Annotated in this window: 104 protein-coding genes, 1 tRNA gene, 2 pseudogenes and 1 CRISPR repeat array (1 of these 108 running past the window's edge); of the genes and pseudogenes, 71 read left to right on the top strand and 36 right to left on the bottom strand. The window is 46.4% G+C overall.

What is annotated here, in order from left to right; genetic code table 11:
• Positions 1–196, top strand: partial view of a CidA/LrgA family protein gene (locus ACHZBG_RS11120; protein ID WP_320129527.1) — the 3' portion only. 176 nt of this gene lie to the left of the window's left edge; 196 of the gene's 372 nt are visible here — the last part of the coding sequence; its start codon lies off the left edge, out of view; its stop codon occupies positions 194–196.
• Positions 159–872: an LrgB family protein gene (locus ACHZBG_RS11115; RefSeq protein WP_320129526.1), complete on the top strand. Its 714-nt coding sequence runs from the start codon at positions 159–161 to the stop codon at positions 870–872. The genes ACHZBG_RS11120 and ACHZBG_RS11115 overlap by 38 nt, the downstream gene beginning before the upstream one ends.
• On the opposite strand, the gene ACHZBG_RS11110 is transcribed toward ACHZBG_RS11115, so the two are convergent.
• The 6 genes from ACHZBG_RS11110 to ACHZBG_RS11085 all read right to left on the bottom strand — a co-directional run bounded on the left by ACHZBG_RS11110 (position 828) and on the right by ACHZBG_RS11085 (position 7143).
• The gene (locus ACHZBG_RS11110) at positions 828–1805 is read right to left on the bottom strand and encodes a YitT family protein (protein ID WP_320129525.1); all 978 of its coding nucleotides are present in this window, start codon (positions 1803–1805) and stop codon (positions 828–830) included. The two genes, ACHZBG_RS11115 and ACHZBG_RS11110, sit on opposite strands and share 45 nt — an antisense overlap.
• Before the next feature lie 25 nt (positions 1806–1830).
• On the bottom strand, positions 1831–3438 hold the full coding sequence (locus ACHZBG_RS11105) for a mannitol dehydrogenase family protein (RefSeq protein ID WP_320129524.1): 1608 nt from the start codon (positions 3436–3438) through the stop codon (positions 1831–1833).
• 17 nt (positions 3439–3455) lie between these two features.
• Positions 3456–4160 (bottom strand): GntR family transcriptional regulator, encoded by a 705-nt coding sequence (locus ACHZBG_RS11100; protein ID WP_320129523.1) that lies wholly within the window; start codon positions 4158–4160, stop codon positions 3456–3458.
• 1 nt (position 4161) lies between these two features.
• Positions 4162–5235, bottom strand: coding sequence for a mannonate dehydratase (gene uxuA / locus ACHZBG_RS11095; protein ID WP_320129522.1), 1074 nt, complete (start codon positions 5233–5235; stop codon positions 4162–4164).
• A 99-nt stretch (positions 5236–5334) separates the two neighbouring features.
• A complete protein-coding gene (locus tag ACHZBG_RS11090) occupies positions 5335–6081 on the bottom strand; it encodes a 6-phosphogluconolactonase (protein ID WP_320129521.1) in 747 nt (248 codons plus the stop codon).
• A gap of 102 nt (positions 6082–6183) precedes the next feature.
• Complete coding sequence (locus tag ACHZBG_RS11085; protein ID WP_320129520.1) at positions 6184–7143, bottom strand: UPF0158 family protein; 960 nt, start codon at positions 7141–7143, stop codon at positions 6184–6186.
• Between the two features lie 126 nt (positions 7144–7269).
• Between ACHZBG_RS11085 and eno the strand changes: the two genes are divergently transcribed.
• Positions 7270–8565, top strand: a complete 1296-nt coding sequence (eno, locus tag ACHZBG_RS11080) for a phosphopyruvate hydratase (RefSeq protein WP_320129519.1) — start codon at positions 7270–7272, stop codon at positions 8563–8565.
• Positions 8566–8936: 371 nt separating this feature from the next.
• Positions 8937–10439: a group II intron reverse transcriptase/maturase gene (gene ltrA, locus ACHZBG_RS11075; RefSeq protein WP_320128961.1), complete on the top strand. Its 1503-nt coding sequence runs from the start codon at positions 8937–8939 to the stop codon at positions 10437–10439.
• Positions 10440–10532: 93 nt separating this feature from the next.
• On the opposite strand, the gene ACHZBG_RS11070 is transcribed toward ltrA, so the two are convergent.
• Entirely contained in the window at positions 10533–11822 is a 1290-nt protein-coding gene (locus ACHZBG_RS11070) for an amidohydrolase family protein (RefSeq protein ID WP_320129518.1), read from the bottom strand.
• A 172-nt stretch (positions 11823–11994) separates the two neighbouring features.
• Between ACHZBG_RS11070 and citC the strand changes: the two genes are divergently transcribed.
• Positions 11995–13047, top strand: a complete 1053-nt coding sequence (gene citC, locus ACHZBG_RS11065) for a [citrate (pro-3S)-lyase] ligase (protein ID WP_320129517.1) — start codon at positions 11995–11997, stop codon at positions 13045–13047.
• Here citC and ACHZBG_RS11060 read toward each other — a convergent pair.
• Positions 13023–13712: a response regulator transcription factor gene (locus ACHZBG_RS11060; RefSeq protein WP_320129516.1), complete on the bottom strand. Its 690-nt coding sequence runs from the start codon at positions 13710–13712 to the stop codon at positions 13023–13025. The genes citC and ACHZBG_RS11060 overlap by 25 nt on opposite strands.
• A gap of 80 nt (positions 13713–13792) precedes the next feature.
• Here ACHZBG_RS11060 and ACHZBG_RS11055 point away from each other — a divergent pair, with 80 nt between their 5' ends.
• The 10 genes from ACHZBG_RS11055 to ACHZBG_RS11010 all read left to right on the top strand — a co-directional run bounded on the left by ACHZBG_RS11055 (position 13793) and on the right by ACHZBG_RS11010 (position 24507).
• A complete protein-coding gene (locus ACHZBG_RS11055) occupies positions 13793–16048 on the top strand; it encodes an ATP-binding protein (protein WP_320129515.1) in 2256 nt (751 codons plus the stop codon).
• Between the two features lie 93 nt (positions 16049–16141).
• On the top strand, positions 16142–17146 hold the full coding sequence (locus ACHZBG_RS11050) for a tripartite tricarboxylate transporter substrate binding protein (RefSeq protein ID WP_320129514.1): 1005 nt from the start codon (positions 16142–16144) through the stop codon (positions 17144–17146).
• A gap of 64 nt (positions 17147–17210) precedes the next feature.
• Positions 17211–17681 (top strand): tripartite tricarboxylate transporter TctB family protein, encoded by a 471-nt coding sequence (locus ACHZBG_RS11045; RefSeq protein ID WP_320129513.1) that lies wholly within the window; start codon positions 17211–17213, stop codon positions 17679–17681.
• An 11-nt stretch (positions 17682–17692) separates the two neighbouring features.
• A complete protein-coding gene (locus ACHZBG_RS11040) occupies positions 17693–19207 on the top strand; it encodes a tripartite tricarboxylate transporter permease (RefSeq protein WP_320129512.1) in 1515 nt (504 codons plus the stop codon).
• A 50-nt stretch (positions 19208–19257) separates the two neighbouring features.
• The gene (gene citD / locus ACHZBG_RS11035) at positions 19258–19548 is read left to right on the top strand and encodes a citrate lyase acyl carrier protein (protein WP_320129511.1); all 291 of its coding nucleotides are present in this window, start codon (positions 19258–19260) and stop codon (positions 19546–19548) included.
• A 2-nt stretch (positions 19549–19550) separates the two neighbouring features.
• Entirely contained in the window at positions 19551–20432 is an 882-nt protein-coding gene (gene citE / locus ACHZBG_RS11030; RefSeq protein ID WP_320129510.1) for a citrate (pro-3S)-lyase subunit beta, read from the top strand.
• Between the two features lie 10 nt (positions 20433–20442).
• Positions 20443–21993, top strand: coding sequence for a citrate lyase subunit alpha (gene citF / locus ACHZBG_RS11025; RefSeq protein ID WP_320129509.1), 1551 nt, complete (start codon positions 20443–20445; stop codon positions 21991–21993).
• 2 nt (positions 21994–21995) lie between these two features.
• Positions 21996–22508 (top strand): citrate lyase holo-[acyl-carrier protein] synthase, encoded by a 513-nt coding sequence (gene citX, locus ACHZBG_RS11020; RefSeq protein WP_320129508.1) that lies wholly within the window; start codon positions 21996–21998, stop codon positions 22506–22508.
• Positions 22508–23404, top strand: a complete 897-nt coding sequence (citG, locus tag ACHZBG_RS11015; RefSeq protein WP_320129507.1) for a triphosphoribosyl-dephospho-CoA synthase CitG — start codon at positions 22508–22510, stop codon at positions 23402–23404. The genes citX and citG overlap by 1 nt, the downstream gene beginning before the upstream one ends.
• Before the next feature lie 65 nt (positions 23405–23469).
• Positions 23470–24507 (top strand): LD-carboxypeptidase, encoded by a 1038-nt coding sequence (locus ACHZBG_RS11010; RefSeq protein WP_320129506.1) that lies wholly within the window; start codon positions 23470–23472, stop codon positions 24505–24507.
• Between the two features lie 8 nt (positions 24508–24515).
• On the opposite strand, the gene ACHZBG_RS11005 is transcribed toward ACHZBG_RS11010, so the two are convergent.
• Positions 24516–25424: a type II CAAX prenyl endopeptidase Rce1 family protein gene (locus ACHZBG_RS11005; protein WP_320129505.1), complete on the bottom strand. Its 909-nt coding sequence runs from the start codon at positions 25422–25424 to the stop codon at positions 24516–24518.
• A gap of 37 nt (positions 25425–25461) precedes the next feature.
• Between ACHZBG_RS11005 and ACHZBG_RS11000 the strand changes: the two genes are divergently transcribed.
• The 3 genes from ACHZBG_RS11000 to yiaK are packed head-to-tail and all read left to right on the top strand — an operon-like array spanning position 25462 to position 32479.
• The gene (locus ACHZBG_RS11000; protein WP_320129504.1) at positions 25462–28086 is read left to right on the top strand and encodes a PD-(D/E)XK nuclease family protein; all 2625 of its coding nucleotides are present in this window, start codon (positions 25462–25464) and stop codon (positions 28084–28086) included.
• Entirely contained in the window at positions 28083–31478 is a 3396-nt protein-coding gene (locus tag ACHZBG_RS10995; RefSeq protein WP_320129503.1) for a UvrD-helicase domain-containing protein, read from the top strand. Before ACHZBG_RS11000 ends, ACHZBG_RS10995 begins: the two co-directional genes overlap by 4 nt.
• A complete protein-coding gene (gene yiaK / locus ACHZBG_RS10990; protein ID WP_320129502.1) occupies positions 31418–32479 on the top strand; it encodes a 3-dehydro-L-gulonate 2-dehydrogenase in 1062 nt (353 codons plus the stop codon). Before ACHZBG_RS10995 ends, yiaK begins: the two co-directional genes overlap by 61 nt.
• Before the next feature lie 86 nt (positions 32480–32565).
• Here the strand turns inward: yiaK and ACHZBG_RS10985 are convergent, their stop codons facing one another.
• Positions 32566–34392 carry an L-fucose isomerase gene (locus ACHZBG_RS10985; protein WP_320129501.1) on the bottom strand — a complete coding sequence of 609 codons (1827 nt, stop codon included), beginning with the start codon at positions 34390–34392 and terminating at the stop codon, positions 32566–32568.
• 120 nt (positions 34393–34512) lie between these two features.
• Between ACHZBG_RS10985 and fucU the strand changes: the two genes are divergently transcribed.
• Positions 34513–34938, top strand: coding sequence for an L-fucose mutarotase (fucU, locus tag ACHZBG_RS10980; protein WP_320129500.1), 426 nt, complete (start codon positions 34513–34515; stop codon positions 34936–34938).
• Here the strand turns inward: fucU and ACHZBG_RS10975 are convergent.
• Positions 34935–35807: a helix-turn-helix domain-containing protein gene (locus tag ACHZBG_RS10975; RefSeq protein WP_320129499.1), complete on the bottom strand. Its 873-nt coding sequence runs from the start codon at positions 35805–35807 to the stop codon at positions 34935–34937. The genes fucU and ACHZBG_RS10975 overlap by 4 nt on opposite strands.
• Before the next feature lie 96 nt (positions 35808–35903).
• Between ACHZBG_RS10975 and ACHZBG_RS10970 the strand changes: the two genes are divergently transcribed.
• The 19 genes from ACHZBG_RS10970 to ACHZBG_RS10880 all read left to right on the top strand — a co-directional run bounded on the left by ACHZBG_RS10970 (position 35904) and on the right by ACHZBG_RS10880 (position 59846).
• Positions 35904–37154: an L-rhamnose isomerase gene (locus ACHZBG_RS10970; protein ID WP_320129498.1), complete on the top strand. Its 1251-nt coding sequence runs from the start codon at positions 35904–35906 to the stop codon at positions 37152–37154.
• Complete coding sequence (locus tag ACHZBG_RS10965; protein ID WP_320129497.1) at positions 37151–38251, top strand: class II aldolase/adducin family protein; 1101 nt, start codon at positions 37151–37153, stop codon at positions 38249–38251. Before ACHZBG_RS10970 ends, ACHZBG_RS10965 begins: the two co-directional genes overlap by 4 nt.
• A gap of 105 nt (positions 38252–38356) precedes the next feature.
• Positions 38357–39373 carry a rhamnose ABC transporter substrate-binding protein gene (gene rhaS / locus ACHZBG_RS10960; protein WP_320129496.1) on the top strand — a complete coding sequence of 339 codons (1017 nt, stop codon included), beginning with the start codon at positions 38357–38359 and terminating at the stop codon, positions 39371–39373.
• An 80-nt stretch (positions 39374–39453) separates the two neighbouring features.
• Positions 39454–40977, top strand: coding sequence for a sugar ABC transporter ATP-binding protein (locus ACHZBG_RS10955; protein WP_320129495.1), 1524 nt, complete (start codon positions 39454–39456; stop codon positions 40975–40977).
• Positions 40964–41965 carry an ABC transporter permease gene (locus ACHZBG_RS10950; protein WP_320129494.1) on the top strand — a complete coding sequence of 334 codons (1002 nt, stop codon included), beginning with the start codon at positions 40964–40966 and terminating at the stop codon, positions 41963–41965. Before ACHZBG_RS10955 ends, ACHZBG_RS10950 begins: the two co-directional genes overlap by 14 nt.
• 4 nt (positions 41966–41969) lie before the next feature.
• Positions 41970–43022, top strand: coding sequence for an ABC transporter permease (locus tag ACHZBG_RS10945; RefSeq protein ID WP_320129493.1), 1053 nt, complete (start codon positions 41970–41972; stop codon positions 43020–43022).
• Between the two features lies 1 nt (position 43023).
• Positions 43024–43341 carry an L-rhamnose mutarotase gene (rhaM, locus tag ACHZBG_RS10940; protein WP_320129492.1) on the top strand — a complete coding sequence of 106 codons (318 nt, stop codon included), beginning with the start codon at positions 43024–43026 and terminating at the stop codon, positions 43339–43341.
• Positions 43342–43435: 94 nt separating this feature from the next.
• Positions 43436–44191 (top strand): DeoR/GlpR family DNA-binding transcription regulator, encoded by a 756-nt coding sequence (locus ACHZBG_RS10935; protein ID WP_320129491.1) that lies wholly within the window; start codon positions 43436–43438, stop codon positions 44189–44191.
• Between the two features lie 17 nt (positions 44192–44208).
• The gene (locus ACHZBG_RS10930) at positions 44209–45573 is read left to right on the top strand and encodes a dihydrolipoamide acetyltransferase family protein (RefSeq protein ID WP_320129490.1); all 1365 of its coding nucleotides are present in this window, start codon (positions 44209–44211) and stop codon (positions 45571–45573) included.
• Positions 45574–45584: 11 nt separating this feature from the next.
• Positions 45585–46937, top strand: a complete 1353-nt coding sequence (gene lpdA / locus ACHZBG_RS10925; RefSeq protein ID WP_320129489.1) for a dihydrolipoyl dehydrogenase — start codon at positions 45585–45587, stop codon at positions 46935–46937.
• 25 nt (positions 46938–46962) lie between these two features.
• Complete coding sequence (locus tag ACHZBG_RS10920; RefSeq protein ID WP_320129488.1) at positions 46963–49419, top strand: thiamine pyrophosphate-dependent enzyme; 2457 nt, start codon at positions 46963–46965, stop codon at positions 49417–49419.
• A gap of 20 nt (positions 49420–49439) precedes the next feature.
• Positions 49440–50759: a PHP domain-containing protein gene (locus ACHZBG_RS10915; RefSeq protein WP_320129487.1), complete on the top strand. Its 1320-nt coding sequence runs from the start codon at positions 49440–49442 to the stop codon at positions 50757–50759.
• A gap of 9 nt (positions 50760–50768) precedes the next feature.
• Complete coding sequence (locus ACHZBG_RS10910) at positions 50769–51929, top strand: SDR family NAD(P)-dependent oxidoreductase (RefSeq protein WP_320129486.1); 1161 nt, start codon at positions 50769–50771, stop codon at positions 51927–51929.
• A gap of 9 nt (positions 51930–51938) precedes the next feature.
• On the top strand, positions 51939–53201 hold the full coding sequence (locus tag ACHZBG_RS10905) for a zinc-binding dehydrogenase (RefSeq protein ID WP_320129485.1): 1263 nt from the start codon (positions 51939–51941) through the stop codon (positions 53199–53201).
• Positions 53202–53211: 10 nt separating this feature from the next.
• Positions 53212–54636, top strand: a complete 1425-nt coding sequence (locus ACHZBG_RS10900) for a rhamnulokinase family protein (RefSeq protein WP_320129484.1) — start codon at positions 53212–53214, stop codon at positions 54634–54636.
• A gap of 356 nt (positions 54637–54992) precedes the next feature.
• A complete protein-coding gene (locus tag ACHZBG_RS10895) occupies positions 54993–56072 on the top strand; it encodes a substrate-binding domain-containing protein (protein ID WP_320129483.1) in 1080 nt (359 codons plus the stop codon).
• A gap of 102 nt (positions 56073–56174) precedes the next feature.
• Positions 56175–57677 (top strand): sugar ABC transporter ATP-binding protein, encoded by a 1503-nt coding sequence (locus ACHZBG_RS10890; RefSeq protein WP_320129482.1) that lies wholly within the window; start codon positions 56175–56177, stop codon positions 57675–57677.
• A gap of 23 nt (positions 57678–57700) precedes the next feature.
• On the top strand, positions 57701–58693 hold the full coding sequence (locus tag ACHZBG_RS10885) for an ABC transporter permease (RefSeq protein ID WP_320129481.1): 993 nt from the start codon (positions 57701–57703) through the stop codon (positions 58691–58693).
• A gap of 67 nt (positions 58694–58760) precedes the next feature.
• A complete protein-coding gene (locus ACHZBG_RS10880) occupies positions 58761–59846 on the top strand; it encodes a LacI family DNA-binding transcriptional regulator (protein ID WP_320129480.1) in 1086 nt (361 codons plus the stop codon).
• Between the two features lie 3 nt (positions 59847–59849).
• Here the strand turns inward: ACHZBG_RS10880 and ACHZBG_RS10875 are convergent, their stop codons facing one another.
• Positions 59850–60914 carry a zinc-binding dehydrogenase gene (locus ACHZBG_RS10875; RefSeq protein ID WP_320129479.1) on the bottom strand — a complete coding sequence of 355 codons (1065 nt, stop codon included), beginning with the start codon at positions 60912–60914 and terminating at the stop codon, positions 59850–59852.
• Positions 60901–61935 carry an aldo/keto reductase gene (locus tag ACHZBG_RS10870; protein WP_320129478.1) on the bottom strand — a complete coding sequence of 345 codons (1035 nt, stop codon included), beginning with the start codon at positions 61933–61935 and terminating at the stop codon, positions 60901–60903. The genes ACHZBG_RS10875 and ACHZBG_RS10870 overlap by 14 nt, the downstream gene beginning before the upstream one ends.
• Positions 61936–62068: 133 nt before the next feature.
• Between ACHZBG_RS10870 and ACHZBG_RS10865 the strand changes: the two genes are divergently transcribed.
• The 4 genes from ACHZBG_RS10865 (at position 62069) to ACHZBG_RS10850 (ending at position 65996) form a co-directional block, all read left to right on the top strand.
• Positions 62069–63187, top strand: a complete 1119-nt coding sequence (locus tag ACHZBG_RS10865; protein ID WP_320129477.1) for a substrate-binding domain-containing protein — start codon at positions 62069–62071, stop codon at positions 63185–63187.
• 70 nt (positions 63188–63257) lie between these two features.
• Positions 63258–63935, top strand: coding sequence for a fructose-6-phosphate aldolase (locus ACHZBG_RS10860; protein ID WP_320129476.1), 678 nt, complete (start codon positions 63258–63260; stop codon positions 63933–63935).
• A 284-nt stretch (positions 63936–64219) separates the two neighbouring features.
• Positions 64220–64966, top strand: coding sequence for an SGNH/GDSL hydrolase family protein (locus ACHZBG_RS10855; protein WP_394699389.1), 747 nt, complete (start codon positions 64220–64222; stop codon positions 64964–64966).
• A 181-nt stretch (positions 64967–65147) separates the two neighbouring features.
• Positions 65148–65996 (top strand): NYN domain-containing protein, encoded by an 849-nt coding sequence (locus ACHZBG_RS10850; RefSeq protein ID WP_320129474.1) that lies wholly within the window; start codon positions 65148–65150, stop codon positions 65994–65996.
• Positions 65997–66015: 19 nt separating this feature from the next.
• Here ACHZBG_RS10850 and ACHZBG_RS10845 read toward each other — a convergent pair whose 3' ends face one another.
• Positions 66016–67404 carry an IS3 family transposase gene (locus tag ACHZBG_RS10845; protein WP_320127752.1) on the bottom strand — a complete coding sequence of 463 codons (1389 nt, stop codon included), beginning with the start codon at positions 67402–67404 and terminating at the stop codon, positions 66016–66018.
• Positions 67405–67578: 174 nt separating this feature from the next.
• On the opposite strand from ACHZBG_RS10845, the gene ACHZBG_RS10840 reads away from it, so the two are divergent.
• Entirely contained in the window at positions 67579–67965 is a 387-nt protein-coding gene (locus ACHZBG_RS10840) for a DUF1508 domain-containing protein (RefSeq protein ID WP_320129473.1), read from the top strand.
• Between the two features lie 138 nt (positions 67966–68103).
• Here the strand turns inward: ACHZBG_RS10840 and ACHZBG_RS10835 are convergent, their stop codons facing one another.
• From ACHZBG_RS10835 to ACHZBG_RS10815, 5 genes are all read right to left on the bottom strand, one after another.
• On the bottom strand, positions 68104–69354 hold the full coding sequence (locus ACHZBG_RS10835) for an aminotransferase class I/II-fold pyridoxal phosphate-dependent enzyme (protein ID WP_320129472.1): 1251 nt from the start codon (positions 69352–69354) through the stop codon (positions 68104–68106).
• A complete protein-coding gene (locus ACHZBG_RS10830) occupies positions 69354–70139 on the bottom strand; it encodes an EFR1 family ferrodoxin (protein WP_320129471.1) in 786 nt (261 codons plus the stop codon). Before ACHZBG_RS10830 ends, ACHZBG_RS10835 begins: the two co-directional genes overlap by 1 nt.
• A complete protein-coding gene (locus tag ACHZBG_RS10825) occupies positions 70136–71161 on the bottom strand; it encodes a GntG family PLP-dependent aldolase (RefSeq protein ID WP_320129470.1) in 1026 nt (341 codons plus the stop codon). The genes ACHZBG_RS10830 and ACHZBG_RS10825 overlap by 4 nt, the downstream gene beginning before the upstream one ends.
• Positions 71158–72432 (bottom strand): 3-phosphoshikimate 1-carboxyvinyltransferase, encoded by a 1275-nt coding sequence (gene aroA / locus ACHZBG_RS10820; RefSeq protein ID WP_320129469.1) that lies wholly within the window; start codon positions 72430–72432, stop codon positions 71158–71160. Before aroA ends, ACHZBG_RS10825 begins: the two co-directional genes overlap by 4 nt.
• Before the next feature lie 86 nt (positions 72433–72518).
• Positions 72519–74252, bottom strand: a complete 1734-nt coding sequence (locus ACHZBG_RS10815) for a peptide ABC transporter substrate-binding protein (RefSeq protein ID WP_320129468.1) — start codon at positions 74250–74252, stop codon at positions 72519–72521.
• Positions 74253–74478: 226 nt separating this feature from the next.
• Here ACHZBG_RS10815 and ACHZBG_RS10810 point away from each other — a divergent pair, with 226 nt between their 5' ends.
• Positions 74479–75033, top strand: coding sequence for a hypothetical protein (locus ACHZBG_RS10810; protein ID WP_320129467.1), 555 nt, complete (start codon positions 74479–74481; stop codon positions 75031–75033).
• A 78-nt stretch (positions 75034–75111) separates the two neighbouring features.
• Here ACHZBG_RS10810 and ACHZBG_RS10805 read toward each other — a convergent pair whose 3' ends face one another.
• The 5 genes and pseudogenes from ACHZBG_RS10805 to oppB all read right to left on the bottom strand — a co-directional run bounded on the left by ACHZBG_RS10805 (position 75112) and on the right by oppB (position 79790).
• Positions 75112–76185, bottom strand: a complete 1074-nt coding sequence (locus ACHZBG_RS10805; RefSeq protein WP_320129466.1) for an oligopeptide/dipeptide ABC transporter ATP-binding protein — start codon at positions 76183–76185, stop codon at positions 75112–75114.
• Complete coding sequence (locus ACHZBG_RS10800; protein ID WP_320129465.1) at positions 76182–77231, bottom strand: ABC transporter ATP-binding protein; 1050 nt, start codon at positions 77229–77231, stop codon at positions 76182–76184. Before ACHZBG_RS10800 ends, ACHZBG_RS10805 begins: the two co-directional genes overlap by 4 nt.
• A 10-nt stretch (positions 77232–77241) precedes the next feature.
• Positions 77242–77928 (bottom strand): annotated as a pseudogene (locus ACHZBG_RS10795) (ABC transporter permease); the annotation flags it as partial.
• A 705-nt stretch (positions 77929–78633) separates the two neighbouring features.
• Positions 78634–78849 (bottom strand): annotated as a pseudogene (locus ACHZBG_RS10790) (ABC transporter permease); the annotation flags it as partial.
• 11 nt (positions 78850–78860) lie between these two features.
• Positions 78861–79790, bottom strand: coding sequence for an oligopeptide ABC transporter permease OppB (gene oppB / locus ACHZBG_RS10785; RefSeq protein WP_320129464.1), 930 nt, complete (start codon positions 79788–79790; stop codon positions 78861–78863).
• Between the two features lie 164 nt (positions 79791–79954).
• Between oppB and ACHZBG_RS10780 the strand changes: the two genes are divergently transcribed.
• From ACHZBG_RS10780 to ACHZBG_RS10740, 9 genes are all read left to right on the top strand, one after another.
• A complete protein-coding gene (locus ACHZBG_RS10780; protein WP_320129463.1) occupies positions 79955–80095 on the top strand; it encodes a hypothetical protein in 141 nt (46 codons plus the stop codon).
• 12 nt (positions 80096–80107) lie between these two features.
• Complete coding sequence (gene rimO / locus ACHZBG_RS10775) at positions 80108–81454, top strand: 30S ribosomal protein S12 methylthiotransferase RimO (RefSeq protein ID WP_320129462.1); 1347 nt, start codon at positions 80108–80110, stop codon at positions 81452–81454.
• The gene (locus tag ACHZBG_RS10770; RefSeq protein WP_320129461.1) at positions 81447–83753 is read left to right on the top strand and encodes a UvrD-helicase domain-containing protein; all 2307 of its coding nucleotides are present in this window, start codon (positions 81447–81449) and stop codon (positions 83751–83753) included. The genes rimO and ACHZBG_RS10770 overlap by 8 nt, the downstream gene beginning before the upstream one ends.
• 13 nt (positions 83754–83766) lie before the next feature.
• Positions 83767–84603 (top strand): glutamate-1-semialdehyde aminotransferase, encoded by an 837-nt coding sequence (locus ACHZBG_RS10765; protein ID WP_320129460.1) that lies wholly within the window; start codon positions 83767–83769, stop codon positions 84601–84603.
• A 142-nt stretch (positions 84604–84745) separates the two neighbouring features.
• Positions 84746–85174, top strand: coding sequence for a 50S ribosomal protein L13 (gene rplM, locus ACHZBG_RS10760; protein WP_320129459.1), 429 nt, complete (start codon positions 84746–84748; stop codon positions 85172–85174).
• A 14-nt stretch (positions 85175–85188) separates the two neighbouring features.
• Entirely contained in the window at positions 85189–85602 is a 414-nt protein-coding gene (gene rpsI, locus ACHZBG_RS10755; protein WP_320129458.1) for a 30S ribosomal protein S9, read from the top strand.
• Between the two features lie 87 nt (positions 85603–85689).
• Positions 85690–86211, top strand: coding sequence for a regulatory protein RecX (locus ACHZBG_RS10750; RefSeq protein ID WP_394699388.1), 522 nt, complete (start codon positions 85690–85692; stop codon positions 86209–86211).
• The gene (locus ACHZBG_RS10745) at positions 86208–87158 is read left to right on the top strand and encodes a calcium/sodium antiporter (protein ID WP_320129456.1); all 951 of its coding nucleotides are present in this window, start codon (positions 86208–86210) and stop codon (positions 87156–87158) included. The genes ACHZBG_RS10750 and ACHZBG_RS10745 overlap by 4 nt, the downstream gene beginning before the upstream one ends.
• 65 nt (positions 87159–87223) lie before the next feature.
• A complete protein-coding gene (locus ACHZBG_RS10740) occupies positions 87224–88132 on the top strand; it encodes a DMT family transporter (protein ID WP_320129455.1) in 909 nt (302 codons plus the stop codon).
• A 19-nt stretch (positions 88133–88151) separates the two neighbouring features.
• Here the strand turns inward: ACHZBG_RS10740 and trpB are convergent, their stop codons facing one another.
• Positions 88152–89432: a tryptophan synthase subunit beta gene (trpB, locus tag ACHZBG_RS10735; RefSeq protein WP_320129454.1), complete on the bottom strand. Its 1281-nt coding sequence runs from the start codon at positions 89430–89432 to the stop codon at positions 88152–88154.
• Between the two features lie 153 nt (positions 89433–89585).
• The gene (trxA, locus tag ACHZBG_RS10730) at positions 89586–89900 is read right to left on the bottom strand and encodes a thioredoxin (RefSeq protein WP_320129453.1); all 315 of its coding nucleotides are present in this window, start codon (positions 89898–89900) and stop codon (positions 89586–89588) included.
• A 104-nt stretch (positions 89901–90004) separates the two neighbouring features.
• On the opposite strand from trxA, the gene ACHZBG_RS10725 reads away from it, so the two are divergent.
• A complete protein-coding gene (locus ACHZBG_RS10725) occupies positions 90005–90940 on the top strand; it encodes a membrane dipeptidase (RefSeq protein WP_320129452.1) in 936 nt (311 codons plus the stop codon).
• On the opposite strand, the gene ACHZBG_RS10720 is transcribed toward ACHZBG_RS10725, so the two are convergent.
• The 5 genes from ACHZBG_RS10720 to trkA all read right to left on the bottom strand — a co-directional run bounded on the left by ACHZBG_RS10720 (position 90912) and on the right by trkA (position 97109).
• A complete protein-coding gene (locus tag ACHZBG_RS10720) occupies positions 90912–91619 on the bottom strand; it encodes a DNA alkylation repair protein (RefSeq protein WP_320129451.1) in 708 nt (235 codons plus the stop codon). The two genes, ACHZBG_RS10725 and ACHZBG_RS10720, sit on opposite strands and share 29 nt — an antisense overlap.
• Complete coding sequence (locus tag ACHZBG_RS10715; RefSeq protein WP_320129450.1) at positions 91616–92749, bottom strand: glycerate kinase; 1134 nt, start codon at positions 92747–92749, stop codon at positions 91616–91618. The genes ACHZBG_RS10720 and ACHZBG_RS10715 overlap by 4 nt, the downstream gene beginning before the upstream one ends.
• A gap of 55 nt (positions 92750–92804) precedes the next feature.
• Entirely contained in the window at positions 92805–94181 is a 1377-nt protein-coding gene (locus tag ACHZBG_RS10710; RefSeq protein ID WP_320129449.1) for a GntP family permease, read from the bottom strand.
• Positions 94182–94261: 80 nt separating this feature from the next.
• Complete coding sequence (locus tag ACHZBG_RS10705; RefSeq protein WP_320129448.1) at positions 94262–95719, bottom strand: potassium transporter TrkG; 1458 nt, start codon at positions 95717–95719, stop codon at positions 94262–94264.
• 7 nt (positions 95720–95726) lie between these two features.
• Positions 95727–97109 (bottom strand): Trk system potassium transporter TrkA, encoded by a 1383-nt coding sequence (gene trkA, locus ACHZBG_RS10700; RefSeq protein WP_320129447.1) that lies wholly within the window; start codon positions 97107–97109, stop codon positions 95727–95729.
• A 227-nt stretch (positions 97110–97336) separates the two neighbouring features.
• Here trkA and ACHZBG_RS10695 point away from each other — a divergent pair.
• Positions 97337–97409: transfer RNA gene (locus ACHZBG_RS10695), tRNA-Met, on the top strand.
• 136 nt (positions 97410–97545) lie between these two features.
• Here the strand turns inward: ACHZBG_RS10695 and ACHZBG_RS10690 are convergent.
• From ACHZBG_RS10690 to ACHZBG_RS10680, 3 genes are all read right to left on the bottom strand, one after another.
• The gene (locus ACHZBG_RS10690; RefSeq protein WP_320129446.1) at positions 97546–97881 is read right to left on the bottom strand and encodes a cation transporter; all 336 of its coding nucleotides are present in this window, start codon (positions 97879–97881) and stop codon (positions 97546–97548) included.
• Positions 97882–98056: 175 nt separating this feature from the next.
• The gene (locus ACHZBG_RS10685; protein ID WP_320129445.1) at positions 98057–99493 is read right to left on the bottom strand and encodes an ATP-binding protein; all 1437 of its coding nucleotides are present in this window, start codon (positions 99491–99493) and stop codon (positions 98057–98059) included.
• Positions 99483–100181: a response regulator transcription factor gene (locus tag ACHZBG_RS10680; protein WP_320129444.1), complete on the bottom strand. Its 699-nt coding sequence runs from the start codon at positions 100179–100181 to the stop codon at positions 99483–99485. Before ACHZBG_RS10680 ends, ACHZBG_RS10685 begins: the two co-directional genes overlap by 11 nt.
• Positions 100182–100424: 243 nt before the next feature.
• Here ACHZBG_RS10680 and ACHZBG_RS10675 point away from each other — a divergent pair, with 243 nt between their 5' ends.
• A complete protein-coding gene (locus tag ACHZBG_RS10675) occupies positions 100425–100664 on the top strand; it encodes an SHOCT domain-containing protein (RefSeq protein ID WP_320129443.1) in 240 nt (79 codons plus the stop codon).
• Between the two features lie 157 nt (positions 100665–100821).
• Here ACHZBG_RS10675 and ACHZBG_RS10670 read toward each other — a convergent pair whose 3' ends face one another.
• The gene (locus ACHZBG_RS10670) at positions 100822–101679 is read right to left on the bottom strand and encodes a PhzF family phenazine biosynthesis protein (RefSeq protein ID WP_320129442.1); all 858 of its coding nucleotides are present in this window, start codon (positions 101677–101679) and stop codon (positions 100822–100824) included.
• 244 nt (positions 101680–101923) lie between these two features.
• On the opposite strand from ACHZBG_RS10670, the gene ACHZBG_RS10665 reads away from it, so the two are divergent.
• The 8 genes from ACHZBG_RS10665 to ACHZBG_RS10630 all read left to right on the top strand — a co-directional run bounded on the left by ACHZBG_RS10665 (position 101924) and on the right by ACHZBG_RS10630 (position 109611).
• Positions 101924–103420, top strand: coding sequence for a sugar ABC transporter ATP-binding protein (locus tag ACHZBG_RS10665; RefSeq protein WP_320129441.1), 1497 nt, complete (start codon positions 101924–101926; stop codon positions 103418–103420).
• Between the two features lie 12 nt (positions 103421–103432).
• Entirely contained in the window at positions 103433–104677 is a 1245-nt protein-coding gene (locus tag ACHZBG_RS10660) for an ABC transporter permease (protein ID WP_320129440.1), read from the top strand.
• Between the two features lie 61 nt (positions 104678–104738).
• Complete coding sequence (locus tag ACHZBG_RS10655; RefSeq protein ID WP_320129439.1) at positions 104739–105836, top strand: substrate-binding domain-containing protein; 1098 nt, start codon at positions 104739–104741, stop codon at positions 105834–105836.
• Between the two features lie 89 nt (positions 105837–105925).
• Complete coding sequence (locus ACHZBG_RS10650) at positions 105926–106978, top strand: LacI family DNA-binding transcriptional regulator (protein WP_320129438.1); 1053 nt, start codon at positions 105926–105928, stop codon at positions 106976–106978.
• A gap of 40 nt (positions 106979–107018) precedes the next feature.
• Positions 107019–107399 carry a DUF3795 domain-containing protein gene (locus tag ACHZBG_RS10645; RefSeq protein ID WP_320129437.1) on the top strand — a complete coding sequence of 127 codons (381 nt, stop codon included), beginning with the start codon at positions 107019–107021 and terminating at the stop codon, positions 107397–107399.
• Between the two features lie 68 nt (positions 107400–107467).
• Positions 107468–107923 (top strand): YhcH/YjgK/YiaL family protein, encoded by a 456-nt coding sequence (locus ACHZBG_RS10640; RefSeq protein WP_320129436.1) that lies wholly within the window; start codon positions 107468–107470, stop codon positions 107921–107923.
• A gap of 159 nt (positions 107924–108082) precedes the next feature.
• A CRISPR array of direct repeats spans positions 108083–108653; the repeat unit is 28 nt; unit sequence GTTATCTGCCGTATAGGCAGCTTAGAAA.
• An 89-nt stretch (positions 108654–108742) separates the two neighbouring features.
• A complete protein-coding gene (locus ACHZBG_RS10635; RefSeq protein ID WP_320129435.1) occupies positions 108743–109126 on the top strand; it encodes a transposase in 384 nt (127 codons plus the stop codon).
• 110 nt (positions 109127–109236) lie between these two features.
• On the top strand, positions 109237–109611 hold the full coding sequence (locus ACHZBG_RS10630) for an integrase core domain-containing protein (RefSeq protein ID WP_320129434.1): 375 nt from the start codon (positions 109237–109239) through the stop codon (positions 109609–109611).
• 7 nt (positions 109612–109618) lie between these two features.
• On the opposite strand, the gene ACHZBG_RS10625 is transcribed toward ACHZBG_RS10630, so the two are convergent.
• Entirely contained in the window at positions 109619–109741 is a 123-nt protein-coding gene (locus tag ACHZBG_RS10625; RefSeq protein WP_320129433.1) for a hypothetical protein, read from the bottom strand.
• Between the two features lie 477 nt (positions 109742–110218).
• Here ACHZBG_RS10625 and ACHZBG_RS10620 point away from each other — a divergent pair, with 477 nt between their 5' ends.
• The 7 genes from ACHZBG_RS10620 to ACHZBG_RS10590 all read left to right on the top strand — a co-directional run.
• Positions 110219–111220 (top strand): sialic acid TRAP transporter substrate-binding protein SiaP, encoded by a 1002-nt coding sequence (locus tag ACHZBG_RS10620; protein WP_320129432.1) that lies wholly within the window; start codon positions 110219–110221, stop codon positions 111218–111220.
• Between the two features lie 83 nt (positions 111221–111303).
• Positions 111304–111837 carry a TRAP transporter small permease gene (locus ACHZBG_RS10615; RefSeq protein WP_320129431.1) on the top strand — a complete coding sequence of 178 codons (534 nt, stop codon included), beginning with the start codon at positions 111304–111306 and terminating at the stop codon, positions 111835–111837.
• Complete coding sequence (locus ACHZBG_RS10610; protein WP_320129430.1) at positions 111834–113123, top strand: TRAP transporter large permease; 1290 nt, start codon at positions 111834–111836, stop codon at positions 113121–113123. Before ACHZBG_RS10615 ends, ACHZBG_RS10610 begins: the two co-directional genes overlap by 4 nt.
• Before the next feature lie 28 nt (positions 113124–113151).
• Positions 113152–114075 carry a dihydrodipicolinate synthase family protein gene (locus tag ACHZBG_RS10605; protein ID WP_320129429.1) on the top strand — a complete coding sequence of 308 codons (924 nt, stop codon included), beginning with the start codon at positions 113152–113154 and terminating at the stop codon, positions 114073–114075.
• 4 nt (positions 114076–114079) lie between these two features.
• On the top strand, positions 114080–114493 hold the full coding sequence (locus tag ACHZBG_RS10600) for an aldolase/citrate lyase family protein (RefSeq protein WP_394699387.1): 414 nt from the start codon (positions 114080–114082) through the stop codon (positions 114491–114493).
• Complete coding sequence (locus ACHZBG_RS10595; RefSeq protein ID WP_320129427.1) at positions 114472–114867, top strand: aldolase/citrate lyase family protein; 396 nt, start codon at positions 114472–114474, stop codon at positions 114865–114867. Before ACHZBG_RS10600 ends, ACHZBG_RS10595 begins: the two co-directional genes overlap by 22 nt.
• Positions 114868–114976: 109 nt before the next feature.
• On the top strand, positions 114977–115343 hold a 367-nt coding region (locus tag ACHZBG_RS10590), incomplete at its 3' end, for a GntR family transcriptional regulator (RefSeq protein WP_320129426.1).

The raw sequence follows: 115343 nt of genomic DNA, 5'->3' as shown, positions 1-115343 counted from the left end.
ATTATCCAATATGACCTTCTTCTTTCTTCCTTCGGGAGTTCAGATCATCGAGTACTTTGACCTATTGAAAAGTGTCTGGTGGCAATTATTTGTTGTTGCCTTGGCTTCCCTGGTCGTCTGCTTTGCCGTGAGCAGCTGGACGGTAGTCCTGGTTGTTCATGTACAAGGATATTGGAGGAATCGTACCCATGCTTGAATTGCTTGATACTCCAATGTTTGGTATTGTCCTGTCCATTGCAACCTATGCCATTGGCCTTGCCCTTTTCAAGTTGGCCAAAACTCCCTTGGTCAATCCTCTTGCCATTGCCATGTTTTTATCTGGTGGTTTTTTGGTGGTTTTCCATATACCTCTCAGTTATTACGATAAAGGTGGTTCCTTTATTGCCATGTTTTTGGCGCCTGCCACTGCAGTTCTTGCCTTGTCCATCTACCGACAAAGAATCGTGGTAGGAGAAAACTTGCTTCCTATTGTCTTGGGGACCCTTACGGGAAGTCTCGCTTCCATGGCAACCATAACCCTTCTGTGCAAATGGCTTGGTTTGGATGATGTTGTCCTGGCCTCCATGCTTCCTAAATCAGTGACCACCCCCATTGCCTTGGCAGTTTCTCTCCAACTGGGAGGAGTGCCTGCATTGACCATCGCCATGGTAATTATCACCGGGGTATCGGGAAACATATTTGCACCCTTGCTCGTGAAGGTCTTTCATGTGAAGGACCCCGTGGCCCAGGGGTTGGGCATCGGCTGTTGCAGCCATGTAGTGGGAACGAGCAAGGCACTGGAAATCGGAAAGATCCAGGGAGCTATGAGCAGTATCGCAATAAGCTTCTCAGGTCTTTTTACTGTTCTGTTTGCTCCTCTGTTTCTCCGCTAGGGCAATTCGGTTCATGGGGACGAACCCTTGTCCCAGGACCTGATAGGTTTCTTGCACGAACATAAAGGCTGTGGGGTCTTCCTCATGGACGATTTGGGTCAGGAGCGTAATCTCCTGGTTGTGGACGACCGCCAGGAGCATTGTGCGGGATTTCCCCGTAAAGATTCCAACTCCGTTGAGAAGGGTCCCCCCATGGTGCAATTCCTCTATGATTCTTTGCCCGATCCTCTCATGCTTTTCGCTTACGATATAGGCTGTCTTGGCATATTTATTGCCTAAACTCATAACGACGAAATTTACCATCTGGCCAGATAGATAGAGGGTGATGACTGCAAATAAAGCCCTTTCAAAGCCAAAGACAAAAGCCCCGATCAATATGACCATGGCATCGGTCAGGAACAACGCGGTTCCCAGGGGAATGGGAGTGAAGCGATTTATTATCTGGGCAATGATATCGGTGCCTCCGGTGTTGGCTCCCGAGCGCATGACAATGCCGATTCCGCTACCGAGCAATACTCCGCCAAAAATAGCAGATAGCAAGATATCCATTCTATCGACATAAGGAAGAAAACCCTTGTATTGGGTAAGTCTACCGAATAAGCTGACCCAAAAGGAAAGCATCAAGGTTCCTGCAAGGCAACCTGCCCCGTACATCTTTCCAAAGACCTTGAGGCCTATGAGGAATAACGGGATGGAGATGCAAAGCATGGTGACTCCGGGGTCCCAGCCAAACAAGTGAAAAAAAATGATTGCAATGCCATTTACCCCACCGCTGGCAATCTTGGCAGGGGTGATGAACGTCGCAATGGAAAAACCCGCCAAACAGGTTCCCAAGGTAATATGCAATGCCTTGGAAACCGTGCGTGCTGAAGTTGCGTGCATAGCTTTTAGAATCCTCTTGATGTGTTGTCCACAGAATACTTCGAAATGCATTTGTGGACAACCAGAATTGATGAGCTTATTTTACATGTTTTTGCAAAGTTGCACGAATAGCTCCACTTGCGGCTACCATCTCGGTGAAGTAGGTTTCAACGAGAGGGGCCAAACCTGTTTCATAGAGGTCCACACCAAAAATCGACTCATCGCTGAGTATTGGTTTGAGTGTATCTGAAAAAGGTCCAGTATCTCCTAGCTTGATAGTTTTTACATAGGCCATTTCCTGTTCCAGACGGGGGTCTGAACTGGGAGTGAACGTGTTGCCCTCATCATCAATACCCATCAAATAACGGATCCAACCGGCAAATACCAAGGGAATGAGTTTTAAATCAGCAAGATTCAAGGCATCATTTGCCATATAGGCCTTGATGGTCTCCCCAAAACGAATTCCGAGTTTCTGTGAGGTGTCGGTTGCAATACGTTGCGGAGTGTCGGGCATAAACGGGTTGGGAATTCGCTTCTCAAGCACTTCCCCGATGAATTTTCTTGGATCAAGGATCTTGGGATCGACAACAACAGGCATTCCCTCTACATAGCCAATGGTATGCACGAGTTTGTTAAGAAGGGGATCCTTCATTTCATCGGCGATCAACGTATATCCAAGCAGGCAACCAAAGATGGCCAAGGCGGTATGCAAGGGATTGAGACAGGTGCATACCTTCATTTTCTCTACTTTGTTGACAGTCTCGCGGTCGGTGAAATATACCCCTGTGGATTCCAGCTCAGGGCGTCCATTGGGAAAGGTGTCTTCAATTACAAGGTATTGGCATTCCTCTGCATTTACGAAAGGCGCAATATAGGTATGCTTGTCGGTGATGACCATATCTGTGTCTTCAAATCCTGCTTGTTCCAGCATAACCTTGACGTTTGCATCAGGGCGTGGTGTGATTTTATCGATCATGGACCAGGGAAAGGCTACTTGCTTGGTAAGATAGGAATGGAAGCCCTTTTCGACCAAACCCCTGGAAATCCATTCCTTTGCAATGGTGGTTACCGCCGCCTGGAGTTTTTCTCCGTTGTGTGAGCAGTTGTCCATGCTTAGAAGCGTAAGGGGAACCTGTTTTTCCAGATAGCGTTCATATACCAAGGCCGTAAGCTTTGCAAGGAACATCGAGGGATTTTTCGGACCATTGGCAAAGTCAGCGAGAATGGCAGGGTAGTATTCACCGTTTCCGCCTTTCAGCCCATAGCCTTTCTCGGTGATGGTAAAGGTTACCATTTGCAAGGAAGGAGATCGGAACAGTTTCTTGAAAGTTTCCCATTCATCAGGGAATTGAGGGTCGCATTTATAGGCTGCTGCAACCGAGGCAATTACCTGTTTATCGATTGAACCATCGCTCTTGAGTGTAACCATGAGGGTTAGGTTGTCGTGCTTTTGATAGATCTTGTCGATTATCTCGTAATCGAATCCTTCTCCGACTATGATTCCCGTCTTGGCTTTTCCCTCATCCAGAAGGCTCTGTTGCAAGGCTGCCGGAAAACCCCGAAAAATATTTCCTGCACCGAAATGAATCCAGGTCGGGTTTTCCAGGGTTTGGGCAATCATTGCCTCCCTGTCGAACGAGGGGAGCCCAAAACCCTTGGCTTCCCAGATTTTCCTATCAGTCAAACTTTTTGCTGTCAATTTCACTTTGGTTTCTCCTGTTTTTAATTTTTTGGAATCAGTCCTTCCGTTGCCTGAATCTTTTTGAAATAGAAAGGATGTCTCTTGATCATGAATTCTGTTTCTTCCAACAATTTATCCAAGTGTCGGTGTTCTATTGCAAGGACTGTTTCAAGGTCCTTTTGCTTGATAGCATCAAGCATGGCCCTATGTTGCTCGATGATATTGCCGAGTACATCTTTTTCTGCAAAGGAAAGCAAGCGAATACGATGATGGTTTCCCCCTTGGCTACAAATGAGATTCCATATCCTATCCATATCGATGCCTGAGAAAATTGCTGCATGAAAGGTGTCATCCGCTTCAAGGAATTGATTGAAATCCTTGGAGACCATTGCCCGTTGCTGAAGGGTAATGGCATCTTCCATCTGTCCAAGTTCCTTGCATTTTGCAATTGGGACAAATTTCCGTACTGCGCTCTGTTCGAGACTTTTTCTCAGAAATCGTTCCTCCTCGACCTGCTTGAGGTCGATACAGGAAACCCTTGTCCCTCTCTGGGGAAAGATGTCGACCAAATTATCGCCACTTAGTTTCATCAAGGCATCACGGACCGGTGACCGGCTGACTTGCAACTGCGTAGCGAGCAGTTGCAGGTTCAGTTCCTGTCCCGGTTCAAAACGAAGCGAGAGAATTTCGTTTCGTAGCTTTTGGTAGATCTCTTCTGATGCGGTTATTCGCATGACAAGTGCCATGTCAGTTTTTCTTGGAGTTTTTTTCGATAGCCTCAAAAAGTCCCAGGATATATTCTGCGCCTAGGGCACGATCGTAGAGACCATAGCCAGGCATGGCTACTTCACCCCAGATCATTCGTCCATGGTCGGGTCTGATAGGTCCATCGAATCCAATGTCATGCAAGGCTTTGCAGATTTCGTACAGATCAAACGATCCGTCACGTGAAAGGTGGGCGGCCTCTTCAAATACGCCAGGTCCAAAATGGTGCAGGTTCCTTACATGGGCAAAGTGGATTCTTCCCGGCAGGGCCCTGATGATTCCCGGCAAATCATTCTTCGGATTGGTTCCGAAAGATCCGGCGCAAAAGGTCAATCCATTGAAGGGGGCATCGACAGCTTTCATTACCTTGAGGATTTTCTCCTTGCTGGTGATAATCCTGGGAAGTCCGAAGACAGGCCATGCGGGATCATCGGGATGGATTGCCATCTTGATGCCATAGGTTTCGCAGGTTGTCTGGATTGCCTTGAGAAAATAGATGAGGTTGTTGAATAGTTTTTCTTCGGTTACCTCTTTATAGGCTTCGAACAGATCCTTCACCTTTGCAAGTCTCTCGGGCTCCCAACCAGGCATGCTGAATCCGTTTGAATTGCTATTGGTCTGGGTGAGAAACGTCTGGGGGTCTATGGTATCCACGACCTTTTGGTCATAGGCAAGAACAGTGGAACCATCTTCTCTCATTTTGGCCAAATCCGTGCGGGTCCAATCGAAGACCGGCATGAAGTTATAGCAGACCATTTTGATGTTCTCTTTTCCAAGATTTTCGAGTGTCGTAATATAATTCTGGATGTAGGTATCGCGGTCGGGAGTTCCGATCTTGATGGCATCGTGTACATTTACACTTTCGATACCACAGAGTTTGAGTCCTGATGCCTCGATTTCCGTTTTCAGGTCATGGATTTTTTCCTGGGGCCAGATTTCTCCTGCAGGAATATCATATAAAGTGGAAATCACACCCTCGACCCCGGGTATCTGCCGAATCTGTTTGAGTGTTACTGAATCAAATTTTGAACCATACCAACGTAATGTCATATTCATGGATTAGCCTCCTGAAGCTTTTCCCTTTTAATCTAACATACTAATATATTAGTTGCAAGAATTGAAATCACCCTTTTGAATCTTTTTGCTGAAAGTCCCCTAACGCCTGTCTCCGAGGATGAGCATGGAGGAGGGTTTGTCCAGCAGGAGTGTACATTCTTCCTTGTCCCTGAGCACTGTACAGGGGGAGTACGGTGAAAGCTGGTCATAGAGACACATGGCTACTGCCCGGGCCTTCCGTTGGTCAGGGACCGAACAGATGAGTGATTTTGCTTTCAGTATCTGGCGTATGGATATGGATATGGCTTGGGTAGGAACCTCATCCAAGGAAGCAAACCATTTCTCGCTTACTTGCTGACGTCTGCAACGCTCTTCCAAATTTACGATGATGAAAGGATTGGTTGTTTCAAGGTTTGCCGGTGGATCGTTGAAGGCTATGTGCCCATTTTCGCCAATGCCCAAAAAGATGACATCAACGACTTTGTCCGAAAGTAGGTCGTTGAGTCGTTTTACTTCCCCCAGAAGATCCTTTGCATCGGCCTCAATTTCATGGAAAGCTCCCAGACCTTTTATTTTGCTTACAAAACGTTTTTGGAGATAATAACGGAAACTGGAGGGATTTGATGCACTGAGACCTACATATTCATCAAGATGGAAGGCCTCTACCTTATCCCAGGGAATTGATTCTTTGGTGAGGACATCATACATGTCAATTTGGCTAAGTCCCGTGGGAAGGACAATTACGGCCTTGCCTTTCTCCAAGATAGCCTCTTTTATAAGTTTTGCTCCAAGCTTAGCAGCTTGGGTACCAAGATCATGTTTGTCGTCACAAATAGTTATTCGCATAGTAGCCTCATCCAAGATTCAACGTAATATTCTTATATGTATAGATATGGTATTTTTTTCCATTTAGGGCAAGAGGGTGGGAGGAGACTTGCCGTGAAAGTGCTAGAGAAACGCTATGTCCGTGGAGGTTTGAGAAGAGTTCCAGTTTTCGGAGGTTATGAGTACTTGCTTTGTAATGATAGTACCCTCCATGGGAACAAATAGTTTGTCAAGACCGACGGTCTCTCCTCCTAGGTTGATGACAAGATAGGGGATACCCCTTCTTGAGACTTTTCTGCTGAAGGAATCAAATAGATGTTTGAACAATCCCAGGCCACGGAATTCTTGCCTGATACCGAAAAAAACTATTTCCGCAGTTTGAGACTCAAGTATCCTGTAAGCAATATATCCAGCGAGATAGCCACCTTGGGTCAAAGCATAAATATATTCAAGATTCCTTGATTCCTGCAGTTTCAACAATAAAAAAAGAAGGCTTTTCTTCTGGGCCGCATTGCCTCTATCCAGCTCATCCAAGAGTATTTGTTGGAGTTCTGTTATTTCCTGAAGCCTAACTTCATCTACGGTTGACTCAATAAGAAAGTCTTCCTGGAGAATATCATCGGTCAATTCTTCTGGTTCTGGATTCAATTCCTTGAGTTGAATGGCTCCGTTGTTGCTTTTATACCAAGTAAAGACGGCACGTTCCATTTCCAAATCCTTGAATGCGAACCATTGTCTTTCCAGAGCAGGCTGTTCGGAGACAATATCCTTGAAACGCCTGAACACTCCTTTTCCGACTTGCAGGGCATTGAGGAGTTTTTCCCGGTAAAGGGGATTGCGTACAAGATTGGAAAATTTTTCCATTATCCTGAAACCGTCGGCTGGTTCCCAATCGGGAATTGATAGGTAACGATCTTCAGAAAAGACAGAAAGATCTCCCTCTATTTCTTCTTCCTGGACCAGCATTCCTGTTTCCAGATCGAGAAAATACGTTCTTTCCTGATCCTCCATGGCAAAGATTATCTCATCGCGCAAAAAGGGGGTGAGCAGTGGGAGTGGATACGTATCTCTCTGTGTTTCCATGAAGTTCATTGTAGTATGCATTTGCTCTCTTGGCTAGGGGGCTCAAGTTCTTGATTACCTTGACATTCGTGGTAAAAGATACGATATTAATAGAGCGATTCCAATTATCAAATTAGGAGTATATTCATGAGCATTATTGAATTTATCGAAGCCAGGGAAATCCTTGACTCACGTGGTAATCCCACCATTGAAGTAGACGTTATTCTCGAAGATGGCTCAATGGGCCGTGCAGCGGTACCCTCTGGGGCTTCCACCGGTGTTCACGAAGCTGTTGAACTTCGTGATGGCGATAAGAAACGCTATATGGGCAAAGGTGTTCTCAAGGCTGTTGACAATGTCAACGATATTATCGCTCCTGAACTGGAAGGTATGGATGCTCTTGACCAGGTTGCCATTGACCGTGCGATGATTGCCCTTGATGGTACCCCAAACAAGGCTAAGCTTGGTGCAAATGCAATTCTTGGTGTTTCCATGGCTGTTGCCCGTGCCGCTGCCGATTTCCTCGGTTTGCCACTGTACAAATATCTTGGATCCTATCATGCTTGCCTTCTTCCCGTTCCGATGGCCAACATCCTCAACGGTGGTGCCCATAGCGATAACAAGGTTGACTTCCAGGAATTCATGGTCATGCCTATCGGTGCTCCTTCCCTCCGTGAAGGTGTCCGCTGGACTGCAGAGGTTTTCCACAACCTGAAAAAAGTTCTTACAGCCAAAGGCTACAACACTGGTGTCGGTGATGAAGGTGGTTTTGCCCCTGATTTGCAGTCCAATGAAGAAGCCCTTGAAGTTATCATGCAGGCTATCAAGAATTCCGGTTATACCACGGGACGCGATGGTGATTTCATGATCGCCCTTGACCCAGCCGCTTCAGAATTATATGACGAGGAAACCAAACTCTATACGCTCAAATGGACTACTGGCGAAAAACTTACCAGCAAGCAGATGGTAGATATGTGGGAAGACTGGTGCAATCGTTATCCCATCATTTCCCTTGAGGACGGCATGGCCGAAGACGATTGGGAAGGTTGGAAGATCTTGACTGACCGGATTGGCGATCGCATCCAGCTCGTCGGTGATGATTTGTTCGTAACCAATGTAGAGAGACTGAAGATGGGTCTGGAGAAGGGCGTTGCCAACTCCATCCTTATCAAGGTCAACCAGATTGGTACCCTTACCGAAACCTATGAAGCCATTGACCTTGCAAAGCGCAACGGTTATACCGCAGTTGTTTCCCACCGTTCCGGTGAGACTGAAGACAACTTCATTGCTGATTTGGTGGTTGGTCTCGAGACCGGAGAGATCAAGACTGGTTCCATGAGCCGTTCTGATCGTCTTGCCAAGTACAACCAGCTGATGCGCATCGAGGATTACCTTGGTGACACCGCAAAATATGCTGGACGCGAAGCTTTCCGCATTCTTTAGTATCATCTATCCTATATCGATAAAGGCCACCGTGAGGTGGCCTTTATCAGTAGTATGACGGGCATGTCATCATTCTTGGGTGAAATTCCCAAGGGGCGTAGTTGCCGACGAACCCGATAGCGACTTGCAAGTTTCACGCCGCGAGGTGTGGGAGGGAAGAAGCAATAGCGAAATCGTGGCCCGACGGACAGAAACCTGATAGTAGGCAGGTGGAGGGGACAAGCTGGCTACTATCAGTGAATCCCAAAGGCAATGTGACCTTCATCTGTAAATCAGGCGGGTAAACGAGGAAAGAGTGATGACTTATCCCGCGAGGTCTCCACAGCGTACGAGGCTGCAACATCGCTTATGACGACGTAGTAACAACGAATGTGGAGAAGTCAGCAGAGGCCGTAGTAGCGACCGGGGAAACGGACGCAAAGGGCCGAACAATCAAACGCCTTTCGAAAGGGAAAGGTCCATCCGCAAATCCGAACGGCGAGAGCCTACCAGTGATGATGCGGGTGAGAAAGGAACGAATGAGAGAGGAAGACAGGTCAAGACCGAACACGAGACTGTGCGAGCAACTGATTTCCCTTGCGAACATCCAGCAAGCGATGAGGAAGGTGATGCAGAACAAGGGTTCTGCGGGAATCGACGGGATGGAAGTGACTGAACTTCCATCCTACCTTGAAGCCAACTGGGCCTTGATTCGCGAGCGGATTGTCACTCGGACGTACAAACCCAAACCGGTGCTCCGACGGGAAATACCCAAGGACAACGGGGGCGTGCGTCTGCTGGGGATACCGACGGCAGTGGACCGGGTAATCCAGCAGGCCCTGGTGCAGGTTCTGACCCCGGTGTTCGAACCGACATTCAGCGACTTCAGCTTCGGGTTCAGGCCCGGCAGGAGCGCCGAGGATGCGGTCCGACTCGCCCAGACCTACATGTCCGAAGGGTACAAGCACGTGGTTGACTTGGACCTGTCCAAGTTCTTTGACACGGTCGACCATGACATCCTCATGGGACTAATCGACAAGCACATGGACGACAAGGACGTGAGGAGGCTCATCTACGTATATCTGAAAAGCGGAGTGATGACCAACGGGAGCATGATGGCAACAGCACTGGGTACCCCGCAGGGGGGCCCGTTGTCGCCCCTGCTGTCGAACGTCTATCTCACCCCCTACGACAGGGAACTGGAGAAGCGGGGACTGCGGTTTGTGAGGTACGCCGATGACTGCAACATATTCACCAAGAGCAAGATGTCATCCTACCGGGTGAGGGACAGCGCGAAAAGCTATCTGGAGCGGAAGCTGAAACTGAAAGTGAACATGGAGAAGACGGAGGCAAGGAGGGCCGTAGGTTCGACCTTCCTCGGATTCACATTCCGGACATACGGCGAGAGAGGAAAACTTGGGAGGACCGTTCCCCACGAGAAAAAGCTGAAGAAACTTGAGGACCGGATACGGCTGGTCACGAAGCGCAACCGCGGAGTGAGCATCTGGACGGTCATTGGGGAGCTCAACAGCATCCTGAGGGGTTGGGTTGGGTACTTTGCAAGAAGTGCCATCAAGGAATACCTCAAGGGCCTGATGGAGTGGATTCGGAGGCGCATACGCCAGTATCTATGGAAACAGTGGAAGTCCGGGAATAACCGGAAACACCGCATCAGGCAACTGGGAGCGGAAGAGTGGAAGCTGAAGAAATGGACACTTGCCAGCAGGTCGTACTGGAAGATGGCAAAATCCATGAACTATCTCATCAGCAATGAGAGCCTTCATGAGCATTACCGACTGGTGGATATTCTGGGTTATTACAAGAAGCTCCATACTGTGCGTATGGAGCAAGATGGGATTGTGCTGGATTTCCGGTACAATAGTCTGTTTGGTTGAACCGCCGTATGCCGAACGGCACGTACGGTGGTGTGAGAGGTTGGGGCTTAGTGGCCCCCGCCTACTCGATTCCTTACTTGTTGTTTTGTGTGTTTACTCTAGTAACGTATCGAGAATTTTCTCGATCTTTTCATTTTTCTTTATCACTGGATGAGCGTATACCTTTCCTTGGCAGATAACGGTAGATACATTGCGCAATACCTTGAGATCTTCCAACGGATTTTTGTCCAAGATCAACATATCGGCTGACTTACCGATTTCCAGGGTTCCCGTCTGGTCTGCTATTCCAAGAACCTTGGCGTTTTGCTCGGTCGCAATATGAATGGTCTGCTTGTTATCCGTACCAATATAGGAGTGGAAGTAGCAGAGCTCCCGCCACATATTGTATTGCATGGCAAACGGACAGGAAGCATCAGTTCCCATCCCTACCAGAACCCCGTTTGCCAGGGCCTTCTTGGTTCCTTCCACAATATTGTCAAAAACAACCTTTGAGTTGAAGACGGCCATATCGTTGAGCAAGGTCAGCTCAGGTGACAATCGACAAAGTGGAAGTGCAGGGGAAAGCGTGCAATTGAAGGCTACATTTCGTTTCTTGTAATCTGCTACCATCTGGTCAGTCAGTTCCGACCCATGTTCAATGGTGTCGACCCCGCCTGCAAGGGCTATCTTGACCCCTTCTTGACTCTCTGTATGGCTGGCAACACGTAAGCCAAGTTCATGGACTTTATCGCAAACTGCTATCGTCTGCTGTTCATTCATCCTGACTATTCCCGGCTCACCTTTTACTTTTGCATCCATGACACCCCCCGTTACACAGATCTTGATGAGATCAGGATGATGACGATAGACCTCCATTACCTGATCTTGGAGTTCTTGTGGAGTATCGCCGGTGATGGCAAAGGTTCCGGCCCCGTGTCCGTCATGCGTAGTGATGGCGAAGCCGGAGACGAGCAATCTGGGACCTATCTGGGTTCCAGCGTTTACTTCATCACGAATACGAATGTCGCTATAGAAGAAATCCCCGACCCCCCGTACGGTCGTGCATCCGGAAAATAATGCCGCACGCACACTTTTTCTTACCATTCCATGCAGGGTCCTTTGTCCGAGCTTGGTTTTTATGTACCCTATGAGTAATTTTTGGCTATTGCCTCCGCCAAGGCTCTTGGAGGGTTTTCCTGTCCCGAACAGATGGGCATGGGTGTTGATCAATCCCGGAATTACATATTTTGATGTACCGTCAATGACTGTATACCCTTCCTGAATTTTGGCTTCCTTAGTGATTTCGGAAATTGTGCCATCGACAAAATAGATATTCACAGCCGATTCAAGGTCACTCTCGGCCTGTCCATTGTACATTGAGCAATTCGTGATAACATATTTCATGTGCCAGTATCCTTTATCCTGCCAGTATAAGACAAGTGAAAGGAAAGGTACCAGGTTTTTTGATAAATTCTTCTGACTGGGACTTCCTCGCTTCTTTTCTTGACAGCATGACAGCTATATTGTAGCGTATTTAAAATTGCTTCTGGCAAATACTTGGAAGGAATGATCGGAAATGACAATACAAACAGCACACCCAATGAAAGGATCTGTATTGGAGGAAGTGAAAGCCTTCCTGCTTGTAAATGGACTTACCTTTGAAGGTCTTCCTGCATTTTCCTGCATGCTTCGCGATGATGAGGAAAAGTTGATCGGGACCGGTTCGCTCGACGGGAAGGTTCTCAAGTACATCGCCATTGCGAAGACTAATCAGGGAGAAGGCTTGCTTGCCCAGATAATGACTACCTTGGTAACGCAGGCCTTTGCAAATGGCCATACCCATCTTTTCATTTTTACCAAACCAAGCAACCTGATATTGTTTCAGCCCTTTGGTTTTTTTCCTATCGGGGAAACTTCCCAGGTTCTGTTGATGGAAAACCGCAAGGATGGTATTTCTCACTATATAAAGTCACTTGAAAGAGAAACGGAAGAGTTCCTGCAAAACAGGAAGCTATCTTTATCAGGGGAGATTGGGGTAATAGTGGTGAACTGCAACCCCTTTACCTATGGCCATCGATATCTGTTGGAGTATGCTGCAAGACAATGCAGTTTGCTACATGTCTTTGTTGTTTCCAGTGACAAGAGCGCATTTCCCTCGGCCGTTCGCCTGGCTTTGGTCAAAGAAGGCACCAAGGACATGATCAATGTCCTGGTACATGAGGCAAGTGATTATCTGGTATCCTCAGCAACCTTTCCTGCCTATTTCCTGAAGGATAAAAATAAGGCTGGTTCCGTGAATTGTGAATTGGATATTGCAATTTTCTTGCGTTATATCGTACCTGCGTTGAAGATCAATCGTCGTTTTGTCGGGACGGAACCCCTTTGCAATACTACCGAGGCCTATAATCGTCAAATGGAACAAATGCTTGGGCAACAAGGGATCGAATTCACCGAAGTGGCCCGCAAGCAAATAGGGGAAGTGCCGATAAGCGCATCGTTGGTTCGTAGCCTTATGGCTCAGGGAAAATTTGAGGAACTGAAAGCCTTGGTGCCGAAGAGTACCTATGATTTTATCAGATCAGAGGCAGGTCAGGCGATTGCCGATCAATTGCTGATGGAGAAGGTATAACCCTTTCCCCAGATTGTCTGGAGATATTTTGGCAACTTGGGATTGTCCTCGATTTTGTTCCGCAGGCGGTTGATATACACCATTATTGCATTGTCATCCACAATGGAATCTCCCCAAGCCTGTTCATACAGGGCCTCCTTGGAAAATACCTGTCCGGGATGTTCCAAAAAGAGCTTTATGATGATGAGTTCTTTTGCGGAAAGAAATATTTCTTCCTCATTCTTGTAAAAACGCATTGATTTGTTATCGAGAAGGAAGGGGCCCAGCGTGGTACCTGAATCTTCAGTGCCATGGGCTTGTTTATCCCTTCGTATCAAGGCTTTGATTTTTGCCCCGAGGACAATCGGATTGAAAGGTTTATGAATGTAATTATCAGCCCCGAGATCCAAGCCATAGAGGGTGTCATAATCCTCGGTTTTTCCGCTTATGATAATTACAGGGGTTTTTATTCCCAGATAGCGTATCTTTTTCAGCACCTGAAAACCATCAATGCCGGGAAGCATGATATCAAGCAATACCAATTGGAATGTCGTTTCCTTCAAGAGCTTCAGGGCTTCTTCCCCATTGTTTGCAGTCACGGGAGTCAAATCATTGCAAGAAATGACCTTGGTCATTAACTTACGTATTGAGGCATCATCATCAATTATAAGCACCTTATCAGGCATCGGTAAATTCCTCTTTTTTCTTCTTGGCTCTCTAGTATACGTGATATACTTCCGCTTAACAACAAATTTAGGAGTTCACGGTGCCTGTGGAAACAACGATAAAGAAAGAAACCAAGGGAAGATTTCTCCTGATGGTACTGGCTTTGACAATTGTCGTTGCCGTAATACTTCTTATGACCAGTATATTCCAGCAATACTCGACAATCGTCATCGAAACCAGCAAGACCAAGCAAATGACGATCGTAAAGAATATTGCAGAGGCCTTGAAAACGGAGATAAACCAAACTAAACAGGGATTGTTTTTCTTTGTGGACTCAGGCGATTTCAAGGATGCCCTCTCTTCCTTGACTGACGATCATATTGAATGGCCCTTGAATCGCTTGGCGTTATCATACAGCGTCTATAACTCACAAATCATTGAGAATATGATCATCTATACTGATTCTGTGGATAATCCCCTTTGGCGATTGAAGCAAAAGAACTATTCCTATCTGAGCACTGTAAGCAATGACGAGTTTTCAAAAATTGATCTTTGGCTGGGGGGAGCAGATAACCATGATTGTTTTCTTTCCATAACCGTCCGGAATTCCCAAGGAATTACTGTCAGGGCAATGCTTGATCTCCAAATGATATATGAACGGCATGTTGCCCAGGTGAAACTAGGAGAAAAGGGCTATGCCTTGGTCAAGAACAGCGATGGTGTGGTAATCATGTATCATTTGCGGGAACAGATTGGTATAAATGCCGTGACAGAGCGGCAATCGTTGTACCCTGATGTCAAACTGGAGATGGATAGCCTCAAAAAAATGATAGAACACCAGAAGGAAGGAAAGGAAGGTGTCGATATCTACCAGTCCTATTGGTGGGATTCCAAGGCCCTGAAAAAAGTTACCAAGATGGCAGCTTATTGTCCTGTCATCATTGACAATGGGTTCTTGATTGTCAGTGCGGTGACGGATTACCAGGAAATTACCAATCAGGCAACGGGTGGAATGATCAAGGTGGTGCTTCTTACCCTACTTATTTGTCTTTTGCTGTTTGGTGTTGTGGTCGCCTTGCTGATGATGTTTCGGGAAAGAACCGAGATGGAACAGAGGAATGACTACCTCAACCAGTTGAACAAGACTCTGTTGACGTTACATGAAAATGAACAGATGATCTTTCATCAACAGCGCTTGCAAAGCATCGGGACAATGACCAGCGGCATTGCCCATGAGTTCAATAACCTCCTTACTCCAATAATGGGCTATTCCACGCTCATGACAGAGCAGATGGACGAATCGAATCCTTTTTACGATGATGCCAAGGAGATTCTTCTTGCCTCGGAAAAAGCCAAGGATATCATCCAACAAATATTATTCTTGGGAAGCCGTAATACGGAGACCGTATATACCTATACCAATGCTTTTGCACTTCTTAAGAAGACAGAGTCCATGCTGCGAGGAGTCCTTGCCCCAAATGTTACCTTGCAAATGCAGTTGGAGGATCATGAAAGTGGTTTTTTCTGCAATACCACCCAAATCTATCAGGTTTTGATGAATCTGGTTCTGAATGCGGAAGCGGCCTTGGGTGGAAAGGATGGTATTATCACTCTTGGGTATTCAGTGGTGAAGAAGGACGATATTGACTCCAAGGTATCCAAGAAGACTTGGGAGGAGTTTGATTCCCAAATTACAAGATATGGGCAGATTACCATATCCGACAATGGCTGTGGTATGGAGGCAGAGAATCTGGACAAGATCTTTGATCCTTTCTTTACCACGAAATCCTCAACCGGCGGTACAGGTCTTGGTCTTTCCATTGTCCAAAATATCATCACTTCCCATAAAGGTTCCATTTCAGTGGTTTCCGAATTGGGGAAAGGTTCCTGTTTTACCATTTTCCTGCCTTTGGCAGAGGCTTTCTCCTCTGAAACAGTTGATGAGGAAATCGCTAATTCTGCCTTGATTCCAAAGCATGGAAAGGTCAGGATATTGTTGGTTGACGATAATACCTCGGTTCTGAAAGTCCTGCAGAGAAGTCTGAGCAAGGAGCATGTCGAGGTGTATGCAACCGCGGATCCCCTGGACGCTTTCTCCATATTGAAGAAAGAAAAATTCAACATTCTGGTTACCGATGATTATATGTCGGGAATGAATGGACTGAACTTGGCAATGAAGGCAAAACTGATGAGGCCTGATATGCCTATAATTATTTTGACAGGATTGCTCCGCAAGGAAATTGTAGAGGCCCAGCAGTCAAAGATCATTCATTCGTATTTGATCAAACCGGTATCGTTTGATGAACTTATGCGCTGTATCCTGAGAGCCATCGAACCAAGTCTTAATAAAGATTAAGAACTGATTAATTTTCCAGTAAGAATTACCTTCTATACTAAAATAGTAAGCGTTGTTTGAGACAACGTTGCTACATTTTTAGGAGGTTTCTTCATGAAAAAGAGTTGTATTGTTTTGCTTTGTCTCTTGATGGCCGTGCCGTTTGCCCTGTTTGCAAATGGTAGCAGCGAAACAGCCAATACCGAAAAACAAGTTGCATACCCAAAAGGGAATTTGGATTTTGTTGCACCAGCGGGTGCCGGTGGTGGTTGGGATTTGACGATTCGTACCGTAGCCAAAGCTCTTGGTGATACCAAGTTGGTGACAGTTCCGATGCCGGTTCGCAATGCTCCGGGAGCTGGTGGCGCCGTTCATCTTGGAACCTTGCAGACCAAGAAGGGTGATGACAAGACGATTACCGTCTATTCACCTCCCATTATTTTCTTCAATCTGAATGGAACTTCCAAATATGGTTTCCGCAATACTACTCCCCTGGCTCGTTTGATTGCAGACTATGCCGCTTTTGTAGTCAAGGCCGATTCCCCGTATAAATCCATCATGGATGTCATGGATGCCCTGAAGAAGGATCCCAAGTCAGTAAAGATCGGTGGTACTTCCTCCGCTGGTTCCATGGACCATATCCAGTTCTTGATCATGGCTCGCGCAGCTGGGGTCAAGGATCTTAATAAGATTGACTACATTGCTTTCGACAGTGATGGTGCAACCCAGGTATTGGGCGGACATATCGATTTGTTCTCCACCAGTCTTGGCGATGTCATGGGTCTGGTAAAAAGCGGGGACCTGCGAGTTTTGGCCCAGACCGCTGACAAGAGAATCGGAACTGGTGCCGAGGCCGAGATTCCTACCTGTATCGAAGCAGGGATCAATGAGACTTTCCAAAACTGGCGTGGTCTGTTCGGTAGCCCGGATATGCCCGACTATGCAGTTGCCTATTGGGAAGATACCCTTGCAAAACTGGTAAAGACTCCAGAATGGCAAGCTGCCTTGACCAAATACGGCTGGGATAATGTCTATCTCAACGGTGCTGACTTTACCAAGTTCCTGGAAAAGACAGAGAGCGATTATGCGGTGATCCTGAAAGAAATTGGAATGATCTGATAGGCCTTGTATACGTGCTCTGGCCTGATTATGGCCAGGGCATACTTTTCCCCCGGAGGAAACAATGAATGTTTCAATGATTATGTCAATTGTCGTAACGATGATTGGCTTTGTATATTCGTTATCTGCGTTTCTTTTGCCAAACGCCAAAATAGGACTTCCCTATGAACCGAAGATTTTTCCCGCGATATTGGGAATAGCCTTGCTGGTGCTGGGAACTATTCTCATTATCCAGGAGATCAAGGAACGGGCAAGGGCTGTAGATAAGACGGAGCACGCCGTCTTCTTTGGACGAGAGCAAAAAGACATTGTACTGACTTTATGCAATGGTTTTGTGTATGCCTTGCTGTTTGACCGAATTGGGTATGTCTTTGCAACCATCATATTCCTGAATTTCCAGTTGTTTGTGTTCCGGGGTGTAAAGGCCTGGAAAAATTCGGCTCTGGTTTCTGTTATTTTCTCGGTTGTTGCCTTCATCCTGTTCAATTCGTTGATGGGTGTTTATCTGCCCAAGTCGCCCCTAGGGTTTGTATAAGGAAATAGGATATGAATAGTTTTCAATTATTGCTGCAAGGCTTTGGCGTTGCATCCCAACCATTGTACATCCTCTGTGTTACCATTGGAGGTATCCTTGGTACCGTTGTCGGAATGTTACCTGGGCTTGGTCCTGCAACTGGGGTTGCGATCCTGTTGCCTCTGACTTTCACCATGGGGCCGGTTCCCGCTCTTATCATGATGTGCGGAGTATATTACGGGGCAATGTATGGCGGTTCCCGTGCCTCGATTCTCATAAACACTCCCGGAGATGGGGCAGCCATTGCAGCAACCTTTGACGGGTATCCCATGAGTTTGAACGGAAGGGCCGAGGCTGCCTTGGCAATCTCTGCGATTGCCTCCTTTATCGGCGGTACCATATCAACCGTTCTCATTGCCTTCCTTGCCCTTCCTGTCTCACGTTTTGCCTTGAAATTCGGATCTGCCGAATATTTTCTGCTGTATGTGTTTGCCTTGAGTGCCACGGCCTCCATGTCGGAAGGCAAGAAGCTCAAGGGCTTTATCTCCATGCTTCTGGGGCTGATGATCTCTACCGTGGGAATTGACCCGCAGTCGGGAGTGAATAGATTTACCCTGGGTATACTGGAACTGCAAGGTGGCATTGATTTTCTGATAGTCATCATTGCCGTATTTGCCTTTGGGGAGGTTCTCAAGAGTTTCAGGAACATTACCGAAGGGAAAAAGAAGATGCAGACCAAATTCGGTCGTATCTGGATCAGCAGGGAAGATTGGAAACGTTCTGTCTGGCCAATTCTGAGAAGTGCTCCCCTTGGATTCTTCATCGGGGTTCTGCCCGGAGCAGGGGCGACCATTGCTTCTTTGATGGCCTATAGCAATGAAAAACGCTTTTCCAAGCATCCGGAGGAGTTTGGTCATGGTGCCGTTGAAGGTGTGGCAGCCCCGGAATCAGCGAACAACGCTGCGTCAGTCGGTGCCTTGATTCCCATGCTTGCCCTCGGGGTTCCCGGTTCAGGGACGACAGCGGTAATGATGGGAGCCATGCTTATGCTCGGCTTGCAACCAGGACCTGCTCTTTTCCAGCAACAGAGCAATATTGTATGGGCAATCATTGCCAGTATGTTCATTGGAAACATCATCCTTGCCGTTATCAATATTCCTTTGGCGGGTTTGCTCGTACGGGTTCTTGCAGTTCCTCCCAAGGTACTGTATCCGATCGTGCTTGGCCTTACCTTTGTAGGAACCTATGCGATTGCATCATCGACGGCTAGCTTCTATATGTTGCTCGTGTTCGGTATCTTTGGATTCCTCTTGTCCAAGGCAAAGTTTCCCATGAGTCCTTTCGTCCTGGCTGTTATTGTCGGGACCAACATGGAACAGTATTTCAGAAGGGCCTATAAAATTTCCAATGGTAGTTTCAAGATTTTCGCAAACTCAACCGTTTGTCAGATCTTGCTTGTCCTTATTGTGGGTTCTTTCCTGCTTCCTGTAATCCAAAAAATCTGGAAGGCAAGAAAATTGAAATCAAGTGCAACAAAGATCTCATGATACTGGTTCAAGTAATTTTTGAAAGGCTTGTTGATTAAGGAGTCGAGGTAATGAATGTAGTTAAGACAGGTATGGCAGGGACCTTGGAATCGAGTGACATAATGGTCACTGTCTCCAATGGTACGCTTGAAGGAATAGTGATTCACTTGACCAGTTCCGTTTCCAAGCAGTTTGGAAAGCAGATCAAGGATGTCATCAGGGACTGTGCCAGGAAACTGGGTGTTACCACTGCCGAGATAACAGCGGTTGACCAAGGGGCCTTGGATTGTGTTATCAAGGCCAGGGTGGAAACTGCTCTTTATCGCGCTTGTGATTCACATGATTTCAAGTGGGAGGTATGAAGATGGAAGATCGATTGAGGCGAACCATGATGTTTGTTCCGGGAAACAATCCGGGGATGATCAAGGATGCCTATATTTATAATTGCGACAGTATCATGTTCGATCTCGAGGATAGTGTCTCCTATGCAGAAAAAGATGCCGCACGAAGTCTGGTTTTTCATGCCCTGACTACAATTGATTATGGCGAAAAAGAACTTGTCGTACGGGTGAATGCCTTGAATACTCCCACAGGGATTGCTGACCTTGAGGCCATGGTCCGTGCCAAGGTCAATGTCATTCGTCTTCCCAAGACCGAGACTGCCGAGGATATTGTTTTTTGCGACCGGCAGGTAGCGCGCATCGAAAAAGAGATTGGCATGGAAATAGGTACTACCAAGTTGATGGCAGCTGTCGAGAGTGCCGAGGGAGTGCTCAACGCCCCTGCCATCGCAAAGGCCAGTACCCGGCTTATCGGAATTGCCTTGGGAGCAGAGGACTATGTCACCGATCTCAAGACAAACCGTTCCCCCGAGGGCATTGAATTGTTGTTTGCCCGATGCATGATCTTGCAGGCAGCCCGTTCAGCGGGCATTGCAGCTTTGGACACCGTCTATACCGATGTGAACAACGAAGAGGGGTTGATTGCCGAGGCCAAGCTTATCAAGCAACTGGGCTTTGATGGAAAATCCGTGATCAATCCCAGGCAAATCCAACCGATCATCGATATTTTCACTCCATCCGAGAAAGAGATCCAAAAGTCATTGGCAATTATGGAAGCCATCGAGGAAGCACATAGACGTGGTTCAGGGGTTATTGCCCTCAATGGCAAGATGATCGATCGTCCTATCGTACTTCGGGCCGAACGAGTGATCAATCTCGCCAAAGCCGCAAAGATTCTTAAATAGGAGACCTGGCATGAAAAAAATAGATATCAAGGATATTCCCTTCCTTTCCCAGTTGGAAAATGTTGCCGAATCCTATACTGATGAACACGCACGCAAGGAATTGAAGACCTGTCATGAGCGGGAATTGAGTGAAAACAAGATTGTCCCTTCCTTGGAGGAGGCCATTCGCCTCTCTGGCTTGAAGGATGGAATGACCATTTCGTTCCATCATCATTTCAGAAATGGTGACTTTGTAATCAATATGGTCATGGATACCATAGCAAAGATGGGATTCAAGGATTTGGTCTTGGCCCCCAGTTCCTTGATCGATATCCACAAACCTTTGATAGAACATATCAAGAACGGAGTTGTGCGAAGAATTGAAACCAGTGGTATCCGAGGGGAACTCGCCGAAGAAATTTCTCGGGGCCTGATGGATATTCCCGTAGTATTTCGTTCGCATGGAGGGCGTGCCGCGGTCATTGAATCGGGCCAGCTTCCCATAGATGTCGCCTTTCTGGGAGCTCCTTCCTGTGATCCGTTTGGCAATGCCAATGGGTATTCCCGCGATAATGACAAAGGAGTCATCTGTGGTTCCCTGGGCTATGCCAAACTCGATGCCCAGTATGCTAAGAAAGTCATCATCCTAACCGATAACATTGTACCGTTTCCCAATGTACCTTTTGGAATCCCCGAGTCCGATGTCGATTTCGTCGTTGAGGTGGATGCCATAGGAGATCCCAATGGCATCATGAGTGGTTCCACCCGGTTCACGACGAATCCCAAGGAATTGATGATTGCCCAGAGAGTGGCAGAGGTAATCGAGGCGACGGATTTCTTTCGCAATGGTTTTTCCATCCAGATGGGTTCCGGTGGAGCCAGCTTGGCAACGGTGCGGTTTTTGAAGGAGAAAATGATCAAGGCGAACATCAAGGCGAGTTTTGCCTTGGGAGGCATAACAGGCCAGATCGTGCAATTGCATGAGGAAGGTTTGATCAAGAAAATCCTTGATGTACAGTCCTTTGATTTGCAGGCGGCCCGATCGCTTAAGGATAACCGGTTTCACCAACAGATTTCAGCTTCCTACTATGCAAGTCCCAACAATACTGGATCAGCGGTAAACCAGCTGGATTTTGTAATTCTTTCCGCTCTTGAGGTTGACACGAATTTCAATATCAATGTCCTAACCGGTTCGGATGGAGTGATTCGCGGGGCTATAGGGGGGCATAGCGATACTGCCTCGGGAGCCTCGGTTTCCATCATTACCTGTCCACTTACTCGTGGACGCATTGCTACGATAGTCGACCAGGTGAATACCATTGTTACCCCGGGCAAGACGATTGATATTGTCGTGACTGACCAGGGAGTGGCTGTAAATCCCCTACGACCGGATTTGATCAGGATGCTTTCTACTGCCGGCCTGGAAATGTGTACTATCGAACAATTGCGGGAAAAGGCCCGAAGAATAGTAGGGGATTCCACCCCTATTGCCTATACCGATAAAGTTGTTGGGGTGGTTACCTATCGTGATGGTTCGGTCATCGACTTGATTTATCAGGTAAAAGACGAGATAGAGGAGTAACTATGGTTTCGCTACAGGATATTCTCCAGGCAAGAGAAGAGAGGGTTTTCTTGCAACTGTCGCTGATCAGGGAAAACAAGACCCCTCTGGTTTCCTGTACGATGAATATCCCTGGCTCGGAAAAGAACTCCCTGTTGATCCAGACTTGTTTCAATGAAGGGATGGGGGAATTGGCCAACAAGTTTTGGCCGGTTCTCCATTTGGTCCTTACACGGACAAGAATGACGGGTCCTGAGGCTTATTTTCTGGTCCTTGGTGATACGGATCTTATGAATCTGAAACGGAAACTGATCAGTTTTGAGGAGACATATGCCATTGGACGTTGGTTTGACCTGGATCTCAAGGACTCTGAGGGCTTGGCTATTTCACGGTCAACTGTGGGACTTAAAGAGCGTTCTTGTCTTCTTTGCGACCAAAGTGCCAAGGAATGTGGCAGGAGCAGGAAGCATAGTAGTGAAGAACTTTATGACTTTACCAAAAAAAGTCTGGAAACTTTTATCAAAAAGGCAACCTGATGGAAATAGAAGCCTATCTTGCAACAAAAGCCCTGCTTGAAGAAGTGGGAACCACGCCCAAGCCAGGATTGGTCGACCGTTTCCATAACGGGGGACATACCGATATGGATTACCATACCTTTGTTGCAAGTGCGACTGCCCTCGAGCCGTTTTTTTCCCAAATGGCAGAAGTCGGGGGAGCTTGGACAAATTCACTCCAGACGCTATTTTCAAAAGTCCGGGCTATAGGGGTTGGGGCAGAGCAGGCCATGCTGGTCGCCACAGGGGGCGTAAATACCCATAAAGGATTGCTTTTCAGCGCAGGGCTCCTTTGTTCTGTCTCAGCCTATGCAAAAAGAAACTATCATAGTACAGATCCTTTTTTGTTGTGTTCGCTTGTTGCGGACATGACGTTTCTGACCCTTGAAGATGAATTTGCAAGAATCGGGGAAAAGACAAAAAAAACCCATGGGGAAGAGTTGTTTTCTCGATATGGTATTCGTGGTATTCGTGGTGAAGTCCAGCAAGGTTTTCCCTCGGTACGTCTCTATGGCCTTCCTGTGTATGCAAACTATCTGGCAGAAGGTGTGGATCCGAATCTGGCAAGGATTCAGACGCTGCTTAATTTGATGGCTCAGGTACAGGACACCAATATTCTCTATCGACATGATGAAAAAACGTTGGCTCAGGTCCAGGCTTCTTCGCAAAGGATTTTAGCTGAGGGCGGGATGTTCTCCAGCAAGGGGAGACACTTGTTCTCTCTTTTGGACACTGAGCTTTCCTCCAAAAAGATAAGTCCGGGAGGATGTGCCGATTTGCTGGGAATTACGATACTCCTGCATGACCTGCAAGTCCTGGATATGCAGGGCGAAGGGAATATGGCCACCTTTGCCTCCTATGGAATTCTGGAAGCCTGATAGGAATCAAGGAAATTCTTGATTCTTGATACCTAAGTTCCTATACTCCTTGTCAGGAGCATTTTATGCAAGAACTTATAAAACCACCTTCCTTGTGTGCAGGTGATACCATTGCCACCGTAAGTCTTTCTTGGGGTGGGGCAGGTGACGAAGCGTTCCTGTGGCGCTACAACCTGGGTAAAGCCCGGCTTGAACATCAGTTTGGCTTACATGTCATTGAAATGGAGAATACCCTCAAGGGTTCAGAATATCTCTATGCCCATCCAGAGAAACGAGCCCGGGATTTGATGCAGGCTTTTGAGAATCCCGATGTAAAGGGTGTTTTTTCTTGCATTGGGGGAGATGAGAGCATACGGATGCTACCCTATATTGATTTTGAAGTTCTTGCACACAACCCAAAGATTTTTCTTGGGTATTCTGACTCGACCATTACCCATCTGTTATGCTTCAAGGCAGGTCTTTCAAGCTTTTATGGTCCTTCCGTACTGGCAGAATTTGCCGAGAATGTACGTGTCTTTGAGTATACTTCCCGCTTTATGAAGAAAGTGCTGTTTTCATCTGACCCTATCGGGTTTATCGAACCTTGCAAGGAATGGACAGATGAATACCTTGTCTGGACAACGGAGAATGAGTTTCGTTCCAAGAAGATGCAGAAAAATAAACCATATCGACTCCTTCAGGGAAAAGGTTTGGCGCGGGGGCCTCTGTTCGGAGGGTGTCTTGATGTCCTGGAAATGGCAAAGGGAAGCTCCCTTTGGCCTGAAGTTTCTTCTTTGGAAGGTGCAATCCTATTCTTTGAGACCTCTGAGAATACGGTTGCTCCCAGTCTGTTTGAAGCGTGGTTGAGAAACTATGGAACCTTGGGCATTCTCCAGAGGGCAAGGGGCATTGTTTTCGGAAAACCCTATCAAGGGCTCTATCAAAAAGAGTATGAGATGGCGATATCCAAGGTTCTCTCAGAAGTATCCTTGGAGGATTTGCCTGTATTCTGCAACCTGTCATTTGGCCATAACGAGCCCATGTGTACCTTGCCCTATGGAGCAATGGCTGAGATGGATTGCGAAAACATGACCTTTCGTATCCTGGACTCCGGGGTGAACTGATTCGGCATTCAGAAAGATTGCTTGTTGCAAGAGGCAGTTGTCCGTGACTTCTTTATTCTTGATAGGAACAGGTAGATGCAACTCATGGCAATGCCAAGCTGGATTACCTCATACCAGGTTCCTATGGGGCCGGAGGATTGTATCAGGGGCAAGGAAGGGAGGGAGGAATGTTCATAGTTGCAAATCAGGGCTATGAACAAATTGTTTGCTACATGGATGCCCAAAGAGACTTCAAACCCTCCGGAGAGAAGACTGAGATAGGTACCGGCAAAACCAAACAAAAGATAATAGGCGAGGACTGCAATCTTGCTGCTTCCAAAGGCAAGTTCCTGGTTGGAAAGATGCGGCAGGCAGAAAAATAAGGCACTTACCCCACTGATCAGCAGTATCTGTTTCTGTTTTTGCGGGAGCCTGCCTCTACTGAAGATCCTTACGGGAAGACACCGTAACAAGAATTCTTCACTGCTTGTCTGCAGGGGAGTGACAAGCAAGACAAGAGGCAGGAGCAAGAATTTCTGTCCCATATCCTGGAACAGATACTGATAGTCTTTGGGTCTGGTTACCAAGCCGATGCAAAGAAATACAAGACAGATAGAGCCATATAGAATGCTGATTTTCAAGAATAGCGGGAAATCGAAGGTGTCTTTGTCCGTTGCGAGCTTTTTCAGGGTGGTCTTCAAAAGAAGTCTGGATGAGACAAGCAGGCCCAGGGCCATGGCAAAAAAAGGGCTGTTTGCCAGCAGATATTGCTTTGCCGGTTCCCAGAAGGAATAGTGTGCAATTCCTTGGACAAGGATTGGACCCAAGTCAAGCCAGAAAAGGACAGTCAGGACAAACGATAACATTGCAGCGATCATTGAGAAACCGGAAGAGCCCTGTAAAAAGGTATTATTTTTTTCTTGATTGTTCCCAAGCATATCTAATGGTACACAGAAACGTGTTATACTGCAATCTATGGAACAGATCAAACGCACCTATGTCAGCAAGGCGTTCGACGAAGGGTATACCTGTGTATTCCCCAATGAGGTTTCAGCACGTTTTTATTTGGTGGATTATGCACTGCACTCTTGTAAAAAAGCAATTCTGCAAGATCGGGCAATCTCCTTTGACACCTTCCGTGCAAGGTTTCTTCCCCACCATGAAAATGAACTGCCCTCCAATACGGTCGTAAGGGAACTTTTTGTTGCTCGCTTGCTCAGGGAACCTCACGGGCTCTCCTATTTTATAAATCAGGAATACCCTGAGGCCAATGGCCGGTTTTCACGATACATTGCTTCCCTGCTTCCGTTGTTGCAGAAGGCCATAGAGGAAGACTCACTTGCCTTGATGCCTCGGCAAATGCAGAGTGATGTACTGATTCTCTATCATGAATATTCCCAATTCCTTGCGACCCATGGTTATTTCGAACCAAATTACGAGAAACCTTCCCTGTCTTATGAACCAGAAAACAGGGGAGAAATCAAGTATAGAATTCTCTTTTTTGAAACTATCGGGGAGGCTAGGTCACTTTGGGAAACCTTGGGATCCCCGGCTTGGATTACTTTTGGTGAAACTCCCTCGCTACCGCAATATCCTGCCAAGCTCGAGGTATTCGGAAATTTCATGCAAGAATTGCATGCTACCTTGCGTAGGATACGGAATCTACTTGCCGAGGGTATTCCTGCACGGGATATTGTCATTGGTTGTGCTTCACCCTCAACGATGTTGCCTTCCCTCGAACAAGAGGCTTGGCTCTATGATATCCCGCTTTCCGTAAGTGAAGGCAAATCGCCGTTGCTTTATCCCAGTGGACGCTTTCTTTCCAGGTTGAAGACGGTGGATGACGAAACTTTCAGTCTTGAGAGCATGAAGGCTTTGCTTCTCGATACAGGATTCCCTTGGAGGGACCTGACGACGCAAAGAAACCTCATTGCCTCAGCAGTGAAATCGGCAGTGGTCCAAGGTTCCTTACGGGGAGCGGATCAATGGCAGGAACAAATACAGGACTTCTCCCTGATAAAATGGTACAAGGATTTCAAGAGAAGTGTACATGATCTCTGTGCTTCCTCCGATATCGACGAGTTGAGAAGGAAACTCAACCATTTTCAGGATACCTATTTCATCGATTCCCAGTGGACAGGAACCGAAGGGGAAGATGTATATTCGTTTTGCCTCGATGCAATGGAAAATATCAAGACTGCGATGAAAGGCTGCGAGGTGAAATCGTATCCCGGTATATTTACGTTTCTCTTGAATAACCTCGATAGCAAGCTCTATGTCCCTCAACAAAAAAAGGAAGGCGTCGCAGTCTATGCCTGGCCCCTTACTGCAACTCTTGGACCAAAATACCATTTTGTGCTTTCCCTGGACCATGAGAGCAGCCAATGCATAGACAAGCCCTTGGCTCTTCTTCCCAGGACGGTGGAAGGCAAACTCAGGAAGGAGATTGATACTACGGAGGCAAATTTTCGCTCTGCGATGCTCGGTGGTGGTCAGGTATTTCTCTCCTGTCATACAAGTAGCTATGAAGGCGAGGTCTTGCCTCCTTCATTTTTTATCGAGCGGGATTTGGTATGCCAAAAACGAGATGCCATCAAGGAATTGGGCGATCCTTTTGAGAGTGAGAATTTGCTTTGGGGGGGACAGTTGATTCAGGCAAAGGCTACAAAACTGCAATCACACTGGTTTGACCGGGCTCTCAAGACCGTGTTGGCACCGCGACAGGATGATTTTACCCGTAAACCTGTTCCTCTTTCTTGTGTTCCTGCCTTAAAACAGAACGTTGGGGAAGTTTTTGTATTGCAAATTTCTCCCACCAGTCTGGACCTGTTTCTCAGATGTCCCTATGCCTGGGCATGCAAATACCTCTACAAGGCCGATCAAATGGATTTTCAAGTTCCTGCCATAGACCATAGGGCCATCGGTTCCTTGTTGCATAGCATCTATGAAGAGTTCTTTTCAACCATAGAATATTTTGATCCCATGAAAAAAGAGCTCTATCGGAAGCAACTTCTTGCAATCTTTGATAGTCAATTGCTATCATTTTTCGGGGAAAATGGTCCTAATCCTCCTACGCGAGCCTGGATAGTAAGCGAATATAGACAAGCTTGCACCGCGATACTTGATCAGGAAGAAGCCCTGTTTGCGGATTGCAAGTCCGTTGGCTTTGAACAGACGCTTCGCTATACCACTGATTCCTATTCCCTGTATGGACGGATCGACAGGATCATCTCACTGGATTTTCCCCAAGGAAAACAGTATGCGGTCATTGACTACAAGAAAGGCGAGGCTCCCTATACCAAGATTACCGATCCTCTTGCTTCCTACCAGCTTCCTGTGTATCGAATGCTCGTGGGAAAGGAACTGGGGGGGGAAGTGGTAAATGCCTCGTATTTCAGTGTCAAGAAAGGTATGTATTCTGTGATCTGGAATGAAGAAGATACAGACATCATGCGTTTTTGTGATGAGGAGTTGGAAAAACGGTTGTTTGAAATTGTCAATGCTGTCAATGAAGGGCATTTTGAGGCTACGCCTTCCAAGGAACACTGCAAGACCTGTGTTTACCGGCAAATTTGCCGAAGGAGGTATGCAACCCGATGATTACATTTGAGCAAGTACTTGCCGAAACAAAGAGGAAACTGGATGAAAATCAGCTTAAGGCAGTCAATTGTGACACCAACTGCGTAGTCTCTGCCGGAGCCGGTTCGGGAAAAACTACGGTATTGTCGTATAGGTTCTTGCGATTGGTCCTCCAAAAGAAAGCAAATTGTGATCAAATCCTTACGCTCACCTTTACCAGAAAAGCCGCGAAGGAGATGCATGAACGCATCCATGCCCAGTTGCTTCAGTACAAGGATGATGAATATGTAGCTTCCCAGTTGGCTCTGTTTCCCGAAGCAGTTATATCCACCTTGGATAGTTTCTGTTCAACCATCGTCCGGTGTGATTGTACCCGTTATGGCATTGCCACGGATTTTTCCATCGATGAGGAGACAAACAAGAAGAATGCCAGGTTATGTGCCCAAGGTCTCATGGAGGAATCGAATTTCAGTGAAGGGGCAAGAATATTGGCAGAACTTTACAATCCGGAACAATTGATTGAAGAGGTTTTGGTTCCCCTGGCAATAACGCAGTATTATTTGCCCAATACAATCGACGAACACCTTACGAGCTCTATTCTTGCATCTGTCAGAAAAAGCTTTGAGGATACCCTCAAGGCTTGCATTGATCTTCTAAAACGGTACAAATTGTTTACAGCCACTACAAAGGCCGTTCAAAGTGCCCAACAAGCTGCACAAAGCCTCTTGCCCCAGCTCGAGGTCGTCTCTGATCCTGAATCATTGTTTTCTCTTTTGGGGAGCAACCAGTACTTCTGGACGAAACCCGGTAAAGGAAGTGGCGAGGATTTTGACTTCCTCAAGGAGACCACGGACGAGTATAAATCCTTGCGAAAACGATTATGCATTGCCTTGTCGGTCCTGACAAATGAATCAGCCTTGCAGGCGGTCCTGACCTTTCTTGGTGACTATCAGCTCTCCTTCCAAAAAGAGAAAAGAAAGTCAGGAATCCTTACTTTTGCAGATGTTTCTTCCTTGGCTGTGGATATCTTGACAGTAAACTCTTCCTTGCGGTCCTATTTCAAGGAAAAATTTCGCTATATCATGATTGATGAATTCCAGGATAACAACCAACAGCAGAAGGATTTGCTGTACTTGTTATCTGAAAGGAAAGACCTTTTTGGTGTCGGGGTGCCTACCTATGGCGATGTGCAATCTGACAAGTTGTTTTTTGTTGGCGATGAGAAACAGTCAATTTATAGGTTCAGGGGTTCCGATGTACGTGTCTTCAAGCAATTGAGCACAGAACTTGTCCAGAATGGAGGAGTTTCCCTCTCGCTTTCCACCAATTACCGAAGTGAACCGACGTTGATTTCCTTGTTCAATTCGCTGTTTCCCTCGGTGATGCAAAACCAGGGTGAATCGTACGAGGCAGATTTCTCGGCATTGGGAAGCAGGACGGGTAAGGAAGGCATTGATCCTACCTGCACGCTTTGGGTAAAACCTTTCCAGGATGGAAATGAGCTTTCCGACCAAGAGGAGTTAGCCCAGGAAGCTGATGCCGAAGCCAATGCCGTGGCCTCTCTCATGGAGGTTATGCTCCATTCCGATGAGTATCTCATTCCCTCAGAAAATGGCCCAAGACGGCCAAAACCTGAGGATATTGCCTTGTTGATGCGCTCCACAGGCAATCAATTGAGTTTTGAGAAAGCCCTACGCAGATACGGCATACCGTATACTTTGCAGACAGCACGGTCCTTGATGCTTGAAGCTCCTGCCAATGATCTGTATAACCTTTTACAGCTTACCTTATATCCCAATGATCGGCTTGCCTATCTTGGTACCTTGCGCTCACCTTTTTGCAATATTTCCGATCTGGGAATCATTTCCTTATTGGAAGAGTATGGGCAATCCCAGGTTCCCTTTAACCAGAGTGGGAGCTTGTCAGGAGAGGATGCCACACGTTTTGCAAGTGCAAGTCTTTTCTTCCTCGAATTGAAAGAATATGTAAAGACAAAGAGTCTCAGCGATATTGTCATGTTTCTCTGGTATGAAAGTGGCTATAGGCTAGCCTTGGTCACCCATGAGGAAAAACAAGTCTATCTTGAGCACTATACCTTTCTCCATCGGTTGGCCCAGATAAAAGAGAAACAGGAGTTTTCCCTTTCTCGTTTCCTGGATTTTATACGAGAGAATCTTGGGCAAAATGAGCGACTGGATGATCTGGATGTCATTAAGGAACAGTCTGAAGGTGTCCAGATCATGTCAATCCACAAGTCAAAGGGGTTGGAATTCCCTATTGTCTTCATCGGCAGCGCCGGGACAAAACTTCCCTCCAGGGGTTCTGCCTTTTCTTCCTTCAAGGGAACGCTTATTCCAGGGTTCATGAAAACCTCTTTCTACGAAACGGAAAAGAAATCGTGTACGGTCCGGGGACTTTCTGATCTTTTTGAGGATGATGATGAAAAGCGGAAAGAAAAAGCTGAGATGAAACGACTTTTATATGTTGCTTTCACTCGGGCCGAAACCCATTTGGTAATGAGTGGATGTTTTAATCGGAGTAACCGGAATACAGGGAAGGAAGAAGGAGCAAACAACCTGCTGCTTATGGTTTGCAACAGTCTGGGAGTCGATATCGATACCCTCGAGAGTCCCGACCGATTCGTAGCTGTCCGAAAAATAGAAGACCTTCCCGAGAGGAATCTCTATGGTAAAAGAAACGACGATTCCCTTTTCGATACCGAACTCTTTGTCCAAAGAAAGAGTTGGTATGAAAATCCTCTTGGATCAATTGACCTTACTCCTCTTAGGTATGGTGTAACCGCCATCCTTGGGGCGCACGTTGGATTGGAAGAGGAACAAAATAGACTATCTGCACTGCCAAGTGATTTGCTGTTCAAGCGAATTGTTGATAAAGAAGACAAGGAGCATTTACTTAAGGCTCCTTATTCTCCTGCTGCTGACTTCGGGACCTTGACCCATATTCTATGCGAGAAACGCCTTCTCAAAGAAAAAATAAAGGATCCTTTGCTGTTGATTCCCCCTTCCTTGGCCAAGAGACTTGATGCAAGGGAAAAGAAACAAGTCGTTGCCGATGCTCTTTTACTTTGCGAAAACTTTTTGGAAAGCGACCTATATAGGCAATATGTCCTTGGAAAAACTTATACCTGTGAGGTAAAATTCTTTTGTGCGGTAGATTATGAAGGAAGGGAAGTCGTAGTTGAAGGTTCCATCGATTTATTGGTGGAAACGGAACAAGAGATGTTGGTCATTGATTTCAAGACTGATCAATACCGAAATCCTGAAGTTCATGAAAGGCAGATCAGGATGTATTTGCAAGCTGTCGAACGAATCTATGGGAAACCGGCCCGAGGATGTGTTACGTTTTTGCGTACCTGCACAGAAGAGATTTGGTGGACCGGATTGAAGGAGTAATGATGCGAATAGCGTATGAAGTGATGAAAAAGGAATTTGAGAGAGTTTTGAAAAAGCATGGTATGGGAGAAGCTGAAACAGTCCGTTGCGCAAGCTTGTTTGCCCAGACAAGCCTGGATGGCGTATATAGCCATGGTCTGAATCGCTTTCCCGTATTCATTGACTATATTGAAAGGGGCGTTGTCAAGGTTGGTGCCAAGAGCTCCTTGGAAGGATGTTTTGGTTGTCTTGAACGATGGAATGGAAACGAGGGACCGGGGAATCTGAATGCCTATGCTGCCATGGAACGGGCAATAGCACTGGCCAAGGATACTACCATCGGTTGTGTTGCATTATCCAATACGAACCATTGGATGCGTGCCGGTTCCTATGGCTTGCTTGCCGCCCAATCCGATTGCATAGGTATCCTATGGACCAATACCATGCCGAATATGCCACCTTGGGGTGGAAAGGAACCTTTGTTGGGAAACAATCCCCTGGTGTTGGCCATTCCCCATGGCGATAGTCCTGTCCTAGTTGATATTGCCATGTCGATGTTTTCCTACGGAAAAATGATGAACTACAGGAGGGAAGGAAAGGAACTTCCTTTTGACGGTGGCTTTGACGAGGAAGGCAATTGTACGAGAGACCCTGCGGCAATTCTCAAGACCCTGAGGCCTCTTCCCATCGGATACTGGAAAGGCTCGGGACTCTCTCTTGCCCTGGATTTGATTGCTGCGACGCTTTCTGGAGGTTTGACAACCCATGAGGTAGGAAAAATTTCGGTGGAGGCCACGGTCTCCCAGGTATTCTTGGCTATAAATCTTGCAAGCCTTCCAGATCGCAAAGCTATCGAGGCAAAAATTGAGGAGACCTTGCGTGCGTTGAAGGAATCAGAACCGGTCGAAGGGGGCTCTGCCGTACACTTTCCTGGGGAGGGAACAAAAAAAACCAGGGAAGAGAACTTGAAAGAGGGCATTCCCGTTGATGAGGATATCTGGAAAAAGGTTTGTCAATTATAATCAAGATCTGATTTGATTGTGCTGAAATAAAAAGGGAGTCACCGATTTTTGTCGGTAGCTCCCTTTCTTCGTCATTGCCTTGATTCTCAATACGTTCCGTACAAGGGTCCAAAGGTCTGGCAAGCGCGGAAATCGGCACCTTCCTTATCCATGCCCATCATTGACCAAGCACTCGGTCTGAATATCTCTTGGTCCGGGACGTTATGCATGCATACAGGAATGCGAAGCATTGAGCAAAGGGTGATCATATCAGCCCCGATATGCCCATAACTGATTGCCCCATGGTTTGCACCCCAGTTGGCCATGACAGAATACACATCCTTGAACGGACCGTCCTTGCCATCCGTGCGTGGAACAAACCAAGTAGTCGGCCAAGTCTGGTCAGTTCGCTTGTTGATGATGTCAAAGACCTTTTCGGGTACTTCACAGGTCCACCCTTCGGCAATCTGCAATACAGGTCCCAATCCCTTGACCGTATTTACGCGAACCATGGTCACCGGCATTCCGCCTTCACTGAGGAAGGTCGAACTGAATCCGCCGCCCCTGAAGTATCCGCAGTTTGCTGCACTGAAACGCGTGTTATCCAAGGTGTTGGCTACATCTTCACTGGTAATGTCCCAGAAATGCTTCATCTCGCTTTCACCCTTGGCATTCTTCATCTTGCCTGCAGCGTCGAGTGTTGTTGCACCACTGTTGATCAAGTGGATGAATCCTTCCTTGGCAAGACCTTCTGGTTTCCATCCGGTTACTCGTTCAATGGCATTCGGGCTCCAATAGGTCCGTACATCACTGAAGATTGTGGCACGGTTGGTCAGAAGTTTACCAAAGAGCATGCCGATACCGTTGAGGAAATCATTCTCGGTAGCCATTACATAGGGTTCCCGAATTCCGTTCCAGTCAAAGGAAGTGCAGAGCATGGTTTCCATGAAGTCGCCATTTGGCCAATGATCAGTCCATTGTCTCTGTCCCTGGAAACCGGAAAACAGTGCATTGTGACCAAGCGATTCTTCACCGAACCCGATTTTTGCGAGTTTCTGGTTCCCGATCATCAAGTCCCGGCCGATCATGACCATCTTGGTACAGTATTCCCAATCAGTCTTCAGCTGGTCCTCAGTCCTCCGGTATTTTTCTTCATTTACCGTATCTTTGGGCTGGATGCAATTTTCTTTTACCCATTTGATAGCTCTTTCAAACTCTTCGTGGTCATAGATTCCCTCGACAATCCTACGTTCGATCTCGCACATGTCGATGGCTTCGGTGCGCATGCCCAGATAGTCCTGAAGTAGGTCCTGGTCAACGATGGAGCCGGCAATACCCATGGCACAGCCACCGATGGACAGATAGCTTTTTTCTCTCATGGTTGCCACTGCAATTCCGGCGCGGGCAAATCTCAGGATTTTTTCCGATACATCATCAGGGATGGAGGTGTCATTGCTATCCTGGACATCCCGGCCATAGATACCAAAGGCAGGAAGTCCTTTTTGGGTATGGGCAGCCAGCACGGCGGCCAAATATACGGCACCAGGTCGTTCCGTGCCATTGAATCCCCAAACAGCTTTTACTGTCATGGGATTCATATCAAAAGTTTCTGTCCCATAGCACCAGCAAGGGGTGACGGTGAGGGTTATGGCAACCCCTTCCTTTTCAAATTTTGCAGCGCAGTCCGCATTCTCACGGACGCCTCCGATAGTAGTGTCTGCAATGACGCATTCAACTGGCTTACCATTGGAATACTTGACGTTATCGCTGATAAGTTTGGCAGCTGATTTTGCCATATTCATTGTCTGGACTTCGAGTGATTCCCGAACTCCCCGTTGCCTTCCATCGATAACTGGTCGTATTCCGATCTTGGGAAAGGAGCCTGCATATCGATTTTCCGGTCCGATGGATTTAATTTCAGAAACATTTGCCATACTGAACCTCCTTGGTATATCATGAGCTATGTAATCGTTTACATTACGGTAAGTATTACATGTTACGCACTGATTTGCAACTTGTTTTTTATTGATTGACAACGAACAGAGGAGAAAAAAATGCTAAAGAACATTCCTTCGATTATCAGCCCGGAGCTGTTGAAAGTGCTAATGGAGATGGGTCATGGGGATGAATTGGTCATCGGCGACGGAAACTTTCCTGCTGCCTCCACCAACGAAAGAGTCATTCGGCTTGACGGCCATGGGGTTCCAGAAATTTTCTCGGCAATACTGAGTCTATTTCCCTTGGATAAATACACCGACAATGCCTTTCTCATGGAGAAGGTACCCGGGGATGCAGTCGAGACTCCTATTTGGAAAGAGTATGAGAAACTCGCAAAAGAGGGAGATCCGAACTTCAAGGGATTCAAATTCATTGAGCGGTATGCCTTCTATGATCGGGCAAGAAAATCTTATGCAATCGTTGCAACGGGAGAAACTGCCCTCTATGCCAATATTCTCATCAAGAAGGGCGTAGTACTCTAGGCCTGGGACTGACTGGTCCAGATTCGCTTGTATTGCCGCGGGCTCATGGCCATTACTTTTCTGAATTGCCTTGCAAAGTAATTTCCATCACAAAAGCCCGTGGCCTCGGAAATTTCCTCCATGGTCAACTTGCTTGTCTGGATAAGGGAACAGGCAAATTTGACTCGTCTACGTATATGAAACTCGATAGGGGACCATCCGGTGGTTGCCTGGAAATAGCGGTTGAGGGTACTTGTACTCATATTGGCCCTGGAGGCAAGCTCTTGCAGGGAGATCGGTCTATTGAGGTTTTGCTCGAGAAACGTAATAAGCTTCGATATCCTTTGATTTCCGATGCATTTTGTTTTCTCTACTGTTGCCTGATGGGAACGGGAGAGCATGACGATCAATTGCAACAAATTTGCATAAATCATGGTTGCGGTTCCCTTGCCGAATACCATACCTTCCGTTTCCTTTTTGATTTTCCCGATCAAGGTCAAGGCCGCCTCTTGTTGGGAAGTCGTGAGTCGGAGAATCGGCAAGGAATTCTTGACATGAAGCACCAGGGATTTGAAACCGGCAATCTCAGAAAGATCAACCATGCTTTCTGATAGGACTTCCTTCCCGATTAAAATATTATAAAGGATCAGATTGTCCACATCTTCATATCCATGTTCGAAATGAGGCCGAATGAGGAATGCCATTCCTGCTGAAATTGGTTGTTTTTCATTCTTGGTAATATGATTTCCTGTTCCTGAAAGGACGATCACCAGTTCGAAAAACTCATGACTATGTAAGGAATAGGGTATCTCTGGATCTCTTTTGATTACCTTGACCCGGAATCCTTGGTCATGAAAGAAGGTGCGTTCACTCAATATTCTGTATGACATGATAAAATTGTGCTAGTAATTGATTATTCTGTCAAGGCAGAATTTGGAATTAGTGGCAAACTATAGATAGAATATGCATGGATAAGGGGATTCTTTATGACAGATTATGAAATTGCCAAAAAGGCATATGCAAAATATGGTGTAGATACGGATTCTGTTTTGCAGGAACTTGCAGAAGTACCTATTTCGATTCATTGCTGGCAAGGTGATGATGTAGGTGGATTTGAGAAGCCTGACTCTGCTTTGGCAGGGGGGGGCATCCAAGCTACCGGACGTTATCCTGGAAAAGCAAAGACCGTGGCTCAGCTACGCCAGGATCTTGAAGAGGTCTTTTCGTTGGTGCCAGGGACAAATCGAGTAAATCTTCATGCAAGCTATGGTGAATTTGGTGGTACCTTTGTTGAACGTGATCAGATTGAAGAAAAATACTATAAAGGCTGGGTTTCGTGGGCCAGAGAAAATAATGTCAAGTTGGACTTTAATGGTACCTTTTTTAGCCATCCTCTTGCTGATGATGGTTTTACCTTGGCAAGCAAGGATGAAAAAATACGCCAGTTCTGGCTTGAACATGAGAAACGTTGTCGCAGGATAGCCGCCTGGATAGGTCGTGAGCAGGGAAGTCCCTGCATTCTCGATACCTGGATTCCCGATGGAATGAAAAATCTGGCTGTTGATAAATTCGGCTATCGGTCCATTCTCAAGGAGTCCCTGGATGAAATTTTCGAAACTGAATATCCTGCTGACCAGATGCGGGATGCCTTGGAAACCAAGCTTTTTGGAATTGGGAGCGAAGCCTTTGTCGTTGGTTCCCATGAGTTTTACATGAATTATGCTGCGCGCAACCATAAGATGCTTTGTCTTGATATGGGTCACTTCCATACTGAAGAGGATATTTCGGACAAATTATCGGCAATCCTTCTCTTTGATGATGAGATTCTGCTACATGTAAGTCGTCCAATGCACTGGGATAGTGACCATGTAGTTTTGTTCAACGATAAAATAAAAATGGTAGCCGAGGAATTGGTAAGAAGCGGAAAACTTTCCCAAGCTCATATCGGAATGGACTTTTTTGATGCTTCCATCAATAGGATCGGGGCTTGGGTAACTGGAGTGAGGGCAATGCGAAAAGCCTTGCTGTTTGCTTTGCTTGAACCCATCAACTTGCTCATTCGCTATGAAGAGACAGGAAATGGGTATGCCCAGATGGCCTTGCTGGAACAGCAGGCTGTAATGCCCTTTGGCTATGTTTGGGATGAATTTTGCAGGAGAAACGGTGCTCCGCTGGAAAGCGAACTTATCGAACTTGTAGCTGGTTATGAGAAGGAAGTGTTGGGGGAACGGGAATGAGTCTTGAGAAACTGATAGAAACCTCACGTCGCTATGGAAGCGATACGGGCATGGTCCTTTTGGGAGGCGGTAATACCTCTTTCAAGGATGGTAATATCATGTATGTGAAAGCCTCGGGGCATAAGCTGGGTTCCATAGGGCCTCAGGGATTTGTCCGGATGGATCTTGAAAAGTTGGCCCAAATCTGGGCCAAGGTGTATTCACCTGATGATGAGCAACGGGAGGATCAGGTTCTCAAGGATCTGATGGCCTGCAGGCTCCCTGGCGAAGATGCCAGGCCCTCCGTGGAAGCCTTGTTGCACGCAATTATTCCATTCGCGTATGTAGTACACCTGCATCCAGCCTTGGTGAATGGGATTACTTGTTCCCAAAAAGGGAAAGAGACCATCAAGCGGATGTTTCCCCAAGCTTTGTGGGTACCCTTGGTAAAGCCCGGGTATATCCTGGCCGAGACTGTAAGAAACGCCATGAACCGAAAAAAGGAAAAAGGCGAAAACCCTGTACATATCATCTTTTTGCAGAACCATGGAATTTTTGTCGGTGCCGACACTCTACAAGAGATTGATCAAATGTATAAGGACGTCTTTGATTCCATTGAAAAGGAAGTGAAACGAAAACCAGATTTCACCTCTGTCGATATGGATGCCGAAAGAATGCAAGAAGTGACAAGGAGCTTGTCAGAGGTTTGTTCAGAACCTGTTGTTGCTGCCATGAACAAGGAATTTGCACGTATCCTATCCGATGAGAGCTCTTTTGCTTCTGTTTCCTCTGCCTATACCCCAGACCATATTGTCTATAGCGGTTTCAAACCACTTTGGGTCAGTCATGAACGTGGGTCCGATAGTTTGGGCTCTTCTGTCAAAACGGCATTTTCCTTGTACGCAAAAGAGAATGGAAAGGATCCAAAGATTGTCTGTGTACAAAATCTTGGGGTATTTGCACTTGGAAATAATGCACTGGCCCTGTTCTTCGATACGGTTTCGGTCAGTGTCTATAGCGAGAGTTTTGGTGGACCTCAGTTCATGGATACCGCGATGATTGATTTTATCAGGACCTGGGAGGTTGAGAAGTATAGAAGTTCATTGGCTACCAAATAAGGATGTAATGGAGGTTCTTCCTTATTAGAAAGGCTGTTTTGCCCGGACGTCCGGGTTTGCAGATAGATTCCGGAATATCCGGAAAACAGACAAAAGGAGTTTGTGATGAAAAAAGTGTTGTTGGCAATGCTTATCGCTACGATGGTTTTGGGCATGGGTTTTGCCCAAGGGACAAAGGACGAGGCTGCCGTAAAAGGTGAAAAACAAATCGTCATCCTTTGCAAGAGCATGGGAAATGGGTTCTTTGATGCAGTATTCAAGGGAAGCCAAGAGGCTGTAGGGGAAATCGGTGGAATGAAGACCACCTATATGGCTCCCTCACAGGCAACTGCCGAAGGCCAGATTGAGATCATTGAATCCTTGATCGCCCAGAGAGTTGATGGAATCGCAATTTCCGCAAATGATGCAGATGCCCTTATTCCTGTTGCCAAGAAAGCTATGGCCGCTGGTATCAAGGTGATTTCCTTTGATTCAGGCATCAATGTAGGTGGTCGTATCGTCGACCTTCTGCCCAGCAATGCTGAATTGATCGGACGCCAGCAGATTCAACTTGCCGCGGAACTTACCGGCATGAAAGGTGATATCGCTGTTCTTTCTGCCTCCGCCCAGGCAACGAACCAGAACCTCTGGATCAATTGGATGAAGGAAGAGATCAAGGATCCTAAATATGCAAACATGAAGCTTGTTGAAGTAGTCTATGGCGATGATGCTCCGGACAAGAGCTATCGTGAAGCAACATCCTTGATGAAAAAATATCCTAATCTCAAAGCCATCATCTGTCCGACCACTGTTGGTCTTCTTGCAACGGCCCAGGCTGTCAAGGATGCTAAAATGACTGGAAAGGTAGAGGTTACCGGTCTTGGTCTTCCTTCCGAAATGAAGGGCTATATCCTGGACGGAACTTGTCGTGAAATGGCTCTTTGGAACCCGATTGACCTTGGTTATACTTCCACGTATATCCTCTCTGCCCTCATTAATGGAACCTCCAAGGGCTCTGTCGGTGAAGTCATTCCTGCCGGACGCATGAAATCCGTAAAGGTCGAGAAAGACGGACTCATCTACATGAGCACCCCGTATGTATTCAACAAAGACAATATTGAACAGTACGCAGCGATTTTCTAGGTGTAATAGGCTCCCGCCCGATCAAGAGGACGGGGGCCGTTTTCTGTCTTGGCATTTTTGCGGTTATTCAAGGAGGCACGATGCGACAGGCATTGTTGGAAGTTCATGACCTTACCATGATTTTTCCCGGGATCAGAGCTCTGGACGATGTTCATCTGACAGTCAGGAGCGGTGAGGTCCATGCCCTTATCGGGGAAAATGGAGCGGGAAAATCCACATTGGTAAAAATATTGACCGGGGTATATATACCTACGGAAGGAACAATAGTCCTCGATGGCAAGGAAATTGCATTCAAGAATGCAATCGAGGCCCAGGAAGCAGGAATTGTCGCAATTCATCAGGAAGCCTCAATGTTTCCTGAACTCAGTGTCACAGAAAATATATTCATGGGTCATCATCTACGAAATGAGCGGACCCATAAGCTTGATTGGAAACAGATGACGGAAAATACCCGCCAGCTGCTTTCCCAGATGCAATTGGATATAGACCCTGATACATTGGTCAAGAATCTCAGTGTAGCCAAACGCCACATGGTGGAGATATCCAAGGCTCTTTCGCTTGATGCAAAGTTGGTGATAATGGACGAACCGACTTCAGCCCTAACTGGCCGAGAAGTTGAGGATCTGTTCAGAATTGTCCGGGATTTGAAAGCTAAAGGTAAAGCCATTCTTTTCATTTCCCATAAATTTGAAGAAATCTTCGAAATCTGTGATTATTTTACGGTATTGCGAGATGGCCAATATATCGGAGAAGGTTTTGTAAAGGATAGCAAGGAAGACGATATCATCAATATGATGATCGGTCGAAGTATCGACCAGATGTATCCCCAACATAATGCCAATATAGGCGATACTATTCTCAAGGTTTCGAAGCTCTCCCAGATAGGAGCATTCAAGGATATTTCCTTTGAGCTTCATAAAGGTGAGATACTCGGCCTCTTTGGACTCGTGGGAGCAGGCCGGACCGAAGTGGTGAGAACTATATTTGGTATAGACGAAGCCTCAGGCGGCGTCATGGAGATCGAGGGAATGAGCTATTCTCCGAGAAATCCTCAGGATGCCATGGCCAAGGGTATTGCCCTGGTTCCCGAAGATCGGCAAAAACAAGGGCTGGTCTTGAAGATGTCCCTGACTCATAATATTTCGCTACCTGTCATCAGTTCATTGAGCTGGAAAAAGTTTGTCTCGAAAAAGCATGCCGAACAAGTCTATGTGCAGAAGCATGGAAATCAGATGGAAATCAAATCCGCTGGCTATTTTGTTGACGCAGATACCCTTTCGGGGGGTAATCAGCAGAAAGTGGTTCTTGCCAAATGGTTGGGTACAGAGCCCAGCATATTGATCCTCGATGAACCTACCAAGGGCATTGATGTGGCCACCAAGGCCGCGGTGCACGAGTTTGTCTGTGAAATGGCAAGTCGCGGGGTGGCTGTCATCCTGATTTCCTCGGAATTGCCTGAGGTCATTGGTATGGCTGATCGGGTACTTGTCATGCATGAGGGATTGCAAACCGCCATCATTGAGAAAAAGGATATCACCGCTGAGAACGTAATGCGATCGGCCATCGGAAATATCCAGACGGAGGAATCCCATGCAAGACAATAGTTTCAGTGCCTTTTTGAAAAAATCCTTTGCCAGGCGTGAGTCCTCCCTGCTTATCTTGTTGATATTGTTGCTGGTGCCGATAACCGTGCGGTCCCCACAATTTATATCAATGAAGAATATCAGCACGATACTTAATGATATGGCCATCCTGGTCATTGTTTCCATAGGTGAGTTCTATGTAATACTCTCCAATGGCATCGATCTGTCTGTTGGTTCAGTCATTGCCTTTACCGGAATGGCTTGTGGCATGCTCAATGAAGCACATCCTGAGTTGCCTGCCCCGTTGCTTTTAGTCGTAGGTATTGGCATAGGTGCCATTTTGGGCCTCTTTAATGGAGTTCTTGTAGCCTATGGAAAGATTCCTCCCATCATTACCACCTTGGGGACGGTCAGTATCTATCGTGGAATGACCTTCTTATTAAGCGGAGGAACGTGGGTAACTGCCTATGAAATGACCGATTCGTATATAGCTCTTCCCCGTACGACTTTTCTTGGAATCTCTGTTTTACTCTGGATAGCCTTTGCCGTGATTGCCTTATTCTACTATTTCAGTCGATATACCAGAACCGGACGAGAGGTCTACGCCATCGGGGGGAATCCCAATGCCGCTAAATTTGTAGGAGTGAATGAAAGCCGGGTCCGTTTGGTCGTCTTCTTGATCAGCGGTAGCCTCAGTGGTCTTGCTGGTTCTCTCTGGACCGCTCGGTATGCCTCGGCTGTCAATGAGATGGCCACAGGGTTTGAGATGCAGGCGGTAGCAGCCTGTGTGCTCGGAGGGGTCAACTTTGCAGGAGGTGCCGGAGGAATCGTGGGGGTGGCAATAGGTACGTTATTCCTTGGAGTCATTACCAACGCCCTTCCTGTCATCTATCTCTCTGTATTCTGGCAAACGTGTGTCCAGGGTTTGATCGTCTTGTTCGCTTTGGCTATGAATACGATTTCCGACCAACGAAAAAACAGGAAGCTGCTTGCGCAGAGAAGAGGTTAGCAGAATGAATGAAGGTAAAAAACTTGGGTCGGAAGGCCGTTTGATACATGAAGGATCCATCAAGAACCGATTGATAGATATCTTTACCCGATGGGAAGTGTTGCTCTGCATCATCTTTTTTGTACTGGTTGTTTTTTTCTCCAATATGACACCGTACTTCTGGGATGGGTTCAATCTCATGAATGCAACCTTCCAGTTTTCTGAGAAGGCTCTACTGGCTCTTCCCATGATTTTCATTATCATGTGCGGGGATATCGATATCTCGATAGCCTCCATAGTGGCCTTGAGTGGCTTTGTCGTCGGAACTGCAGCGGAAAAGGGCGCAAACATCCCTACCTTGCTCATCCTGGCCCTTTTGGTAGGAACCTTGGCCGGTTTGATAAATGGCTTGCTCATAACTGGTTTGGAGATGCCCGCGATTGCGGTTACCCTTGCAACCCAGAATATCTATCGTGGCATACCCACGGGACTTTTGGGGGAACATGCCTGCACGAAGTACCCTCAGGGTTTTGGTTTTTTTGGCCAGGAATTCATCCCTGGTACGGTCATTCCCTTTGAATTTGTCCTGTATTTGTTTTTTGCCGCAATCTTTGCCTTTGTGCTGCATAAGACAACTTATGGACGGAGACTCTATGCAATCGGCAATAGTTGTGAAAGTGCAAGATTCTCGGGAATCAACGTGAAGCGAATCAGGGTAATCAATTTTACTCTCACTGGTCTCTTTTGTGGTCTTGGTGGATTTCTGCTTGCCTCGAGAATTCTTTCGGTCAGATCGAACATTGCCACTGGCTGGGATATGGAGATCATTACCCTGGTAGTTTTGGGTGGTGTCTCGATTACCGGAGGCAAAGGTTCTGTCTTTGGTGTCATCATAGGTTCCCTGTTGGTAGGGTATCTCAAGTTTGGTATGGGCCTGTTGAAGTTCTCGGGCACTGTCATGACAATCGTGGTTGGTTCCTTGCTTATCATTGCTGTCTTGTTGCCAAGGCTCTTGGACCTATATAAGGCAAACAGGAAATTGAGGCTGCAACAGCATCATAAACTCGAGGAGATTTGAAATGGAGCAACGTCTGGCTTTTGTAATGAAGTTGAAAAAAGGATTTGAAAAAGAATACCAACGTCGGCATGCTGCCATTTGGCCTGAACTGAAAGCACTGCTTTCGCATAGTGGGGTATTCGACTATTCCATATTCCTTGACAAAAAGACGCTCAATCTCTTTGCCTTTCAGAAAATATCGGGCGAGGGAGGATCCCAGGATCTTGCCCTTGACCCTATTGTGCAACGTTGGTGGACTTATATGGCGGATATCATGGAGACAAATCCAGATAATTCGCCTGTATCCATTCCTCTGGAAGAAGTCTTTCATATGGATTGAAATGGATTTTTGCTTTCATTTCTACTTGATTTAATGCGATAAAGATAATACAATCGAAAGCGTTTAGAAAGTTAAATGAAAGCAGGAGTGATACATGGTAGGGATTTCTTCCAGGGAAGAACAGATTCTTGAACTGCTGAGAAGCGGTGAAGAGTACCCTGTAACCCGATTGAGCAAGGTGTTGGGGGTATCGGCAGTCACCATTCGTGGTGATTTGCGTGATCTCGATGCAAAAGGGCTGGTGGTGCGTTCCCACGGGAGTGTCGTTGCAGCCTCTTGTCCCCAATCTTCTTTACGTGATGCCTCCCATACCCAGGAAAAGGAACTGATTGCAAAAGCAGCCGCCTCCTTGGTTGGCGATGGTGATTGCATCATGATTACCAACGGTTCAACCTGTTCCCTGATTGCCCGCTATCTCTTCGGGCTCAAGAATGTAAAAGTCGTAACCAATTCAACGCTCTTGCTTCCCTATGGCCGTGCCAATACCGGTTTGGATATAACAATAGTGGGTGGTGAATACAGATCTCAGGCGGAAGCTTTGGTCGGGCCTGCGGCAATTGCCCAGATAGAAGCCTATCATGTTTCCATTACATTTTTCGGTACCGATGGCATTACCATGGAACATGGGCTGACGACAGCTTTGATTGAAAACGCCCAAGTTGTCCAGAGGATGTGTTCCCAGGCTACCAGGAGAGTTCTTTGCGTAGATTCCTCAAAGGTCGGAAACAGGGGTTTTGTCCGAATCATGCCCGTAACAGAAATAGATACCATTGTCACTGACAGTGGCTTTCCAAAGGATCTCACCCGGGAACTTGAAGAACTTGGGGTCGAGGTCATCATCGCGCAATAGAGAAAAAGGAGATCCATATGGCGCAGCAAGTAGTGATGCCAAAGCAAGGAAACTCGGTAGAGTCCTGTATCTTGGTTGAATGGAGAAAAAAAGTAGGGGAGGAGGTTTCCGTAGGGGATATCTTGTGCTCCGCCGAAACTGATAAGTCGACCATTGATGTTGAATCGACTGCCGAGGGAACGATTCTTGCACTTCTGTATGCTGAGGGCGATGATGTCCCTGTAATGGTACCCATTGCGCTTGTAGGGGAAAAAGGGGAAAAGGTCGAAATTCCAGTTGACGGTGCAAAAGAGCAGGACACTACGGAAGTTGAAGGTTCTTCTGCTCCTGTCTCCTCTGCTTCCACAGAATCTTTGGCAGACCAGAAGGTGGGAACAGTCGCTTCTGATGGGAAGCAGATCAGTCCCAGGGCCCGAAATCTTGCTCAAAAAAAAGGGATCAATATTGAAACCCTTGGTGCGACGGGCCCCAAGCACAGGATTATCGAACGCGATGTAATCGCCTATGAGGGCAAGCCCCTCAGTCCGGCGGCCAAGGCAGTCTCCCTGTCTGAAGGTCTGGTTCCTCCCCTTTTTGGTAATGGTATCGGAGGCAGGGTCTTGGTTTCTGATCTGACGGCAACCAACAAAGAAGATACTTTTGCCTCTGCTGTTGCACAACCTGTCCTGGATGCTTCTTTCCCTGGACCCATAACCAAGATTCCTGTAAAAGGCATTCGAAAGGTTACTGCCAGAAGAATGATGGAATCGATGCACGGGACTTGTCAGTTAACACTCAATGCCTTTGCCGATGCCAGGGCAATGAAGAGTTTGCGCGCTTCGTTCAAGGCAAGCAAGCCTGAACTCGGTGTCAACGGAATCACTCTCAATGATCTGGTACTTTTTGCCTTGTCCCGCACTTTGGAGCAATTCCCGGCTTTCAATGCCCATTTTCTGGGAGATACCATCGTTCGGTTCGAGCAAGTTCATATAGGCATGGCAACCGATACCCCACGAGGGCTCCTTGTCCCGGTAATAAGAAATGCAGGAGCTTTGACCCTTCTGGGGATTTCCAATGAGGCAAAGAGACTTGCAGCAAAATGCAAGGAGGGAAGTGCCTCACCTGAAGAATTGACGGGAAGTACCATTACGGTGAGCAATGTCGGTTCCTTCGGAATAGAATCGTTCACCCCGGTCATCAATATTCCGGAAGTCGCCATTCTTGGGGTCGGCGGGATTTTCTTGAAACCTGTGGAAAGCAAGGATGGGACAGTGGAATTCATTCCCCATATGGGGCTTTCCCTGACGATGGACCATCAAGCGGTGGATGGCGCCGATGCCGCTCGTTTGTTGAAGACCCTTGTGGACAACATAGCTTCGATTGACATGTTGTTGGCTAAGTAGGAGGACATTTGATGTCTCAGTATGATTTGATTGTAGTTGGTTCCGGTCCTGGCGGGTATGTTGCTGCTGAACGTGCAGGTTCCCTCGGGAAAAAGGTATTGCTTATCGAAAAAGATAATCTTGGTGGTGTTTGTACCAACTGGGGGTGCATCCCTACCAAGAGCTTGCTCAATACGGCAAAACATTTTCATTATGCGACGGAAAGTACTTCCCTGGGCGTACATGTCCAGCAAGCCTCCTATTCTATTGAGGAAGCGATGGCCTGGAAGGAAAAGACAGTCAAGACCTTGCGCAGCGGGATCGAATTTCTCATGAAATCGAATAAGGTGGAGACTGCTTTTGGTGAGGCTTCGTTTGTCGATGCCCACCATGTCTCGGTCAATGGGGAGACCCATGAATGTGATCATCTGATCGTGGCAACAGGATCCTCACCCTTTGTGCCTCCCATTCCCGGTAGCAAGCTTGCACATGTGTTGACCAGCAATGAAATTCTTCAGGTATCTGAAGTACCTTCCTCTCTGGTGATAATCGGAGGAGGGGTCATCGGGGTGGAATTTGCCTCTTACTTCTCGATGATCGGGACAAAAGTCACCGTAATAGAGATGATGGATGAGATTCTTCCCATGATGGATGGCGAATTTGCCAAGTTGATGCGTCGAGAAATGAAAGGGGTCGACTTTCACCTTGGGTGCAAAGTCGGTGAGATTACCGAGAAGGAAGTCCGCTATACCGATGCAAAGGGAAATGCCAAGGCAATAGAAGCTTCCTTGGTCCTCATGAGTGTCGGAAGACGTCCGAATATCGCCGGAATGGAAAATCTCAAGCTCGATATCGATCGCAGGGGGATTTTGGTAAACGACAGGATGCAGACCAATATTTCCACTATTTATGCAATTGGGGATGTCAATGGACGTTCCTTGCTTGCCCATAGTGCCTCAAGAATGGCTGAAGTGGCCATCTCGAACATCTATGGCACTACCAAACAAAAAATGCGTTACAACGCTGTTCCTTGGGCCGTCTACGGAAGTCCTGAAGCCGCTGGGTGCGGGCTTACCGAAAGTGAAGTTGCCAAACAGGGACGGGAAGTTGCGTGTGCAACGGTCCAGATGCGATCCAACGGCAGATTCCTTGCAGAACAGGGCAAGCGAGCCGGAGGGTTGGTGAAGGTCGTCTCTGATGCAAAGACTGGGTGTATCTTGGGAATCCATCTGCTCGGACCATACAGCAGTGAGATGATCTGGGGTGCTTCCGCTCTCATAGAATCCGAATTGCGGGTGCAGGAAGTAAAGGAAATTATATTTCCCCATCCCAGCGTCTCGGAATTGATCAAGGATGCCTGTTTCGCAATCGACCATAGCATTTAGGAATAAAACAAAAGGAGTTTGCAATATGTCCAGAACGCTTTCTTTCGATCCCGCAACCTTACGTGGGAGACAGATGATTTCCACACCGTCAATCCCGGTTAACCAATACGAGGGTGACATTAAAAAAGAACTGAAACTATATGGCAAGGACCGTTTGGTACGTGCCTATTATGACATGCTCTTGATCAGGAAATTCGAGACAATGCTCGATACCATCAAGAAGGAAGGGGTCTATCAGGGAATTCAATATAATCATAAGGGGCCTGCCCATCTTTCTGCCGGCCAGGAGTCGGCGGCGGTAGGGCAGTCGATGGTACTCAATCCCGAGGACCAGATATTCGGTTCCCACCGAAGTCATGGGGAAATCCTGGCAAAGTGTATGTCCGCCATCTGGAAGATGAACGACAACGACCTGATGGAGGTTATGGAAAATTTCATGGGTGGCGATACCTTCAAGGTTGTCGAGAAACACCATCAGGGAAAAAATGTTCGCGACCTTGCCGAGAACTTTGTCCTATATGGTGCCCTAGCGGAAATATATGCCAAGAAAACAGGGTTTTCCCGTGGTCTCGGTGGTTCCATGCATACGTTCTTTGAGCCGTTCGGGAGCATGCCCAACAATGCCATCGTCGGTGGGTCCTGTACCATTGCCGTCGGTGCGGCCCTCTTCAAGAAAATAAACCGGAAAAAGGGTATCGTCATTGCCAATATCGGCGATGGTGCCATGGCCCGGGGGCCTGTCTGGGAAGGTTTGGTGCTTTCTTCCATGGACCAATACAATACGCTTTGGGAGGAAAACAAGGGGTATCCCCCATTCCTGCTCAACTGCTTTGATAACTTCTATGCTATGGGTGGACAACCTATCGGGGAAACCATGGGGTATGGACTCCCTGCCCGGGTTGCCTGCGGCATCAATGCCGAATCGATGCATACCGAACGGGTCGATGGTTTCAATCCTTTGGCAGTAGCTGATGCCACTGGCAGAAAGAAGGCTTTGTTGGAACAAGGAAAGGGACCTGCTTTCCTCGATACCATTACCTATCGTTTCAGTGGACACAGTCCCTCCGATGCAATGACGTACCGGACCAAGGAAGAGCTTGAGGCCTTCAAGGCCCAGGATCCGATAGATACCTATGCAGCCTACCTGTTGGAAAACAAACTTGTCACCAAGACCGATCTTGAGGGCTTTGACTCGATTCTTGAAGAAAAGATGCGCAAGACCATGTCTGTTACCGTCGATCCTTCACTGAGTCCTATGGTCGGACCTTCCTTCGTGGAATCGGTGATGTTCTCCAACCAGACAGTCGAAAAGTTTGATGACAGAAAGCCTGAGTTGTTGCAGAATCTTGAGGATAACCTCCGAGTGAAGCAAATTGCCCAGAGAAATCGATATGCCTACGACGAGGAGGGAAAACCCTATCCTTCGGCCAGGCAATATCAATACAGGGATGCAATTTTCGAAGCTATGGCACACCGGTTTGTCATCGATCCTACCATGATTGCCTATGGTGAGGATCATCGGGATTGGGGCGGAGCCTTTGCTTGTTATCGTGGTCTGACCGAATTGCTTCCTCCTTCCCGTTTCTTTAACTCTCCGATAGCCGAATCCTCGATCGTGGGAAGCGGCGTCGGGTATGCGCTCAGTGGTGGACGTGCCGTGGTGGAACTCATGTATTGCGATTTCCTTGGTTGCGCCGGGGACGAGGTGTTCAACCAGATGCCCAAGTGGCAGGCCATGAGTGCCGGTGTGTTGAAAATGCCTTTGGTCCTACGCGTTTCCGTCGGAAATAAGTACGGGGCCCAGCATTCACAGGAATGGACAAGTATGGTCGCTTCGGTCCCTGGCCTGAAAGCCATGTACCCGGCGACTCCCTATGATGCCAAGGGACTGCTAAACTATGCCTTGCGCGGAACTGATCCGGTGGTGTTCTTTGAAAGCCAGAAACTCTATGGCATAGGGGAACAATTTGTGAAGGAAGGGGTTCCCGAAGGGTATTATGAAATACCGGAAGGAGAACCTTGCATAAAGAGAGAGGGGGATGCCATTACCCTGATTTCCCTCGGACCTGCCTTGTATACGGCTCTTGGTGCAGCCGATAAGCTGGAGAAGGATTTTGGCATGAAGGCAGAGGTGATAGACTTGCGGTGGATCAATCCACTGAAGTATGAGACCTTGGTAGCTTCCCTTGCCAAGACCGGTAGAGGCGTCTTGGTTACTGATAGTGCCGAACGTGGCAGTTACATGCATACAGTGGCTTCGAATCTCAATCGTCTTGCCTTTGATTCCCTTGATGCTCCATTGGTGGTTGTCGGTTCGAAAAACTGGATTACGCCTCCAGCTGAAATGGAAGAGTATTACTTTGCCCAGGCCAGTTCGGTTATTGATGCGATCCACGAACAGATACTTCCTTTGCCGGGGTATGTTCCCGTTCATAATTACACTGACGGAGAATTCCTCAAGACAAGCCGAGAGGGTGTATAATCGACAGAGAAGAGGTGTCCATGGATATTCAGGATTTGGAACTTGCAATAAATGATTCGGATAAGTTGACCCGTATGGAAGCGAGCCTTGATCTAGGGGCGAAGATAACCAAAGGAGATCTTGTCCAAAAGAGACTGGAAGAGGTGAACAACCACGTGCATACCACGTGGTCGTTCAGCCCCTATGAACCTGCTGCCGCAGCTTTTCAGGCCTGGAAGGCAGGATTGGGGATAGTCGGTAGTATCGACCATGACAGCATCGGGGCCGCACAAGAAATGCTTGACAGTGCACAAAACCTTGGCATTGCAAGTACCGTGGGTTTTGAGCTTAGGGTAAGTTTTCTCGATACCCCTCTTGGAGACAGGAAGATCAATAATCCTGATTCCAAGGGAATTGCCTATATGTGTGTCCATGGGGTTCCCCGACAAAAAATTGGCAAAGTGGAAGAATTTCTGAAGCCTGTGCATATCGAACGGAATAAACGGAACAAGGCTCAGGTAGAAGCCTTGCAGGCTTTGGTCGGTACGTATGGCTATGACTTGGATTTTGAACGTACTGTCGTACCCCTTTCCCATTCAGCTGAAGGTGGATCGATAACCGAGCGTCATATCCTCTATGCAATGGCCTTGCAAACCATTGATATGTTTGGCAAAGGGGAGAAGCTTGTCAGATTCCTGGAAAAGGATTTGAAAGTGCCTCTCTCGCCGACTATTTCCGGATTTCTGCTTGATGAATACAATCCTCATTATGCCTATGACCTCTTGGGCGTGTTGAAGGGGAATTTCCTTCCGCGATTCTTTATCCAACCTGCGGTTTCGGAATGCATCGATGTCCGAAAGGTCGTTGGTTTCGGGAAGAGCATAGGGGCAATCCCTGCTTATGCCTATCTAGGTGATGTGGCACAGAGTGTTACCGGCGACAAGAAGAGTGAATATTTTGAGGATGGATATCTTGATGAACTCTTCGATCTTCTTTCTGATATCGGGTTCCCTGCCGTTACCTACATGCCCCCGCGCAATACCGTCGAGCAGATGCAACGTCTTCAAACCCTTGCAAAAAACCGTGGCATGATGGAGATCAGCGGGGTGGATATCAACAGTTCCCGACAGAGTTTCAACTGTCCTGAGTTGCTTGGTCCCTGTTGCCATCATCTTGTCGATTCCGCCTGGGCTTTGGTAGCCCACGAGAAATTATCCACTTGCGACGAGAACCTGGGTCTTTTTTCAAAAAAGAATCCTCTTGCCACTCTTTCCTTGGAACAACGCATTGAGAGATATGCAAAACTTGGACGAAAGATGGATCCCCGTCATCCTTTGGATAGTATTCAATTTTTTGATTAGGAGTGATATATGGCTACTTTTTCACAGAACATTTCCACTGAAATTCCCGTGGTAATACGCGGTTTGACCTTTGATGGGGAAAAAGGGCTTTTTGTCCATTCCCATACAGAAAAACAAGCCGATATAGTTTTTGCCCCCGTAAAAATCGGTGATGATATAGAAACTATTTCGAAGGTATGGAAACACCAATTCACTGAGTATTGTGATTCACATAAGGTATATCCGGCTATCATTGGAGTTGAGGGACAACCTTTTGTCTTTGGACTTGGTACTAATTATGATGAAGCTTTCCGCTCTGAAGGGGTTTCTGCAATTCCTGTTTTGCCTCCTTCCAGGAGCAGAAGCGATGTTGTCCGTGATAAGATTGCCTTGGTTACTGGTGGAGCCCAGGGGTTTGGCGAAGGCATAGTCCGTTCCCTTTCCGAGTTGGGCTCTTTCGTCTACATTGCCGATATGAATGTACAGGGTGCCAAGCAGCTTGCCGACAGTCTGAATTATGAGGCTTGCATCACGGTAGCGAAAGCCTTGGAAGTGAATGTCACCGACGAGGATTCGGTCAAGGCGATGCTTGAAGAGGTTTCGCAGGAAACAGGTGGCTTGGATTTGTTTGTCAGCAATGCCGGAGTCTTGCGTGCGGGGTCAGTGAAGACCCTGAGCCTGAAGGATTTCCAGTTTGTCACCAGCGTTGATTATACAGGCTTCTTTATTTGCAGCAAATTTGCCGCCAATCTCCTAGCTCTCCAAAATATTCCCTCCAAACAGTATTTTACCGATTTGATCGCCATCAGCAGTAAGTCGGGTTTGCAGGGATCGAACAAGAATGGAGCCTACGCAGGGGCCAAGTTCGGAACGCTTGGACTGACGCAGAGTTTTGCCTTGGAACTTGTCGAGGACAATATCAAGGTAAATGCTGTATGTCCGGGGAATTTTTTGGATGGTCCCCTATGGTCGGACCCTGATAGGGGTTTGTTTGTCCAGTATCTTGCCGCTGGGAAGGTTCCCGGAGCCAAGACAGTGGAAGATGTAAGAAGATTCTATGAATCGAAGGTTCCCATGAACAGGGGATGTAGGACAGAGGATGTCATACGGGCAATTTGCTATATCGTCGAACAAAAATATGAAACAGGTCAGGCCATCCCCGTTACCGGTGGACAGGTTATGCTTAACTAGGAGGAACTTATGAAAACACGTGCCGTGCGTCTATATGGTGTAAATGATCTACGGGTTGAGGAATTTGAGCTTCCCTCGATACAGGAAGATGAAATTCTGGCAAAAGTGGTTACCAACAGTATTTGCATGAGTGACCATAAGGCCGCTGAGCAAGGAGCCTCCCATAAACGGGTACCTGATGATGTGGCTCTCAATCCCATTATCCTGGGGCATGAATTTTGTGGAGAAATTGTGGAAGTAGGGAAAAAATGGGCAGATTCCTTTAAAAAGGGAAGTCGTTTCTCAATTCAACCCGCCCTTAATTACAAGGGGACCCTTGATGCCCCTGGCTATTCCTTTCGTTATGTCGGAGGCGATTCGACCTATATCGTGATCCCTCACCAAGTCATGGAGCTCAATTGTCTGCTTCCCTATGAGGGAGATGCTTTCTTCCTTGGAAGCCTTGCAGAACCGGTTTCTTGCATCGTCGGGACCTTCCATGCCATGTACCATACGAAATCAGGTTCGTATGTCCATGAGATGGGCATTGTAGAAGGCGGGAATCTTGCCATCATCGCAGGAGTCGGACCCATGGGACTGGGTTCCATCGACTATGCCCTGCACTGTGAACGAAAGCCCGCCCTTGTGGTGGTAACCGATATCGACGATGCCCGTCTTGCCCGTGCTGCGCAACTTTTCACAGTAGAAGATGCCAAAAAGAATGGGGTTACCTTGATTTACCTCAACACAAAAAATCTTGCTGATCCGGTTGCCACTTTGAAGGAGATTTCCGGAGGAAGGGGATATGATGATGTCTTGGTCATGGCCCCTGTGAAACCCCTCGTTGAGCAAGCTGATGCCATCTTGGCAAACGATGGGTGCCTGAATTTCTTTGCAGGCCCCAATAAGAGTGATTTTTCTGCAACCATGAATTTTTATGATGTCCATTATGCCTCGCACCATATCGTGGGAACCAGTGGCGGGAATACCGAGGACATGAGGGAATCACTTTCGAAGATGGAGAAAGGAATTCTTAATCCTTCAGCTATGATTACCCATGTCGGAGGCTTGGATGCAGTTCCTCAGTCGGTCATCAACCTTCCTTCCATTCCTGGCGGCAAGAAATTGATCTATACGCATCTGGATCTTCCCTTGGTTGCCATTGCTGATTTTGCCGAGGTAGGAAAGACCAATCCTCTCTATAAGGAATTGGATGTACTGGTCAAGAAGCATAATGGTCTCTGGAATGCGGAAGCCGAGCAATATTTGCTTTCACAAGTCAAGGGAATCTAGGGGAGATCAGATGAAGAAGCATATTGCCATTGACCTCGGCGCTTCCAACGGAAGAGTCATTGTAGGTGACTTGCAGGAATGTACCGTGGTCCATCGCTTTGTTACCCAGAACGAGGTTATTCTCGGTGAACTTCATTGGAATCTCATCGGGTTGTTTGCAGAGATAAAGCTTGGGTTGAAAAAAGCTTTCTCCTTGTATGGTGATAAAATCGGTTCCATAGGCATCGATACCTGGGGAGTCGACTATGGCCTATTCGATTCCAATGGTTCTTTGGTCTCCCTTTGCTACCATTATCGCGATGCAAGGACCGATGGACTCATCGACATTGTTTCCGAAAGACTTGGTGGCAAGGAAAGGGTCTTTGCCGAGACGGGTATAGCCTTCCAACCTTTCAATACACTGTACCAGCTTGCTGCCATGCAACGGGACAGAAATGAGGTATTCAAGGTTGCAAAACATTATCTTTCCGTGCCTGATCTCCTGGCTTATTGGTTGACGGGAGTCATGAAGAACGAAAGGACCCATGCCTCCACGACCCAGTTATATAATCCTTTTACCAAGACCTGGGCCTGGGATCTCATTGATGAAATGCAATTCCCCCGGGAGCTTTTTGGGGAGATCGTGGATAGCGGTACTGTTTTGGGGCCTCTTGTTGAGTCTGTGCGATATGAGCTCAAGGCTGGCAAGGAGGTAATGGTCATAGCCTCGGCTGCCCATGATACTGCCTCGGCTGTTTCTGCCGTACCTGTTGTTGAAGGTGAAGTACCCCTTTACATCTCCAGTGGTACCTGGTCCTTGTTGGGGGTCGAGTTGGAGAAACCGATTGTAAGCAAACAAGCCTTGGAAAATGGCTTTACCAATGAAATAGCTTCAAACGGGAAGGTCAGGTTTCTCAAGAACATCATGGGTATGTGGATTCAGCAGGAATGTGTCCGTCATTGGGAAAACCAAGGGGAAACTATCTCTTGGAAGGAGTTGGATGAGCAGACTCTCCTCTGTCAAGCGTATAGTGGTTTTATCGACCCGACAGACAACAGGTTCCTCAAACCCAATGGGTATGGAAATTTGATGGTGGATAGAATCGACACCTGGTGCGAGGAACATGATATGCAAAAACCCTCCTCAAAAGGAGAATACATGGTTGCCATCTATCGGGGGCTTGCCAAGGCATATGCAATTTCGGTGAAGCAGTTGGTAGAAATAACTGGGTTGCCAGTTACTTCCCTCTACATCATCGGAGGTGGTTGCAAGAATACGATTCTTGACCAATGGACCGCCACGGAAACCGGTTTGCAGGTATATGCCGGACCTGTCGAAGCTACTGCATTGGGAAATATCGTTGTGCAGATGTTGGCGGTGGGGGAACTCGATTCTTTGTCAGCGGGAAGAAAAGCTCTTCGCGTGGAACAAAAAGTGAAATGCTTTCACCCTTGATTTAGTGTCTGGACAATGGTTTTATGCATGCCGTTTATCTTGAGTACAAAGTATATATGATGGCTTAAAAACTAGAATATACCAATAAAAATACCCTATATATGCAATAATAGGGTATTGTTTTTCGTCATTTTTATAAAACTAAATTTAATTGAATGGAGGATTCCTAGTGAAATAATCGACTTTTGTAAACGTTTACATTTTTTTGTTGACAAATCAAAATCGAGATGCAAAGATTTACATATACGCTAAGTTTCAAAAGGATTTTTCAATCCAGGAGGGGAGAGAAGAATCAAATTACTATTTGGAAATTAGCCCGCCAGGGGGCTTAGCCCTGGTACAAAAAGGAGTTTTAGATGAAAAAGATGTTGGCTATCTTACTGGTGCTGGCAATAGCCTGCACAAGTGTATTTGCCCAAGGTTCCTCGGAACCAGCAAAGGGCGGCACTGTGAAAATTGGTGCTCTCATTCGTAATCTCAACGAACAGTTTGTCAAAGACTATGCTGACAATTTGAAAAAACTTGCAGCAGAGAAAGGCATTGAATTGAATCTTCAGGATGGACAGGGTGATGTAGCTCGTCAGCTTGATCAGCTCAATACTCTTATTACCCAGGGGTATAAATATTTCGTAATCATCCCACAGGATACCAGTGTAACCGAACAAATGGCCCAGCAGATCAAGGCTGCAGGCGGTGGTGCTGCTTTCTCTAACATCCAGCCTTCCGTGGCTGCCTTGAAAGTCGGTAAGGATTTCTACCTTGCCTCCTCCCCTGAATTGGTTGCAGGTCAGTATCAGGCACAGATTGTTGATGAATACTTCTCCAAGTATCCTGACAAGGCTCCCGGAAAAGTTCTCAATACCTTGTATCTCGAAGGCCAGCTTGGACATCCTGCCCAGATCAGCAGAGAAGCCGGATTCGTCGATGAACTCACCAAACTTGGTTATAAAGTAAATTTTGTTGCCAAGGATACCGCTGACTGGTCCCCTGACAAGGCCCAGGAAAAGATGGATACCTGGCTTGCAGCTCATAGTGGCAAATTCAATCTCGTCGTTGCACAGAATGACGGAATGGCCCTTGGTGCAGTCGAATCCTTGATTACCAATGGTCTTACCAAGAAAGATGCTTCCGATGGAACTATCCTTACGGTTCCTGTTCTTGGTATCGATGCTACTGCCGATGCTCTCAACTCAATGGATCAGAACAAATTGTATGCAACAGTATTGCAGGATTCAGTTGGACAGTCCTCCACTGCCTTTGAACTTGCTTATGCTATGGCTACCAAGGGAACCGCTTACGGTATGACCGCTTGGGGAATCAAGCCTGCTTCTACAGTAATTTCCGAAGCTCCTGCAAATGATGCAGCAGTAATCGGTCAGTGCTATCTTGTACCTTTCAAGCCGGTAACGAAAGCTAATTACAAGGAATTGATGTAAATCATATTTCAGACTCCTGCTGGTCTTTACTGGCAGGGGTCATCCTTTAGAAACGCCGGTCTCTGGCGGAAATGCAATTATAGTTCGGAAAGAGGAAAATACATGGATAATACATTTGCCCTGGAAATGATAGAAATTACCAAGGTATTTCCTGGTGTACGTGCCCTTGATGAGGTCACCTTCAGGGTAAGACCAGGAACAGTACATGCCCTGATGGGAGAAAATGGAGCGGGCAAATCAACGTTGATGAAGTGTTTGTTCGGAATTTACAGAGAAGATCACGGAACGATAATTCTCAATGGAAAGGAATGCCACTTCCAGGATTCCCACGATGCATTGCAAAATGGAGTTTCGATGATTCATCAGGAATTATCAAATGTCCCTGAGCGCTCGGTAGCCGAAAATATTTGGCTGGGTCGCGAACCCTTGAAAAAAAGCCACTTGATCGATCATAAAAAAATGAATAACGATACCGAGGCTTTGCTGAAACGTCTCGAGATCCAGATAGATCCAACACAAAGAATAGGTTCCCTTTCAATTTCCACCCAACAGACTTGTGAAATCGCGAAAGCTGTTTCCTATAACTCCTCGGTCGTGGTCATGGATGAGCCTACCAGTTCACTCACCGATAATGAAGTCGATCGATTGTTCAAGATCATCAGGCAATTGAGAGAGCAGGGGGTTTCAATAATCTACATCTCCCATAAGATGGATGAGATTTTCACCATTGCGGATGAAGTAAGTGTCATGCGCGATGGGAAGATGATCGGAACCTACGATGTCAAGGATATCAATGAAGGGAAATTAATCTCCCTTATGGTTGGTCGGGATGCCAAACTTCGATTTCCCGAGAGAAAGAATTCCATCGGGAATGTTTGTCTCAAGGTCGAAAATCTCACTGCCCACAATCCGCGTTCGTTCAAAAATATTTCCTTTGAGTTGCATAAAGGTGAAATTCTGGGAATCGGTGGTCTTGTCGGAGCCCAGCGTACTGAGCTGATGGAAGCTCTGTTCGGGGTTAGGGGCATAGCAGAAGGAAAGATTACCGTTCATGGAAATGAGCTTTTGCATATTACCCCAAAATTGGCTATTGAAAATGGTCTTGGGATGATTACCGAGGATCGAAGGGGCAGTGGCATTTTCCCTCTCATGGATATCTCCACAAATACTTCCATTGCTTCCCTTGGTTCTTTTCTTACGAAACTTCATTTGCTCGACCATCGAGAAATGAACAAGGCAGCAGTGCAATACAATGAGGCCCTCAGGACCAAGACTCCTACAATGGAAACCTTGATACAGAATCTTTCGGGAGGGAACCAGCAGAAGGTCATTATCAGCCGATGGCTGATGACATTACCCGATATTTTGATTATGGATGAACCGACCAGAGGCATCGATGTCGGTGCAAAGTATGAGATTTATACGATTATGAGCCAACTGGTAGAGGAAGGGAAAGCAATCATCATGGTTTCCTCCGAGATGCCTGAACTCATAGGAATGTCTGACAGGATTATGGTCCTTTGTGCCGGACGACATACGGGGACATTGAATAAATGCGACAGTACGCAGGAAAGTATTATGCGGCTGGCAACTCAGTTCATGTAAGAAAGAAGGGAGATAGGAAAAACATGGATTCAAAAAAAGCTCTGGGTGCTACCAAAAAAGTAGTTAGCCAATATACGACCTGGTTTACGTTTGTCGCACTGCTTTTGGTGCTGTCGATCCTTACCAAAGGGGCTGCCCTGAAATGGAATAGTGTCAGGAACTTGTTGATTGCCGAATCTGTGCGTTCCTTTGCAGCCCTTGGGGTTGGCATGATTATCATAACCAAGGGAATAGACCTTTCCATTGGTTATGTTGTATGTCTCACTGCTTCTGTTGCCGCTTCCTTTGCACAGAATCCCGATTATTCCTCAGCCATTTATGCAGGACAGACGTTTCCGTTGTTTGTTCCCGTTCTTGCGGCTCTGGTTGCCGGCGGACTTTTTGGTTTGTTCAATGGTTGGTTGGTAGCCTACGGAAAGCTTCCTCCCTTCATTGCAACCTTGGGCTCGATGTCCATAGCAAAAGGCTTGCAACTTATTTATACCAGGGCTGCCGTTGTCGGTTCCCTGAACCAGAATTTCAAGAGTATCAGCCAAGGTAATGTCGGACCGATTCCAAATCTCATCATCTATGTTGTCATAGCTGCCTTCATCGTATGGGTTATGCTCAAGCATACCAGACAGGGTACGCATTTCTATGCAATTGGCGGAAATTCCCAGGCTGCCAGAGTTTCTGGTATCAACGTTGAACGAGACTTGATGATGGTTTATTTTTATGCAGGAATCCTGTATGGTATTGCCGGTACGTTGCTTGCCTCGAGACTTGGCCTTGCAAACTCATTGACTGCAAACGGAATGGAACTTGATGCCATCGCGGCGGTCACTGTCGGCGGTGTTTCCCAGAATGGTGGTGTCGGTTCCGTCGGTGGAATGATGATCGGTGTCTTTACCATGGGCTTGATCAACTATGGAATGTCCTTCTTGGGAGTAGACAGTTATTATCAGCAATTGGTAAAGGGTTTCATCATTATAGCCGCTGTTTATTTTGATATGAAGAAATATGCCAGGAGAGGCTAGTTGACCAAATCGTGGAGGAACAGTATATAGGCTAGAGGCCCCTAACGTTGCCAAAAGGTTGTAGTGTATGGAAAGGAAAGAACAAGCGACGATCAAGGATGTAGCAAAGCTAGCAGGAGTCTCTATAGCAACTGTCAGCAGGGTCCTCAATAAATTGGGTGTAGTCAATCCTGATACTGAACAAAGGGTGCTTGCTGCAGTGGGGACTCTTCAATATCAACGCAATGCTGTTGCCCGTTCCTTGAAAATGAAACGGACCAAGAGCATAGGGCTCATAGCTCCTGAACTCTCAAATACCTTTTTCTCGGAAATCGTAGAACAGCTTGAAATGCTGCTTGGCCCTTTGGGATATGCGTTGCTGTTTTGTTCCTCCCAGAATTCCGTTGAGGAAGAAAAACGAAAACTTTCCCTCTTGCTTGAAAGAAACGTGGATGCCTTGGTCATAATCCCTGCCAGTGATGTCGGGGATCATTTTACTGGTTCTGCCTTTACCTCTACTCCCCTGGTCATGGTTGACCGACAGATACTTGGACTTGAATGTGATGTGGTCCTTACCGATAACTATCAGGGAGCATATAACGTGACTTGCTCCTTGATTCGGGAAGGCTATACACGTATTGGTTTTCTGGGAGGGGACAAACATGTCCATACTTCCGTTGAGCGACTTCATGGATACTTGGATGCGCTAAAAGAATTTGGCCTTGAATCAGAACCTGATTTCATTTTATTGGGTGGTATGACCCAACAGGCAGGCTATTCCCTCATGGCAACTGCCTTGCAAAGGGAAAATTGTCCGGAGGCTTTTTTTATTGTAAATGATATGGTCCATATCGGGGCTACCAGTTATCTTCTATCTGAATGCAGTGAAGAAATTCAAGATAAGATGGCGTTCTCGGCGTTTGACTATCTGTATTATGCACCCTTGTTGAAATTCTGCCATTATGCAGTAGCCCAACCCCTGGAAGAGATCGGGGAAGTGACGGCCCAGCTTTTACTCAAGCGTATCAAGGGAGATCATTCGGGGTATCCCTGCAAGGTGGTTATTGAACCCACCATCAGGGTCCTCAAGACCAATGGTGGTATCGTAACCGATGAAAAATGCATTGCCACCAGTCACGGTACCACTCCAAGAATCGACAAGATCTTTAGTTGATTCCTATTTCAATTCTTCATCAAAACAGACTGCAACCTTTCCGCAAGCCCCGCTTGCCATGAGAGAGTAGGCTTCATCTGCCTTGGTGAGAGGGAATCGATGGGTTATAAGATCTTCTGGATGGATATTCCATCGAACCAAGCGTTCAACCAAATCTTCCATTTTCCAGATACTGGTCACCCAGCTTCCATAGATGGTTTTCTGGTCATGGAGCATGTCCGGGCTCGGATTGAAGTGCACGGTCCCACCTTCTCCGACAAAGGCAATTTTTCCCCATTTCCTGGTTGCTCGAACAGCTGTTGCCCTGCCATTGTCATTTGCGCTGCAATCGAAGGCTTTTTCTACTCCATGTCCACCGGTAACTTCCTTGACCTGTCTGACATTGTCTTCCCCAGGGGTAAAGACATAATCGGCAAGACCAAGTTTCTTTGCCAGTTCAATACGAGTCGGCTGGCTTTCGATGCCAATAAGCATACTGGCTCCCATAGCCTTGCAAAGCATAAGGCAAGCAAGTCCTACAGGCCCGAGTCCTACGACCAGGACCGCATCATTTCCGCTAACTCCGACTTTCTCGATAGCCTCATATACGGTTCCGAATCCACAAGCTACTTGCGCACCATCGGCATAGGTGAGTTCATCAGGAAGCTCTACGAGGTCTTTCTCGTCACAGAGCATGTAATCTGCCATACCACCATCACGTTGCCACCCATAGGCAGCTCGCTTGGGGGAGGTGCAACTGATCATGAAGCCCTGACGGCATTCATGGCATACGCCGCAACCGCTGATATGGTATACGATGACACGATCTCCTTTCTTGAAGCGCTTGAGTCCCGGTCCTTCAGCTATGATCTGTCCGCAGGGCTCATGGCCGGCAATGACATCTTGGTATCCTTCAGGGCCTTTGCCGAGGTGTTCGCGATAGATGCACCGGATATCGCTGCCACAAATGGTTGTGCATTTGGTTTTCACCAATACCTGACCGTAGCCTGGGGTAGGAATAGCATATTCCTGTAGGGAAACCATGCTGTTTCCCGGGAGTGTGGCCCCTAGCATCTTATTTTTTTCCATCGAATTCCTCCTTTGATGGTTGGTTCCTGTATGACTGTGGGCAAGCAATGGTTCCGTCCAGATCCCAAAGGTCAGTCCAGTCCTTTGCTTCCTTCCAAAGAAAGACCTGGCCCTTGACCAGACGGCTATTGCAATCGATATGTTTGAGTTGTTCCAATTCTTCATTGGAAAGAGGATCGGAGGAAATGCTTTGCAGATTGCTCAACAGGTTTCTCTCCTTGGTTGACTGGGGAATGGGAATGATCCCGTTTGCATGTGCCCATTTGAGGCATATGGAGGCAGGATGGCAATTATGCTTCTGTGCAATTTCTACGATAATAGGATGAGCCATATCGATGGCATCTCCCTCGGTCATGTCCCTTGCAGGTCTGTTCGGGGAACCCAAGGGACAGAATCCGATGGGAATGATCTCTTGTTCCTTCACATAGGAAAGGAATTCCTGTTGTTGGAAGCAGGGATGGAGTTCCATTTCCTGAAAGGAAGGTCGAATCCTGCAATCGCGTAAGAGCAAGGTCAACTTAGCCTTGGTCATATTGCTGGTCCCGATATGTTTTACCAAGCCAAGGTCAACCAAGGTCTCCATTTCCCTCCAGGTTTCCATGAACTCCTCATGGATATAGGGGCGGGCATTGTCGCTTCTGCTCGTCACGTCACATTTAGGTGGATGAAAATTGGGGAAGGGCCAATGAACCAAATACAGGTCCAGGTAGTCCACCCCAAGGTCTGATAAACTTTTTTTACAGGATGCCAGGACGTTTCCTTTCCCGTGCATATCATTCCAGAGTTTGCTGGTTATCCAGAGTTCTTCCCGTTTTACCGGAAAGGTCTCCAGGACTTTCCCTATTTCCTTTTCATTCCCATATACACTGGCACAGTCAATATTCCTGTATCCAAGGCTCAAGGAAGTATGGACTGCCTGAGCCATCTCTTCGTTGCTGACATGATCGCTTCCGAAGGTTCCGATCCCTATGGCGGGTATCCTTGCTCCGGTTGCCTTGATACTCATGGTTGGTACCTGCATGGCAATTCTCCTTCTTTATATACATAGGGTACTCTTCCTTTTTTGTTGGCGCAATGCTTGATGTGCGTATTATTACTATTGTTTTGCGCAGATAAGCAAGGCATGGTATGATGAATGCATGTTGCAAATCGGTTTGAAGCTTAGATTTCAGGATGGGTATGACATGGCTGTGGCCAATGGTGTTGTCCGTTACGCCAAGAGTAAACTATCTTGGCAATTGCGAGGACAGGGCCAATGGTTTTTCCCCCTTGATGTTGATGGCTTGAAACGTTGCGATGCTCTCATTGCCCGTATCGAGGGTGAGGATGAGGCGTTGTTTTGTTCCAATCTGGGCATTCCTGTGGTGGATATCGCCGGTGCCTGTTCCTCAAAATTATTCAGCACTGTTCGCAACGATGATTATGCCACGGGAATAACGGCGGGTAAATACCTCAAAGGATTGGGAACGGTACGATATGGTTGGTGTGGCGTCGATGATGTACACTGGTCACGAGAACGTATGCTGGGCTTTTTGGCTGCCATAGGCTGGAATTTCCAAAAGCTTCCAGCCTTTTCTCGTTCCCTGCATTGGTGGAGGAAAATCTATGAACCTTCCACGGAGTTGGATGCCTGGTTGTTTGCCTTGCAGAAACCGATTTCCATTTTTTGTAGCAATGACCTTGTAGCCATGAAATTGGAGTTGGCTTGTCAGCACTTGGGTTTGGCAATACCTTCCGAGGTGACTGTCCTTGGGGTGGATGATGAAAAGCTTCTCTGCGAATTGGCAAGTCCGTCTCTTTCCAGTATTCCTCCCAACTGTGAAATGATTGGCTTCAAGGCAGCGGAGATGATCGACTCCCTTCTGGAGGGAAAAAAGGATGAGATCCGTATTCAACGTATAGCTTCCGGTCCGGTATCGGAACGAGAGAGTACCTCTTTGGTCCTTGAATCAGATAGTGTGGTGGCCGAGGCCTTGAAAATGATTCGGTCGAAGGTATCCTCCGGAATCTGTGCTTCTGATGTAGTTGCGCATTCAAGTGTTTGCAGAAGAACCTTGGAATCACGGTTTAAACGGGCAAGGGGAAGAACCATCCTTGAAGAGATTTCCCAAGAACGGCTTGCCCTGGCTTGCAAAACATTGCAAAAAAGCAATATTCCTGTCCAACAGATAGCTGAGGAGTGTGGCTTTGGTTCCACTCAACGGTTCTTTGCCTTGTTTCGTCGCCAATATGGAACGACTCCCCAGGCATGGAGAAATCGGATGAAACTTTGACCTTGTTGTAGGCTGGGTCTGCTTGAGGAAAGAACTCGATTGTGACATGATAAGGCCAAGGAGCAATGCAATGGAACTAATGCTTGATACTGCAAATCTCAAAGATATCGCAAAGGGAATTACGACGTATCCCGTAACTGGGGTAACGACTAATCCTTCAATTATAAAAGCAGAAGGAAAGGTCGATTTCTTCGAGCATCTGAAAAAAATCAGGGGAATCATTGGAAAGGAGAGAAGTCTCCATGTACAAGTGGTTGGACAGGATTGCGATACGATTATCAAGGAATCGGATAAAATCAGGTCAATCCTGGGTGAAGAGACCTTCATAAAGATACCTGTTACCGAGGAAGGTTTGCGTGCCATCAAGATTCTTTCCAAGGACGGAGTGAATGTAACTGCTACGGCAGTTTATACTACCATGCAAGGAATTCTTGCAATGTTGAGTGGCGCTCGCTATCTGGCAGTATATTACAACAGGATGCTCAATATCGATATTGATGCCGCAAGAGTCATCAAGGAACTTAGTAGTCTTCTTTGGGCCAATGCAGGAAATTGCCAGGTCCTGGCTGCAAGTTTCAAGAATATCAGCGAAATAACCACAGCCTATGCCAATGGCGCAAGTTGCTGTACTGTACCTCTCGACCTTTTGACCATGGGTCTATGCATGCCGTCCATTACCCAGGCTGTCAATGATTTTCACACGAATTGGCAGGTAATCTATGGGGACAAGACGATTCTGGATATGTGATGCCAGCTTCCCTGGATCCTTTTTTCAGTAATACAGTCCAGGTAATGCTCGACGAGGAAGGTTTTTCCTGGCCTCGTCGGTTTACCACAAGGCAACTTGATTCAGTTGTAAATTCTCATCTTTTTTATATGATGGCACGGTCTTCCGCAGGGTGTTGCCTGACGTTTTTCACAACTGGTTCAAATATAGGGTTTACCTGTAGACGATACAGTCCAAGTTCTCTAGGGGGTTCTAGACCTCTTGGGCAAAATATAGCCTTGAAAGAGTATGGAAGACCCTTCGACATGTCAGATTCTTTCGATATTTCGGTGGATGGCAAATTTCTGGCCCCCCTTCCCATCAAGAAAGGAATGTTGAGGGCATGTTGGGATAATCCTGAAAAGAAACAGGTCTTGGTGAAGTTCTTCTTTCCAATGTGCCATCAGGTTGGTATCAAGGATTTTTCCTGTGACCAGGATATGCTACCGATCAAAAAACCTTCAGGAAAAATTCTCTGTCTTGGGGATTCCATCATGCAAGGTTTTATGGCAAAACGTCCGGCCTTTGGTCTTGTACCACTGCTTTGCGAGCATCTGGGCGTGGAGATCGTCAACCAAGGGATCTGTGGCTTTGGTTATGATCCTTCGATTCTGGATGGAATGGAAGAGCTAGGCCTCTTTGACTGTATCTTGGTTGAATTGGGTACGAATGACTGGAATTTTTCTCCCGACTTGCCTTCCTTGGAAAGACGGATTGCCTCCTTTTATTCCCGACTTACGACACTTTTTCCCAGTATTCCGATTTTTACAATGACCCCTATTTGGCGGTCAGATCTTGATGAACTAAAACCTTGTGGTTCCTTTGCCGAGCTTTCTGACTTGATTGCCCAGGAGGCGGAAACCTATGTACAGGTAAAGGTCATTGATGGGCTTTCGGTTTCCCCTCATAAGAGAGGCTATTATACTGATGGCTTTCTGCATCCCAACGTGGAGGGTTTCCGTTATCTGTCAGAGCATCTTGTACCCTTGCTGAAGCCTGTATTGCGGATCTGAAGAAATAGGGCTGTTCGTATCCATATCGTTGTCCTGCAACCCTTCCAAGTTTTTCTAAAATCCTTTTCTCTTGACAGGTGAAAACTGGGTGCGACAATGAAAGAGATAATAAAACAGATTAAATGGCAACTATAGGGTATTATTGAGGCTGTGAGGATTTCTGTTTGCTTGGAGGCAAGATATGAAGGATATTGATGGGCAGAAGAGAATTGCCGTATTGATTGATGCTGATAACGCCCAATATTCGAAAATCAAGGCAGTACTGTCGGAGATTTCGACTCATGGACGTATCATAACAAAACGTGCCTATGGGGATTGGTCCAGTCCGAATCTCAAGAACTGGAAGGATTCACTCAATGATTATTCCATCCAGCCTATCCAGCAATTTGCCTATACGACAGGAAAGAATTCCACCGATGCTTCGATGATCATCGATGCCATGGATCTATTGTACACTGATAAATATGATTCCTTTGTCCTGGTATCCAGCGATTGTGATTTTACCAAACTTGCCTCAAGACTGAGGGAATCTGAAAAATTTGTATTTGGGGTAGGGGAAGCAAAGACTCCGATGTCTTTCCGTAATGCCTGCGATGATTTTATTCTGGTAGAGAATCTGGATAAAGAAGTGCATAAGGCGGAGCGAAAAAGAGATACTTCCCATAAGAAGACAGTCAACGCCAAACCCAATATCAAGGAAAGAATCCCGGAAGTTATAAAAGAACCGGTAATTGTTGAGACAGTTGAAGCTGATACCTCTTCACTCGACGGAGTCATCGAATTGCTTGATATTGCTGCGGAAAACTATGGAAATGAAGATGGTTGGACCAATGTTTCGTCAGCAGGAACGTACATCAAGCGGTCTATGCCTGATTTTGATCCCCGAACCTATGGATTCATAAAACTTCCTGATCTTATCAAGAGTCTTTCATCTATCTATGAGATCAGGCGCTTTTCGGGAAAGGGAACGGTTACCATCGTGGCCTACAAACGTAAGGACAATGCTCCTCTCTCTGAACTTTCCCCATAGAGTTGGAGAGTTCTGAGAGCTAGGCTACTGATTGACGGTATTGCACCGGAGACCGGTAGCCTAGTTTTTTTTGTATTCGCTTGTCATTGTACCAAGCGATGTATTCCCTTACCAGCTGTTCCATCTCTTCCTTGGTTAGCAGTCTCTTTCTGTTCTGGTAGATGGTCTCACACTTCATGAGGCCGAAGAAATTCTCGATGCAGGCGTTGTCCCAACAGTTTCCCCTGCGGGACATGCTCTGCACCACACCGAGACCCCTAAGGTAGTCGACATAGGCCCTGTTCGTGTAGGTCCATCCCCGGTCCGAGTGGATGAGGACGCCATGGAGATCGAATCCCTTGTCGACCAGTTGCTGGATGGCCTTGATGACCATGGCGAGGCTCTGGTGCTCCTCCATGACATAACTCACGATCCCGTTGTCGTACAAATCCTTGACCGCGGCCAGGAACAACCAGCCCCCCACGACACGAAGGTACGTGATGTCGGTCACCAGCTTGCACATGGGCCCCTCTGCCGAGAAGTCCCTGGCCAGTATGTTTTGTGGCAGTTCCCTTGCAGTTTCTTTCCGTATCCGATAGTAGCCCTTGGGAAACCGTCGGATGCGGACCTTCGCGTTCAGGGCATGTTCCTTCATGACCCGCTCGACGCGCTTGTGGTTCAGTTGCACGTACCCGAACCTCGCCTTCAGTTCCTGCGTCATCCTTGGAATCCCGTAGGACCAGTTTGTCTCTTCTTGTATCTGCCTGATGTGCGATGCTATGGAGACATCATTGTTGACCGAATCATCCTTGTGTTGTTCCCAGTAATAGTAGGTGCTCGGGCAGATGCCTGCCAGCTTGAGCGAACGGGTCACAGGGACTCCGAGCTTCCGTGCCTCAGCAACTGCTGATAGAACTTTTTTTTTGACGGATCCGTCTCCTCTGCCTCGCAGATTTGGAAGTACGTCCTGTAGAAGATAATCCCGTCGTGCATCCCCTTGAGCTCTGACTGCTGTTGCCTTACGAGCTTCTCGAGCTCTTCCATCTTCTTCCGTTCCAATTCCGTCATTGTGTCCACCTTTCCTCTTTCTGCCTTTCTTTCTCGTGCAGACCCCGTACTCAGTATAGTTCCGAATCCATACATTCAGAACACTAATCGACAAGGCGTATTTGCGGCAAAGACCAGATTTGGTTTCTTCCTTGGACAGCGACTTGAGGACAATCCCTTCCTTTACTTGCTCGTTCATGGCCTCGTATCTACGGTCGTAGGTACAGTACACCCAGCTCTCGTTTCCACCTTCGTATTGCTTGCACCACCGCCTGGTGCTTGACGGATTGAGACCCAGTCTCTTTGCGGTGGCCTTGCCTTTGCATCCTTGCTTGAATAACTTCAAGGCCTTGAGTTTCGTCTTTTTGCTGATCTTTGACATAACAATCCCCCATGTTTGGATTTCTCCAATTCACGGGGGAAAGTTCACTCATGACCGGTAGATGGGGGTTGTTTAATAAATAATTTAATTACAAAGAAATAGAATTTGATGCTCCATTGATAAGTAGTAATGATACTCGTATACTGAGGTATTACATATTACGAGGAGAGAACTATGAGCGGAAAATTTGTAATTACAAAGACCCCGAAGGATTTCTATCGGTTCAGTCTTCTGGCAGCAAACTACGTGACAGTGCTCACCAGCAAGAACTATTCCACCCTCCGTACTTGCAGGGAAGGAATCGAGACAATAAAGACCAATGCGTTGGCTCCAGTGTCTGATTTGACCTTGACGAATACCCCGGACCAGAAATTCCCAAAATATGAGGTATATCTGGATACCAGTGGACTGTTCCGTTTTCGCTTGCTTGCCTTAAATGGGCTCAATATTGCCATGGCAGAGGAAGGATATGTCTCCAAGGACAGTTGTCTGAAGGGTATTGAAGCCATCGGCCGTGCAATAAAGAAGGCCACGATCGACGAGACAGCCCTGAAGTCCTGATGACTGCAAGGAATGAATGTTTCTTTCGTATAGCCCTCAATATTTACTGATTGCGAGCTCATCTTCCCTATCGAGGGAAGTTGTCTCGAAATCAGCTGTTTCAAACGTATCTTGAAACAGCTTCTTTACCTTACCGTACTAAATTGTATACGTATTCTTTAGGTACCCTACAGCCTCTTCAATTCTTTTCCAGGCTTTTTCGATTGACTTTCTCTGGGTCCCGTAGTTGAAACGAATGAATCCTCTATAATCCTCTCCTCCGAACCAAGTTCCATCGTTGACGGCGATTTTTGCACGTATTCCGAAGAATCGGGAAAGCAAACCTCCCATTGGACTTCTTGAGCTTTGGTAGAGGTCGGGGTTTGCCTGGGCATCCAATTCGACCAAGGGGAGAATCTCATTGCAATCAATAAAGCCGATGAAAGAGGCTTGTGGCTTGATGACATGGAGCTGGGGAATATGTTGTTTGCAATAGGTGTCCATAAACTCAATGTTTTCTTGTAGGTAGGAAAGAAGTTCCAGAAGCCAATCATATCCATATCGGTAGGCATTGGTTGCCACTGTTGTTGAAAAGAAGGAAGGCTCGCCTAAAAACAGTTGTTCCATTCGCCTCTTGAAGTTGTTCCTGAGTTCTTGGTTCTCGATGACCGCCACTGAAAAATGTTCTCCGGCAATGTTGAAAGTCTTTGAAGGCGCCATGCAGGTTATTGCCTGGCAACCATTTTTCAAGGCTATGGGAAGAAGGGGATGATGAGCACCAAAGGAAAGGTCTCCATGAATTTCATCACAGATGATCGTGACTTGATTGTCCCTTGCTATCCTGCATAGCTTTTCAAGTTCTTCTTCACTAAATTCCAAGCCTGAAGGATTGTGGGGGGAGCAGAAAAGGAGAAGCTTGGCTTGCTTGCAAAGTGTTTCATAGGCCTCCCAATCGAGGGCGAAGGTATGGGCCTCTTTGTCATACACCAAAGGCCACCGGAGCAGCGTCCTTTTCTGGTTGTTTACAATCTTGAGAAATGGCTGATAAGCTGGAAGGGGAACGATGATACCGTCTCCGGGAGCTGTCAATAATTCGGTAAGCATGGCAATGCTATTCAGCATTCCCAAACAGATGACAACCTCTTGGGGCTGTACTTCCCAATGGTGGCGCTTTTTTGCCCATTCACAAAACAACTCCTGGATTCCCGAAAAATGGGGATATCCATAGGTACCTGTTTGTGTGGCCAACGCTACCTGATTTATTATTTCAGGCGCAGCAGTGAAATCCATATCCGCTACCCAAAAAGGTTCGGCGTCCTTGACTCCCGTAATGCTTTGTATTGCTTGTTCATTCCATTTTACCGATAGGGTACCTTTTCTATTCACCGGTTTGTCGAAATCATACTTCATTAATTCCTGAACTCCATATCGTAGCCGGATCGTTTGTTGGGATAACGACCGGCATGGACTTTTTTTGTAAATTTGATGGCACTTGTCGGACAACGATGATAACAACCAAGGCATCCCAGACAATTGTCCCCGAAAGTGGGTTTTCCCTCTTCCATAACAATATTGGTTGAGGGGCACATACGATAGCAGAGCCCACAACCAGTACAAGCTTGTGAAACGGTAAATTGCCGGGCAGTATCCTTGGAAGAAAGATGGATGATCGGCATGATACGATGAAAGGCGAATTTCGAGAAAAGGGGTTTCAGGGAAAACTTGAATTTTTCATCAGTGATATCCCTTGCGATAGAGGCTATCCTTCCATCGGCCTTTGCATAGAGAGCCTTGATTTTTTGTTCATCAGGAATGGTAAACAATGGTACGTATACATCAGGCATGACAACCTGGGTGGAATAACTGGAAAGGCATCCGGCTTTTTGGAGCATCAGTTCGGTTGCTGTCAAACTATAACCGTTGAATATGTATCTGGTCGTGATAAGAAAGCAATATTTTATGGGAAGCAAATCCTGCATTGCAAAAACATTCTCGATGAATTGTTTGACGATGAGGGGAGGAAAACCTTTATATGTGGGGAAGATGATTCCCACACGTTCAGTCATTTCCAGATGAGGAATGTCCATTACTGAAGCCATCAGGACAACTTTTGCATCACCTAGTTCCTGAGCTAATTTTTGTGCGACATAATAGCTGTTTCCTGTTCCTGAAAAACAAAAGATTGTTGTCTTCATGATTGCTTTCCTGGGGTAAAGGATGATAGAAGTTTGCAGACAGAGTCCGTATCTTCGTCATTGAGATCGAGGTTGGTAACCAGTCTTACCAAGTTCCCCTCATTGTTGGCAAGGATACCGATGGTTTCCAGTTGCTTGACGATATCTTTGGCCGTATATCCTTTGACAGTAAAAAAGATGATGTTGGTCTGTACTCCCTCGAGGTCGACCTGGGCCCACCCTGTTTTTCCCAGGGTCGCGGCTATGGCCTTGGCATGTGCATGGTCCTCTTGCAACCTGTCTACATGATGTTCCAAGGCATATATTCCCGCTGCTGCCAGTATTCCGCTTTGGCGAATTCCCCCACCCAGCATCTTGCGAATGGTAAGTGCCTTGTCGATAAAGGTCTTATTCCCGCAAAGAAGGCTACCTACAGGGGCGCCAAGGCCCTTGGAGAGGCAGAAGGTAAGAGTGTCTGCATACTTGGCATAGGTCTTTACAGAGATGCCTGTAGCAATCTGTGCATTGAAGATCCTTGCTCCATCCATATGGACAAGAAGGTTGTGACTATCGGAAAAATCCTTGATCTCCTCAAGATTCTCCAGGGGATAGCAAAATCCTCCGATGGTATTCTCTACTTCAACAAGAGTTGTGGTTGCCATATCATAGGCACCTTGTTTTACTTTACCTTCCAGCAAGGAGCTGTTCAAAATGCCTCTTGGTGCCTCCAGGCCTATGGGAAGGGCCCCTGCAATTGCCGCGACTGAACCGATTTCATGCTGGATGATATGGGAATTGGCGGCGGCAAGGATTTCATTGCTTCGTCCCCCGTTGATATACAGGCTGATGAGATTTCCCATGGAACCCGAGGACACAAACAGGGAGCGTTCTTTTCCTGATAACTCTGCGCCCATCTGCTCAAGTCTATTGGTTGTTGGGTCTTCTCGGTATACATCGTCCCCGACCTCGGCTTCATACATGGCTTTGCGCATAGCCTGTGTGGGTTTCGTAATCGTGTCACTTCTCAAGTCAAACAGTTTCATAGAACATCTCCTCTGATGGAATCGAATAGGTTGAAAAATGATGGAAAGGTAATGGAGGCGGCATCTATGCCAATCAGGTGTAATCTATCCTTGAGTGCGATGCTGGCTGCTGATAAGGCCATGATTACCCGATGATCGTCATGTCCGTACACAGTGCCTCCATGAAGGGGATGTCCTGCCTTGATGGTCATGCCGTCTTCCTGTTCTTCGATTTGGGCACCGAGTCTTGCAAGTTCTTCATGCATGACCGCGATGCGATCGGTTTCTTTGATTCTTGCCTGGGGTACGTTGACAAGATGCACGTCTTCTTGTGCGAAGCAGGCAGTTACTGCAAGAATCGGTAGGGTATCAGGCATGGAATTCAAATCGAAGGTGCCACCTTTGAGTTGTTGTGGTCCTTCAAGTGTAACCGTGGTATCTTCCCAGGTTACCGTACATCCCATTTGACTGAGTATATCAAGGATTTTCTTGTCTCCCTGCACATCTTGCGCATTGAGTCCCTTGACCGAAATTTTTGTCTTGCCGATGGCCGCCATGCAAAAAAAGAAGGAAGCTGAACTGAAATCACCGGTAACCATAGCTTCAAAGCCCTTGAAGTGCTGGTTGCCAAAGGTTTTTGCTTTCTGGAGGTCAGCTGAAATTTCATAGTACAGGTTTTGCTCGTTCATCCATTGCAATGTCAAATTTACATAGGGTTTTTCATAAAGTAGGGGAACATTGATGTTGCAATCACCTTTGGATAGACAACAGGCAAGTAAAAGACCTGAAAGATATTGGCTGGTAGGACATTCTATTGAGCAAGATCCTCCTCTCAGGGGGCCCTCGATAGAGAAAGGTGGGAAAGTACCGTTCTTCCGCACGATCGTTGCACCTAGGGCCTCCAGCGCATCCAGCAAAGGGCCTATGGGGCGCTTTTGCAACTGTCCATCACCTGTGAAGGTAAATATTCCTGGCAAGGATGCAAGCATTCCTGTGGCAAGATACAGCGTAGTCCCGCTGTTGCCGCAATCCAAGGTATGGCTTCCTTTCAGGTTCTTTATCTTGGTTGCATTACAATTGAGAGTGTCATGGTTGTCGTTCCAGGTCAGTACCGCTCCCAACTGGGTGCAAAGATCCATGCAACTTTGGGTATCCTGACTATCCAGTGCATTATGGATGATGCTGGTCTCTCCACTGAGGGTGGCTATAAGCAAGGCCCTGATGGTTTGGCTTTTTGATCCCGGAATAGTGATGGTTCCCCCAACTGGAGTGGGTACAAAGGTTTTGTCCATAGGGAAAACTATAGCGAAGATGACTCTCTGAGTCCAGCAAAAAAATCCCCGGGAAACTCCCGGGGATGATAAAAGTCTGAAACAAACTACTTGAGGTAGATGTTCTTGACCGGATGGTAATCCATGGTGTTGGTACTCCAACCGCCCCACTTGTTTGTATCGATCATATTGAGGGTTACATAGTAGTAGAGAGGCATGAGGGATTGATCTTCATTGATCATGATATCTTCAGCAGTCTTCAAGACGCCCATGCGGTCAGCGCCTCCGGCCATTCTTGCTGCTTCATTGATCAAGAGGTCATAGGTCTCATTGGAATACTTACCACCGTTCATGCCAGCTCCAGTAAGGAACATGTCAAGGAAGGTGTTAGGATCCTGGTAATCGCCTACCCAACCGGCACGGGCGACAGTAAAGTTGCCTTGGTTCCTGTTGGACAAATAGGTCTGCCATTCCTGGTTCTCAAGTTGTACGTTGATTCCGAGGTTGGTCTTCCATTCCTGCTGTATGTACTCGGCGATTTGCTTGTGGGCTTCGCTTGTATTGTACAGGATGGTAAGAGTCGGGAATCCGGCACCGTTTGGATAACCGGCATCAGCGAGCAACTTCTGGGCTGCGGCGACTGCCTCACTCTGGTCTTCATACGGGAAGGCAAGGGATTCATATCCGGCCATTGGGGGAACAATGCCCCATGCAGGAATCTGTCCGGCCTTGGTTACACCGTCGACAAGAGCCTGACGATCGACAGCAAGGGCAAGAGCCTTTCTTACGCGAACGTCGTTGACAGGAGCTTTTTCGTTTTGGAAAACGTAGTAATAGGTTGAAAGCTGGGGAGCTGACTGGTAGTCATCGCGCATGGATGCGGCCTTGATCTGGTCGTTGGGAACAGTGGTGAGCCAGTCGATCTCGCCATTGATGTACATGTTGTAGTTGGTTGTATCGCTATCGGAGGCATAGAAGATAACCTTATCAAGCTTTACGTTGGCCTTGTCCCAGTAATTCTGGTTCTTGGTGACAGCGAGATAGCTCTGGGGGACTTTCTCTGACAATACGAAGGGTCCGTTACCTACGAAGTTTTCGGGATTGGTCCAAGCTGCACCGAACTTCTCGATAGCATGCTGGGGGACGATTGCAAAAGAGTAGTGGGTAAGGGCATCGATGGCATACGGGAGAGGACCGATGAGGTCCATCTGGAAGGTGTAATCATCGAGAGCACGAATCTGAACAGCATCAGTACCGGCTTTTCCTGCATTGTATTCGCTTGCACCCTTGATGAACATGCAAGGGAACCAAGCATAGGGGCTTGCAGTTTCGGGATTGAGCTCACGGAGCCAGGAATAGACGACATCCTTGGCCGTAATGGCTACGCCATCGGACCACTTGGCATCGCTGCGAAGTTTGAAGGTGTACTGAGTGCCGTCAGCATTGGCGGTCCAGCTTTCAGCAACACCGGGAACTGCATTTGCAGTAACGGGGTCATTGGCTACGAGACCTTCGAAGAGAGCCTCGAAAATCCTGTGCTCAGGGACACCCTGAATGAGAGCCGGATCAAGGGATTCAGGTTCCGATTGGTTGGAAATACGGAATACCGTCTCTTGTTTGGCGGGTTGTGCCGGAGTGGTTTTGGCAGGAGCAGTAGCAACCGTGGCGGGAGCCGGAGTGGTTGTTGCTGGAGCTGCAGCTTTAGCAGGAGTAGCAGCGGGTGCTACAGTAGCAGCAGGTGTAGTGGTTGCGGCAGTCTTGGGCTCTTCTTTCTTTCCACAGGAAATAAAGAGGGAGCTAACAAGAAGAACGCAAAGCACGATAGTCAGAAATTTCTTCATAGACATATCTCCTTGTGAATGTAAATATAAACGTTCAACCTAGCATATTCTACATTTAACCACGAATCAAGAGAAAACGCAAATGGGTTCAGTATGAAAATTTACTCCAAAAAATGTAACCTTTTGATAATTTAGTTCCTAGTCAAGGATTCTTTTCATTTTGAGCATTCAAGGAGCGTGACCTTCCCCAGAATTATAGGTATAGTCTAAAAAAGGATGGAAACAAATGATAAGGCATACAACTGGAAAACAAAAAAAGGGTATTATATTTAGAATAGCCCCTTCCTTTACCATTATATGTGGGTTATTTACCCTGTATATCATATGGGGACTTTCCTATTCCCTGCAAGATGGGATTCCCTTGAATTCCATGTGGCATCTTGTTGTCATGGCCTTGCTTGCTGCACTTGGTGCCTTATACCGCGATTCCTGGTCCTTTGATTCCGAGCAAAAAACAATATCCTCGTTCTATGGTTTTGGTTTCATAGGCAAAAAAGCTGAATATTCCTTTGATGAAATAGAGAGGATTGAATTGACCCATTTTGTCAGGGGCTCCGTGGACAAGGATGCAAAACCTACGAAGCGACGGCTCAAGGCCATGGTTGTACTTTCCCTTCGGTTCGAAAACGATAGTGTGAAAGACCTTGAAATCATCCAGGAGAAAAGTTCGGGGGGAAGAACGGAAGCTGCAGCCCAGGCTCTCAGCGCCGCTACGGGGCTTGGCCTCTATGTCGATAGACCGCGGGATCTTGATCTCAAGGTAGGTCTGAGGGACTTCTGAAATACGTGTCCTATACATAAGAAAATATCCCAGGAAACATTAATTCCCTGGGATATTTTTTATGGTGCAAAAAAATAATTATTTCAATGTGTTTTTCTGGGCATCGGCAAGAGCTTCTTGTTTGGTCACCTTGCTGTAATCCCTTTTGTCATAAAGCCAGCAGGAAACTTGATGTTTCTCATCGATATCGAACATCGGTGGTATATGGCAGGAACACCAAGGCATTTTGCTGGGACAGCGGTCATAAAAATAACAACCGACTCTTTCCGTATCAGGAGAGGGTACATCCCCGGTAAGGATGATTCTCTGCCGTGCACGCTCAATTGTCGGGTCCGGTATAGGGGCTGCAGAGAGCAAAGCCACAGTGTATGGATGCTTTGGATTATCGTAAAGCTGGACAGCTTCCGAAATTTCAACAATCTTTCCAAGGTACATGACTGCCACACGGGTACTGATATGCTGGATGACTGCCAAGTCATGGGCAATGAAGATATAGGTGAGCCCGAATTCTTTCTGCAAGTCACCAAGCAAGTTCAGTATCTGTGCCTGGATGGAGACATCAAGGGCTGATACTGGCTCATCGGCAAGAATGATTTTCGGATGCAAGGCCAAGGCCCGGGCAATCCCGATCCTTTGGCGTTGCCCACCACTGAATTCATGGGGATATCTGTTTTTGAAGGCTTTGTTCAGGCCAACGCGTTCCATGAGGGCTTCGACCTGTTTCTCGATTTCCATCGAAGAAAGGTTTTTTTCCAATAAACCACGTTTATTATAGATGACCAAAGGTTCGGCAATGATGGAACGTACAGTCATCCTGGGGTCGAGGGAGGCATACGGATCCTGGAAGATCATCTGCATCTCACGTCTGGCGGTCAGCATTTGTCGTTCCCCGGCCTTGACCATATCGATTCCATTGAAAATAACACTCCCGCTCGTTGGTTTGTAGAGTTGGGAAATGGAACGTACGGTAGTGGATTTTCCACAGCCTGATTCTCCGACTATACCAAGGGTTTCTCCGGGATAGACATCAAAAGACACTCCATCCACTGCCCTGATGGCTCCTACCTGTTTCTTGAAAATGAAACCGGTATTGATAGGGAAGTGTTGTTTTAGATCCCTTACTTCCAAAAGGGGTTTTACTTTTTCACTCATTTGGCCATCTCCTTCTCGGCGGCATCTTTCAATGTCTGGGCAATGACTTTCTCATCAACATAGAGCCAGCAAGAAACCTCATGTTCATTTCCAAGGTCTGTTGTCGGTGGGTAGGCTTGATGACAAACTTCCATATCGCGATGGCACCTTGGGTGGAAGGGACAGCAAGGAGGGAGGTCGATGACGTTTGGTGGTTGTCCTTCAATGGAGAACAGCCTATCGTTCTTGCTTTTCGTATCCATTCGCGGGACGCTCATGATCAAGCCTTCCGTATATGGATGAGCAGGTTTTGCATAGAGATCATCGGTCAAGGATTTTTCTACTATCCGACCGGCATACATTACACATACCTTGTCACACATACCTGCCACAACTCCAAGGTCATGGGTTACGATGATGACTGAAGTACCGAATTCCTGGCTTAACTTGGCAATCAATTCAAGTATCTGTGCCTGGATGGTTACATCGAGGGCTGTTGTTGGTTCATCGGCAATGAGAACCTGTGCGTTGCAAGAAAGGGCCATTGCTATCATTACACGCTGGCGCATGCCGCCTGAGAATTGGTGGGGATAGCTGTGGATTCGTTTCTCGGGAGAAGGAATTCCTACTTTCTTGAGCATCTCGATGGAACGCTCCAAGGCTTCTTTCTTTGAAACGTCCTTATTATGCAACCTGATGGTTTCGATCATTTGGGTGGATATTTTCAGAAAAGGATTGAGGCTGGTCATCGGGTCCTGGAAAATCATGGAAATCTTGTCTCCTCGAACAGAACGCATTTCGGCTTCGCTCATTTTCAGGATATCCTTTCCCTCAAACAATACTTTGCCACCGACGATCTTTCCCGGGGGAGAAGGGATAAGGCGCATGACCGAAAGGTTCGTAACGCTTTTTCCGCAACCTGATTCTCCTACGATACCAAGGGTCTCTCCTTCATGTATGGCAAAAGATACTCCGTCGACGGCCTTGACGACGCCGGCATCTGTCTTGAAATAGGTTTTCAAGTCCTGTACATCGAGGACTAGTTTTGCATCTTTGTTCAAATTCATCATCGTCCTCCTAGAGTTGGTTTTTACTTTGCGGATCGAAAGCGTCTCTCAGTCCGTCACCAAAGAAGTTCATGGCAAACAAGAAGATTGTCATCGCGATGGCGGGGAAAATCAGCTTCCAAGGATATAAGGTCATCCCTGTTACCGCATCACCGACTAATGAGCCCCAGGACGCATAAGGAGCTTGGACACCAAGGCCAAGGAAGGATAGGAAGGATTCTTGCATGATAAAAGCGGGAATTCTCAACGTAGAATATACGATGATGATCGAAAGCGAATTCGGAACCATATGCTTGAAAATAATTCTCCAGCTTGAGGCCCCCATGCTTCTTGCAGCTTCGACAAACTCGCTATTCTTCAGGCTCATCACCTGTCCTCGGACCATACGTGCGATAGTCAGCCAACTGACAAGCGCAAGGGCAACGAACAAATTGAGGATATTCCTGCCGAATACAGCCATACAGATAATAACTAGGAGCATATACGGCAAGCCATACATTATATCGACCAACCTCATGAGGAAATAATCGACCTTTCCTCCCAGATACCCGGCAAGTGCTCCGAGTACGATGCCCAACAATACACTGGTGAGCGTTCCCACAAAACCAATGGCGATGGAAACCTGTCCACCATGGATTATCCTGCTGAGCATGTCACGGCCACTATAGTCGGTACCGAATAAATAATGTCTTGCATGTTTTCTGGAAGCCTGTATCTGGGCAGTAAGGGTATCGGAAACCTTGATGGTTTTTTTCATCGGGAAGTTTGCCGTCCCTGCCTTGATGTCGGCAGCCAGGCTCTTTTCTGTTGATCTGGTAATCTGAGTGTTGATCTTTCCCAGGAGATTGGCTTTTGCCATTGTCTCAAAACCTTTGGGACCCATGCTCTTGAGTTCCATTTCCAGGTTTGCATTATATTCTTCATCGGAAAGCCCGGGGTTCTTGCTCTTGATATCATTCATTACCTGCGAGCGAACTTCCTGGGTAGTCTGTTCTCGGATGCTGTCGACGGTGACCTTGTTGATCGTGGCAAAAATCGAAAGGACTTTCTCGTATGCCATTTTTTCAACTACATAGACTTTTTGGGTATCCTGATCTGTCCAGAATATTTTCTTTACCGAGACCAACAACTCCGTGTCTATACGTTTTTGGAGGCGGTCGATGGATTTTTGGTCTGCGTCACTGAATGCGAAAGTTCCTGCTTTTCTCTGCCGTTCACCTTCTGTGTAACAATAATTCCAGACCGTGGTGATCTTGTTGTCTGTGATCCATTGTTTGATCTGTGCCGACTTATCTTCGGGAATAACAAGGTTCCCTGATTTCCAAGCCTTGAAATATACGTCCTGAAGCTTGGTCTTCATCATTAACTCACCAGCTGAGGTGTTGAAAGATGGGGGAAGGTGCTGGTGGTCGAGAATAATTTCATCGTAGGGATATATCGGAAGGAAGGCGGCAAAGACTGCCAATAGGGTATAGATGATTACAATGACCATACCCAGTACTGCCATCTTATTTTTCTTCAACCTCTTCCAGGCATCTTTCCCAAGGCTATTGCCTTCGACAGTCTGATCAAATTCGTTGAGGGACTCTGCAGGGGAATCCTTTTTCTTTTGGTTCATTGGATTCTCTCCTATTTATATGTGATTCTTGGGTCGAGTTGGGCATAAGCGACATCGACGATGAAGTTCATGAAAACAAGGATGACCGAATAGACGATTACTACGCCAACAATCATTGTATAATCCCTGTTAAAGGAACTCTGGACGAAAAACTTACCCAAGCCAGGTACCCTGAATATTTGTTCAACGACGATGGAACCGGTAATGATTCCTGCAAAAGCGGGTCCCAGATAACTTACGATAGGCAGCATTGCCCCTTTCATTGCATGCTTGAAAATGATGGTCGAGTTTTTCATTCCCTTGGCTTTTGCGGTTCTGATATAATCGCTTCTCAAGGTATCGAGCATAGAGGAACGGGTAAGCCGTGCTATATTTGCAAAATAGGCAAAAGATAGGGAAAGGGCGGGAAGTATGATTGTTCTGTAACCATCTCCCGTTGTATACCAGCCACTGGTCGGAAACCATTTTAATTTCATGGAAAAAATGAGTTGCAGGACCGGTGCTATGACAAACAGCGGTATCGAAATACCCAAGACTGCCCAGCCCATACTCAAATAGTCCACCCAGGTGTTTTGCTTGACCGCTGCAATGACTCCTGCGGCTATCCCGAATACCAAGGCGATCAACATGGCCCATACCCCGAGCACGATTGAGTTGGGTAAACTATTGAATATATAGTAGTTTACGTCATAATCCTTGTATTTATAGGACGGTCCGAGATCTCCCCGGATAATGTCGAACATATAGCGACCATATTGCTGAATCAGAGGTTCATTCATATGGTATTTTGCTTCGATGTTCCGTTTTACGACCTCGGGCAGGTTGCGTTCAGTTGCAAATGGTCCTCCCGGTGCTACGCGGACAATGAAGAAACTAAGCGTGATGATGATTAAAAGCGTAGGAATAATTCCCAGGAGTCTGTTCACGATATATTTAGTCATTCGCTTCCTCATAAAGAATAATTTTCTGGTAAAATAGTAACGGTAGTTTCTCTATTCTACAATGTTTCTGATACTATACCAAGATTTCCATTTATGCAAGAATCAATGGAATTACGGTTGATCTTGTATGTAAGATCTGGGGAAAATGTTTCATAAGATTATATATGACAAATAATTCAGTAGAGCTTGAAATAATGGTCATGTCAGGGGAGGAGACTTCCTGGCTTTCCAAATCAAATGTTACAGATGGTGTTGTCGAACAAAGGTTTTGTGCTATTGTGGTTATATTCGGGTCGTTGTTTTAGGAGAATTATAAAGTGAGAAAGATATATTTGGAGAACCTTGGATGTTCCAAGAATCAGGTAGATGCGGAGACAATGCTGAAGATTCTCTGTGAAAATGGTTCTGAGCGAACTGAGGATGCGTCCGAGGCCGATTTAATATTGGTCAACACCTGTGGATTCATAGAGAGCGCCCGTGAGCAATCCGTGGAGTCATTTTTTGCGCTTCACGAGGCAAATCCCAAGGCAAAGATAATTCTTTCGGGTTGCATGGCCCAGCGGTATGCTTCTGAATTGACTGAGGAATTGCAGGAAGCTTCGGCAATCTTTGGGAACAGGGATCTTTCGAAGATTCAGGAAGTCACCGACAGAGTTCTTGGTGGGGAACGGGTCGTCCTTGTCCCTGAGTATCCTGATGTCAGGTCTGAAGTCTACGAACGTAATGAATTGCTTTCTTTTCCGGGAAGCGCCTATCTGAAGATCAGTGAAGGATGCAACCATCGTTGTGCCTATTGTGCAATTCCTCTCATTCGCGGTGATTTGCGTTCCCGTCCCATGGATTTGATCCTGACTGAGGCAAAGGAATTGATTGCAAGGGGTGTGAAGGAGATAAATCTCATAGCGCAGGATCTGGCCGCTTATGGAACCGACGGGGAAGCAGGCAAAAGCCGGTTCATGGAATTGCTGGAAAAGCTTGTAGCCTTGGATGGAGCTTTCGTCATTCGTCTTCTCTATATCCATCCTGATGCCTTTCCCCAAAACCTTCCTCAATTTGTAAAGGATAATCCAAAAGTACTTCCCTATTTTGATGTACCTTTCCAGCATGCGGCAACTCCCGTACTTCGAAGCATGGGACGGACCGGTACCAAGGAAAGCTATCTTGCCCTTATAGAGAATATTCGCAAGGTGTTGCCTGATGCTGTCATTCGTTCGACGATCATGCTTGGGTATCCTGGGGAAGATGCAGCTTCTTTTGCTGAATTGAAGGACTTCATTGCCAAGGCCCAGCTTGATTGGATGGGTTCTTTTCTCTATAGCAGGGAAGAGGGAACCAAGGCCTTTGATCTTCGCTGCGAGGAAGATCATGAAAAAGCACATAAGATTGCAGCAGGTTACCAGAAAAAACTTGAGGTGATCCAGAGTCCTCTCAGTGTCGAAAGGCTTCAACGCTTTATCGGCAGGGAATTTGAGGTGTTGATCGAGGAAAAGGTTGAAAATGAGGATCTTGCCATTGGCAGGATGTATGCCCAGGCTCCTGAAGTCGATGGCCTGACCGTGGTCATGGGAAGAAATCTCATACCGGGACAAATCGTTCGTTGCGGGATTCGTGCCGTCAATGGTCTTGATCTGGAGGCTGTACCCGTGGAGAGTGTCAATGGCTGAAATCGAGAAACTTCTTGCCCAGTTGAACGAACACCAACAGGAAGCGGTACTGGAAAACAGTGCACCCCTTTTGGTTCTGGCCGGCGCTGGGTCAGGAAAGACAAGGGTCATCACTACCAAAATTGCCTATTGCATAGAAAAACTCGGAATTCCTCCTTATAAGATATTGGCTGTGACGTTTACCAACAAAGCCTCGAAAGAGATGCGTGAACGTGTAGAGTCGATGCTTCCGGACAAGGACTTTGCAAAGGATTGCAATATTCGTACCTTCCATGCCTTCGGTGCCTGGTTGCTGCGAAGGTTCGGTACGGAAATTGGTTTGGATTCCAATTTCACCATATATGATGACGATGATTCCCTCTCTTTATTGGCTTCCTGTTATCCAAGTCATAAGAAAAAGGAACTGCAACCGGTAATGAAACGCATTTCTTTTGCCAAGGACAGGGGACTGGGCTGCCATGACAATCTTTCTTCGCTCAAAATGGATAGTACCTTCCCCAGAATGTTTGAAGCCTATGAAGACAAACTCCATAAGGTAGGCAACGTTGATTTTGCCGATCTCATCACGCGAAGCATAGAGTTGCTGGATGCTAGACCTGATGTACAACAGTGGGTGCATAATCGGTTCCGGGTAGTCTTGGTGGATGAATATCAGGATTCCAATATCGCCCAGTTCGAGTTGCTTCGCCGCTTGGTGGGGCCTGCCTGTTTTATTTGTGTCGTTGGTGATGATGACCAGAGTATTTATCGCTTTCGTGGTGCAGAGGTCCAGAATATCCTTTCTTTCCCTGAAGTCTATCCTGGTACGAAGGTCGTAAAACTGGAGCAGAATTACCGATCCACCCAAAATATCCTTTCCGTGGCCAATACGGTTATCAAGCATAACAAGGGCAGACACCAGAAAAAACTCTGGACGGCGAACGACCAGGGCTCCAAACCAAATCTGCTCTATGTACAGGATGAGACTGATGAAGCCCAGCGAGTGGGCAATGTATTGATGCGTGACCGAAACTATGATGGCAGTGCGATCCTTTACAGGACCAACGCCCAATCGGTGGCCTTCGAGACAACCTTCAAGCGAATGCATATACCGTATAAAGTCGTCGGTGCCTTGCAGTTCTATGACAGGGAAGAAGTCAAGGATGTCCTTGCCTTGCTTTTCCTGCTGATGAACAATAGGGATGAAGTGAATTTCAAGAGGATGGTAAACAAGCCTCCCCGTGGAATCGGTGATGGGGGAGTTGAAAAAATTCTTTCCTTTCTTGGGGAGTCTGAAGGGGATTTGTTCATTACCCTGCAAAAAGCAGTGGATTCGAATATTCTTTCAGGTAAGGCCCAGGGGGGAGCCCAGGCCTTTCTTTCCCTGTTTAAAGAGGCAAATCGTTTACTCGATAGTGAAGAATTGGTTGAATGTGCTAATTTCATGATTCGTGAATCCGGATTGTTTGAGTACTACAAAAAGATTGATAACCAGAATAGCACGGGAAAGGTTGATAACCTCGAGGCCTTGGTAAATGCCCTGGCCTCCTACGATTCTTCCCGTGATGGACTGGCCTTGTTCCTTGAGCAACTTTGTCTTGATCCCACGACCCTTGGCAAGGAAGATCCTCGCGATAAACCGGGGGTGACGCTCATAACCATGCATAATACCAAGGGATTGGAATTTGACAGGGTTTTCATAGCGGGACTTGAGGATGAACTCTTTCCCGGCAAGGCTAGTGAAAGTGATGACGATATCGAGGAAGAGCGCAGGATATTCTACGTTGCCGTCACCCGAGCCCGCAAGGAATTGTACTTGCTTTGTGCCAAAGCTCGGAGAATCTGGGGAAAGACCAGTTTTCAGCATCCTTCCCGGTTTATCGATGAGATAGATCCCTCCCTGTTATCTGTCCAGGGAATGAAGCCCGGTACCCTGGGCAATGGCTGGGAAACTGGCGGATACCAAGGACTTGGGTTGCTGGAGGAACGAAGAGCTCGATCAAATACCTATGGGGATGGTTCAAAACCCAGGAGGGAAGGGATTGCTTCCCACATTCCTTCTTCTTCTTCCAATTTGATCCATCAGGGTTTTGGTGATAAGTTGAAAACCTTTGAAATGAAAAAAAACCATGAGGAAACTAATGGTGAGAGTCTTTTTCCTCTTGGACAGCGAGTCTTTAGCGACCTATATGGAGAGGGCGAGGTGATCACTCTGAAGAAGAGCGGGGATCGGGAAGTGATAGATGTCAGGTTTTCTGGTGGCCGTAAGGCTACTTTTATCAGCAAATTTGCCGCTCTTGAGAAAATAGGTGGTGACTGATATGCTTGCAAGCATGAAAGATACTAGACACAAGGACGGCGAAGGATATACAATGCCAGTCGTCGTCCGTGCTCGGTCATTCTATTTGTATGACCGTTATGGCGTTCGATATATAGATTTTTTCCAGAACCATGGCAGAGCCATTCTGGGCCATCGTCCTGAAATGATGCAGCGGGCTATCAAGTCCACGGTCGACAGGGGGTTGGTCAGTGAATATCCTTCGGTATTTTCAGGAAGGCTCGAAAAACTATTGGCACAACTGTTTCCCGGTTACTTGGCATTCAGGATTTATTCTGATAGTCACGTCATCGCCGATATAGCAAGAAAGGTATCGCCAGATGCGAAAGCAATCTACGATCCTGCCTGTCCTGTATTGGAGAATAGCTGCAAAGTGTCTTATTGGCGTCCGTACCTAGAGGTCGGCGGGGCAGATTCCGTATTGCTCTTCCCTATCCTACCTTTCCCAGGGAGTTTTATACCTCAGGTCGTATGCATTAAGGATCAAGCACTGGCAGACGAGTTGCCGCTTTCGGATTGCGTATCACCGCTGCTTCTTGATTTGCTCATCAAGGCTACGGCGTCCCTGATACATGAAATGAAGTCGGAAGAATCAGTTGTCAAGCGTATGGACAATCCTCTCAAGGGATTGTTTGAAACTCGGGGACCGTACGGAATTACGAACCTTGACGATATACGCTACCGAGAGTTCTATCATGAAGCCCTGAAGCTTCGGGTAGTGCTTCCGCCTACAGCCGACATCCCCTTTATTATCCCCGGAATATATTCCAAGGGTGATATTTCGGAGTTCCTGAGGCTCTCGGCCCAGTATGCAACAACAATGGTTATATAAGATGGCAGCAGACTTGTAATTGCATTGGTTTCCTGTACAAGCATGTATTGACAGGAGTAACTGATTATGCAATTATGCTTCTTGCTGTCCATGAACCAAAAACTACTAAGCGAGGCAGAAGCTTCGCAGACAGGATGAATAGATGAAGACTATTTTTGTAAAACCGCTGACGATTCAGAAGAAATGGTATCTGATTGATGCAGAGGGAAAGGAGCTTGGCAAGGTAGCAGTTGCCGCTGCACGCATCCTCCGCGGAAAAAACAAACCCGAATTTGTCCCTCACCAGGACATGGGTGATTTTGTTATTATCATCAACGCCGAAAAGGCTGCTTTGACCGGTAACAAATATCAAGACAAAATGTATTATCGCCACTCCAATTTTCCTGGTGGCTTTAGAGAAACCAACTATGCAGACATGATCAAGCGGAATCCAATATTCCCCATGGAACATGCCGTCAAGGGCATGCTTCCCCGCGGACCGCTCGGTCGCAAGTTGTTCACTAATATGAGAGTCTATGCAGGTGATAAACACCAGCAAATGGCCCAGCAGCCCATCCAGGTTGAAATCTAAGGTAGGAGCGAAATATGGCAAAGAAAGAAGTAAAGAAAGTTGTTGATCTTGGTCATGGCGTAGGACGCAGAAAAACTGCAATCGCCCGTGTCTACCTCCGTGAAGGTGAAGGCAAGATTATTATCAATGGAAGGGATGTCGATACCTATTTCGCCAACCCTATGTTGGTATTTATCGTAAAACAGCCCTTGACCATTACCGATACCCTCACCAAATTTGATATCCTTATCAATGTTGTGGGTGGAGGACCTTCAGGTCAGGCCGGTGCTTGTCGTCATGGTATTTCCAGAGCACTTGTCGAGAATGATGAGACTTGTCGTCCAGCCTTGCATACCAATGGTTTCATGACTCGTGATTCACGTATGGTTGAACGTAAGAAATATGGTCAGCCAGGTGCTCGCCGCAAGTTCCAGTTCTCCAAGCGTTAAACTGTGTTTGCGACTGTCGAGAAGAGGGAAACCTCCAAGGAAGGGTATTGTGCCCTTTCTCAGGAGGGTTCCTCTTTTTTTATCTCGATGGAACTATTTTTATCCTCGCATCTCCATAGCGGACAGGAACTTTGTGAAGAAGAGTTTTTTGACTTGCAAGAGAAGCAACAGGCCCTTGATTGCAGGGATCAGGCCATGGTATATCTTGCAAGGCGAGAACATACGGCCTTTGAATTGAGGCAGAAACTTCAGGCGAAGAATTTTTTGCCGAACCAAATTGATTGGGCCTTGGATTTTCTCTTGCAAAAAGGATACCTGTCCGAATTACGATATGCCCGAGCCTTGATTGCCAGCAGGCAACGTAAGAATCCTGAAGGCAGAATTATCATGGCTCGGCGGTTATCTTCGAAAGGAGTGAATCGCAATGATGCTCAGCAGGCCTTGGATGAATGGTATAGTGAAGAGCAAACCCTATCTGATGTCCTGAAAGCGAATGTGCGGCTAAGTCCAGATTGTGGTCCCGAATTGGCCATGATGAAACTGCAAAAAAAAGGCTTTTCAAGGCAAGAAATTAAACGTGCCCTGGAAAAAAGAGATGAATTAGAATGAACCATTTACTTTTATACATTGGTTTCCTTGGGGGATTGGTCCTTATCATCAAAGGTGGGGATTGGTTTGTAGATGCTGCTTCCTATGTAGCGGAGGTTTCGGGAGTACCGAAATTTGTCGTTGGCGCCACGGTTGTCAGTTTTGCAACCACGCTTCCTGAACTAATGGTTTCCTCCCTGGCAACGGTACAGGGAAAAGTGGATATGGCCATTGGCAATATTGTTGGTTCAGTCATTGTCAATACGTCCTTCATCTTGCCTCTGAGTATACTCTTTGTGAGTGTATCCATTATTCAGAAGGAGAATTTCAACAAGAAAGTGATTTTGTTCCTGCTCTCCGAAGTAGTCTTGTTCGTGATTTCCTTTTCCTTGAAAATAACGATTCTCAAGTCCCTGGCCCTTGTCGTGATGTTTATCCTGTTTATCTTTGAGAATCTTCATAGTGCAAAGACGAAAGATGAACCGAATGATGAACTGTCCAGGGATACAAAGACTATTATCTTGAATCTTGCCAAGTTTTTTGTCGGATTGTTTGGTATTGTGTTCGGCTCCCGGCTTCTTGTTACCGATGGCAGTGAGATTGCCAGACTTCTGGGTATCAGTGAGGCTGTTATCGCCCTGACTGCAATTTCCATCGGAACTTCCCTGCCTGAACTGGTAACCGCCATATCGGCAATCATCAAGAAAGAGGCGGCTTTATCGGTAGGAAATATTTTCGGGGCCAATACCTTGGATATGGTCCTCATCATTCCTGTTTGCAGTTATCTTGCAAACAAGACCCAGGGTACTCCCTTACCGATTTCTTCCCTTACCCTGAGCAGGGATCTTCCTATCTGTATTGCAGTTTCCCTGGTTGCTTGCATCCCTTCTTTGATAAAGGGAAAGTTTTATAAATGGCAGGGAGTCTTGCTTATTCTCATGTATGTGGGATATTTGACCCTGCTTTAGGTCAAAGTAGAAAAAAAACTAAAACCTCTTGTATATGTTCAGGATTTCGATATTCTGGTAGGAACATGAATGAACCTACCATAGAGTCCTTGCATAAAGGAATGCTCTTTCTTCTAGCCTCGGCGTTTTGTTTTGCCTTGGTGAATGTCGGTATACGGATGTCCGGGGATTTACCTTTTCTCGAGAAATGCTTCTTCAGAAATATAGTAGCCTTGTTTGTCGCCTATATCATGCTTCGTCGCAAGGGAATATCTCTCTCCCCGGCTTTATTCAAACCGAATTTCTGGTTGCTCTTGGTCCGTGCAAGCACAGGGACCCTCGGCATGATTTGCAATTTCTATGCTGTCGACCACCTCTTGCTTGGCGATGCGTCCATGCTTGCCAAGATGAGCCCTTTTTTTGCGGTACTGTTCAGTGCCTGGTTTCTTCGCGAGAAAGTACGGCTTTCCCAGATTTTGTGTGTTCTCGGGGCGTTCTTTGGAAGCCTATTCATAATAAAACCTTCCTTTTCCAATCTTTTGTTTACGCCCTCTGTGGTTGGTTTTATTGGTGGCATAGGATCTGGAGCTGCCTATACAACCCTTCGTTCCCTGGGCCGTAGGGGTGAGAAGGGTGTAGTAATTGTTTTCTTTTTCTCCCTGGTCTCAACCTTGGTCACTCTTCCTTCCATTATATTTGCCTATGTATCAATGGACTTGGTCCAATTGGGTTGGTTGCTTTGCACCGGAATCATGGCTGCCCTTGGCCAGTTTTCTGTTACGGCCGCCTATAAATATGCTCCCGCGAATAAGATTTCGGTATACGACTATAGCAATGTTCTTTTTTCGGCTCTCTTTGGATTTCTTGTGTTTTCCCAGATTCCCGACCGCTATAGCATCCTGGGATATTTGATTGTCTTTGGAATGGGTTTTTGCATGTTTCTCATCAATAAGAAAAACCAGCCTCAGGCTGGTCTTTCTCCTCAAAACATATAGTATATGAAAGGAAATTCTTTTATCCCTTGATATGGGACAGGAATTCCTCGAAACCATTCTCCTTGGTTTGGGATTCATAGTCCATCAATGGATAGTGTTCCATTACAAAATCGATATCCTTGTCACCTCTTCCCGAAAGGTTTACCAAGATGTTCTGGTCCTTTGGAAGCTTCTGGGCCAATTTAATGGCATAGGCTACGGCGTGGGAGGATTCCAGCGCCGGGATGATGCCTTCCATCCGGCTTAATCCATAGAAGGCTTCTACGGCTTCCCTGTCTGTTGCTGTTTTGTACTGCACTCTTTTTATGGTCTTGAGGTAGCTGTGCTGCGGTCCGACCCCTGGGTAATCCAGGCCACTTGCAATTGAATAGACAGGAAGCGGTTCTCCCTTTTCATCTTGCAGGAGGTAACTCTTGAATCCATGAAGTATTCCGACTGAACCCTTGGTCAAGGTAGCAGCGTGCTGGTCTGTATCCAATCCTTTTCCTGCAGGTTCAACTCCGTAGAGGGTCACATCCGTATCTTTCAGGAAAGCGCTGAAAATGCCCATGGCATTCGAACCTCCCCCGACACAGGCGACAATTGAATCAGGAAGTTTCCCGGTCATTTCCTTGAATTGCTTTTTTGCCTCAAAGCCTACGATGCTCTGGAAGTCACGTACCATCATCGGAAAGGGATGGGGCCCCACAACTGATCCAATGCAATAGATTTGAGAAATAGGGTCCTTGAGGTAGGCTTCGAAAGCTGCATCCACTGCATCCTTCAGAGTCTGGGTTCCCCTTGTCACTTCCACTACCGTTGCACCCAGTACTTTCATCCTGCTTACATTCGGTGCTTCTTTTTTTATATCGACGGCACCCATGTAAATATCACATTCGAGGCCCATGAGCGCTGCAGCCGTTGCCAAGGCAACTCCATGTTGTCCAGCTCCGGTTTCGGCTATTACTTTCTTCTTTCCCATTTTCTTGGCAAGGAGAACTTCCCCGATGCAATGATTGATCTTGTGAGCACCTGTATGGTTCAGGTCCTCACGCTTGAGATAAATCTGGGCTCCTCCTATTGCCTGCGAGAGTCGTTTTGCATAATACACAGGAGAGGGTCTGCCTACATAGTGTGTCAATAAATCATTTAATTCCGCCAAAAAGGCAGGGTCTTGGACAATTTTCTTATATTCGTTGGTAACTTCATCCATTACCGTCTGTAGTTGAGGAGGAATGAAAGATCCTCCGAATTCGCCAAAATATCCATTCTGGTCAGGCAGGTCAGTTGTATCGATATCCTTGATTACTCCGTTTTTCATTGTGGGCTCCTTAATTCTTGTCAAGGACAATGTTACTATAGATAGAAACGCAATGTCAAGGTAATTGTTCAGTTCCAATAAAAAAATTAAACCCACAACCGTATACGTACAGTCATGGGTTTTTAAATTGGTATGCTTGGATTATATAGAGTATTAGATACCGAGTAATTTTTTCAGTGCATCAAGGTCACGAACCCCGACAGCCTTGTTTGATACTTTCCCGTCCTTATAGAACAAGAGGGTAGGAATGGACTGTACACCGAAAGTAGCGGCAAGTTCGCCTTCTTCATCGACATTTACTTTACAGATCTTTGCCTTGTCTTCAGAAATTTCCTTGTCAAGCTGCTCAAGGATGCTTCCCTGCATTCTGCAAGGTCCGCACCAGGTTGCCCAAAAGTCAACCACTACAGGGACTGTACTCTTCAAGACTTCTTCTTCATATGTTTTCTGAGTAACGTGTTTAATCATTTTTGTTTCTCCTCATGTCTCTACTATACATATTTTTTATACTGCCGCATAGAGAAAAACTAAAAATAGTTGCGCATAACAAACAAAAAGTTTATAGTCCTTGTATGCGTACAATGATTGATTTGCATTGCGATACTTTCTATGAGATGCATGAGTATCCCCAAAAAGGTGATTTGGCAAAAAATACCTTGTCGGTGGATATCGGAAAAATGCAAAAAGGTAATGTCGGAGCTTCTTGCTTTGCCCTTTTTGTACATTGGGACAAGAATAAAGATTCTTGGACAGAGGTTTGTAAACTCCATGACCTGTTTGTGGACCAGCTGGCACTCAATAAAGAGAATATCGTTCAAGTCAGGACAGCTACGGATTTTCGGCAGAACGATCGACTCGGGGCCATTCTTACCTGTGAGGAAGGACAGATTATTGAAGGAGATCTCTCGCGTCTTGCCATTTTGGCTGATTGGGGAGTACGTCTGTTTACCTTGACCTGGAATTTTGAAAATGATCTGGGATATCCCCATTCTGTGGATGCAGCTACAAATGATCTGGGTCTCAAGCCCTTGGGTATCGAGGCCATTGGGGAAATGGAGCGACAAAATATATTGGTCGATGTTTCCCATCTGAACGATGGTGGCTTTTGGGATGTCGTACGACATGCCAAAAAACCGTTTCTTGCCTCCCATTCCAATAGCCGGTATTGCACTCCTGTATCCAGAAATCTTTCTGACGAGATGCTCAAGGCCCTTGCTGACAAGGGTGGTATTGCTGGCTTGAATCTTTATCCAGCTTTCCTATCCTCAGATGCTGAACATGCCTCAAGAATATCTGATATGGTCAGGCATGTAGAGCATATATACAAAGTATCCGGACTTGAGACCTTGGCCTTGGGTACCGACTTTGACGGAATAGACGGCGACTTGGAAATACCCGATATTTCCCAGATGGGAAAACTTTGGGATGCGCTAAAGCTGGCTCATTTCACCGAAAGCGAATTGGACAGGATGTGGCAGATTAATGCCTTGAGGCTTCTTGGCGAATAGATCGCAAAAGTTCCTTGTCTTCTTCACTTACACGAAAGGACTCTATGCATTTCTGGATTGCTTTTTTCCTCACCTTTTCGGGAAGTACCCCCTTTTCCATATAAGGAAGGGTGAGGTCACGGTATTTTGCAAAGGCTGTTGCATACGCCCAACCCAAACCCATGATGACATAGTAATGGTCATTTTCTATGGTACTCAACAAGCTTAGAACCTGTTTGATATACTCATCGATCAGGTACCAACTCATCATGGTGATAGTGGCAAAGCGGATATCCCAAGGATTTGAGGATTCAAGATATCCTATGATGAGAGGCCAATAGGCCTGAGGCTCTTTTTTGCATGCAACAAATGAAGTGCAGAGGGTATCATTGGTAGCCCAGCTGTCATTGTAGGGAAGTAGTTTCTGAAGATAAGCTTTGGTAGCAACTTCATCAAGTTTCAATAAACCGAACACTTTATACATAAGAACGACCTCGTCATAGGAGACTGAGGGGTAGAGGAGGAAATCATCAAGGGCACGAGTCCCCTCTTTTTTTGCCAGCTCTTTTGCAAGAGCGGCAAGGACCGGAGTTCGGGTTCCCAGAATCTCACGTTCTGATACTTTGAGCTTTTGCCCAAATTCAGCAGCCTTCCTGTCTCCACCTTCTGTCATTCTTTCTATAAGAGTCTTCTGAATCATAAACCCATCCTTTTTATGAAGCGCATCAGGTTGTCTATGGTTTTTTCCATATCTTCCTGTGCCCGTTTTTTTGCTATCTTGAAATCTACTGCAAGCCTGTTGATGGAGAATATGGCACTTACACCTTCTTCATAGGCTCCTTCGACATCGTCGCCGATATCTCCTACCACGGCGATTACGGGGACGTTGGCTTTCTTGGCCCTTCTTGCCACTCCGATGACTACTTTTCCCCGAAGTGACTGTCCATCGATCTTGCCTTCTCCTGTCAGTACCAGGTCGGCTTTTTCAAGGAGTGTGTCAAATCCCACGGTTTCCAGAACTGTCTCGATACCCATTTGCAATTGGGACTTGAAGAATGCGGCCATGCCACCTCCCATGCCACCTGCTGCTCCTGATCCGCCAAGGGCCTGTACATCGAGGCCGCAATCCCGTTCAATGATTTTTGCCAGAGCCTGCATGTTTGTATCGAGGGATTGCACCATTGCCATATCAGCACCTTTCTGGGGAGCAAAGATATACGCGGCTCCTGTTTTCCCATGGAATGGATTGTCAATATCACACATTGAGGTAATGGTCACTTCTTTCAATCTTGTATCAAGTTTGGAAAGATCTATGGATGCTACTTGAGCCAGAGTTCCCCCGGTAGGGACAAAGGCTTTCCCCTGGGCATCCTTGAATATAATCCCGCAAGCGGCGGCAGATCCGCAACCGGCATCATTGGTAGCACTTCCCCCGAGACCGACAATAATGTTTTTGCATCCGTTCTTTACCGCATCGAGCATCAATTGCCCGACTCCGAAGGTAGTGGTTTTATCTGGTTGCAGGTCATCCCCTACGAGAGGCAACCCTGCACAGGCGGCCATTTCAATGACAGCGGTATTTCCCTTTATGATTCCATAGAAAGCTTCCATAGGTGTCCCGAAGGGGCCCTGTACGGTCAAAAATTTCTTTTCCCCGCCAACAGCTTGCAAAAAGGCGTCTACGCTTCCTTCGCCACCATCAGCAACAGGTATTCCGGTAACCTTGGCCTCAGGAAAGTGTCTTTTGATGGCTCTGTCCATGATAGTGCAAATTTGTTCGGAACTCATTGTTCCCTTGAAGGAATCCGGAATCAGTAGAATATTCTTCATTGTAGGCTCCTGAAAAGTCCCGGGAGAAAAGTTCTCCCGGTATTAATTCAGGACATTATAGCAAAAACAGAGATAAAATCCAGATAAATATGATACAAGCCAAACCTTGCAGCAAGGTTACCATCGTCTGGGTCTTATAGCCATCTTCCGGGGATATTCCTCCAAAGTTGGTGACTACCCAGAAATAGCTATCATTTGCATGGGAGACTGTCATTGCCCCGGCACCGATTGCCATGACCGTCAGGACAGCTGCCATAGGGGAGGTAAGTCCCAAGGCATTCATCATGGAGCCCTGGTCCAGGAAACTTCCCATGATACCGGCTGTGGTGGTTATGGCTACGGTGGAAGAGCCTTGTGCTGTCTTGAGGATTGCAGCAATCAAGAAGGGGAAGAAAATCCCTACCATGCTCAACGCTGCTGCATGCTCTTTCATGTATCCGACAAAACCGGCACTGGCGATTACCTTGCCCAGAACACCACCAGCCGCTGTTATGAATAAAATAGGACCGACGATCTTTAGCGTTTCGGTAGTCATTGCGTTGAATTCCTTGAGTTTTCCTTTCTGGCCAAGCAACAGAATCCCGAATAAGAGTCCTACGGTCAAGGCAATGATCGGGGTTCCCAGGAAGGTAAAGAATGTAGCAACAGCACCCTGCCACTTCAAGGCACTGGATATTGAACCAAGGGCCATGCAGAGAATAGGAACGAGTATAGGGGCAAGTGCCATGAATCCGTTGGGCAGTTCCCCGAAGCTCTTGAGCAACTCCTCATATTCGCTGGAATCGATATCCTCAACCAGATCCTCGGAGCTTTTGACTTTCTTACCAATATAGTTTGCGAAGAAATAAGCCACCAGGAGAGAAGGGATCGAGCAGAGGGTGCCCATTCCTATTACCATCAACAGGTTGTTTCCTATTCCCAGGGTGCCTGCCGCGGCAATAGGTCCGGGAGTGGGAGGAATGAGTACATGTGCAGTATAGAGACCAGCGGAAAGTGCAACAGTCATGGCAACTGAGGAGAAGTGCGTTTTCTTTTGCAAGGCCTTGCGAATTGGATTGAGAATGACAAAGCCGCTGTCACAGAATACCGGGATGGAAACTATCCAACCCATAAGTTCCATAGCTAGCTGGGGGCGTTTGTGCCCGACGATTCGTACTACCATCTCAGCTAGTTTCAGGGCAGCTCCTGTTTTTTCAAGAATTGTCCCTATCAAGGCACCAAAGATGATGACGATGCCTATGCTGTTGAATATTCCGCTGAACCCTGAGCCGATGATTCCCGGAATGTCCTTCAAGGGGATGCCAACGACAATGGCCAAGATCAAGGATATTCCCATGAGAGCCAAGAATGGGTTCACATTCCATTTTGAAATTGCAACAATCATGATTGCGATTGCAATTACGAACGTAATGATAAGTGCTACTCCAGACATTGAGTCCTCCTTTCCAAATTCCTCGACAGTGTATCATGGTTTTGAAGAAAGAGGAAAATAACTCTACTAAAGGGTTGGTTTTAGCGTTTCCAGAAATCCCTTGAAAACAAAGTGAATACGGTAAAGAGTTCCAGTCTGCCTGCAAGCATCAAGAAGGAACAGACCCATTTGATCCAGGAAGGATAGAATGCAAAATTTCCTGTCGGTCCCACTTGTCCAAATCCAATTCCGATATTTCCGAGGCATAGAAAGGAGCTGGCAAAGGACGTAAGGAGGTCTGCTCCGCTGACGGAAATCAAGACAGCGCCTAAAAGTCCTGTGGTAATATAAACCCCGACAAAGGTTGCAATGGAGAGCAAGATATCGTTTTTCATTGTATTCTGGCCGACTCTTACCGGAAATATACCTTTGGGATGTATTCGTTGCTTGATGTTTGAATGTCCCATTTTCAGCAAGGTGATAACCCTGATTACCTTGATGCCACCACCTGCGGAACCTGCGCAGCCTCCGACAAAGAAGAGCAAGAGCAACAGCATTTGGGTGAGGGCTGGCCAATTGATATAATTTGCCGTGGCAAAGCCTGTCGTTGTCAATACTGAGGCATTTTGGAAAGCACTGAATCGAAGGGATTGCCAAAAACCCTCGTAGGTATGATTCAATGTTAGGCTCAGGGCTGAAATAAGTGAGAAAACTCCCCAGATTCCCAGATAGGCCCGAAGTTCCCCATCTTTCCAGACTGAACGAAGATGTCCTGAGATTGCTTTGTAGTACAGGGCGAAGTTTGCTCCTGCTATCATCATGAATACGGTAACGACTATATCTATATATGCACTCTGAAAAGTACCTATCGAGGCATTTTTCACACAGAACCCTGCTGCTGCCATGGTAGAAAAGGTTACAGTGACAGCATCATAGAGGCTCAGGCCCCCCATTTTCAGCAGAAGTGTTTCCAAAAGAGAAAACAGGACATAGATGGTCCATAGAATTGAGGCCGTCGTCTTGATCTTGGGAGTCAGTTTATCCTTGGTCGGTCCTACCGATTCAGCTCCTACGAGTCGTGTTCCCGATACTCCCAAGGCTGGAAGGAGAGCTACGAACAATACGACGATTCCCATGCCTCCCAGCCAATTGGTTTCTGATCTCCAAAACAGGATTGATTTGGGAAGGCTCTCGATTTCCGGTAGGACGGTAGCTCCTGTCGTAGTGAAGCCGCTCATGATTTCAAAATAGGCACTGGGATAATCGACATAGGCTCCGCTTGCAATGAGGGGGATTGCACTGAACGCCGTAGCGATAACCCAGGTTGCAGTAACGAAGAGATATCCATCACGGGAGGAAAGGGTGGGGTACCCATTGTTTCTTGTGAAGAATAAGATGAAAAGGCAGAAGGTCGTCAAGATGGCAAGTGCATATAAAAAGCCAAGCAGAGCCTTGGTTTCTCCATAAGAAAAGGCCAGGATTGTCGGTATTCCCATAAATAGGCCCAGAATAATAAGTATTTTAGAGAGAAGTCTGAAGTCTTGTTTCCAATTTATCATGATTGGCCTAACTGAAGAACTTCTGGATGAAGTCCACCGAGTCTCTGTTTACCGCGACCAGAACGCTATCGCCTTCCTTAAGGGTTGCGTTTCCATTGGGGATGACGCTATTCCCCTCTTTATTCGTCAATCCAGCGATGATGGCTTTTTTACGCATATTAAGTTCGCTGAGTTTTTTATCACAAGCCTTGCTGGTCTTGGTGATGGTGAATTCATAGATTTCCAACTGCCCGTTGAACAGGGAATGAAGGCTGGTGATATTTGTTCCCCTGAGATAACGCAACAGGGAATCGACGGTTGTGATTGTCGTTGAAATCACTGAATCAATGTCCAGATACGAGGCGAGCCTGACATAGTTATTGTTTTGTTTTACCAAGGCCATTGATTTGGTGATGCCAATTCGTTTTGCGTATGAGGCAGTTATTATGTTGAGTTCATCGTTGTCAGTCAGGGCTATGAGCAAGTCGTACCGGTCAAGCTGTTCTTCCTTGAGAATATCTTCATCGGTGATATCTGCCTTGATAACCAAAATTTCAGGGAAGCGTTCGGAAAAAACTGTACAAACAGCAGGGTCTTGGTCAATCACCGCAATTTTGGCTCGCATGGCAGGAGTCATGAGGTTGAGCAAGGCCCTGGCAATTTTACTTGCGCCCACCAATGCAATCCTTTTGGGCTTGTTTTGAATTTTGCCTATGGTTTTCAAGATATCCGAAACCTCCGAGGTTTCGGCAACAATGGAAAGAGTGTCGTTGGGTTCGATGGAGGTAGCTCCGAAAGGAACAAAGGCACTACCTCTTCTATGGATGGCGGCAATGATAAAATCAGCCTTCAACTTGGTGCGCATTTCTGTCAGGGAGCTCCCGATGTAGGGAGAGTGGGGTTCTATATACAGATTGTACAGCAGGAGCTTTGAGGTCTTGAAACCGATTACATCGCTATAGACGCCTTGCTCAATAATATTATAGATATAATGGGCAGCTTCGGCATTTGGATTGACAATATGATCAATTCCAAGCAAACCTTCTTTCAATCCTTCTTTTCCTGTATAGACCAAGCTACGGATGGTTGCGACGGTTTTTGTTCCCTTGAACGAACTGGAGACGATACCACAGGAGACAAGATTGATTTCGTCACTGTCGGTAACTGCAATGAAGGTTTCTGCATCACTGCAACCTGCCTCGGTAAGGACTGCGATATCCGTTCCGTTGCCAAGAATTCCCATACAGTCAAGTTTGGTTATTGCCAGGTCAATTTTTTCAGGGTTATTGTCAATCAAGACCACATCCCTATGTTCTTCTATTAAATGTCTTGCCAGGCCTAAGCCACGTCTTCCTGCTCCCAGAATGACAACTTTTCTGTTCGTTTCCAAGCTCCTTTTCTCTGGTACCATAATACCAAAATGTTTTTTTCAGGTAAAATTACTCAAGCCAAGGAAACAATATTTCACATAATTCCCTCTATGGTAGCAGATTGCCAAAGATTACGGAAGTGGTTGGGTTTTGGGGTGTATGACCGTAGATATCTTATTTCTCACTATATAAATAAGTATTTTGTCCTATTTTGTTGCAGGTTGTTGACATTAATTCTGAATTACCTTATGCTTCGTAAGAAATTCGACGCAGGGTGGAGCAGTTGGCAGCTCGTCGGGCTCATAACCCGAAGGCCGTAGGTCCGAGTCCTACCCCTGCTATAACAGTTGGTCTGATGAATGGACTACCGAACGTACAAAGGTACCCGGTAGGACGGTGATTCCTGATTCTACCAAGTTCTGGCAACTTGTTGAGGCGGTATTGATCGCACGGCGGGTTGCCTTTCTTTTTGTCTTTTTACTGCCCCAAAATCTGGGTAACGCAATAGCCTGCGGTTTTCACTGCCTGCATCAGATCAGAGTTGTTCAGGTGAAACCCTTCCACCAGGGCACTCTGCTTGGTCAGATTGACCTGGACCTGGGTCACCCCTTTGACATCCATAAGTTCTGATTTGACTTTCATGGTGCAATGTCCACAACTCATTCCCTCTATGATCAAGAGTTTTTTCAAGGGTTTTTCACCAGAAGGTTGTACTTCAACCACGTTTTCCTTGGGCTTGAACCAATTTTTGACGGTCTGGGAAATTGAGGACTGGTGTTTTTCTTTATTATCGGTATCGATTTTCTGGTTCATAATCTATTTCCTCTTCTTAACCTTTAACAATACATACATTCTATGAATGGATAATGAAGGGAGGAGATTTGTAATCGTAAATCAACTAATTCACTGGCTCTCATGCAATCTGCAAAGTTGGAAGTGGATATTTTCAGAAGATAATCGGTAGCTTTTTTAAATCCTTTTGAAAAAACTACAATCCTTGTTTTTTCTCAGGAAGGTCCACGGTAAATTTTGCTCCTCCCAAATCAGAGGCTCCGACGGTGATACTTCCCCCATGTGCCTTTATGATTTCCAGGGAAATGGCAAGTCCCAAGCCTCTGCCTCCCGAGTCAGTGGACCTGGATTTATCAGTTCGGTAAAATCGTTCAAAGACATGCGCTCGTTCAGGTTCATCAATACCGGGGCCAGAGTCATCAATGCTGAATCGGACGAACCCTTTCGGAGCCTTTTCCTCTCGAATGCGGATTTGACCGCCTTTCGGGGTATATTTGATAGCATTGGAAACCAGGTTGTCGAGTACTTCCCTTAACCTGAGGAAGTCACCAAAGATAGTGGAAGAAACGATATTGTTTTGTTCAAAGGTCATTGTCTGACTTTTTTCAGCAGCCAAAGGTGCAAACAAAGAGATTGATTTTGTGACCAGATGAGCGAGGTCTACATCGTTTTTAGAAAGCGAGAGTTCTCCGGCATCGATGAGCTCAAGTTCCCTGAGGGTGTCGATCAGCCGGGAAAGCCTATTGACTTCTTCAAGGACGGACCTGAGATTCTCTTTATCGATCGGAAGTATTCCGTCCAGCATTCCTTCTATGGTTCCCTGTATCAGGGAGACGGGAGTCCTTAGTTCATGGGCAGAATCGGCAATCACTTGTTTTTTGATCTGATCCATCTTTTTCAGATCCTCGGTCATTTCGTTGAAGGTCCTGGACAACTCCGACAATTCATCATTGCCATCGATGGGGACGAGTGGAGGGCGATGTCCCAGGGAAATCTCCCGGGCACTTGCAGACAGTCTGGCTATCGGATGACTTATGCGCAAGGAAAGAATTATTCCCAGGATCAGAGCCAGAATTACCGATATGAGTGAAGAGAAGATCAGGGATTTCTTTATGGACGTGAGAAAGTGTTCATCAGTATCCGTAAGTGAACTGTCGACCATGGAGCCTATGAGGACAGTTCCTTTTTTCCCCGTGGAGGTAACTATGGAAATGCCCTGGGATAGGTGTCTTTCAGGGTGGACAGTTGCTATCAGCTTGTTGGCGGAATCGGCAATGATTACACCGTTTTTATCGGCGATAACCACCCTGTCAGAGAAAAGGTTGCGTAGCATTGGCTGATAATACTGACTTCTGGCGTGAAAATGCATTTTCCCGAATATTCCGATATCAACGTTTTCAGCAACTTTTGTTGACAAACTCATAATAAATTCTTGAACGTTGTCCCAGGATCCTTGTTCCTCATAAAAATCGCCAAGGAGTCCAGCATAGACTTCGGCCTTCCCTGAGTCACCGGCAAATACAAAGGTCCTGAATCGATCTTCCGTGGTTCGCAGTACGAAAAATGAGTTCAGTGTTGCCAAGATTGCCACGACAATCAGAAAATAAAGGGGAAGTCGTACTTTAAGTTTCACTGTCCTGCTCCCTGAAACGATACCCGATTCCTCTCACTGTTTCTATGAAACGGGGATTGTCACTGTCATCTCCCAAGGCCTTGCGGATATTTTTTATATGAGCATCGATGGTTCTTTCATATCCTTCGAAGGAAGACCCTGTAGAAGAACCCAGTAAATCAAGTCTGCTCCAGACTCTACCCGGTTGTTGCATCATGAAAACCAAGATATCGAACTGTGCAGCGGTCAGTTCTACCAAGGTATCTCCGACAGAAACGGTTCTTTTGGGAATGTCCATGGAAAGAGTTCCTTCAACGATTATTTCCTGAGGGGACGCGGGTACCTGAATTTTTCTTCTCAGTATTGCCTTGACCCTTGCAACCATTTCCCTAGGACTGAAAGGTTTGGTGATATAGTCGTCGGCTCCCATTTCAAAACCCACGATTCGATCGATTTCATCCGTTCTTGCCGAGAGAAAAATGATTGGGGTGTCCGAGGTTTTGCGTACTTCGCGGGCAAGGGAGAGCCCATCCATGCCGGGCATGTTTATATCCAGGATAAGGCAATCGGGAACCTCTTTGCGATAAGCATTGAAAAGATCGGAACCATTTCTGAACGTAAGGACTGAATATCCTTCCACTTCCAGATATTTCTTGATCAAATCAACCATTTTAGGTTCATCATCTGCTACGAAAATTTTCTGTGGCATAAAACTCCTTTCCACTTTTCTATTATTCTATACCATTGATTGTCAAGAAGAAACGCCGAGACAAGCGTTGTACAAAAATGTGCAATTCATTTAATTGCCATGGTTCATTCATCCTACATTCATATAACGGTATTATTAATACATATGTAAACTTTCCTATCCATCCGTAAGAAAGATTACCGGCGATCGTGGCAAAGTCTTCAGTGGAATAGGCTGAATCTCTTCAACATAAAGGAGCTGCACATGTTCGGAAATTATTGTCTGGGATATTTGGGGCAATCCAATTGGGGAGGTCTTGCAATGGGATTATTTATGGTTATCATTCCGATTATTGTTATTTTGCTTGTCGTTCGTTATCTGGATATCCCTGGGAGAAAGGCTTCTTTTGCAACAACTCCTCTTGAGATATTGAAGAAACGGTATGCAAATGGTGAAATTTCAAGACAGGAATTTTCTGAGATGAAAAAGGATTTGCACGAATAGATAGCCTAGTGCTTTTATTTGTTTGCATATATCAAATTGATCAACAGCGAGAGGGTATCCCCTACATATCGGTTACGGTTTGTAAATCCTCTCCGGTTCTACTGAATTTTGGCAATCTGTAGTGGCAAGTTTTTGTCCTGCAGGTTGCCTTTTTTGTTTACTCGGGAAGGTTTATAGTTCCGGCGGCAAATAAGACCACTGCACCTTCAATGAAGATATTGCCTGGTTTTTCAGCTTCCATCCATCCTTTGATTACGCTTGGTCTGTCAACAAAACGCCCTTGTTGGATGGTTGTTGTCTTTCCTCGTTCCTTGTAACCATGAGAGACAAGGTAGGCGACCAAGGGGCCTGCTGCACTTCCTGTTGCACTGTCCTCATAGAAGCCGCTGTTATCCCAGGATCTGCATTCCAACGAGTCAGCGTCAAACACATAGGCAAACTTTGCACCGAATCGGGAAAGCAAAGCCTCAAAATCCGGATTGGTTACCTTCATTGTTTGCAAAACCCCGCGTACAGGAACCAATAGGTAGGGAAGTCCTGTCGAAACTACCTCCAAAGGATATCCTGGATACAAGTCTTTTTTCGAACAATTGAGTGAGGCACATATCTCAGCATGCTGTTCTTTATCAATTATGCCGAGGAACTGTGGTTTTCCTTGGTCCATGATTGCCGAATACCAAGAACCTTCATTCCTTGATTGAACGGAGATAATTCTGTTCCCAAGTTCCATAGTCAGCGTTATTTCTTTTTCCTTGGGATGCAAAACACTGTGAAGCAAGCAGGCTGTTCCCAGAATTGGGTGTCCTGCAAAGGACAATTCTTCCTGGACGGTAAATATTCTCAAGGGAAAACTATTGTCCTTCTTGGGGAAAACAAACACGGTCTCGAACTGTTTGAATTCCTGGGCTATTTTCAGCATCAAGGTATCCTCAAGATGTCGTTCGGCTATAACGATCGTCACTCCGTTACCACCCAGCACCGTCTGCGAGAATACATCTACATGATAGAATTGCATAATCAAAATGATCCTTTTCCTGATTTTTCTGCAAGTATATCATGGAGAGGGGTTGCTTGACATGAGGAGATTGAAATTACAGGATCATGAATAGTAAAAGCCTTATATTGTAAACGTTTACAAAAAAATATTGACAACACCCTTTTTACATGTAATGATTTTCTTATAAGGATTTTGGAGATGTTGTCCTTATCGAGTCCCGTAATGCCAGTGGTGTGGTTTTTGAAAATAAGGAGTGATGGCTTTGAACAATGTTGTATTGTCAATGAAAGCCATAGACAAGCGCTTTTCTGGTGTCCATGCTCTGAAACAAGTTGATTTTGACCTCTATGAGGGAGAAATCCATGCGCTTGTTGGCGAAAATGGTGCAGGTAAATCTACTCTCATGAAAGCCCTCACGGGAATCTTTCCCAAGGATTCCGGGGAAATCCATTATATGGGTAGATTATTCAATCCCCGCGGTCCCAAACAAGCACTCAAGGCCGGTATTGCCATTATCCATCAGGAATTGAATATGATGGATCATCTTACCGTTGCCCAGAATCTCTTTATTGGTCGAGAATCCACGAAGTTCAACGGACTGTTCCTCGATGAAAAACAGCAGAACAACCGAGCTCGGCAGTTACTTGAAAAATTACATATGAATATCGATCCTGAAGTGAAACTAGCTAAGCTAACTGTAGGTAAGCAACAGATGATCGAGATAGCCAAGGCTGTAAGTTATAACCTCAAGGTATTGATACTCGATGAACCTACCGCTGCCCTGACCGATAGGGAAATAGAAGACCTTTTTAATATCATGCGCGACCTCGCCGCAAGAGGTGTTTCCATGATCTATATTTCTCATCGTCTTGATGAGATAGGAAAAATTTCGAACAGAATAACCGTGTTACGAGACGGAGAAGTTGTCGGAACGAAACAAACCAAGGAACTAAGCAAAGAAGAAATGATCAACATGATGGTGGGGCGTGTCATATATGAACAACCCAAAAACCATAGCAATGTTGCCCCTGATGCCCCAGTTGTACTTAAGGTCTCCAACCTCAATGCCGGAAAACTTGTCCAGAATGTAAGTTTTGATCTCCATAAAGGCGAAATCCTTGGATTTGCCGGTTTGATGGGAGCCGGACGGACCGAAACCGCCAGGGCGCTATACGGGGCTGATAAGGCGACTGGTGTCATTGAGGTCTTAGGTCATCAGGTATATATCGGCAACCCAATGGATGCTGTAAAGAAAGGAATCGGATATCTGTCGGAAGACAGGAAAAGATTTGGGCTGGCCACCAGGCTTCCTGTCATGGACAACGCGGTAATGGCTTCCTATGCGGAACTTACCCCGAACTTGTTGCTCCAAACAAAAAATCTGGCAAAGGCAACCGAAAAGTATGTCCAGAAACTGAAAATCAAGACACCCTCGTTATACCAGTTTGTCAAAAACCTTTCAGGGGGCAACCAACAGAAGGTAGTCATTGCAAAATGGTTGATAAAAAATAGCTCAATTCTCATTTTCGATGAACCTACCAGAGGGATTGATGTCGGTGCAAAGAGTGAAATCTATTCGCTGATGAATGAATTGGTCAAGGAAGGTAAATCGATAATTATGATCAGTTCTGAATTGGGGGAAATCTTGCGGATGAGCGACAGGGTTGTGGTGATGTGTGAAGGAAGAATTACCGGAATTCTCGATATAGCGGAAACAACCCAGGAAAAAATCATGGGTCTGGCGACACTTTCCAAATAGGAGTGTGGAGGTATGGATAACAATGACAATGTGGATTTGAGGGAAAAGAAAAACGTAATCAACATGCAGAAGCTCCTTGCTCCGCTGGCATTGATTATTATCTATGCATTTTTCTCATTGTTCGGGAGAAATTTTTTCTCCTTCACTACCTTGGTAAATATTCTCGATTCTTCCTATTATATTGGGTTCATTGCCATCGGGGTTACGTTTGTAATTATAACAGGCGGGATAGACCTGAGCTGTGGAACTGTAATGATGTGCTCTGCCATCATTGGGGGGACTGCTTATAAATCCTGGGGTTGGCCCATGTGGTTGTCTCTGATACTCATTCTCTGCGTAGGTACAGCCTTTGGGTTCTTGAATGGAATACTGATATCCAGATTGGGGCTTCCCCCGTTCATTGCCACTTTGGGAACGCAGATGATCAGTTTGGGAACTGGATCCATTGTCTCCAATGTTCGTAGTGCTACCTTTCCTGCCCGAGGAGCTTCCGATAGCTGGTTCAAGAGCATTTTCAAATTCATAACAGAGGGCAATGATTCCATCCCAACCGGGGCCATTGTCCTGTTTTTGACAGCTTTCATTGCCTATCTGCTTCTGAATAGAACCAAGATGGGACGCTATATTTTTGCCATTGGATCGAACAAGGACGCTGCAAGGCTTTCAGGTGTCGATGTACAGAAATGGGAAATGATGGCCTATGTTGTAGGAGGTTTCACCGCAGGGATGGGAGGTATTGCCTTTGCCGCGGTTTACACTACCGTAATGCCAGCCCAAGGAGCAGGCTTTGAACTCTATGCCATAGCAGGTGCGGTTATCGGAGGGACTTCCCTTAGTGGAGGTGCCGGCTCGGTTTTAGGTACCCTGATAGGAGTCTATATCATGAGTGTCCTTCGTTCGGGACTCCCCTCAATGGATCTTCAAGCGCAATACCAGACGTTCTTTACCGGTGTTGTGGTTATCGGAGCCGTCATGCTTGATATCTACCGTAATAAAAAGGCTTTTGAAGTGAAAATCCAGACTCCCGCGGACCAATTCCGTGAGACAGCTTTGCACAATTTGGACATGTTGAGGCAACGCTTGGCAAAAGAAAGTGTTCCTGGGGAAAAAGTGAAGATTGAGGAAGAGATCCGAACAATAAAAATTGATATGAAGAAAAATTATAAAAAAATGAAAAAGGAGGAAAAAGAGCTGAAAGCCCAGTTGGCCCTTGAGGAAAAAGAGTTCGAGATGACAGTCAAGGACGAAGAATCCTAGATTGTTTCTAGATAGGAGAAAACCCGAAGGCGCATGCTTTCGGGAAAAACAGGAGGTTCATATGAAAAAGGCCTTGGTTGGTCTGTTCGTTTTGGTTGTGCTTGCCTCGTTTACTCCAATTTTTGCCCAGGCGACACAAGAAATGGCGAAACCGTACATTGCTGTTGTTTCGAAGGGTGAACAACACGATTTTTGGCAGCAAGTAAAACTTGGGGCCAATGCAGCCGCTGCCAAGTATAACGTGGATATCACGTTTGAAGGGCCCCCTTCGGAAAGTGATGTCCAGACTCAGGTTGAGATGCTGAACAATGCCATGGCAAAGAATCCTGTGGCAATTGCCTTGGCCGCATTGAACACCAGTAGTGTCCTTGACCAGCTACAGGAAATTCAAGCGAAGGGTATTCCTGTAATCGGTTTTGACTCCGGTGTACCTGAGGCTCCAAAAGGTTCCATCTGGGCAAACGCTGCTACGAACAACTACAATGCCGCCGGTATGGCCGCAAAGAAGATGTTTGAAGTAATCAAGCCGGAAATCGAAATGGCAACTGATGCAAAACCCGTAAAAATTGTTGTTCTCAATCAGGATGCTTCTGGTGAATCCTTGTTGAGCCGTGGAAAGGGATTCCGTGACACAATGGTTGATCTTATTACCACCCAGACCAAGCTGACGAAAGCCGATATCAAGGTAATGGGTAATACCGCTTATATCGCTGCGGATAGTCCCACCATGGGTAAGAAGGTGATGATAGAGATGGTTGTTCCTGCCTCGGCAGCAATGACTGATGCTACCAATGCCTCGCAGGCTGTGCTCAATAAGGTTGTTTCGGACCATATTCTTGGTATTTTCTGTTCCAATGAAGCTACGGTCAAGGGATTGCTCGCGGCAACCAATGACGGCGCTATGTTAAAGACAGATGCCAAATACAAGAATGTTGTCGTGATTGGGTATGATGCCGGAGCCGGCCAGAAGAACGCAGTGCGTAAAGGTTACTTCCTGGGCTCAATTACCCAAGATCCGTATTCCATAGGGTACAAGGCTGTTGAATTGGCCTATAAAGCCTACAAAGGCGAATCTGTTGCCGATGTCGATACTGGTGCCAAGTTCTATGACAAGAGCAATATGGATAATGACGATATCAAGGGGCTTCTCTACGATTAACAGAAAGTCTTTCTGACTCAAACAGGGGTAGAGGTCCTTATCGGAGGTTATTAGGATCTCTATCCTTTTTTTGCACAGGAGCAAGGAATATGAGAAATGAAAGCGAAAAGACCATAACAATCAGGGAAGTCGCCCGGGGTGCCGGGGTTTCCATTGCTACGGTCTCAAGAGTTCTCAATGATTCTTTGGCCGTAACAACGAGGACACGGGAAAAAGTTTGTTCTGCAATGCTAGAATTGGGATATACCCGCAATGAGGTTGCTCGCTCCCTGAAAATCCGTCATACCAAGACTATCGGTATCATTGCTCCTGAACTCTCAAACACATTTTTTATGGAAGTTTTGGAATCGATGGAAAAGGTGTTTTCTCCACGTGGATATACCATGATTATCTGTTCTTCGAACAATTCAGTTGAGGAAGAGCAAAAAAAACTACGAGTAATGATGGAGCGCACGGTCGATGCCTTGGTGATCATCCCTGTCAGTGATGTCAGCGATTATTTTAGGGAAAAAATACTGACAAATATTCCTATGGTAATTCTGGACAGGCAACTTCCTTCCCTACATATGGATTCTGTTCTGACAGATAACAGGTATGGGGTTTGCAAGGCAATTGAGGCTCTTGTAAAGGAAGGGTATAAAAGAATTGGTTTCATCGGTGGAAATCTCCACATTCCGACAGCCAAAGAACGGTACCAGGGGTACTTGGAAGCGATGGAAAAAGCCCATCTCCCCGTAGAGACCTCCTTCGTTTTCCTTGATGGAGTCATGGACCAGAAAAGAGGGTTTTCCATTATGCAACAGATTCTCCAGAAACAAGACCCTCCCCAGGCTTTCTTTATTGCAAATGATCTGCTGCACCTGGGGGCAACTTCTTGTTTGATGGAAACTTTTTCTCCCTTTCAGCATCCTTCCCTGGTATTTGCCAGTTTCGATTATCTGTCCTATTCCCCCTTGCTCCAATTCTGTCACTATGCTGTTTTCCAGCCTTTGGAAGAGATTGGAAAGGCAGTGGCCGCTTTGTTGCTTCGACGTCTCGAGGGTGACTGGGAAGATTTTCCCAAACAAATTATTTTCAAACCTAAAATTATAGTAATGAAAGCCAATGGCGCTCTGCCGTTCAGTCCTACTTGTTTGTACTAAGGCAGAGTCTTAGAATAGAAACCCATTGGAAGGGAATGAGATGGAACGAGAGAAAGGGTTTGCGTATTGCGGTCTTGCCTGTTGCCTCTGCAGTGAGAACAGCAACTGCCCGGGATGTCGTAAGGAAGGCTGTAACAATAAGCAGTGGTGCAAGAATTTCAACTGTTGCAAGGAAAAAGGAATCAAGGGATGTTGGGAGTGTGACCAGTTCCCCTGTAAGGGGACAATGCTTGATAAACCCAGGGTTCTTGCCTTTTCCAGATTCTTGGCTCTTTACGGGGAAGAAAAATTCTTGGAATGTCTAAAAAGGAACGAACAAACCGGTATCCTGTATCATCACGAGGGTAAGCTGACCGGCGACTACGACGAAAAACAAACAGAAAAGGAGATTTTTGATCTTATTTTATATGGGAAAGCATAGCTTTGGCCTCTTTTTCTCTTTGTTTACTTGCAGTATGCTTTGTCCCAGAAAAAAAATGAGGGTCCCCTATGATTATTGATCAGATTTCAGAACTATACAGATATGTTTCGGTTCTTCCCGGACTTGAAAAAGTGGTGGAAATATTAAAGAGTGGCGTCCTTGATTCAAAGGAATTGGGACAATATGCGACTGACGACAAGAGAGTCAGGTATAATGTATTTACCTACGAAACCTTGAAAGACCAGGCTGATGAATATGAGATTCACAGAAGGGAAGCGGATGTACAGATCCTCTTGTCCGGAAACGAACGAATGGATATAGCCCGAAGAACGATTTCGAGTGAAACCAAGGCTTATGATGAGCAAAAGGATGCCTTGATGGCTATTGGTTCTTCTTTGGTTTCCTATTATGCCAAAGGCGATACCTTTGCGCTTTTCTTGCCTGGCGAGCCCCATGCTCCCAACCTTATTGATAAAGCTCCTGCCACTGTTAAGAAGGTGGTTTTCAAGATTTTGGTTGATTGAGTGGTATTTCATTTCTTGATAACGACTTATATAGCAAAATCAGAACCTGTATTGAGCTTTATTCAGGACAATCATTGTCGTGTAGTAAATAGATTGGTAAAAATTGAAAAAACTCTATTTTTTGTTTATTATGTAAAAGATCAGGATTAGTAATGTTCAGTTATCTGCCGTATAGGCAGCTTAGAAATGCAACGCCACTTGTTTTCATTACTGGTATCAGTTATCTGCCGTATAGGCAGCTTAGAAATTGAGTTTTTCAAGCCGCTTGATCTCGTTCTCGTTATCTGCCGTATAGGCAGCTTAGAAAACTAATGCTGTATACCATTCGTCACCAGTTGTGTTATCTGCCGTATAGGCAGCTTAGAAATGGGAAGTCCTGAAATTACGAAGCGCCAAGGCGTTATCTGCCGTATAGGCAGCTTAGAAATGGGAAGTCCTGAAATTACGAAGCGCCAAGGCGTTATCTGCCGTATAGGCAGCTTAGAAACATATTGCTTAGCCAGGTCAGCAAAGTCCTCAGGTTACCTGCCGTATAGGCAGCTTAGAAAACAACATGATTGTCATAGCGCTCATTTCGCCTTGTTACCTGCCGTATAGGCAGCTTAGAAAACAACATGATTGTCATAGCGCTCATTTCGCCTTGTTACCTGCCGTATAGGCAGCTTAGAAATTGTACAAAATGGAGAGAGTCAACCAGGCTTTGTTATCTGCCGTATAGGCAGCTTAGAAATGGGGAAAGGGAAATATGATGAGCCCCAGGAGCTGTACCATTCCCCAAAATGAATAAGGTGGACTACACTACCAGGAGTAGGAGTCCGCATGAAAAAGAAATTCGATGAGGCATTCAAGGCCAAGATCGCCCTGGAGGCAGTGAAGGAAGAGATGACCCTGGCAGAATTGGCAGAGAAGTACGAGGTTCACCCGAACCAGATTAGTGCCTGGAAGAAGCAGATGATAGAGAATTCCTCGGTCCTGTTCGTACAGAAGAACAAGAGGGATGAGGAATACAGCAGGCTGAAGAAGGAGAAGGAAGAGCTTTTCCGCCAGCTGGGCGAATCCAATTACGAGAAGGAATTCTTAAAAAAAAGTACAAGCAGCTGTACGGGAAAGATCCAGACTGATCGACAGGCACGAGAAGAAACTGTCAGTCAGGAGGCAATGCCGGTTGCTGGATGTTCCCAGCAGCAACGTCTATTACCATAGCAATCCGCGACAGGAGCCCTGCAATGAACATCGTCAGAAGGTTGTTGACATCCGCACGGCATTGCCGTTCTACGGATGCCGGAAGATGCCTCTGGAACTGAAGCGGAGGCATGGATGCCGGATTCTGTGAGGAGGCACTGAGAGAAGCCCTTGCCCTTCATGGTTCCCCGTCAATCTTTACTAGTGACCAGGGGAGCCAGTTCACCTTCTATGGGTTTGTGCAGATCCTGAATGATCATGGCATCAGGGTAAGCATGGACGGCCAGGGAAACTGGAGAGACACCATCCACATCGAGCGGCTTTGGAGAACGGTGAAGTACGAGGATATTCATCTGCAGGGAGATGAGGATCTCCGTTCACTGAAGAAGGGGGTGGGTGCATATTTCAGGTTTTACAATCAGGACAGGTTCCATCAGTCACTCGATTATGAAACACCGAACATGCAGTACGAGTCATTCCAATATGATTATTCTGCAAAGTCCTGAGTTCACCTTAAAGTTTTTGCCTTTTGGTATTGATTACAGGGCGCATCATAGTCTTATTGGAAAGAACTTTCTTGACCAAGCCTTCTCTATCAAAATCGAATTTGGCAATATCTTTCTTTTCAATTCTCATCAAGCAATCCTCCCTGATGAATATTCCTGGATTTTTCTATTGCAAAGCGGCGTTTCTCTATACTATTGATCCCAATTATAACTCAAGATAACAAAAAACGATGAAATCATTGAATAGTCATGGTCAAAGACCTGAGCTTTTTCGTTCATGAAGTGTTGTATGAATTCCTGAAAATAAAATTTGACAGATTAAAATATGTATGTAAATATTAAGCTGTAAGACAGGTAAACAGCTTTACAGATAAGCAGAATAGGAAACTTGAAACTTCCCTATAAATATTGAGCTGTAGAATGAACAGTTGGCTACCTTTCTTGAAGCTTAGGGAAACCATTCTCTCAAAAAAACCATGACAGAGCATCTGTCGGCTCATGTATGGGATTTTGATTTTCGTGTATCAGGAAAATCGCGGTTTTAACCGGATTGCATATTTTTTCATTGTTTTTCCAGCTCTATGCTGGTCAAATTAGGAGGAAACAAATGAAAAAGCTTTCACTCGTTCTTTTGATGGCTGCCTTGGCTCTGCCAATGGTTTTTGCACAAGGTACCACGGAAGGCACTAAGCCTGTCGAATTGGTCTATACCATGACTGCCGTTCCCACAGATGCCCATGCAGGTGCCATGAGAGTATTCAAGGAAACCGTAGAAAAAGTCTCGGGCGGGCAGATTAAGGTCCTGACCTATGATTCGGCCTCTTTATTCAAGCAGGAACAGGAAGTTTCAGCTGTAAAGAGCGGACAAGCTGATATTACGGCTACCAGTGCTTCCTGGCTTACTGATGGATCCCCTTGGGTATCGATGTTTACTGCCGGCTATATGTTCAAGAGCTATGATCACATGACCAAGGTTCTTAACGGGCCTATCGGAGATGAAGTATTCAATAAAATTGCACAGGAACAGGGTATTCGCCCCTTGGGTGCAGAATATCTGGGAACAAGACAGATCAATCTGGTCGAGGACAAGGCCATCAAGACCCCTGCGGACCTCAAGGGTATCAAACTCAGAATGCCCAACTCCGATTCCTGGATCTTCCTCGGAAAGGCCATCGGAGCCAATCCAACCCCGATTTCATTCAGTGAACTGTACATGGCCTTGCAGACCAAGACCGTTGATGGACAGGACAATCCTCTCCCAACCGACAAGAATGCAAAGTTCTATGAAGTCACCAAGTCAATTACCATTACCAATCACCTTGTCGACAGCGTATGGCCAGCCATCAATGAGAAAAAATGGCAGTCCCTTACCGAACAGCAGAAAGGTTGGGTAATGGAAGGAATCAAGGCCGGTATCAAGTACTGTGATGAGACCAACCTCAAGGCAGAAGCCGAATTGGTGGCATTCTTCAAGAGTCAGGGCCTAAAAATTTACTATGCCGATATCAATGCTTTCAGTGAACATGTACTTCCTCTCTATCTTGCCAGTGATTATGCCAAGACCTGGGATATGGATATGTACCAGAAAGTTCAGGATGCAGCTAAATAAGTATGTATTTCCGGGACAGTTTGTCTGTCCCGGGGATTTTTTCTTCCACCATTTTTTTTTGATTTTCAAGGGAGGTCCTTCAATTGAAAAAGGCCGCATTGTTTCTCAGGGATATCTTTGAGGTGTATGTTCCCATCCTTTCTTTTTCCGCAATGTTCATTACATTCATCTTGCAAGTTTTTTTTCGTTATGTCATGAACCATCCCTTGCTTTGGACCCAGGATGTAATTGTCATCGGCTTTTGCTGGACCGTAATTTTTGGTGCCTGCTATACCATGCGTCAGCATAGCCATGTACAGTTTACCATGCTCTATGAGCTCTACAATCCCAAAGTAGCTGCGGCTGCCAGAATGGTCGGAAATCTTCTGATCGTAGGGACTTTTGCGGTTATGTTGGTTCCTTCCATCCAATATTCGTTCTTTTTGGGTTTTCAGATGACTCCCGTACTGCGAGTCTCCTATACCTACATTTTTCTTCCTTTCTGTTATTTTCTTTGCTCTATCATTGGATATACCATCCCCTCGATCCTTGAGGACTGGAAGGTACTGAGTGGCAAACTTGCCGATAGTGTCGACCATTTGAAAAAAATGGATGTCGAGGAGGGCCAGCTGGTATGAGTTTCCCCCTGTTTGTCACACTCTTTGTATTCGTACTCATCTTCTTTTTGAGGATGCCCATTGCCTTTGGTATGCTTGCTTCTGCCGCTTGTTATCTCTTGGTAAAAGGCGGAGACTTAAGTTTGGTCATCAACCAAGTCATGAATACCTATTATACTAATTATGTCATCATTGCTGTTCCCTTATTCATTTTTACCGCAAATGTCATGAATTCGGGAAAGGTCACCGATATGATCTTTGATTTTGCCGGAGGTTTGTGCGGAAGAATGAGAGGTGCCCTGGGACAGGTCAATGTCATAGCATCCCTGATCTTTTCCGGCATGACGGGCTCAGCCATTGCTGATGCCGCAGGGCTTGGCAAGATTGAGATTGCCGCCATGAAAGATCAGGGGTACGATGCGGAATTTGCCTGTGCCATCACAGCTGCCTCTGCAACGATTGGTCCTATCTTCCCGCCTTCGATTCCCCTCGTCATTTATGCGATGCTTTCCAGTACCTCAGTTGGTGCCTTGTTCATGGGCGGAATGGTTCCTGCAATTCTCCTGTCTGGTTTCCTTATGCTGTATGTAGCCCTGGTCGCAAAAAAGAGAAATTATCCACGAGGTTCAAAGATTGTCTGGAAGGATTTCCTTCGTGCCACATTCCGAGCCTTGTTGGGCTTGCTTACTCCGGTAATTTTGCTGGTAGGAATCTATACGGGAATCATGACTCCGACCGAAGCCGGGGCCATTGCAGGCTTCTATGCCCTGATCATTTCCGTTTTTGCCTACAAGGCAATCGGTTGGAAGGGCCTTGGCGAAGTGCTGAAAGTGTCGATTAGGGATATCGGGGCTACCAGTATCATGATCGGTGCCGCTACGATAATCAGTTATATCGTAGCCAGGGAACAGCTTGCCGTTCATATCGGTAACTGGATCCTGTCCATTACCTCCAATAAATATGGATTCCTGTTTTTGGTCAATGTCGTAATCTTATTATTGGGAATGTTCATGGATACCTCAACCATCCAATTGGTTTTCGTCCCGATCATGATTCCTGTTGCAAGGGCACTGGGAATCGACATGGTCCATTTCGGGTTGGTTGTTACGTTCAACATGATGGTTGGTCTCTCGACCCCACCTTTTGGAATGCTGTTGTTCATTACCTCCGGGATATCAGGGACACCTCTGAAGGGAATCATGAAAGAAATCATTTTTCCCTTGATCGCCATGTTGCTGGTCCTGGCCATCATCACCTATTTTCCGGAAGTTACGTTGTTTCTTCCAAGAGCCGCAGGCTTATTGTAATTGCCATATGGTAAGGAGAATGAATATCATGGATGCTTCCTATAGTGGGTGTTGGCCCACAATGATTACCCCATTTACCGAGGGTAACAAGATTGATTTCAAGAGTGTCAAAGCCTTGGTTGAATGGTATATCAACCATGGTTGCGATGGAATTTTCGCTGTATGCCAATCAAGTGAGATGTTTTATCTCTCTGAGCAGGAGAAGCTTGATCTGGCGACCGCTGTCAAGGATGCCGCTGCTGGCAGAGTCAAGGTGATTGCTTCAGGGCATACTGCGGATGACCATGCAAAGCAAATAGAACAATTGGGAAATATGGCTGCAACCGGCGTCGATGCCGTTGTCCTGGTTGCCAACCGAATGGCAAAGGAAGATGAAGGAGCTTCAGCCTTCAACGAGAATGCCGAAGATATTTTCCGACAGCTTCCTTCGGTGACCTTTGGCTTGTATGAGTGTCCGTATCCGTATTTGCGATTGTTGACAGATGAATTCCTCTCTTCCTGTGCAAAAAGCGGAAAACTTGTATTCCTTAAAGATGTATCGTGCAGCAATGAGATCGAGAAGCGAAGGGTAGAACTGGTAAAAGGAACAGGCCTGGCCTTGTTCAATGCAAATACCTCCACCTTGCTCGATTCCTTGATCGATGGCTATCAAGGATACAACGGGGTTATGGCCAACTTCCATATTGACCTTTATAAATGGATGTACGACCATTTCAGATCAGAACCTGCCCTGGCTCGGGAAGTAAGTGATTTCTTGACAGTTGCAGGAGTAACGGAAGCCCGTGCCTATCCCGTGAATGCCAAATACCATTTTGCCTTGACTGATATTCCCATGAGTCTGGTTACCAGATCAAAATCAGTCTCCTTGCTGAATGAGAATGCAAGACATGAGATTACGAGTCTGATCAGGCTGGAAAAAGCATTGAGACTGAAACTTGGGCTCCAAGGCTGATAGCATGAAAAAAGCAAAAGATCTTCTTAGGCGTATGCACATGGGATCTTGTGAAGTAGTGGGAGGACATGTGTTTTTCACCGATCCTTCCATTACCGAGGCCATGGCAACTTTTGGATATGATTTCCTCTGGATAGATGGAGAACATGGGCCCTTCGACAAACAGAATTTGCTCATGCATGTTATGGCAGCAAATGAAGGGGGCAGCGCTGCCTTCGTACGGGTTGCGGCCAATGATCCTGTTATCATCAAGCCTATACTTGAAATGGGAATTGATGGCATCATCATCCCTATGGTCTTGACCGAACAGGAGACCAAGGATGCCATGGCTGCCTGCTTGTACCCCCCAGAAGGAATACGTGGCTTTGGACCTCGGAGAGCCATCGGATATGGACAATGGATTTGCAAGTCTACCTGAAGGAAGCAAAAGATTCCTTTATCAGGATTGTGCAGATCGAACACAAGACGGCTGTTGAAAATATTGAGGCTATCCTTGGTGTTGCCGGCTTGGATGCGATTATCATAGGGCCAAATGATTTGTCGGCTTCCGTTGGATTGCTTGGCCATAGCATGCATCCGGAGGTCTTGGAAATGGGAAAAATTGTAATCCTTGCCGCCAAGAAGGCAGGCAAACCCGTAGGAGTCTCCATCGGACCTGACCAAACAACTATAAAGACCTGGATGGATATGGGAGTGGATTTTATTTCAGTTGGTGATGATATCTCCTTTCTTCAACAAGGAGCGAGTCAGACTTTGGGCTTTGTTGCTCGGCAATCGGGTAAAAGTGTATAGTTATATAGTATAAATCCATCGGACGCATACCGTAAAATGAGTATTTCCCTTTACAGAATGTCAAGGAGCAGATACAAGATAAAGGATGCCTTTTCAAGGAGCCAGCAATATGGATGTTTCTGATTTTTCCCTTTCTCGGGTCAACTTGAGCCAGCAGGTAGCGGATCATCTTGAAGAAGTGATACTTGCCTCTTCCTCTGCGAGGGTTTCCGAGAAATTACCATCTGAGATGAAGCTTGCCAAGCAATATAACGTAAGCAGGCCGATCGTACGGGAGGCTTTGAAACTATTGCAGGAGCGTGGGCTTGTTTCGCTCAAGAATGGTTCCGGAGCCTACCTTACCAAACCTGAGACCAATACCGTCATGACTGCTGTCAACCGGATTATGCAAGTAGATAACATTTCACCCAATGACTTGACTGAAGTCAGGGCAATCCTGGAAATATTCTCTGTTGAACTTGCGGCAAAAAACGTCA

Origin of the sequence: uncultured Sphaerochaeta sp., from assembly GCF_963676625.2 — a bacterium.
Taxonomy (GTDB): domain Bacteria; phylum Spirochaetota; class Spirochaetia; order Sphaerochaetales; family Sphaerochaetaceae; genus Sphaerochaeta.
This window is presented reverse-complemented; position numbering and strand designations above follow the sequence as displayed.

What these genes read in the sequence shown, in the direction of transcription:
- ACHZBG_RS10880 (WP_320129480.1), top strand. Translation starts at nt 58,761, where the DNA reads ATGGAAAGGAAAGAACAAGCGACGATCAAGGATGTAGCAAAGCTAGCA.
- trpB (WP_320129454.1), bottom strand. Translation starts at nt 89,432, where the DNA reads ATGAAAAACGGAGTAATCAAGGATATCGATACAACTGACCTGCCTGAC.
- ACHZBG_RS10670 (WP_320129442.1), bottom strand. Translation starts at nt 101,679, where the DNA reads ATGCAATTCTATCATGTAGATGTATTCTCGCAGACGGTGCTGGGTGGT.
- ACHZBG_RS10875 (WP_320129479.1), bottom strand. Translation starts at nt 60,914, where the DNA reads ATGGAAAAAAATAAGATGCTAGGGGCCACACTCCCGGGAAACAGCATG.
- ACHZBG_RS10625 (WP_320129433.1), bottom strand. Translation starts at nt 109,741, where the DNA reads ATGAGAATTGAAAAGAAAGATATTGCCAAATTCGATTTTGATAGAGAA.
- ACHZBG_RS10805 (WP_320129466.1), bottom strand. Translation starts at nt 76,185, where the DNA reads ATGAGTGAAAAAGTAAAACCCCTTTTGGAAGTAAGGGATCTAAAACAA.
- ACHZBG_RS10620 (WP_320129432.1), top strand. Translation starts at nt 110,219, where the DNA reads ATGAAAAAGCTTTCACTCGTTCTTTTGATGGCTGCCTTGGCTCTGCCA.
- ACHZBG_RS10645 (WP_320129437.1), top strand. Translation starts at nt 107,019, where the DNA reads ATGGAACGAGAGAAAGGGTTTGCGTATTGCGGTCTTGCCTGTTGCCTC.
- ACHZBG_RS10780 (WP_320129463.1), top strand. Translation starts at nt 79,955, where the DNA reads ATGACAAATAATTCAGTAGAGCTTGAAATAATGGTCATGTCAGGGGAG.
- ACHZBG_RS11005 (WP_320129505.1), bottom strand. Translation starts at nt 25,424, where the DNA reads ATGCTTGGGAACAATCAAGAAAAAAATAATACCTTTTTACAGGGCTCT.
- ACHZBG_RS11070 (WP_320129518.1), bottom strand. Translation starts at nt 11,822, where the DNA reads ATGAAATATGTTATCACGAATTGCTCAATGTACAATGGACAGGCCGAG.
- ACHZBG_RS10680 (WP_320129444.1), bottom strand. Translation starts at nt 100,181, where the DNA reads ATGCCACAGAAAATTTTCGTAGCAGATGATGAACCTAAAATGGTTGAT.
- ACHZBG_RS10965 (WP_320129497.1), top strand. Translation starts at nt 37,151, where the DNA reads ATGAGTCTTGAGAAACTGATAGAAACCTCACGTCGCTATGGAAGCGAT.
- citC (WP_320129517.1), top strand. Translation starts at nt 11,995, where the DNA reads ATGACAATACAAACAGCACACCCAATGAAAGGATCTGTATTGGAGGAA.
- rplM (WP_320129459.1), top strand. Translation starts at nt 84,746, where the DNA reads ATGAAGACTATTTTTGTAAAACCGCTGACGATTCAGAAGAAATGGTAT.
- ACHZBG_RS10910 (WP_320129486.1), top strand. Translation starts at nt 50,769, where the DNA reads ATGGCTACTTTTTCACAGAACATTTCCACTGAAATTCCCGTGGTAATA.
- citF (WP_320129509.1), top strand. Translation starts at nt 20,443, where the DNA reads ATGAAAAAAATAGATATCAAGGATATTCCCTTCCTTTCCCAGTTGGAA.
- eno (WP_320129519.1), top strand. Translation starts at nt 7,270, where the DNA reads ATGAGCATTATTGAATTTATCGAAGCCAGGGAAATCCTTGACTCACGT.
- ACHZBG_RS10905 (WP_320129485.1), top strand. Translation starts at nt 51,939, where the DNA reads ATGAAAACACGTGCCGTGCGTCTATATGGTGTAAATGATCTACGGGTT.
- ACHZBG_RS10745 (WP_320129456.1), top strand. Translation starts at nt 86,208, where the DNA reads ATGAACCATTTACTTTTATACATTGGTTTCCTTGGGGGATTGGTCCTT.
- ACHZBG_RS10995 (WP_320129503.1), top strand. Translation starts at nt 28,083, where the DNA reads ATGATTACATTTGAGCAAGTACTTGCCGAAACAAAGAGGAAACTGGAT.
- citD (WP_320129511.1), top strand. Translation starts at nt 19,258, where the DNA reads ATGAATGTAGTTAAGACAGGTATGGCAGGGACCTTGGAATCGAGTGAC.
- ACHZBG_RS10855 (WP_394699389.1), top strand. Translation starts at nt 64,220, where the DNA reads ATGTCAGATTCTTTCGATATTTCGGTGGATGGCAAATTTCTGGCCCCC.
- fucU (WP_320129500.1), top strand. Translation starts at nt 34,513, where the DNA reads ATGCTAAAGAACATTCCTTCGATTATCAGCCCGGAGCTGTTGAAAGTG.
- uxuA (WP_320129522.1), bottom strand. Translation starts at nt 5,235, where the DNA reads ATGAATATGACATTACGTTGGTATGGTTCAAAATTTGATTCAGTAACA.
- oppB (WP_320129464.1), bottom strand. Translation starts at nt 79,790, where the DNA reads ATGACTAAATATATCGTGAACAGACTCCTGGGAATTATTCCTACGCTT.
- ACHZBG_RS10810 (WP_320129467.1), top strand. Translation starts at nt 74,479, where the DNA reads ATGATAAGGCATACAACTGGAAAACAAAAAAAGGGTATTATATTTAGA.
- ACHZBG_RS10705 (WP_320129448.1), bottom strand. Translation starts at nt 95,719, where the DNA reads ATGATAAATTGGAAACAAGACTTCAGACTTCTCTCTAAAATACTTATT.
- ACHZBG_RS10860 (WP_320129476.1), top strand. Translation starts at nt 63,258, where the DNA reads ATGGAACTAATGCTTGATACTGCAAATCTCAAAGATATCGCAAAGGGA.
- ACHZBG_RS10800 (WP_320129465.1), bottom strand. Translation starts at nt 77,231, where the DNA reads ATGAATTTGAACAAAGATGCAAAACTAGTCCTCGATGTACAGGACTTG.
- ACHZBG_RS10950 (WP_320129494.1), top strand. Translation starts at nt 40,964, where the DNA reads ATGCAAGACAATAGTTTCAGTGCCTTTTTGAAAAAATCCTTTGCCAGG.
- ACHZBG_RS10890 (WP_320129482.1), top strand. Translation starts at nt 56,175, where the DNA reads ATGGATAATACATTTGCCCTGGAAATGATAGAAATTACCAAGGTATTT.
- ACHZBG_RS10750 (WP_394699388.1), top strand. Translation starts at nt 85,690, where the DNA reads ATGGAACTATTTTTATCCTCGCATCTCCATAGCGGACAGGAACTTTGT.
- ACHZBG_RS10915 (WP_320129487.1), top strand. Translation starts at nt 49,440, where the DNA reads ATGGATATTCAGGATTTGGAACTTGCAATAAATGATTCGGATAAGTTG.
- ACHZBG_RS10595 (WP_320129427.1), top strand. Translation starts at nt 114,472, where the DNA reads ATGGATTTGCAAGTCTACCTGAAGGAAGCAAAAGATTCCTTTATCAGG.
- ACHZBG_RS11000 (WP_320129504.1), top strand. Translation starts at nt 25,462, where the DNA reads ATGGAACAGATCAAACGCACCTATGTCAGCAAGGCGTTCGACGAAGGG.
- ACHZBG_RS10605 (WP_320129429.1), top strand. Translation starts at nt 113,152, where the DNA reads ATGGATGCTTCCTATAGTGGGTGTTGGCCCACAATGATTACCCCATTT.
- ACHZBG_RS10930 (WP_320129490.1), top strand. Translation starts at nt 44,209, where the DNA reads ATGGCGCAGCAAGTAGTGATGCCAAAGCAAGGAAACTCGGTAGAGTCC.
- ACHZBG_RS10900 (WP_320129484.1), top strand. Translation starts at nt 53,212, where the DNA reads ATGAAGAAGCATATTGCCATTGACCTCGGCGCTTCCAACGGAAGAGTC.
- ACHZBG_RS10690 (WP_320129446.1), bottom strand. Translation starts at nt 97,881, where the DNA reads ATGAACCAGAAAATCGATACCGATAATAAAGAAAAACACCAGTCCTCA.
- ACHZBG_RS10885 (WP_320129481.1), top strand. Translation starts at nt 57,701, where the DNA reads ATGGATTCAAAAAAAGCTCTGGGTGCTACCAAAAAAGTAGTTAGCCAA.
- ACHZBG_RS10610 (WP_320129430.1), top strand. Translation starts at nt 111,834, where the DNA reads ATGAGTTTCCCCCTGTTTGTCACACTCTTTGTATTCGTACTCATCTTC.
- rhaM (WP_320129492.1), top strand. Translation starts at nt 43,024, where the DNA reads ATGGAGCAACGTCTGGCTTTTGTAATGAAGTTGAAAAAAGGATTTGAA.
- ACHZBG_RS10660 (WP_320129440.1), top strand. Translation starts at nt 103,433, where the DNA reads ATGGATAACAATGACAATGTGGATTTGAGGGAAAAGAAAAACGTAATC.
- ACHZBG_RS10920 (WP_320129488.1), top strand. Translation starts at nt 46,963, where the DNA reads ATGTCCAGAACGCTTTCTTTCGATCCCGCAACCTTACGTGGGAGACAG.
- ACHZBG_RS11050 (WP_320129514.1), top strand. Translation starts at nt 16,142, where the DNA reads ATGAAAAAGAGTTGTATTGTTTTGCTTTGTCTCTTGATGGCCGTGCCG.
- ACHZBG_RS10650 (WP_320129438.1), top strand. Translation starts at nt 105,926, where the DNA reads ATGAGAAATGAAAGCGAAAAGACCATAACAATCAGGGAAGTCGCCCGG.
- ACHZBG_RS11045 (WP_320129513.1), top strand. Translation starts at nt 17,211, where the DNA reads ATGAATGTTTCAATGATTATGTCAATTGTCGTAACGATGATTGGCTTT.
- ACHZBG_RS11100 (WP_320129523.1), bottom strand. Translation starts at nt 4,160, where the DNA reads ATGGCACTTGTCATGCGAATAACCGCATCAGAAGAGATCTACCAAAAG.
- ACHZBG_RS10945 (WP_320129493.1), top strand. Translation starts at nt 41,970, where the DNA reads ATGAATGAAGGTAAAAAACTTGGGTCGGAAGGCCGTTTGATACATGAA.
- ACHZBG_RS11060 (WP_320129516.1), bottom strand. Translation starts at nt 13,712, where the DNA reads ATGCCTGATAAGGTGCTTATAATTGATGATGATGCCTCAATACGTAAG.
- ACHZBG_RS10895 (WP_320129483.1), top strand. Translation starts at nt 54,993, where the DNA reads ATGAAAAAGATGTTGGCTATCTTACTGGTGCTGGCAATAGCCTGCACA.
- ACHZBG_RS10840 (WP_320129473.1), top strand. Translation starts at nt 67,579, where the DNA reads ATGAGCGGAAAATTTGTAATTACAAAGACCCCGAAGGATTTCTATCGG.
- ACHZBG_RS10770 (WP_320129461.1), top strand. Translation starts at nt 81,447, where the DNA reads ATGGCTGAAATCGAGAAACTTCTTGCCCAGTTGAACGAACACCAACAG.
- ACHZBG_RS10765 (WP_320129460.1), top strand. Translation starts at nt 83,767, where the DNA reads ATGAAAGATACTAGACACAAGGACGGCGAAGGATATACAATGCCAGTC.
- ACHZBG_RS10725 (WP_320129452.1), top strand. Translation starts at nt 90,005, where the DNA reads ATGCGTACAATGATTGATTTGCATTGCGATACTTTCTATGAGATGCAT.
- ACHZBG_RS10970 (WP_320129498.1), top strand. Translation starts at nt 35,904, where the DNA reads ATGACAGATTATGAAATTGCCAAAAAGGCATATGCAAAATATGGTGTA.
- yiaK (WP_320129502.1), top strand. Translation starts at nt 31,418, where the DNA reads ATGTGTTACGTTTTTGCGTACCTGCACAGAAGAGATTTGGTGGACCGG.
- ACHZBG_RS10825 (WP_320129470.1), bottom strand. Translation starts at nt 71,161, where the DNA reads ATGAAACTGTTTGACTTGAGAAGTGACACGATTACGAAACCCACACAG.
- ACHZBG_RS10630 (WP_320129434.1), top strand. Translation starts at nt 109,237, where the DNA reads ATGGATGCCGGATTCTGTGAGGAGGCACTGAGAGAAGCCCTTGCCCTT.
- ACHZBG_RS11110 (WP_320129525.1), bottom strand. Translation starts at nt 1,805, where the DNA reads ATGCATTTCGAAGTATTCTGTGGACAACACATCAAGAGGATTCTAAAA.
- lpdA (WP_320129489.1), top strand. Translation starts at nt 45,585, where the DNA reads ATGTCTCAGTATGATTTGATTGTAGTTGGTTCCGGTCCTGGCGGGTAT.
- ACHZBG_RS11085 (WP_320129520.1), bottom strand. Translation starts at nt 7,143, where the DNA reads ATGGAAACACAGAGAGATACGTATCCACTCCCACTGCTCACCCCCTTT.
- citE (WP_320129510.1), top strand. Translation starts at nt 19,551, where the DNA reads ATGGAAGATCGATTGAGGCGAACCATGATGTTTGTTCCGGGAAACAAT.
- ACHZBG_RS10640 (WP_320129436.1), top strand. Translation starts at nt 107,468, where the DNA reads ATGATTATTGATCAGATTTCAGAACTATACAGATATGTTTCGGTTCTT.
- rpsI (WP_320129458.1), top strand. Translation starts at nt 85,189, where the DNA reads ATGGCAAAGAAAGAAGTAAAGAAAGTTGTTGATCTTGGTCATGGCGTA.
- rhaS (WP_320129496.1), top strand. Translation starts at nt 38,357, where the DNA reads ATGAAAAAAGTGTTGTTGGCAATGCTTATCGCTACGATGGTTTTGGGC.
- ACHZBG_RS10985 (WP_320129501.1), bottom strand. Translation starts at nt 34,392, where the DNA reads ATGGCAAATGTTTCTGAAATTAAATCCATCGGACCGGAAAATCGATAT.
- ACHZBG_RS11090 (WP_320129521.1), bottom strand. Translation starts at nt 6,081, where the DNA reads ATGCGAATAACTATTTGTGACGACAAACATGATCTTGGTACCCAAGCT.
- ACHZBG_RS10870 (WP_320129478.1), bottom strand. Translation starts at nt 61,935, where the DNA reads ATGCAGGTACCAACCATGAGTATCAAGGCAACCGGAGCAAGGATACCC.
- citG (WP_320129507.1), top strand. Translation starts at nt 22,508, where the DNA reads ATGGAAATAGAAGCCTATCTTGCAACAAAAGCCCTGCTTGAAGAAGTG.
- aroA (WP_320129469.1), bottom strand. Translation starts at nt 72,432, where the DNA reads ATGGACAAAACCTTTGTACCCACTCCAGTTGGGGGAACCATCACTATT.
- ACHZBG_RS10835 (WP_320129472.1), bottom strand. Translation starts at nt 69,354, where the DNA reads ATGAAGTATGATTTCGACAAACCGGTGAATAGAAAAGGTACCCTATCG.
- ACHZBG_RS10850 (WP_320129474.1), top strand. Translation starts at nt 65,148, where the DNA reads ATGAAGGATATTGATGGGCAGAAGAGAATTGCCGTATTGATTGATGCT.
- trkA (WP_320129447.1), bottom strand. Translation starts at nt 97,109, where the DNA reads ATGGTACCAGAGAAAAGGAGCTTGGAAACGAACAGAAAAGTTGTCATT.
- ACHZBG_RS11010 (WP_320129506.1), top strand. Translation starts at nt 23,470, where the DNA reads ATGCAAGAACTTATAAAACCACCTTCCTTGTGTGCAGGTGATACCATT.
- ACHZBG_RS10815 (WP_320129468.1), bottom strand. Translation starts at nt 74,252, where the DNA reads ATGAAGAAATTTCTGACTATCGTGCTTTGCGTTCTTCTTGTTAGCTCC.
- ACHZBG_RS10955 (WP_320129495.1), top strand. Translation starts at nt 39,454, where the DNA reads ATGCGACAGGCATTGTTGGAAGTTCATGACCTTACCATGATTTTTCCC.
- ACHZBG_RS10675 (WP_320129443.1), top strand. Translation starts at nt 100,425, where the DNA reads ATGTTCGGAAATTATTGTCTGGGATATTTGGGGCAATCCAATTGGGGA.
- ACHZBG_RS10845 (WP_320127752.1), bottom strand. Translation starts at nt 67,404, where the DNA reads ATGTCAAAGATCAGCAAAAAGACGAAACTCAAGGCCTTGAAGTTATTC.
- ACHZBG_RS10720 (WP_320129451.1), bottom strand. Translation starts at nt 91,619, where the DNA reads ATGATTCAGAAGACTCTTATAGAAAGAATGACAGAAGGTGGAGACAGG.
- citX (WP_320129508.1), top strand. Translation starts at nt 21,996, where the DNA reads ATGGTTTCGCTACAGGATATTCTCCAGGCAAGAGAAGAGAGGGTTTTC.
- ACHZBG_RS11040 (WP_320129512.1), top strand. Translation starts at nt 17,693, where the DNA reads ATGAATAGTTTTCAATTATTGCTGCAAGGCTTTGGCGTTGCATCCCAA.
- ACHZBG_RS10715 (WP_320129450.1), bottom strand. Translation starts at nt 92,749, where the DNA reads ATGAAGAATATTCTACTGATTCCGGATTCCTTCAAGGGAACAATGAGT.
- ACHZBG_RS10635 (WP_320129435.1), top strand. Translation starts at nt 108,743, where the DNA reads ATGAAAAAGAAATTCGATGAGGCATTCAAGGCCAAGATCGCCCTGGAG.
- ACHZBG_RS10830 (WP_320129471.1), bottom strand. Translation starts at nt 70,139, where the DNA reads ATGAAGACAACAATCTTTTGTTTTTCAGGAACAGGAAACAGCTATTAT.
- ACHZBG_RS10740 (WP_320129455.1), top strand. Translation starts at nt 87,224, where the DNA reads ATGAATGAACCTACCATAGAGTCCTTGCATAAAGGAATGCTCTTTCTT.
- ACHZBG_RS10710 (WP_320129449.1), bottom strand. Translation starts at nt 94,181, where the DNA reads ATGTCTGGAGTAGCACTTATCATTACGTTCGTAATTGCAATCGCAATC.
- trxA (WP_320129453.1), bottom strand. Translation starts at nt 89,900, where the DNA reads ATGATTAAACACGTTACTCAGAAAACATATGAAGAAGAAGTCTTGAAG.
- ACHZBG_RS10655 (WP_320129439.1), top strand. Translation starts at nt 104,739, where the DNA reads ATGAAAAAGGCCTTGGTTGGTCTGTTCGTTTTGGTTGTGCTTGCCTCG.
- ACHZBG_RS10935 (WP_320129491.1), top strand. Translation starts at nt 43,436, where the DNA reads ATGGTAGGGATTTCTTCCAGGGAAGAACAGATTCTTGAACTGCTGAGA.
- ACHZBG_RS11115 (WP_320129526.1), top strand. Translation starts at nt 159, where the DNA reads ATGTACAAGGATATTGGAGGAATCGTACCCATGCTTGAATTGCTTGAT.
- ACHZBG_RS10975 (WP_320129499.1), bottom strand. Translation starts at nt 35,807, where the DNA reads ATGTCATACAGAATATTGAGTGAACGCACCTTCTTTCATGACCAAGGA.
- ACHZBG_RS10600 (WP_394699387.1), top strand. Translation starts at nt 114,080, where the DNA reads ATGAAAAAAGCAAAAGATCTTCTTAGGCGTATGCACATGGGATCTTGT.